Here is a 115,343-nt window from a genome sequence, read left to right on the forward strand (position 1 = left end):
GAGTTCAAAGTCGACGACGTTGCCGAAGTGCTGAAGATGGCCATTCCTTACTATAAGGAACACAAGCTGCTCGACGACGCCAAGCCCTTCCCGCTCGATCTGGAAGCTGGCAAGCAAGCCGAAACGCCGCTGCGTTTCCCAGGTAAGATCCTCGCCGATGAAAAGAACGGTCGGCTCTTCATTTCCGACAGCAACCACAATCGGATCGTGATCACCGATCTCGATGGCAAGCTGCTCGACGTCATCGGCAGCGGTGCGATTGGCGCTAAGGATGGTTCGTTCGCCCAGGCCCAGTTCGATCATCCACAAGGTTGCGCGCTGCAGGGGAACACGCTTTACATCGCGGACACCGAGAACCACACGCTTCGCAAAGCCGATCTGCAAGAGAAGACTGTGGTCACGATCGCTGGCATTGGTCAACAAGCGAAGCACGCCTGGCCCGGCTTGGAAGAGTTCCGCCTGACCGGCGCTCTGCCGGAACGGTGGGCTGGCCCGACGAAGACCACTGCGCTCAACAGCCCGTGGGATTTGTGGATTCATGACAAAAAGTTGTTCATCGCCATGGCCGGGCCCCATCAGATTTGGGTCATGCCGCTTGATGAATCCGAGATCGGTCCCTATGCCGGGAACGGCCGTGAGGACATCGTCGATGGCAAACTTATTCCGCCCACTCCTTACGAAGGTGGCTTCAGCTCGTTTGCCCAGCCCAGCGGTCTGACGAGTGATGGCAAGTGGCTGTACGTCGCCGATAGCGAAGGGAGCTCGATTCGCGCGGTGCCGTTTGATCGCAAGCAGGAAGTTCGCACCGTCGTTGGTTCTGAAAACCTTCCGGGCGGCCGCTTGTTCGCCTTCGGCGATATCGATGGACCCAAAGAGACTGCCAAGCTACAGCACGCCCTCGGCGTGACGTATCTCGACGGCAAGATTTATGTCACCGACACCTATAACAACAAGGTGAAGGTGGTCGATGCCAAAACGGGCGAAACCACCACGCTCGCTGGCACCGGCAAGCCTGGGAAAACCGACGAGCCGGCGATGTTCGACGAACCGGCCGGCATCGCGAGCGTCAAAGGCAAACTCTACATCGCCGATACCAACAATCACCTGATCCGTACGATCGACCTGGATTCGAAGAAAGTCGGCACACTCACGATCAGTGGGCTCACGCCGCCCGGTGCGACGAAGGTGACGGTCGACAAGAAGCCCTCGTTCAAAGGTGCTCTGGCCGAAGCGGCCCCAGCCGCCACGCTGAAGGCCGACAACGGTGAGATCAAGGTAAAGGTTGACTTGAAATACCCAGTCGGTTGGAAGATCAACAAGCTGGCCCCGATGTCTTACTGGGTCGATTCCGCCAAACCGGCCGGCCCTGTGAATCGCGCCGCCTTCGGCAAAAAGAAGCTGGCCGATCCTGTCGCCACTTTCGATGTCATTCTGCCGGTGGCTGGCGCGGGCGAGGATGAAATCAGCGTCTCGCTGAATTACTATTATTGTCAGGACGCGGACGAAGGAGTCTGCAAGATCGGCTCGGTGGTTTTCACCCTGCCGCTCAAGATCGCCGACGATGCGAAGGAAAGCACGGTCACGATTTCGCACGCGATTCCTGAATAATGCTTTTCAAACTGCAATCTGCCATCTGAGATCTGCAATCCAGTGATCGACGTCAACGGCGCTGCCAAAAAGATCATCGCCAACGTCGAACAGGCGATCGTTGGCAAACGCCAGCAACTAGTGCTCGCTCTGTGCGCTTGGCTCTGCGAAGGACATATCCTCCTCGAGGATGTGCCCGGCGTTGCCAAAACGATGCTGGCCCGCGCATTGGCCCGCAGCGTCGGCTGTTCCTTCAAACGGATTCAATGCACGCCCGATTTGTTGCCTGGTGACGTGACTGGCGCATCGATTTTCAATCCGAAGACGACGGATTTTGAATTCCGCGCTGGTCCGCTCTTTGCCCAGGTTGTGCTCGCCGACGAAATTAACCGCACCACGCCGTGAACGCAGGCAGCTCTCCTCGAAGCGATGGCCGAGAGTCGTGTGACGGTTGATGGTGTGACTCATAAACTCGGGCCGCCATTTCTGGTCATCGCCACGCAGAACCCCGTCGATCATGAAGGGACCTTCCCGTTGCCGGAGGCGCAGCTCGACCGCTTCCTGATGAAGTTCAGTCTCGGTTATCCCGCGCTCGAAGAAGAACTGAAGATGCTTGAGATGCTGCAGCACAAGCATCCCATCGATGCGCTGCAGCCAGCCGTCTCGGCAGAGGAAATCGTCGCTTGTCAGCAAGCAGTGCGCAACATTTACGTCGATGACAAGGTCCGCCGTTACCTGATGCAGATCGTGCATGACACGCGCACTCACGAAGATGTGGCCCTTGGCGGCAGTCCGCGGGCTTCGATCGCGCTCTTTCGTTGCTCGCAGGCTATGGCTGCACTGCGCGGACGAAACTACGTGCTGCCTGATGATGTGAAACGCGTCGCGGCCGCGGTTCTGACGCATCGCGTGATTGTGAAACCGGAGAGTCGGCTCCGCAAAGTGACTGCGGCCAAACTGGTCGAAGAGATCGTGGCCGAGATCGCTGTTCCAGTGCTGGAAGATCCGAAGACGACGGACAAGCTGGCCGAGAAAATCACATGATCTGGCCAGCCGCGATCGTGCTGATTCTGATCATCGCGCTGATCTTTCGGCTCGGGCTGTTGATGTATGCGATGTACACGTTGCTCGGTGTGCTGCTGCTGAGTCGCTATCTCACGCATCGTTGGGCAGCATCGTTGCAGGCCACGCGCGAGTGCAACCGCTTGGCCGCCGAAGAGGGTGACGAAATCGCGGTCATTATCACCATCGAAAACACCGGCAACCTGCCTATTCCCTGGGTGATGGTCGAAGACCTGATTCCGCGTGAAGCACTCGTGTATTTGCCGCCGCGACTTGGCGTAACCGGCCCGCGGATGAAGCTCACGCATCTTTGGCCGCGGAGCAAACGGGCGATCCGCTATCAGCTGAAGTGCAACCGTCGCGGCTACTATCAGCTCGGGCCGCTCGTTCTGGAGACTGGCGACCTGTTCGGCCTGCATCGGCAGTTTCGCGTTCTCACCGAACCACAGTTCCTACTCGTCATGCCCGAGGTCATACCGCTGACCGGCTACGCCATCTCTTCGAAGCGGCCCATTGGCGAAGTCCGCATGACCTATCGCCTGTATGAGGACCCGACGAGGATCAGTGGCGTGCGGGCTTATCAGGAAGGGGACTCGCTGAATCGCATTCATTGGCGAGCAACCGCGCGGACCGGCGTGCTGCACAGCAAGATTTATGAACCATCAACCGTTGCCGGCACGACGATCTTGCTCGACTTTCACAAGGACTCGCATGAGCAGCGTCACGAACCTCGGCGCAGCGAACTCGCCATCACTGCCGCTGCCTCGATCGCGAATGCCGTGACGCTGATGGGACAGCAAGTCGGCATGATTACCAACGGTCGCGATGCTGCCGATCGCATCCGCACTGAAGGCTGGGCCAGCGACTGGCGAACGCGCGAATCGGCCCAAGTCGCTGCCGGCGTCCGCGAAACCAGCGATCGCCTGCGGCCCATCGTCATCGGCACTCGGCGCGGTGGTGATCAACTGACACAGATTCTGGAAATGCTCGCCCGCCTCGAACTTACCGACGGCTTGTCGCTGACGCAAACGATCCTGGAAACCTCCTCGCGCATGCCCCGCGACGCGACGGTCATCGCTATACTCGCGCAGGTCACTTCCGAGATTGCCATCGCACTCGGCATGCTCCGGCGTCGCGGTTTGGTCGTCGTGGCGATTCTCAACATCTTCGACATCACGGGATTTGCCGACGCCGCCGGACCGCTCATTGCCGAAGGGATTGAAACGCGACAGTTGGAGAGCGAGGAATCGGTGGCGGAGATTTGTGCAGCTTATTGGCTGCGGTGATTATTTCATTATTCTCATGAAATTCGAGTAGAATGATGAAATCGAAATCGGTGCAGAATGAATATTGACCATGTTTTGCAGACTTTTAACGACTGTGGCGTACGGTACATGCTGATCGGAGGGATGAATTTCGCGCTCCGTCATCAACCTTATACGACGTACGATATTGATCTCTGGATAGAGGATTCGGATGAAAACGTCGTTGCATGCGATACGGCATTGGCAAAGTGGGGCCGTACCGATTCCGAATGGGATTTAACACGAAACCTACCGCCGAATTGGCTGCGTACGCAGGGCGTCTTCTCGCTACATTCACCTCACGGTGCCATTGACATATTTCGAGCTGTAAAGGGGCTCGGTGAATGGGAGGACAGCTTCGGTCGCTCCATCCAGGAGAAAACAAATAGCGGAAGTGTTTATCAAGGGCTCGGTGACGACGATATGATTCGTTGCCAACTGGCACTTGATGCTTCTCATCGAAAGGTGGATCGGGTCAGAGTCATACAGGCGAAGTTGCAAAATAAGGGTAATGAAAATGACGCCTGACCAGGCAACCGATCTCGTTCAGCATGAAGCGGAGAAACGAAATCGCCACGTCAGCCCAGAAATGCGTTGGCAACAGTTTCAAGCACTCTGCGCCTGGCTTGATTCGCAACAGCCAGTGCCACGTAACAGTCGCGCAGGTTGTTTGGCGGCTGCGGCGAGACGCGAAAAGGCAGATCAGAAGTCGACGGAGTAGACCAGCATCATGTCTCGTCGCGCCCCCGAAACTCTCGTCGATTGGCTAGTCGTTGGGATCGCGCCGTTCTTGATCATGTTGCTGGTTGGCAGCCTGGTGTTCTATCTCGTCGAGGTTTTCTATCTCGGCGAATACCAAGCGCGCGTGCTGTTCGTTCTCGGCATGTTTGTGATGGCCACGGTTTGCATCGCGCGAATTTCGATGGAGGAAGGCGCTGCCTATGCAGCCATGTATGCCGCGCCGCTGGCGATTGCTGTGGGTCTGGCGCTCGCCGCGTTCGTGCAAGTCAGCGGACCGCTGGCCGCGCTCGGGCCGATGCTCAACTGGGGGCTGATGATTCTCATCTGGTGGTCGGCGAATAAGCTAACCTGGGATTGCACGCTGATCGAAGGAAGCCGCGACTTTACCGGTCAAGGTTTGATGCAAACCACCGGACTCGATCGGTATTTTCGCGTGCAGAGGCCGCAAACCGCACCGGCGACAGAGCCTCCATCGCCGCCGCCCGATCTTTCCGGAACCAGCACTACCGAGCGTCCCGCTTCGCTCCCTGTTTGGAAATGGTGGAATTGGACGCGGGGTGAGGAACGGCCACATGCGCCGGGCGTGTGGGTCGTTTATTTTTCGATCGCCGCACTGCCCCTGTTTGGCTTGGGGCAGTGGTTCATGCCGGCGAACGCGCTCGACCTGCGCCGGCGGGCATTCTGGCTGCTCGTGGTCTATGTCGCGGCCGGTTTGTCGCTGTTGATGGCGACCAGTTTCCTCAGCCTCCGTCGTTATCTGCGCCAACGCAATCAAGAGATGCCTGGTGAGATGGCCGCCGTTTGGCTCGGTACGGGCGGAGCGATTATCGCCATCTTGCTGGTACTCGCGTCGCTCCTGCCGCGCCCTATTCCGGAATATTCGATCACTCACCTCGCGCCACAAATTCAATCGCCGCAGCAAACCGCCTCGCGTTGGGGTTGGGGCAGCGAAGGAGCGAAAAAGAAAAACGTCAACTCGCCGCAAACGGCCACGAAGGGCGAGGTTGATCCCGCCACGAAGCAAGGTAGCTCACAAGGAAAGCCGACGCCAAACGCACAAGGCGCGCCTGCCAAGAACGCATCAGGTTCATCAGGTACCGACGGCAAGAACTCCGGCGGCCAAAGTCAGAGCAACAGCCAGACTAAATCCGGCAGCCAGCAAAACGATTCGAAGCAATCATCTGGCAATCAGTCGAGCAATTCAAAGCAGCCAGCAAACTCTTCCGGCGAGCAGAAGCCGCAACCTCAGCAGAACAATCAGCCATCGAACGAAGCGAATAACCAAACGCGAAGTAATCCGCAGCAACAGCCAAACAATAGCGATAAAAAATCGTCCAGCAATCCATCTACCGCCAATCCACCGCAGCAAACTCCGACCAGCAATCCGCCGCCACGCAGCACTCCTCCTGATTCACAAGCCACACCGCCGCTGCCGAATGAGGTCCAAGTTCCGCAGAAGAATTATCTGCAGCAGGCCTGGAACATGGTCTTTACCTATCTCACGTACGTGCTGAAATGGGTGTTCTATCTGCTGGTGATCGGCGTCGTCGCTTACTACGCCTGGCAACATCGCGAATGGCTGCTGGCCGCGTGGCAGCAACTCCTCAAGGAACTGCGCGAGTTGTGGGCGAAGTGGTTTGGACAAAAACCAACCACGACATCGGCGGTTGCAACGGCTCTGCCTCCGCCGCCCAAGCGTTTCGCGGAGTATGCCGATCCGTTTTCTTCGGGACTCGCCGCTCGCTGGACGCTAGCAGAACTCGTTCGCTATACCTTCGAAGCACTCGAAGCCCGTGGTCGCGAGCAGAATTGTCCCCGCGGCAATGATCAAACCCCGCTCGAGTATGCAGCAGCCGTCGGTCAGGTCGAGCCGGGCTTTGCCGGCGAAGTTCATTCGCTAGCAGATCTGTACGGACAGTTGGCTTTTGCCGGGGGCAATTCTTCGCCGCAGTCAACATTACTTTTACAGCAGTTATGGCTGCATTGGCGGCAATTTCCTGCAGCGAGCTCGCAGACCTAGAATCTTGACGTTGACCGCTTTTCGACCTCTTCCTAAGCTCACCACTGCCTGCCGTTTCGAATCAACGCTTGTGCAAGGATGCACCGCATGAACTCGCCGTTCGTTAAGAATATTCCCCTGCTCGACGTCAACCGTGGTAATGCCCCGCTGCGGGAAGAATTCATCGAAGCCCTGACCCGCGTGGTCGATTCCGGGCGTTTCCTCTTCGGCCCCGATGTGCAACAGCTTGAGCGTTCGGTCGCTGAACGTTGCGGCGTCGAACATGCGATCGCTTGTGCTTCGGGCAGCGATGCGTTGCTCCTCGCTCTGCTCGCACTCGACATCGGCGATTACGACGAAGTGATCGTGCCGAGCTTCACGTTCTTCGCCACGGCATCGGCGGTGACTCGCGTCGGCGCCACGCCGGTGTTCGTCGATATCGAGCCCGCCACCTTCAATCTCGATCCCGCCTGCGTGAAGGCCGCCATCACGCCGCGGACGAAGGCGATCATCCCCGTTCATCTCTTCGGCCAATGTGCCGATATGTCGTCGATCATGTCGCTCGGCCTTGAGCACAACATTCCCGTCATCGAAGACGCTGCTCAAGCGATCGACGCCAAGCACGGCGGTGCAGCCGCAGGCTCGATGGGCGCGATCGGTTGCTTCAGCTTCTATCCGACAAAGAATCTAGGCGGCATGGGCGATGGCGGCCTGCTGACAACCAACGATCCCAAGCTGGCCGAACGTCTGCGGTTGTTCGCTGCTCACGGCATGAATCCGCGTTATCACCACAAGGTGATCGGCATCAACAGCCGGCTCGATACCCTGCAAGCCGCCGTGCTCAATGTGAAGCTTAAGCATCTGCAGGAATGGTCTGCTGCTCGCACGACGAACGCGCTCCGTTATCACGAAGGTCTGGCCGCGAATCACGATCTCGGTTTGCCGATCGCGTTGCAGGGAAACGAGCACGTGTGGAATCAATACACGGTTCGCGTGCCGAATGGCCAGCGAAATGCGGTGAAGCAACGCCTCACCGAAGCCGGTGTCGGCTGCGAGATTTATTATCCGATTCCGCTCCATCAGCAGGAATGCTACCGCTCGCTTGGTTATCGCACTGGCAGCTTGCCGGAAACCGAACGGGCCGCAGCCGAAGTTCTCAGCCTGCCGATCTTCCCCGAACTGACCGCCGAAGAGCAGTACGTCGTGATCGAACGGCTCGAAGAAGCACTAGCGCCGCGCCGCGCTGCCGCTGCTTAAGAGGAGGAACTCTTGTCGCTCCTCTTCACCGTCGTCTTTGCCTCCGGTGCCCGCAGCACGCATCACAAATTGGCTCTCGATGCGCTGCGGCATTTGCGGATGGCCGATGCGCAGTCGTGGATGGACGTGTTCCTCCGCTACAACGCGTCGTATCTCGACGGTGCGAAGGCTCCCGATACGCAGTTCAAGGATTTCAAGAATCATGTTCTGCACGTGCGCGAGAACTACTGGGGCGGCGCAGTTGCTGCCGCTGAAAAGTGGTACGCCAAATCGCTGCAGGCCCTGAAGACACACGACTGGGAAGACGCTGTCTATTCGATTGGCGTGATGAGCCATTATTTTTCTGACCCGCTGATGCCGCTGCACACGGGGCAATCAGAGGACGAAGGACCAATCCATCGCGCGGTCGAATGGTCTGTCTGCAAGTCGTACGGCGAACTGCAGCATATTCTCGACGAAGATCAGGGCGGTTATCCCCGCTGGGAATGCCCTACTGGCAGCGATTGGCTCGCACAGATGGTTCGCCGCGCCGCCGATCTTTCGAATCCGCATTACGAAACGATCATTGATCACTACGATCTCGCCGCCGGCACACGCGATCCGCTCCTCGGTCTCGACCAAACGCTCAAAGACGTTTTTGCCAAGTGCCTCGGCTATGCCGTAATCGGCCTGGCGCGGATCATCGAGAAGCTTATCGAAGAAGCCAACGTCGATCCGCCGTGGGTCGATGTCACGCTGCAGGGGGTGATGGCGGCGGCCAAGATGCCGTTCCGGGCGATTGCAAAAAACATCGAGGATGTGCACGAGCGCGAAAAGCTCCGGCAGATCTTCGACGAGTTTGAGCGGACCGGCAAAGTCATCGAAACTTTGTCGCCCGACGATGCAGAGGTCCGAAAGGCCCACGCCGCCGAAGTGCTCCACACGCCGCTGAGCGTGCTCGATTCGCAGCCGATCCGTAAACCGGGCGAACGCCATGGCCAGGGTGTTGCTGTGCGCGAACGCAGTGCGCGTAGCGTCACGGTCCCCGTGATCGACAATCGCAAGCGCTCGACCAACGTGCCGCAGCCAGAACCGGCTCCGGCCGAGCCGAAGTTCGCGTCGGCAACGAAACTCCCTTTCACTCCAGCTGCGAAAACGCCTCCTAAAGAATCCGTCAAAGAGCCGGTCAAGGAAGTTGCGAAGCAAGTCGTCAAGGAATCACCCAAAGAGAAGTTACTGCGCTACGACGCACCGACGGAAATCGAAGAGCCGATAAAAGCAGTCGCGCCGCCGCCCCCGGCTACGCCGAAAAAGCCAGAACCCGTTGCCGTGGTGAAAGAGCCAGTAAAAGAGCCGGCGAAAGAACCCGTGAAGGAGAAGCACGCAGCTCCCAAGGCTATCGAGAAACCAGCGGAAAAGCCGCCCGAAAAACCACCGGCCAAGGCCGCTGAAAAACTTCGCGTCGATCCACCCGCCGAAGAAAAACCGGCGCCCAAGAAGACTGAAAAGAAGCCTGCCGAGACCAAACTCAAGTTCTACCTCGATCGCAGCAAGCCGATTCAAGACGCTCCTTCGATCGGCAGCAAAACAGCCGATCGCATGCGTGCTGCCGGTGTGAACACCGTCGGCGAACTCCTGTCGTCGCATCCCGAAAAGCTTGCCGCCAAACTCGATGTCGCGCACATCGTGGCCGACGTCATCCGCCAATGGCAGGCCGAGGCGACGCTTGTCTGCCGCGTGCCGGGGCTGCGCGGTCACGATGCACAGATTCTCGTGGCCTGCGGCATCGATCAGCCCGCCGAACTCGCCGAAAGCGAAGTCGAGGACTTGTTGGAATTGATCACGCCCTTTGTCGAGAGCAGCGACGGCCAACGTGTCCTCCGCGGCAGCGAACCGCCTGATGAAGAGGAAGTTTCCGAGTGGATCGCCGCAGCCGGCCAGGCTCGCTCGTTGAAGGCTGCGTGATTCTTCGGCCTATTCGGGGATCGGATCGTCGCGACGGACCTTCTTTCCTTCCCACACCGCTTCGTCGGTCGCCTTGTCGTACGTCAGCACGCGCTGCGCACTGTTCGGCGCCGGTGGCCGGTCGATTTTCGGCAGCCAGCGACGATGCTCTTCAACGACCGTGGCGAGTTCTTTCTTGCTCGCTAAGTTCGTCCATTCGTGCGGATCGCTCTCGTGGTCGTACAATTCCTCGCTGCCATCGGCGTAACGAATGTATCGCCAGCGTTCACTGCGAACGCCATGATTTCCCTGGTTATGGCTCGTAACAGCAGGCCGTTCACGCTTCGCTTTCGCATCTCTCAATTGCGGAATGAGGCTGATTCCTTCTAAATCAGTCCTCGCCGACAAACCGCACAAATCGCTAAGCGTCGGATAGATATCAAGCAACTCGGCTGGCGAAGCAACGCGGCCGCCGGCGGTCACGCCCGGCCCGGCAAAGATCAGCGGAACGCGCGTGCCATCGTCCCAGAGCGTGTTCTTGCCGGTGATTCCCTTCGATCCCAGGTGCCAGCCGTGATCGCCCCACACCACGACGATCGTGTTTTCAGCAAAGCCGTTCTCCGCCAGCGCTTCCAGAATCCGCCCAATCTGCGCATCGACAAAACTGGTGCATGCGAGATAGCTGCGGCACAGGTTCTTCCATTGATCGTTCTCTTGCACCCACTTCAACCGCGGCTCGGGCAAGTTCCAATGGAGATACCAAGAGAAACGCGGCGTGTCGTCGCGATCGTCGGCTTTAATGATCGGCAGCAGGCGATCGTCGTTGGGAAACAAGTCGAACCACCGCTGAGTTGCATAGCAGGGAACGTGCGGCAGGAAGAATCCCGCTGCGAGAAAGAACGGCTGATCGCGCGGCGCGGTTTTGATCTGCTCGATCGCCCAACTGGCCACTTGATAGTCGCCTTTGTCTTCATCGCGATGCGGAAAGACTCCCCAGTCCATAAGCGGATGGTCTCCCATCGGCGTAGGCGGAATCAGTTTCCTTTCTGGCTTCGCCCCAATTCCACCAGCAGGCCCCCACACATCGAACTCCTGCTTGCGCTGCTGCGGACCGCCCGCGCCGCCGTGATAAATCTTCCCCGCAGACAACGTGCGATATCCGTGGGAGTGGAAGTGCTGCGGCAGGGCGACACGATCCTTCCAATCGTCAAGCGTGCGAAACCAAGGAGCCAAGCCATACACGCCGGTCGTCGTGGGCCGCAGGCTGAGCATCAAACTGGTACGCGATGGATTGCAGAGTGGCGCCTGACAGTGAGCATTCAGAAACGTCGTGCCCCGTTCAGCCAGCTTATCGAGATTCGGTGTCTTCGCGAGCGGATGACCGCCCAAGTGCCCGATCCAATCATTCTGATCGTCGATCGCAATAAAGATGACATTGGGTTTGGCGTACGCTGTCGGGTGAGCGGCTTGCACGCAGATTGCCATCACAGCGAGCCAAACATAGCGCAATCTAACCACTGCCATCTCCTTCTTCCGAATCGACCGGCCTGAATTCGCAGGGTATTCTAATGCCCGACACCTCAGAAATCTTGGGAGGCGATTATGCCTGCAGACCTGCAGCGTCGTGCATTCCTTCAACAGTCGATTGTTGTGGGCGCCGTGAGCGCAACGCTCACTTCAAAGCTAAGCGGGCAAAACGCCACGAAAGAAGCCGCTTGGAAAGCCGGTGTCGCCAAAGCCGTCATTACGCCTGAGAAAAGTGTCTGGCTCGCAGGCTACGGTACGAAGCGCGCGCCGACGGGAAAGATTCACGATCTGTGGATGAAGGCCCTCGCGCTCGAAGATACAAGCGGTAAGCGCGTTGTGCTCATCACCAGCGATTTTCAAGGCGTGCCGAAGAGTATGAGCGATCGGGTGTTCGAGCAGTTGAAGAAGGACTTCAGCCTCGAACGCACGCAGGTCATGTTCACCTTCTCTCACAACCACTGCGGTCCGCGATTGGGCGATGACCTGATTGATTACTATCCGATCGAAGCCGAACAAGTCGAACTAGTCGAGGAATACACGACGGCAATGGTGCAGAAGACGGTTGCACTCGTCGGCGACGCGCTGAAGAAACTAACGCCGGCGAGTCTGCAAATCGGCGAAGGAAAAGCAACGTTCGCGGTCAATCGCCGCAATAACAAGGAAGCCGAAGTCGCCGCGCTGCTTGCTAAAGGGTTGCCGCTTGTGGGACCAGTCGATCACAGCGTGCCGGTGATGACCGTGACCCGCATGAACGGTGAGATTGCCGCAATCTTGTTTGGTTATGCCTGCCATCCAACCACACTCAACTTTTTGCAATGGTGCGGCGACTACCCGGGCTTCGCTCAGCTCGAAATCGAAGCCAAGCATCCCAGCACGCAAGCCATGTTCGTCAACACCTGCGGCGGCGATCAAAATCCATTGCCGCGGCGGAGTGTGGAACTCTGCCAGAAGTACGGCCATGAACTGGCGATCGGAGTAGAAGAAGCAATCAGCAAGCCGCTCACGCCGGTCGCGTCTGGATTGAAGACTGCATTCGAGATGCTCGAATTGCCGTATCTGAAAACAGTAACGCGCGACGACCTGCATCCACTTCTGCAGGATGCAAGTGCTGTGCGAGCCCGCTGGGCTGCGCGGATGCTGCAAAAGCTCGATGCCGGCGAGAAGTTTACGGCGTCTTATCCTTACCCGCTCCACGCCTGGCAGTTTGGCAAAGAATGGTTGATCGTCGGGCAAGGCGCCGAGACGGTTGTCGACTATGCGCTGCGATTTAAAAAAGAGTTCGGCGCGGGAACGTGGGTCTGCGGCTATGCCGACGACATGATTTCGTACATCCCTTCGCGTCGCGTCTGGGAGGAAGGGGGCTACGAAGGAGGCGCCAATCTTTTTGAGTATGGTCGTCCTGCGTTTCGTTGGGCAGGCGATGTCGAAGATCGCATCGTGGCTGCGGTGCGAAAGCTCGTGAAGGAAGTTCGCGGCTGAGTTTCGAACGCGTCAGCCATCCGCATACCAAATGCGCACCACCTGATGCCATTGGCTGGGCGAATCGCCGCTCGTGCCGAGCGAAGTATCGCTCGAACCTTCTTCGAAGCGGCTCCAGATGTTGGGGAGCAACAACGTCTCGATGTTGAGGACGTGGATGCCGTTTTCCTTGACCCAGTCGTTGGCAGCATCGACGGCGACTTGCAGGGCTTCGTACGTGGCGACCTTGAGGAAGCCTCCGGGCGTAAGCATCTGCGGCGTAAAATCCTGATAGCGAATGACCATGCCGCTATTGTAACCGGAGCGGCGGCGAGGTGAGATCGAAACCGGCCGCCCGACGACGAGCTTGCACCACCCCCGGCCGGCGAACCTCAACCGTCTCGCCAGGCCGCAGTTCGAGACCCGCGATCACAACTCGCTCGCGATCGACGCGGACTTCATACGGTTGACCGGTGAGGGGGCAGCTTGGCGGCGTGCCGAGGGGCAATTCGCAAACGGTGGTGAGCACGATCAGCCAGGCTTCGCAGCGCGTGCGGTCCTCGGCCAGGCGGCGATGAACTTCGCCGACCTTCGTCAGCAGCAGCGAACCGGCGACGAGTGGATACTCTCCCGATTCGGACCGCGATTGCAGTTCGAGTCGCAGCTGTTCGACCAGGTTCTGCCGTTGAAAGTAAGGTACTCGAGCGGCAGCAATTTGCTGTTCAATCGCCCTCAAGTAAAAGAGCTCATCTGATTCGATGTTTTTCAAAACAGCCGTGGCCGTGGTCGCCGCGATTCCCTTTTTTTGCAACTCAGCCAGCTGCGCGCCGGTCAGCAAAGCATTGAATTGGCCGGCGCGCGCGAGTTCATACGAAAGTAGACCATGCGCTCGCTCGGCAATCCAAACGCGCTCGTCGCTGGGCCAGTCGGTGAGGTTGTTCCTGATGAGTTGTTGCAGCCGTTGCAAAGTCTCGGGTGTCGCAAGCGGATGGTTCGCGATGGCGTGAATTGCTTGCAGTCCATCGGCCCGCAGATCGACCGCGGCCAGGCGCGCGTTGAGATCTTGCTCGCGAGCAAGTTGCCGGCTCAGGTGCAGAATCTTTTCCACCGGAGCAAGGGCAGCATCGGGCTGTTGCTCGGCAAGCATGTCAGCCGTGGCAAACGCTTCAATCCGGCAACCGGTCTGAATGGCATCGAGCCACTCGTCATCGGCGACGAGCGCGTCGGACATTTCTAATTGCGGTCGCGGACTCGTTTCACGCATGGCGCGATCGAAGCGTTGCCGCGCAGCTGCTTGCTGCTGGAGAAGTTCGCGGGCCTTTTGCAGCGCGCCCGGTTCGAGCGATAGAGAAACGGCGGGCCAGAGGGAATTCACTTCACGTTGAATTGCCGGTCGCGAGAACGACGGATAGGCCGTGACGAACGGTGCGTAGTGATTGCCGTCAGTCGCGTTGTCGATTTGCTGCGGCGTTTGCCGGGCGGCTTCGATCTTTTGGAGTTCGGCTACGAGTTGCGGATGACTCGAACTACGCAATCCAGGGAGCGACACCAGCCGGCGAGCTTCTTGCGATAGGGCATCACCGGGCGCAGGCGTGCGCGAACAACCGCTCATTGCGGCGATAACGCAACAGGCAATGCTCAGGAGATTGATGCGCCAGCGTTCCATCGCGGCCCGGATTCAGGAGATTATCGGCGAGTGCTAGCGGAGTATCCCTAGCATTTGACGACTATTACCAAAGTCGGGCGGCCCGCTCAATGTCAGCAGAGAGCTTACTTTGTATCGTTCGTCGACTTGATCACGGCCTTCGTCAGCAGCAGGTAGTTTGCGCCGCGGAATTCCGTCAGCGTGCCGCTGATGGTCCATTCTTGGCGAGCCCGGCTTTCGGTGAGAACCTGCGCGACCCGCTCGAGGGCCAGGTTTTCGAGCAGACGGTACGATTCACGACCGCCACCCGGAAAGAACGTCACGCGATCGCCGGCGATTTCGAACCGTCCGGCAATATCACTTAGGCGCGAACCTTCGCGCTGCCGGTCGCCATTGCCGCGCTCATCGGTGCGGCGGTGAGCCACGGGGCGAGCGATCGGCGCAGGAGCAGGTTCTCCGGCGATGACGGTGGCGGTGATGAACAGAACGGCAGGCAGGAAACGCATCAAATTCATGGCAGGAATTTTTAGCTGGCTGGATGTGTCACGAAGAGCCGCGCACGAAGCGAGCGGAGGTGCTCTTTTCACAGATGCCGAAATCTAGCTCGCGGCCGATTGTGCTGCCGGAAATAAGCCGGCGATGTTGCCTTTTTGCCACATGTGGCGAGCGGGAAACACGGCTCGTGCGGAAAATTCCGCGACAAATTGTCCGCCACCGAGCGCAAACCCCGCTGCCACGTGGGTTTGAAGTGAAACCCGATCCCTGGCCCGGTTTCCGGTCCGCAGGTTGCGATTGCTTCGGGCATGAATCAGCGCATCGTCTTATTTCTCGCCCTCGCCAGCCTTGGCAGCCTGCGTGCGCTGCCTGCTCAAACGCCGATGGCGATTAAGATCGAGCACACTAGCGGCCGTCGGTGGGAAGGGCTGATCGATGCGCGCTCGACGCCAGAGCAACTGATGCTGCGCTTTGAGCGCGGCACGGCGGTTCTCCTGCGGCCGATTCCTTGGAGCGAGATTCGTACTGCGGAAGTCGACGGCAAAGCTGTGACGGTTACGGAACTCGCCAAGAGTTATGAATCGCTTGCGACCAGCGCCACGCCCTTCGCGGAACGAACGAAAATCACGCCTGAAGTGCCAGCTAACGAACAACCGTTGCCACCACCGCCCAACAAAGTTGCTGCGATTGCCTGCGATGCGTTGCTCGCCAACTGGGACGCCGATGTCGAAACCGACGGCTTGGCGATCAATCTTCAACCGCTCGATGCCTGGCAAGAAATCACCGCGGCGGCTGGCACGCTGGAAGTCGAACTTTACACACTGCAGGCCCGCACCTTTCATCACGCACCGAACAGCCGAGGCCGTTCGGTCGAGCCGATCGCTCGCTGGTCGCAAGCTGTGAACTGGAACGATTACCGATCGCGCGGCGCGTACATTCAACTGCCGTTTCAAGCCGCCCATCCGGAATTCGATGGCAGCCTCGGCTTCTATGGACTTGTGCATATCAAATTCAGCGTCCCCGGCAGCGGCGTGTTTGAGCAGACCATCGATGGCGTGCGAATTCGCCCCTGGTCGCCGATCCGCGATTCTTTGCAGCTGAACACGGGGTATCGCTTCTTGCCCCACGAAGGAACAGGCCGCGGCAAGGCATCTTGGTCGGCTGACAATCAGTAGGCCCGTTGTTAGAGAGCTACGGCTCCGACAGTCTGTCGCAAGCACTTCGAGGGGGCGACGCCACGGAATCGGTCGTCCTGCGGCGACTTTTTGGCGTATGTTTTCGATGGCCCTGCATCCGCCTCGCTGCAACTCGCTTGCCATTTGAAACAGATTGGCCTGCAAGTCCGAGTTGAAAGATTCAGGCCCCTGTGCCTAGAATGAGCCTCGCAATCGAAGACCTCGCAGGGACTGCGAGTTACGTCCAATCAACTGGATGCAACTGCGCGCCTGGAGAGTCCGTATGATTTTTGTGATTCCGTCTGTCGCGGCGGCTTTTCAATCTCTGCTGGTATTGAGAAGGCCATTTCTTTTGCAGCCCGATGGGAATCGGCTGCCAGTGTCCTGAGCGAATCCCACTTTTCGCTCACTCGGCCCGATGCACCAAACTATCCAAAGGAATGCCCCATGGTTGCTGCTCTCGAAAACACCGAATCGATCGATCTGCCGGTTCTGCTCAACGCCATGAGTGCTCTGAAACGCGGCGACTTTTCGGTTCGCTTGCCGCATAACTGGACCGGCGCGGCGGGGAAAGTCGCCGATGCGTTCAACGAAGTGATCGAGCTCAACGAGCGGATGGCTCGCGAGCTCGAACGGATGGGCCGCGTCGTTGGTAAGGAAGGAAAGCTGACGCAGCGGGCCTCGCTCGGCGATGTGCGCGGCAGCTGGGCCGATTCAATCGACTCGGTGAACGAGCTGATCAACGACCTCGTGCGGCCGACGCGCGAAACAGCCCGCGTTATCGGCGCCGTGGCCCAGGGTGACTTGTCGCAGCTGATGACGCTCGAGCTCGACGATAGGCCGCTGCAGGGTGAATTCCTCGGCACGGCGAAGACCATTAATAAGATGGTGGATCAGCTCAGCTCATTTGCCTCGGAAGTGACCCGCGTGGCACGCGAAGTGGGTACGGAAGGCGAACTCGGCGGCCAGGCCCAGGTGAAGAATGTGGCCGGTACGTGGAAGGACCTCACCGACTCCGTCAACTCGATGGCCCGCAACTTGACCGGGCAGGTGCGGAACATCGCCGAAGTGACCACGGCTGTGGCCAACGGCGACTTGTCGAAGAAGATTACGGTCGACGTGAAGGGCGAATTCCTCGAACTGAAGAACACCATCAATACGATGGTGGATCAGCTGCGGTCGTTTGCCTCGGAAGTGACGCGCGTGGCTCGCGAAGTGGGTACCGAAGGTCAGCTCGGCGGACAGGCAAAGGTGGAAGGCGTGTCGGGCACATGGAAGGATCTCACCGACTCGGTGAATTCCATGGCGAGTAATCTCACGGGCCAAGTGCGAAACATCGCGAACGTGACGACGGCGGTGGCGAAGGGCGACTTGTCGAAGAAGATCACCGTCGACGTGAAAGGCGAGTTCGGCGAGCTTTCGAACACCATTAATACGATGGTGGATCAGCTTAGCTCGTTTGCTTCCGAAGTGACCCGCGTGGCCCGCGAAGTGGGCACCGAAGGTCAGCTCGGCGGTCAGGCGAAAGTGGAAGGTGTGTCGGGAACGTGGAAGGATCTCACCGACTCGGTGAACTCGATGGCGGGTAACTTGACCGGCCAGGTGCGTAACATCGCCGCCGTGACGACTGCCGTGGCCAACGGCGACTTGTCGAAAAAGATTACAGTCGATGTGAAAGGTGAAATTCTCGAGCTGAAGAACACCATTAATACGATGGTGGATCAGCTCAGCTCGTTTGCGGCGGAAGTAACCCGCGTGGCCCGCGAAGTGGGTACGGAAGGAAAGCTCGGCGGCCAAGCTAAGGTGGAAGGTGTTTCCGGAACTTGGAAGGATCTCACCGACTCGGTGAATTCGATGGCAGGTAACTTGACTGGTCAGGTGCGTAACATCGCCGCGGTGACGACTGCCGTGGCCAACGGCGACTTGTCGAAGAAGATCACGGTCGATGTGAAGGGAGAAATTCTAGAACTGAAGAACACGATCAATACGATGGTGGATCAGCTCAGCTCGTTTGCTTCGGAAGTGACTCGTGTAGCCCGCGAAGTGGGTTCGGAAGGAAAGCTCGGCGGCCAGGCTCAGGTGCGCGGTGTCGCCGGTACTTGGAAGGATCTCACTGACTCCGTGAACGGCATGGCCGGTAACTTGACGGCCCAGGTGCGTAACATCGCCGAAGTGACGACCGCCGTGGCGAATGGCGACTTGTCGAAGAAAATCACAGTCGACGTGAAAGGCGAATTCGCGGAGCTGAAGAGCACGATCAATACGATGGTGGATCAGCTCCGGTCGTTCGCTTCGGAAGTGACCCGCGTGGCCCGCGAAGTGGGTACCGAAGGAAAGCTCGGCGGTCAGGCCCAAGTGGAAGGTGTGTCGGGTACCTGGAAGGATCTCACCGACTCGGTGAATTCCATGGCCGGCAACTTGACCGGCCAGGTGCGTAACATCGCCGCGGTGACGACTGCCGTGGCGAACGGCGACTTGTCGAAGAAGATCACCGTCGATGTGAAGGGCGAAATTCTCGAGCTGAAGAACACCATTAATACGATGGTGGATCAGCTCCGCTCGTTTGCCTCGGAAGTGACCCGCGTGGCCCGCGAAGTGGGTACCGAAGGTCAGCTGGGTGGTCAGGCGCAGGTGGAAGGCGTGTCCGGAACCTGGAAGGATCTCACGGACTCCGTGAATTTCATGGCGAGCAATCTCACCGGCCAGGTGCGCAACATCGCCGCGGTGACGACGGCGGTCGCGACGGGCGACTTATCGAAGAAGATCACGGTCGATGTGAAGGGTGAGTTCCTCGAGCTGAGTAATACGATCAATACGATGGTCGATCAGCTCAGCTCGTTCGCCGCCGAAGTGACCCGCGTCGCTCGCGAAGTGGGTACCGAAGGCAAACTCGGCGGTCAGGCCCAGGTGAAGGGTGTTTCCGGAACCTGGAAGGATCTCACCGACAACGTGAACTCGATGGCTGGTAACTTGACCAGCCAGGTCCGCGGCATCGCGAAGGTGGTGACCGCCGTGGCCAACGGCGACTTGAAACAAAAGCTCACTGTGGAGGCGAAGGGGGAAATCGCCGCTCTCGCCGATACGATTAACTCGATGATCGAAACGCTCGCGACGTTTGCCGAACAAGTCACGACGGTGGCCCGCGAAGTGGGCGTCGACGGCAAGCTAGGCGGCCAGGCCAAGGTGCCGGGTGCGGCGGGTACGTGGAAAGGCCTCACGGAAAACGTGAATCAGCTCGCCGCGAACTTGACGACGCAGGTGCGAGCTATCGCCGAAGTGGCGACCGCGGTGACCAAGGGCGACTTGACCCGTTCGATCACCGTGGTGGCTCAAGGAGAAGTGGCCGCTCTCAAGGACAACATCAACGAGATGATTCGTAACTTGAAGGACACCACGCTCAAGAACAGCGAACAGGACTGGCTGAAGACGAACCTCGCCAAGTTCAGCCGCATGCTCCAAGGGCAACGCGACTTGACGACGGTCGGCCGCATGATTCTCTCCGAACTAGTGCCGGTGGTGGGGGCTCAGCAGGCCGTGTTCTATGTGCATGAAACGATCGACGAGACTGCCAAGCTGACCCTGCTTGCTAACTACGCCGACCGTGGCCAGGACGCCCTCGGCAAACGAATCGGCATTGGCGAAGGCCTCTGCGGTCAGTGCGCCCTCGAAAAACAGAAGATCCACATTACCAATTGCCCGCCGAACTACTTCCACGTTTCGTCCGCCCTCGGTTCAGCTCCGCCGCAAAGCATCATCGTGCTGCCGGTTATTTTCGAAGGGGAGCTTAAGGGCGTTCTCGAACTTGCTTCGTTCGAGAAATTCAATCCGACGCACCAGGCGTTCCTCGATCAGCTGACCGAGTCGATCGGCATCGTGCTCAACACGATTGAAGCGAATATGCGTACGGAAGGGTTGCTCAAGCAATCGCAATCGCTCGCGCAAGAACTTCAAAGCCGGCAAGAAGAACTACAAAACACAAACCAGGAACTGGAAGAAAAGGCCGGTCTCTTGGCGCACCAGAATCAGGAAGTCGAACGCAAAAACCGCGAAGTGGAACAAGCTCGCCAGGCTCTCGAAGAAAAGGCCAAGCAACTGGCCCTCACTTCGAAGTACAAATCCGAGTTCCTTGCGAATATGTCGCACGAACTGCGGACGCCGCTCAACAGCTTGCTGATTTTGTCGGATCAGCTGAGCAAGAACAGCGACCGCAATCTCACGCCGCGGCAGATGGAGTTTGCCAAGACGATTCACTCGTCCGGAAATGATCTGCTGATGCTCATCAACGACATTCTCGATCTTTCGAAGATCGAATCGGGCACGGTCATGGTCGACGTTGGTGAGCTGCGACTGAGCGACCTCAATAGCTATGTCGAGCGGACCTTCCGTCACGTCGCCGAAGCCAAGGAAGTCGAGTTCAGCATCGAGCTCGATCAGCAACTGCCGAAGACGATGCTCACCGACGCGAAGCGGTTGCAGCAGGTTATCAAGAACCTGCTGTCGAATGCGTTCAAGTTCACGCATCAAGGCCGCGTGAAGTTGACCGTCAAACCGATCGCTTCGGGTTGGAACATCGACAACGACGTGCTGAACAACGCAGCGGGTGTGTTGGCCTTCGTCGTCACTGACACGGGTATCGGCATCTCGCCCGACAAGCAGCAGATCATTTTCGAAGCCTTCCAACAGGCCGATGGTTCGACGAGCCGCAAGTACGGTGGCACTGGCCTCGGTCTCGCCATCAGCCGCGAACTTTCGCGGCTCCTCGGCGGTGAAATTCGTCTTACTAGTGTGCCAGGCAAGGGAAGTACGTTTACGTTACTTCTGCCGCAAACGTATGTGTCGCCGAAGATTTCGCGCAAGGCCAACGTCGATCGCACGGAATTTCCGTCGTCGACAACCCCGGCCAATCTGGTTCCGCCGCACCGCGAAATTCAGGAAGAAGTCCTCGAGCCGGAGGTCGGTCAACTCGTCAACGAAGTGGGTGACGATCGAGCCAACATTCAACCCGACGACGCCGTGATTTTGATCGTCGAGAACGATTTGAACTTTGCGCGGTTGCTGCTGCAATCGGCGCATGACCGCGGCTTCAAAGGCCTAGTCACTTCGCTCGGAGCTGCAGCGCTGACGATGGCCCGTGAATACCGGCCGAGCGCGATGACGCTCGATATCTGTCTTCCCGATATTGACGGCTGGCGCGTGCTGGAGCGTCTGAAGAATGACAGCAATATCCGTCACACGCCCGTTTGGATCGTCTCGACCGAAGAGATGCGCGAACGAGCCCTCAGCTCCGGCGCCGTCGATTTCCTCACGAAGCCGATTCGTACGCAGGCCGATCTGGATCACTTCATGGATTCGGCTGGCGACTTTGTTCGACAGACGCAAAAGAATGTCATTCTCGTCGAAGCCATTTCGGATTCGAATGACACGACAAGGCTGCTGCTCGAACAAGAAGACCTGCGTGTGCAGCAAGTGACGAGCAACCGCCAGGCCCTTGAATTGCTTACCGTTGGCAAGTGCGACTGCTTGATCTTGAGCGGCAGTGTGGCTGATTTGCCGCTCAGCGAAGTCGCCGCGCAGCTCGCTCGCGATCCGCGCTGGGCGCGGTTGCCGGTCATCTATCGCACCGATGTGGTGCCATCGGCAGAGAATCAGGTGGCACTCAAATCGCTGGCTCGTTGTCGGGTGGTTCGTTCTGCTTATTCAACCGATCTGTTGCTCGATCAGGTGGCCGCTGCCGTGCATTATCCGCTCGCGAAGCTCGCGCCCGATAAGCGGGAGATCTTGCGCAACCTTCACGATTCAGACGGAGTGCTGGAAGGACGAAAAGTGCTGATCGTCGATGATGACATTCGCAATATCTTCGCGCTGTCGAGCGTGCTCGAATGGCGGAATATGTTAATCTACTCTGCAGAGACTGGCAGCGACGCCATTCAAGTCTTGCAGAACCATCCCGATATCGATGTCGTGCTGATGGACATCATGATGCCGGAGATGGATGGTTACGAGACGATGCGGGCGATTCGCCAGATCGCACATTTCAAAAATCTGCCCATCATTGCCGTAACGGCGAAAGCGATGAAGGGGGATCGCGAAAAGTGCATCGATGCGGGGGCTTGGGATTATCTCGCCAAGCCAGTTGATTCGGATCAGATGTTGGCTGTGCTGCGAGCCTGGTTGCGCCGGCGGGAACCGGTGAGCCCGGCTATTGAAATGCAAACGGCCACGAGTTACTAAACGACCTGAGGAGAACTTGGATGATGGCTCCTTCGCCGGCGGACCCAGGCCCACTGAAGCCTGGCCCGCTCAAACCTGCTGCGCGTCCTGCCGACGTCGCTCCAGAGAGAGCCGCCGGCGACAAGGTCAACGTGCTGATCGTCGATGATCAGCCCGACAAGCTCCTCGCGCTCGAAGCGGCCCTCTCCAGTCTGGGTGAGAATATCGTGATCGCTCGCTCGGGTCGCGACGCCCTAAGGCGACTCCTGGAGCGCGATTACGCGGTCATTCTGCTCGACGTCAACATGCCCGAAATCGACGGTTTTGAAACGGCAGCGATGATTCGTCAGCATCGCCGCTGCACGCACACGCCGATCATTTTCGTCACGGCGTTTGGCGACGACATGCACACCGCGCAGGGTTATTCGCTTGGCGCGGTCGATTACATTCTGTCGCCGATCGTGCCCGATATCTTGCGCACAAAAGTCCGGGTTTTCGTCGAGCTTTTCCGCAAGACGCAGGAAGTCGAACGGCACGCCGAAGAACGAGTGAATCTCGCACGCGAGCAGGCAGCTCGTGCCGCCGCAGAAGAGACCAACCGGCAGCTGATTTTTCTCTCCGAAGCCACCGCGGCGATGACGCGGCATCTGAACATTGATGCCATCATCGCCGAAATCAATCGCGCTGCCGTGCCGTTTCTCGCAAACTTTTGCGCGATCGCTCTATTGGATGAACAAGGTGAAATCGGCAAGTGCGACGCGGCCTGGCAAAGTCGCCTGGGGCGAACTACGTCGTGCCGCGATAATCTGTGGGAGCACTTCCCCGAGCGACTCCGCACTGCCGTGACCGAAGTAGTCGATCAACGGACAGTCCATTTCGGTTTGGGTTCGGTCGCCACTTCGGGAATGAACTCCTGTCTGCCGGGGCGTCCCGAAGATGATCCGCTGGAACCTGAATTGCGCATCTCGGCAATTCTGCCACTCATTGCCCGCGGTCACACCATCGGCGCCCTGGTGCTGGGGCGGCAAGGTGCCGGCAGCGGCGTGAACGAAGGTCAGTTGAGACTGGCCGAAGATTTTGCGGGCCGGGCCAGCATCGCCATCGATAACGCTCGGTTGTATGAAAACGTTCGCGAGCACGATCGTCGCAAGGATCAGTTCCTGGCGATGCTCGGCCATGAGTTGCGCAATCCCTTGGCGCCGATTCGCAATGCGGTGGAAATTCTGCGCCGCGAGCATGAGTTGCCAGCGGCGGCGGCCCAGGGTGCGCAAGCGCGAGACATGATTGACCGGCAGGTCGCCCACATGACGCGGCTGATTGATGATCTGCTCGACGTCTCGCGCATTGCGAACGGCAAAATCCGTCTCCGCCAGGAGCGTTGCGACCTGACCGCGATTGTACTGTCGACAGTCGAAGATTTTCGGCCGGTGATCGAGCAGAATGGCTTGGAACTGGTCGTGGAACTCCCCGCGCAATCGCTATGGACCTCGGGTGATCCGACGCGGCTCAGTCAGATCCTGGGGAACCTGATCAACAACGCGCACAAATTCACCGACGAGCCCGGTCATATTCTCATCAGCCTGCGGGCCGATCGTGACAACCGCTCGGCGATCTTGACGATTCGCGATTCGGGCATCGGCATGGATCGCGAAACTCTCCGCTCGATCTTCGACGCATTTTCGCAAGCCGATCGCTCGCTCGATCGGAGTCGCGGCGGCTTGGGCCTCGGTCTCGCACTTGTCAAAGGTTTGGTCGAGTTGCATGGCGGCACGGTGTGCGTCAGCAGCGAAGGCCTTGGTCATGGAACGGAGTTTCGCGTGCAATTGTTTCTCGATAAAACGGCCGAGCCGCCGACGTCCAAACCGAAAGTCGCCGCGCCGACAGGCAAGTCCTGCCGCATTCTGGTCATCGAAGACAACATCGACGGCGCCGAGAGCATGCGGATGCTCCTCAAGCATCTGGGCCACGATGTGCGGATCGCTCACACGGGGCCGGCAGGCGTGACCGCGGCCACCGACTGGTTGCCGGAAGTTGTTCTCTGCGACATCGGCCTGCCGGGCGGCATGGATGGCTATGGTGTCGCTCGCTCGTTGCGAGAAAACAGCAATCTCGATGGTCTGCTGCTGATCGCGCTCACCGGTTACGGCCGCGACGAAGATCAACTCAAAGCCAAGGAAGCCGGCTTTGATTTTCACATGACCAAGCCGGTCGATTTCACCGTGCTGCAGCAGGCGGTGGCGTCTTATGCCGCGTTATGTAAGCAGTGATGATTTGCCGCCGCTGCGAAAACGCGAGACGACGAAGATTGCCCCAAACACGACCATCACCAGCAGCGCGATCTGCGAGTATTGCCCCGCATGGCGGTTTTCGTGCGTGCGGGTGACATCCCAGTTGAGCTGGAACATTTCATCGGTCGTTTGCGGCCCATGACGAACCGTCGCCGACGGATCGGGATTGTTCGGGTTGTCTTTCGTGTTGTCATAGACGGCCGTTGCTCGAATGAGCGTGCCGCGGGGGAACGATTTCGGCTCGGCAAAAATGTAGCGATGCTGCCAGTTGAAGTCGTAGTGCGGGATGTTCAGTAGCGTCTCGCTGTTGGCTGTGATCCGCATGCTGCGGCCGCGTACGTGCATGTGCGGCACGAGCGAAAGGAGCGTCAGGTCCTCTTCCAGTCGCCATTCATTGAGCACGGTGGTGACTTGGTGCGGCGGCAGGATGATGTCTTCCTTGATCATTGGTCGCGTTGCGGCTCGCTGCACCACTTGCCGCGCGTCGACCAGTTGCAGACCGATCGTGCTCTGATCGGTTTGCGGCGTGCCGATGGTTTGATAGTGCACCTCCAGCACCAGCTGCCAGCCAGCTGGAATCAGCTTTGCCACGCCGGGCGGCCAGGTCGTGACTGCGTTGCCGGGGCCCATGATCGCAAAGTATTCGTCCTGCATCGCGTCGAAATACATTCGCTCTGGATCGCCGTTCTTCGGTCTCAGCAGCGCGGTGAGATGATGCACAACCGCGGAATTGCCCGGCCGAATTTCTACTGCTTGGACCCAGGTGTCGTGCGCAAAGTCATGCGTTAGCACAAAGTCTTGATACTCGAGTATTCCTTCGGCTGGCACGTCGAATGGTTTCTCCATGCGCAAGACCAAATCGGGACGAATCGACCAACCGCTTTTAAATCTTGGTTCAGCCGGTTCCACCGAACCGCGCGGAGCGCCAGCATCGAGCCAGGCAAAAAGTGTCTTTTTCTCCGCCGCACTCAAGCCGCGAGCATTGCGAAATTTGCCATGCGCCGGATCCGCATGCCAGGGCGGCATGCGGCCGTCGTTCACCACTTCGCGAATCATCTCTCGCCAACCGCTCACATCTTGATAGGTCAGCAGCGACATCGGTCCCACTTCGCCGGGACGATGACAACCGGAGCAATGCCGATGCACGATTGTCGCGACATCGGCGAAAGTCAGTTCACCGGCGGGCGGTTTCGGCAGCGTAATGCGGCAACCCACGGCGGTGGTTTTCGGCAGGCTGATGGGTTCGAAGGCAAGAGTCTCGCGCAGCGCTTCGGCCAGATCGTGACGGTTGGGCTGCGAACGATTCGTGCCGGGCGAGTACTGATCGTCGATCCGCCCCTGATAGGCGACGATGTCATTGATCAAGAAGAAAACTTCTGGCGAACGCGTCGCGCCGAGTTTGCAGAGCAACTCGGAATCGCTGCCGAACGGAAAGTTCAAGTTCTTGCCAAACGTGGCCACTTCGGCTGGCGTATCTTCAGCATTGGCACTCACGCCGCGAAACTGCACTTGCGGATATTGTCGAGCCAGTTCATTTAACCGGCCGGCATACAGCTTCGCCAGCGGACATTCCGTGGCCAGCACGACGATCACTTCGTAGCGAGGCGGCGTGCAGCCGGTGTTCGTTTGATCCCAAGCCGTTGCCGGCTGGTTCACAGCCAGCGAAGCGATCAGAGTCAGAAAAAAAAACATGGCCGCGGCCCTCGAGGAATGACGCAATCCAGCAAAAATACGTCACTCCCGCCGTTGCCGGCGTGCGGATTTTGCGGATTGTGCTGTCAGGCCGGCCTGTGACATTGTCAATTTTCCTGCGGTAAGGAAGAATGCAGGCTCAGCGAGGAATTGCCCCTAGTTCGGACGGGAGATGGTGGTGGAAATTAAGCGCAACCCGACACGCCGGGTGAAGATCGGTTCGATTACGCTCGGCAGCGATCAGCCGATTGCCGTGCAGAGCATGACCGCGACGCACACGCAGGACATTGATGCGACTGTCGAACTCGTGAACGACCTGCAGCAGGCCGGGGCCGACGTAGTACGGATCGCCGTCGATAGCAAGAAGGACGCCGAAGCTCTCGCCGAGATCCGCCGCCAGACGACGGCAAACCTCAGCGTCGATCTGCAGGAGAACTATCGCCTGGCCGAACTCGTGGCGCCGCACGTCGACAAGGTTCGCTACAACCCGGGTCATCTTTATCACCACGAACCAACCAGGCCGTGGCAGGACAAGGTGCGTTATCTCGCGCAGGTCGCCGTTGATAACGACTGCGCGATGCGCGTGGGCGTGAATTGCGGCAGCGTCGATCCAGCGAAGAAAGAAAAGTACGACCCGGCCGATTCGATCACGCCGATGCTCGAAAGTGCTTGGGAACACTGCGACCTGCTCGATGGCGTGGGCTTCACGCGGTATTGCGTTTCGCTCAAGGACAGCGACCCGCGCAAGGTGGTCGAGGTCAACAAACGCTTTGCCGAAAAACGGCCTGACGTGCCGCTGCATCTCGGTGTGACCGAAGCTGGCCTGCCACCGGATGGCGTGATCAAAACACGGATCGCCTTCGAGCAGCTGATCGGCCGCGGTATTGGCGACACGATTCGGGTGTCGCTCACTGTGCCGAACAATCGCAAAAAGGAAGAGATCGAAGCCGGGCGAAAGATTCTGGCCGATGTCGCCGCGGGGCGTGTTCGCAGCGTCGTCGACTACGGCTTGAAGACGCTGAATATCATTGCCTGCCCCAGTTGCTCGCGCGTTGAGAACGAAGCGTTCATCGATCTCGCGCAGCAAGTGAAAGAAATGTCGCGCTACGCCGAATCGCACGCGATCACGATCGCCGTGATGGGTTGTCGCGTGAATGGTCCTGGCGAAACCGACGACGCCGATCTGGGGCTGTGGTGCGGGCCGAACTTCGTAAATCTGAAGCGCGGCGGCATCGAACTGGGCGCTTTTCCCTACGATCAAATCCTGGGGAAGCTTAAGTTTGAGCTCGATGCGCTGATTGCCCAGCGCTGATCAACAGAGCCAACCGACTACAACTGGCCCGGCCGTTGTCCGACGGCGATTTCCAATTCCATGCGCTGACCGGCGCGCAGCACGGTGGTTTTCACCCGATGGCCGATCGGCGTTTCGGCGACGAATTGGCGTAGCACGGCGGGGTTTTCCACATCGCGCTCGTCCCACTTCAAAACGATGTCACCCTCTTGAATGCCGGCGATCGAAGCCGGTGAACGTTGATCCGGGAGATTGATCACTCGCAGCACTACAGCGCCTTTTGGGGGCACAGCAGCAGTGCTGCTCGCCACGCCGGAGTCGACTTCGGCGAGTTCGACGCCGAGCCAACCGCGGGTAACCAGTCCCTTTTCCTTCAGGCCAGTTATGATCTGCCGCGCGATGTGGCTGGGAATGGCAAAGCTGATTCCCTGATACGAATCGCCGACGATGGCAGTGTTCACGCCGATGACGCGGCCTTGAGTATCGACCAGCGGACCGCCGCTGTTACCGGGATTCACGGCGGCATCGGTCTGCAAAAAATCCTGGTATGGCGAGCGGGACATTCCCGTGCGATGCTTGCCGCTGATGATGCCGCTGGTCACGCTTCGCTGCAAGCCAAACGGGCTGCCGACCGCCCACACAAAGGAACCGACATCGGCCTGCTCACTGTCGCCCCACTCGGCAGGAATCAAACCATCGGCGTCAACTTTGAGCAGGGCTAGATCGGTTTCGCGATCCTGACCGACGAGGCGGGCGAGAACGCGCCGGCCATCGCTCAGCAAAATTTCGATTTCTTCGGCGCCATCAATCACGTGAAAATTCGTCACGATGTGGCCTTGATGATCGACGACAAATCCCGAGCCCTGGCCATCGTGCGGAATCTTCCACTGGCCGAGTGCCCCGCCAGCGGCAGCAACGTTGCTGATCTTGGCTTGGGCCATGATATGGACCACGCTCGGCCCGACTCGCTGCGAAACCAACTGAGATGCCCGCGACAATTGGGCCAGTGGTTCGCCCTGCAGTTCCGCCTTGGCTAGTTCGTGCTCGGCCCGCTGCCGTCCGCGCGACGAGGCGTATTGAATCTGCTCGACCATGTGGGGCACAAGATAAGTCAATGCCAGCAACACGCCGAGAAAAGTAAGCAACCACAGCAATTTCGCCCAAGCCAGGCGAATGCGAACTTCATCGCGGAGTGGTATGCGCTGTTCTGCCGGCGCTGCGGGGCGCGGTGCAACTGGTGGCAGTGGCGTGACTTGCCGCAACCGATCGGCGAGCTGAACGGGCTGCGGCAGCAGAACTGGCGCAGAGGTATCGCCTGAATCGTCGGAGATGTGCAGGACTGGATCCATGCCCCGTCTCACCCGCTGGTGCTGTTAGAAGAAGTAGGCTCATTATAGGCATACTTTCTGGAACAGCCCAGCGATTTTTGTGGACGGATTACGGAACCGCCAGGAAAAGCCCGCCGCTAGCCCGCAAAATGGGAAGTCCTTTCGCTATTTCTTCTCCACACCCGCAGCGGCGGGATCAGTCGGAGCTGATTCGAACAAGACCTGGGCCATCGTAAACTTCGAGTTCTTTCCGTACTGGGCAACAAACCCGTAATGGTTGCTGCGAGCGAGCAGGTTGAGGTTCGGGGCCTCGAGATTCATTGCACTGCTAGAGCCCGAAAGGGGAACATAGTTAGAAAAGCTCCAGGGTATCGTTCCCGTCGAGCGCAAGCGTTTGGTCGTCCAATCTCCCCGCAGCCACTGCTGCCCGATCAAGTGAAACTCCTTCCCCTCGACGAATGGATAACCACAAGCCGGCAAGTCGCAAACATGTTCAACCGTGGGGCCGGGCAGTGTCAGCCGAAACAATCCGTAGTGCAATCGCATGGGAGGGACAGCATCGACGAAATAGACTGCCCCATCCTGCTGCCAGTAGGTGATGGCTTGGTTGGCAATCCGGAACTCAGCTTGCAGTACTTCCACCTTCAAGGTGTCGAGATTCAGTAGCAGAGGATGCTTGTCATGTGCGCCTGGCCCATCGCTGCGGCTGATGATCAGCGTTCGTTCCTGCTTGCCGCTTGGTCCGGCAGGACCCTCCAAAGCAAACACGTGCGAGGGAAAGAATGCCAACTCCGGATCGCGCCATTGCTCCCGATCGGTGGCGACTACAGAAGTTTTGGCTTCGTGTAGCAATTTGACATTTGCCCCTGACTCTGGAGAGAAATCGATCTGCGCAATCCAGGTGCGGCCGAAACCTCCCACGGCGATGATCCGTCCCGGAGCCACCGAGGTGATGGCCATTTGCTGCGGAGAGTTTTGGTTCGAACCCTCTTCCAACTTGATGCCGGGTAAACCATCGACGTGCGTAATCTCGTAGATCTTGTCGTTGGTCGTATCGATTACCAAGATGCGCGGATAATCGTAGCGAAAAATGGCCGTTATCCAAACAAAACGACCATCGCAGCAGATGCCAGACCTGGATCGTGGGCTTTGAGCAGCGGGAAATACGAACTGGTTGTATCCCGGGATGGTCCAGACTCGCTTGAGTTCCCCTTTCTTGCGCATGAGATAGAGATCGTTGTGCCGCCAGACAACGTCCAAGCCTGGCGTGGCAGCGAACAAGCCCTCCATCACAGGGAGCGTGTCTAAGAGTTCGGGCCCGAGGATCGCTTTGGCGGGGTGATCGACCGCGAGAGTAATTGGTTCCAGGCGGATGCGTTGATCGCTCAGAGGGATCGATGACTGGTGCGTAGTTGGGAGCGGCCGGTCAAAGCGATGGCGAGCCGCCAACATTCGCAGGTGGGCGACGGCATCCAGTACTTTCTGATTTCCCTCTTTTTCCAAAGCATCCAGATGCTCAGCGAACGGCGCTGAGTTGAAGTTACGTCCACCAGAGCGTGTCGAAAGTAGAATCGTCAGATTTTTGGCGTTGGGCAGGTGTTGTAGTTCAAAGATGTATTTGCGGCGCTGCGCCAGTTTCTGCCGCAGGTAATTGAGTTCGTCTACCCAGGGTGGTGGATTGCCGATTTCGAAATCAGCAACGAGTATGCCTACAGTCTTGCTCGCTTGTTCATCCAGTCCGTGTTCGGCTTGCCAATGCAGCAGCGCGAGGCACTTCTCCATCCGCTGGGCATGCACGCCCCGCAAAAATTCTTTCATTTCCTGTGAATAGTAAATCTGAATCCCGATCGGGATCGAAGCGAATGAATCGATGGTATTTAAACCATTTTCGTGATAGTTGACCGTTCTTCCGCCGGTGTAGTAAAAGGCCGCGTGATGATCGAGGGCCCGAATAAAAAGAGCCGCGACCGCTTTCACCGAGACAATATCTGAGGGGCGAATTGCAGTGGGATAGCGCAGCCCCAATCGTGTATTGGCGATCATCGCGTCATGATGCATTTCCGGCTGCTTGGGATCGAGCAACAGACTCGCCTGGCACATTGCCAGCGCGTCTTCCCACAAGCCGAGCTTGGAAAATTCCTTCGACCGCCGCGCCAGTTGCGCGGCTTCAACTTTCGCATCGCCTGGCGGCACTTCCTTGCCGGTGAGACGCATCACGACGTTGCCGGTTTTTTCGCGGAGATACGTCGACGCTTCCTCAGGCTTCATCGTTTGTTGATTCGCGCCGAGTTGTTTCTCGCCTTGTTGCAGCGTGAGCTTGATCTTGATGGTTCGCTCGGCGTCTTTGCCCTCGTTTCGATATTGCCCGAGCAGATACGTCGGCATTTGTCGTTTGATTCCAGCGTCATCGCCAGCGATCAGCAACTCGCGCTGCAGGGCTTCGGCTTCGGCCAGTTCCACTACCACGACGCCCGGGTGCTCCTGCATCCGTTGCTCCACCAGCAGGCTGAACGCGGCTTTCAGCTCGTCGTACTCGGGCTGCAGGTCCTCGCTAACGAACGGCGGCACGGCATAGATGGCTTGGATGGGCTGACTCTGCAGGGTGAAGCCTTGCTCGACAATCTTCAGCAGCTCAGCGACATCTTGGCCGATCTCTGCGCCGAGGGGCACGCGGCGACGAACCAATCGCAGACCGCGGGAGACTTCCGAAATCACAATCTCGATGTATGGCACTTTCTCAGCGACGCCGCTGCGTACGAGCACCAGCACATCGGCTTTCAACATTTTTCCGAGTTTCGCTCGCTCACCGCCTGAGGCGGGGGCGAACAGCGTTTGCAGTTTCTTCTCATCGAGAATTCTGTTGATTTCGGTCCGCTCAACCCAAGTCGCCAACTCGCCAGTAAGCAGTTGTGCTTCGAGCAGCGCCACGGCTGGCGAGCGGTTGAGATCGATGAGTGCCGCCGTTGGTTTTGCTTCGGCAGCGGTCGGCACAAGTGCCAAGCTTACCAAAGCGAGCCCAATAAATTTCCAGATTGGCAGGTTTACTGGAGTTGTCATGTTGGAATGGTTCGCAGAAGAGATAGAACCCTGGCTACAAAACCGGCAGACGTCGGCCGCTCTATTGAAGATCTTTCGTTACCGACTCAGTGCTCGGTTCGGTATCAAAAATCACTTGCTTGTGAAAAAACTTCCCTTCAGCGCCATATTGCACGAACCAACCATAGTTGCTGCTCTTGGCAATCACGTGCAGGTCGAATGAGCCAGGTGCGCGCACTGGCAATCGTCCGCGGCGATCGAGCGCACCTCCGTACCACCACGGCAACAAGCCGGCTGGCTGCTGCAACTTGGTCTCCCAGCCTCCGATGAACCACTGGCTCCCCACGAAGTGCAGCGATTCGCCATCCTCCACGAGAAAGCCGTTGTTCTCAACTTCGCGAACCGGTTCAACGCGCGGACCCGGCAATGTCAGCCGGTACATTTGTGTCCGACTAAGGTCATGCGGAATTGACCTGAGAAAATAGATCGCGCCAGCGTGTTGGCAGTAGTTCAGTGTTTGGAATTTGATGCCCAACTCCGATTCGAGCACCGTCACCTGCTCTCCATCAGGATCAATCATCAAACAGTGGTCTCCCACAGTCGACAGTTCCGCTCGACGCCCGAGGCAAATTCTGCGCTGGGCTGGTTCGCTCGCCGTGGCTGGCGTTTCGAGCAGAAGCATGTACGTCGGCAAGAATGCAACCTGAGTGTCTCGCCACTGGGTGCGATTGGTGGGATCGACCTGAGTTTTCGCTTCGTGAAAGATCCTAATTTTGGGGCCAGTCTTGGCCGAGAAGGCGATTGTGCCGATCCATGACCTGCCAAAGCCCCCTGCAGCGCAAACCCGCCCGGGTTCCAGCGGCACGAGAGTGATTGGCTGCTCCCGCCGTGTTCCATAGTCATCGCTTTTCAGGCCCGGCAGTCCATCGGCATGCGTGATCTCGTGCACCTTGTCTGTCGTGGCGTCGATCACCAGCACTCTCGGATAGTTCTGGCTCTCGTTCACCGTCACCCAGATGTAGCGGCCGTCGTAGCAAACATTGGACCCCGTACTTCCTCGAGTCGGCAGCACTGCTTCCTTGTACGGCGGAAAGCTCCAGATCCGCTTGAGGATCCCTTTTTCACGCATTACGAATACATCGGTCTCAGACCAGAGAAGATCGAGGCCAGGCTTGATTGCTCGAAATCCCAGCGCGTTGTTGAGCGTGTCGGTGACATGCTGCGTGGGGTAGAGAGGTTCGAGCGGGTTTGCGATGTGGAGAGTGATCGGCTCGAAGCGAACTCGTTTGCCGCCCGCCGGAACGGGTGCGAGCACCTTGTCGCTTTCGTACCGAGTCGTGTTCTTCAGCTTGTCAAAGTCCGCCCATTCCTTTCGCAGTGTCGCCACGCCGGCGCGCACGTGCTCGTTGCCCTGGGCTTCCAGCAACTTCAGATGCTCTTGTCCTTCGCGATTTTCTTGCGAGGCCAAATGAAATAAGGCGAACAAAACAGTCCGTTTTGCGGTTCGTGGCTCGTCGGCAAGGGCCAGGATCTCCTGTCGCAGTAAGGCATAACTGCCAGCCGTATTCACATCGCGGCTGGCATAGTGCAGCGCATCAGCCGCTGCTCGATCATCGCCCCGTTCCAGGTGCCAGTGATACAGCTCCAGCATCACCTTGCGGCTGCGCGCCAGAACGCTCAGCAAGTACTCGCGCAGCTGTGGCGAGTAGAGTTCGTGCATATCGAGACGAATCTGCTTCATATGCAGTGAGTTGATGGTGTTGTGCCTGATGCTGCGGTTGACTGCATATCGCGACGCATCGCCTCCCGTGTAATAAAAAGCCAACTGGTGATCCAAGCCGCGGAGATAATACCCCAAGGAAATCTTCGCTTCGCCGACGCCGTCCAGAGCGAAGATCTTGTACCTCGCGGCGATGTTCGCGTTTGCCACGACTGCATCGTGGTGCATATCGGGCTGCTTCGGATCGAGCAACAGGCTGGCTTGAATCAACGTGAGCGCGTCTTCCCACAAACCGAGTTTGGAGAACTCCTTCGACCTCCGCGCGAGTTGCGCGGCTTCCTGCCTCGCATTTCCCGGCGGCACTTCTTTGCCGGTCAAACTCGCTACGACGTTACCGATTCTTTCGCGGAGAAACGTCGACGCCTCGGCGGGCTTCATCGTTTGTTGATTCGTGCCGAGCTGTTTCTCACCTTGTTGCAGCGTGAGTTTGATGTTGATGGTTCGCTCGGCGTCTTTGCCCTCGTTTCGATATTGTCCGAGCAGATACGTCGGCAGTTGCCGTTTAATTCCAACGTCATCGCCAGCGATCAGCAACTCACGCTGCAGGGCTTCGGCTTCGGCCAGTTCGACCACGACGACGCCGGGGTGTTCCAGCATTCGCTGTTCGACGAGCAAACTGAATGCCGTCTTGAGTTCGTCATAATCAGGCTCTAGATCCTCACTGACAAACGGCGGCACGGCGTAGATGGCTTGGATGGGCTGACTCTGCAGGGTGAAGCCTTGCTCGACGATCTTCAGCAACTCAGCGACATCTTGACCGACATCTGCGCCGAGCGGCAGCCGACGGCGAACCAGTCGCAGACCGCGGGAGACTTCCGAAACCACGATCTCGACGTAAGGCACTTTTTCAGCAACGCCGCTGCGCACGAGCACGAGCACATCGGCTTTCAGCATTTTGCCGAGCTTCGCGCGCTCTCCGCCGGAGTCGGCTGCAAACAGCGTTTGCAGCTTCTTCTCGTCGAGAATCCTAGTGACCTCAGTCCGCTCAACCCAAGTCGCCAGGTTGCTCGCAAGAAGCTGTGCTTCGAGCAGGGCCACGGCCGGCGAGCGATTGAAGTCGATCAGCGCAGCCGTGATTTTCTGTACCGACTTGCGGTCGGCGGGCTGCGCGAGCACTGGCAGCGCTTCGCCTGCGATGGCAGCGCATAGCGCGCCGCCGGCAGCGAGCGCGACGATTCGCCAATTGATAAACTTGCCGGTGTTTAACGGCAGCGGTTTGGCGGGCGCTCTGATGGGAATGGTCATGGAGATTCTCGCGGCGATTGCGGAGGGACAGGTTGCGCCTGGTCGTATGCCTGCGTGCGGATGCGCGACGCTTCTTTCAAGATCGCCAAGTCCTTGCGGCCGAGGTTGGTCTCAAAAAGTTCCAACGTGCGGATGCGCTTCTGTTGCTTCAAATCTTCAGCAATGGCGCCGGTAAATCCTCGCCCTGCAAGCGTTAGGATGCGGAGCGAATTGATCTTCTTCACCTCATGCCACGTGCGATCGGTGAAGGGTTTGGCTCCTGCGGGTCCTTCGAGATGCAACGTGTGCAAGCCGCTCAGTTGCAACAGGCACGGGACACCGTCATCGTTCACTTCGGTGTACACAAGCGCGAGATTGGTGATCTCAGGATGTTGTTTGACGATGGACTCGAGCGTGGCGTTATCGAGCTTGATCTTGTAAAACCACAACCCACGCAACTGATGCACATCGCCCAGCAGTTGATAGTCGTCCGCGGTGCCTTTCCAGAGTGGACCAAATTTGATCCACAATTCCTGCGGCGAATGAGGGCGGTCATCTCCGGGAGCAACGACTGCGCCGAGTTCCTCGAGCTTCTTGAGGGCGGCGAAATGCCTTTCGTACTTCTCAGTGGGGACGCGCGGCAGAATCCCAGGCAGACGCTCTTCGGCCGAGTAACGCGGCGTCAACTTGAGCTGCGAAGTCTTGCATTTTGGAGGATCCAGCCCGCGATCATACCACTTCGATGTCACCAAACCGTACCGTGGTGATATGCCCACCGTGCCAATGAAGGCGTAAACATTCCTTCTATCCTGATAAGTGGTGGTTTGCAGTGTGCGAAGGTCGAAGGTCCACGCCGACATACTGTTTGCCGAGAGGAAGACTTCGCCGTAACGTGCTATCCCGTCGTACCCTAACGGTACACCTGCAATTTCCTCTCCCGAGAGCGACTGGCGAATCCAGGCTGCTTCCGGATCGGCTGGAGGTTTCCAGAACTCGACTCCATTTTCAGTATGCACGAGCAACTTGCCATCATGGCAATGCAGATAGTCGCCGGCATCGTAATTTGGCCTGTAGATATAGACCCCGGGGTCCTTCTTGCCGTAAATCCGCCCGGGCATCAGGCTAATCTCGAGCGTTTGCAAATCGATCAACCAAGGCCGCCGTGATTTCTGCCCCAGCAATGGCGTTCGAGCTACTAGCAATTGCGGATGTTGATCCTTGCTTTGCCAGCTTGCTACCCACTGAGGCACGAAGGCCACGTTGATGTCATCCTTCGCCTGCACATCGGCAATCCCGTTCTTTGCTTCGTGCACGATGCGAACAGCCGGCTCGTTCGGCTTGGCGCTCAAAACCGCTACCCAGCACCGGCGCTGTGAATGATCATTTTCCCGGCAAAACATCCCAATCGCGAGGCACCTGCCTGGTTCGATTGGATGGATACGAAGACTCTGGTCGAACTTATTCGACTCAAGCGCGGCGTGACTCTGAATTAGATCGTAGGGAGGCAGACCATTCGCAGTCGTGAACTGAGCTACTTGCTTCCCTTGCAATGAAACGAGTTGTATTCCTTTACCGCGCGTCGCCACCCAGACATTTTCACCATCCCATTTGAACTGGTGTGCCCGTCCCTCGAAGCCACGGATACTTCGAAATTCCAGCGGATCTTCACCAAAGATTCTGGTAAATCCTCCCACGTCGCGCAGAGCCCAAATTCCGAATTCAGTCCACCAAAATTCCAGATCCGGCCGCGCGGTGGCAATTCCTTGCCAGGGTTGCACTATTTCGGGCAACTCAACTTCATGGATGCCTGGAGGCAGGAGCGGCGTCGATTCGAGATCTCTGAATCGATAGTAATTGCCGAGTGGCTGGTGCTCGCCACCTGGCGGATAGGGGCTGTTATCACCACTTACCACGCCAACTTGTGACGTTCTGCTGTTAATCACTCGATCGGCGTAGTCGAGCATCTCGTCGGGGCTGTACCTCGTGTAAAACTCATATGCCCGCGATTTGCGAAAGGGACTGACGTCGTCGAGCTTATACCGAAAATCTGAGCGACCTTTTTGAAAGGCAGGCGCATCGGGAAAATAATACGTCGGCACCTTATCTCGCAAACGCTCGACATATTGCCGCAGTTCTCGAAACTCCTGTTTGATCTGTGCGGCGTATTCCTGTTCCTTTTCGGGTTCGTGCATAAAGTTGCGCAGATAATCCGGCAGCGGCTGGGGCTTGAGTGCACGCCGGTTGAAGGAGTGGCGACTCAGCGCTTCGCTACGGAATAAACCTTCGGCCACCCGTCGGTAAAACGGACCCCAGGTCGGTCCGGCTGCGGCTTCGATCCGCCGCATAGCCGCGATGGCGGCCTCTGGGCGCTCGTCGGGAAAACGCCAACGCGTATGCAGACTCCCGCCGTGATCGGTGAAGACCATGCGAAAGAACTCTGGAACCGGCTTGTCCTGCGGAAACACCTCGGCGAACAGCCAGCACCACAGCGCCATGCCACGTTCCCAATCTTCCTCGGTCTCTGGCAGTTCGGATCCTGGCGGGACGGATGGTTGCGCACCCTCGGTAATTCTTAGCGTGCCCGCTTCCGCTGCAATGTGCAGCGCCGTCCCGGTCCACCAGGCGTGCTGGATGTCGGGGCTCCAGGTTTGTTTGCCGCCGGCGAGGACTTTGCCTTCGACTCCTTCCCACAGCAGTGGGCGAATCATGCCGTCGGTGATTTTGGGATCGAGCTGCGCGAAGCCAGGATAGAGTCGCCGGACCAGCAGTTCGGCGTTGTCGCGCGAGCTGGAGCGGGGACCGTTGACAAGCTGCACGACGAAATCGGCTTCGCGCGGGCTAAGCTTCTTCGACTTGATAACCCGCTCGGCGAGTTCTAGCAGCGTCATCCACCGCCGCTGCGTATCGGCTGGCGAACTGGGCAGGCGTGACCAACGCGCCTGGGCGGTGACCACTTTGAGCTGCAAATCAAAATCATCGGGCGCGAGCAGCCAAGCCGCTTCGCGCATGCCGATGACCTGTTCCCACTGGCCGAGCATGGCAAATTGATCGGCTCGTGCTTGCAGATATTTCACCTGCTCTGCAGCGGTGAACTGTGTCTTGGCTTGTTGCTCGGGCAGCTTGGCCAGGATTTCCTTGGGCAACTCTTGCTGCAGCCAGGTGATCAATTCCGGCAGCGGCCGATTGAGTTTCTTGAGGACGCGTTCTTCTTCACCAGCCGCGGATAATGCGACTTTGAGCGAGCCTTGCGGCGCGGCGCCTTTCTCGGCTTTCATCACAAATTCACCGCCGATGGTCAGCGCGACGAGCTGTGCTTTCCGTTTCTCGTCGGCGATTTCGAGTTCGCGGCGGATGCTCCGCGCTTCCTCGAGTTCGACGGCCACGACGCCTTCGCGGGCCATCAGTCCTTGCTGCAGTAACGCTGCGAACGCCGATTGGTACTGATCAAATTCAAACGTGAGATTCCGCGACACAAACGGCGGCACGGCGACAACAGCCCGCACTCCCTTTGCAAAATCGCGCTGCGTCGACAACACGCACTCAACCAACTGCGGCAACGTTTCTTCCAGCTTGCCATCGGCAGGCCAATACTCAACGCGGAGTCGCATTCCATACTTGCTCTCGCACACCACGGCGCGAATGAATTGCCGATCCTCGCGTTTTTCGTGGGCCAACATCAGCAGCGCATCGGCCTTGAGCATGGCGCTAAGCTTCAATCGCAACTTGGTCTCCGCATTGCCGAAGGCCTGCGCCAACTCCTGCTCCTGAATGATTTTTTCCAGATCCTGCCGCGATACGAGCTCTACTTTATTTTTCTGCGACAACTCCGCCGTCACCAAATCCGGCAAACCAGTCGCCTCGACGGATGCCGTGGCAATCACTCCCCAATTTTGCAAACCAGTCCGCTCCTCGGCGGTGCAAACGCAAGTGGCGGTCAGGATCAGGCTGACCGCAATAACAGACAAACAACGCATGAATCACCGAAAAACTAGCTGACAAAACAAACAAAGCGCAAAACTAAGTGCGGATTACTTGGAAGGAGTAAAATTGAGGCGATAGAGTTTCTCGTCACGTTCCTTGCGGACCATCACAACCGGACCGTAATGGCTGGTGTGGTAGATCGCGCGGATCTCGCTGGTCTTGCTCAAGTCGACGCCGAAGTTTTCATTCACACCTGAGCCGAAGGCCATTTGGCCTGAAAAAAACCAGGCAGGTTTGTCAACAACGGTCTGCAGTGCGCCGGTCGAAACATCGGCAAGTAACCACTTCTTGCCGATGATGTGCACTCCGCGTTCGTCGATTGACAGCCAACCCTCGGGGCAGCCTTTCACGAACGTTTCCTTTTCCTTGCCTGGGTAGCGCACCCGCATTAAATCAGGTTGCTGGGGCGACCGCCCTTCGAAAAAGTAAACAGCGTCATCGGCCTGTAGACTGAGCCGGCGTGTATACAAATCAAAGACGCGAGTGCTGTACTTCACAACGTGCGCATCCTTCGTAACGGGATCGATGATGAGCGGATGGCTCGTCACGATGCCAGAGTTCGCTTGCCGGCCGATAAAGATCAGGCTGTGCTTGCCACCAGGCTGTCGCAGAGTGAAAACCTGCGCGGGCGTGAACGAGAGACGGGGATTCTGCAGCTGATCAGCCTCGGCGCCGGTGGCGATCTCACGGGCTTCGAAGATGATCTCGAACTTCGGCTTTCTGGCCGCGGTTACTTCGGCAGTCGCCACCCATGTTCGGCCGGAGTAGCCAACGACGCAGATTCGCCCTGGTTCGATTACTGCCAGCCGCATTTGGCCTTCTTGCACTTCGAATTCGGGCATCCCGTCCTGGTTCGAAAATTCGACGGCTTTTTCCCGCGGCGTCGATCGCCACCAACATCCAGTTGCGCGGCTCACGCGAGCCTGCAAACCAGACATAACGCCCGTCAAAGACCACCGAAGAAATATGCAAATTGGTGGGATAGGAGTAGAAGTCGCTCCATTCGCCTTTGGTGCGCATCGCCGCCACTAAGCCGTTGCTGCTGAACACATCCATTCCAGGGAAGGCCGGCCAGCCGCCATCGAACGAAACACGACTCCGCGTACTCCGTTGCCTGTTTTTGATCGTGAGCAACTCCAAGCGAGGATCGAGTTCGGTCGGCTCAGGAGGAGGCCTTCGCCTGTCGATTTCGGCCTTGTTCTGCCGGTTCTTTTCCAATTGCCGCCGCATGACCTCCGCCGTTGCTTGCAGATCGGCGCGAGGAGATGCAGCGAATTCGTCGAGCAACTGACGCAACTCCGGTGACTCTTCATGGATCGCTCGCCAAAAAAACATCCGGCGAAAACGCTCAGGAAGTTCGCGTACACCTTCCCATTCCCGCGCCAGTCGACGGGCCATTGCGAATTGCTCTTCGTCCGGCATATTGCTGAAGGCAGAGGCTTCCCATTGACCAACCTCGTCCCGATCGCCATAGCCAGCATCGGCGCGGAATCGCGCGATCCGCAGCAACGTTTCCGTGCAGCGGCGCATGGCAGCGGCTTTCAGCTCGACGAGTTCCGGCGGCGTATCCTTGCGGGGGCGCAGTGGGCCGACACCAAACATCAAGAACTCGACGACCGGATCGGTGACCACTCGCCGCTCGAGCTCGCTCTTGAGTTTCGGCACGACGCGCAGATAAGCTTCGAAGTGCTCGTGCCCACGATCGGCCAAGGAGATTTGCTGAATCAAGAATTCATTAGCTTGCTCGTAACGCAGGCTCCAAATGAAGTTGCCGCTGACGATGACGGCATCGCGGCGAACATCGGTTTGCTCGGGTGCGAGCAACAACGACGCTTCGTGCAACGCGAGTGCTTCGGCCCAGTTTCCGACTTTTTGAAACTGCCGACCGCGGACTGCCAGTGCTTTGGCCTCGTCTGCGGCAGAGAACTCCCGCGGCGCGAGCGCTTCCTTAGTTTGCAGCAGTGAAATCAACTCGCCGGTCTTCGTGACGATCCAGGCCGGCATTTCCGCGGGCGGCAGGTCCTTAGCGCCCTTCAGCGTGAGTTGCATTTCGCTTTGCAACAGCCGCAGGCTCATTCGCATGGTTTGGCTGTCGCCGCTGCCGTCGTGGCGATAACGGCCGATGACGTGCAGCGGCGGTTTGGTCAGGCGCGCGAGTTTCCTTTCTCCGGCGAGCGTCAGTTCTTTGGCGATGGCTTGCGCTTCGCCGAGTTCCACGACCAGCACGCCCGGCTGCGCGAGCAACTGCTCTTCGACCAGCTTGGCATACGCCGTTTGCAGATAGTTGAATTCAAAACCCAAGTCCTCGCTCAGAAACGGCGGCACAGCGACAATAGTTTCGATCTTCTCGGCATGTTTCTTCAGGCCTTGCTCGATTAATTCTTCGAGCGCGCTCACGGTCGCTTCGGTCGCCGTTTCGCTGCGGATCGACATTGTGCGTAGTCGCAACCCCTGCGTATCGCACACGACGCATTCGATCTGCGACTTCGCCTCCGGTCCGGGCAATTTGACTAACCGCAGCAGCACGAGCACATCGGCTTTCACCAGTGCACCGAGCGAGGAGCGAGCTTCGACACCGCCAGCAGAGAACGCGGCATGTAGTTCGCGCTCGGCGAGCAACTTATCGATCTGCGAGCGTTCGACCCAAGTTGCGTTGTCGCTAGCGAGGAGTCGAGCTTCGAGCAACGCAGTGACGGGGAGCTTGCTGGTATCGATCAACGCACACACGGGCGATGCGCCGGCGCGCACGCTGATCAGCAGCATGCTAAGGAAGCAGAGTTGTGTGATGCGGGAGAAGCAGGTCATGTTGATTCGCAGTTGTCGATCAGTGGGCCGGAACAAGCGGTACTCAGTGCTGTTCCGGCGGAATCTGCGAGCGAGCGTCCTAGCTCACGGGGGCGAACTATTTCGCCGGCGTCACGATCTTCGGCAGGATGCGTTCGGCGAGGATCGCAGCCGCTTCTTGCAACGCTGCTTTGCCGGCGACTTGCTCGGTGGTGTCGATCACGCGACTGGTTTGGCGGTCGATGGCGAGGACCTTGCCGGTCTTGCGATTGACGGCTTTGATCTCGACTCGGCCGCGCACACTCACCAGATTGCCGACGCGGCCCGCGGTTTCGCTGAAGCCTTCGCCGGTGATCAGGATGTCGGCAGCGCCCACGGCAGCTTCCTTGTTGTCGACCACTTCAAAGCCGAGGGCTTTGCAGATCATGCCGATCTCGGTTTCGGCGGCGGGATCGATCGTGGCAACCGCGACGTGGCGTTCGGCGATTTCGATTCTCACGACGGGTTTCTTGGCAGTGCCCAGTTGCTTCTTGAGGGCTTCGATGCGATCAGCAATCGCCACCGGCTTGGCGACGAGGGTCGAAGCCTTCTCATCGACGGCCGTCGTGATCTGCTCGGCGAGCTTCTCGATCAGCGGCGCGAGTTCATCGCTGGTCTTGCCGTTGACCGAAGCACCGGCGACACGAGTCGTTTCCGTTCCCATGATTTTGGCGACCAGGTAGATCTTCTTATCCACTTGCAGCACCGAGCCGGTGATCAGCAGCTTCGCGCCGGTCAGCTGACCGACCTTCACGGCTTCGTCGGGCTTGACGGCGCCCGAGAGGCTTAGCGATTGTTCGGCAAGAGTTTTATTGAGCTCATTGCGGTCGACAATCATCAGCTTGGGATTGGCGACGAGTTGGGCAAAGAGCACTTCGGAGACCTGCGCGCCGTAATCCTTCACACCCGCGCCGCGCTCTTCGAAGGGAAGAATCGCGACGGGATAAACCGCGTTGTCATCTTCGGCGGCTGATAACCAGCCAGCACACGAGCAGAGCGCGAGAAGCGCGACTAGGAGCAGGAATTTTTTCATGGAACGACGCCTGTATTTGCAGAGGGAATGGAATTCGGTGTGACGCAGTCGATCAATTTGGAAAACAGAAAACGGGGAGTGGGCCCAGCATCCCAGTATTCGATGAGCGGAAGAGCCACGACGACCAGCTTGGCCTGTCTGGTCTGGCTATCTCGCGGTTTTGGAGCAAATTGCAGCTCGAACCAACTCCAGCCGTCGCCTGTTGCGACTTCCACGGCGATGTCGGCGCCGCGGCCAGTGAGCGACAAACTCTGCTTGGTAGCGACGGGTTTGTCGAGCCACTGCTCATCGTCAAGTTGCTTGTCGAGTTGGTGAATGAAACTGGTTCCCTGCATCGCGATGCTGAACTTTTTTGCGCCCGGCTTGGGCAATTCAAATTCACCCGCGGTGGGAGCTAGGCACAACACAGGAATGTCATGCGCGACCGGTAGGAGCAGGTCCAGAGCTCGCTCTTCGCGAAAGGAAACTCCTTCGCCGACCAGCAGAATCCCTTCCTGCAGTTCGCTGATGGCAGCGACGTTAAAAATCTGTTCGTAAGGAAACTCCGCCGCCGTGAGAACCTTCGCCGTCTTGCCGGCAGGGTCGTAAAGTTTGATCTGCAGCTTCTTCAGCGTCTCTTTGCGATCATGGAAAGGATCACGCGGAAAAATGTGGAGTGGTTCTTCATAACTGGCGACCGGCTCACGTTCGCCGTCGCGATACAAGTGAGCGATCAGACGCGTCGAGAAAATCACTCCAGGATTCACCGTCGGCGTCTTAAATCCGAACTCGACTGTTTCGCCGCCGTCGTAGGCGACTTCACCTTTTAACAGGCCGAGCCGCTCGCTACTGGAAAGGCCCCAGTGAAGTTTGCCTTTGACGGGTGCTGCAACGGTTACTTTGAATTGGATTTTGACTTCTTCATCGGCAAAGGCTGTGATCCACGGTGCGGTGCGAGACAACCCTGCCTTGGCTGCCACCGGTTCAGCGGCTGACAAGTGGGTGGCGAACATTGCCAGCAGCAACGCTCCCAGCAACTTCCCGCAAAATGAACCGTGACGTGGCATGACTGGACATTCCTCTTTTAGAGACCTTTGTCAGCGTTGTTTTTGGGATCCGCGGCAGAGGTGATCGCTGCCGATTGCCAGACTTGGTATTCGCCGGGGCCGTCGTTCTGCTTGAAGACCACCGCTGGTCCGCCGGACAAAACCGACGTTGTCGACCAATGCGGTCCGGCCTGACCGCTCATGGCGAGATCGGTGTCGACCGCGACGGATTGATCGGGCAGGATGTGTGTCCACAGCCGCAGGCTTTGGCCATCGGCGGGGTTTTGCATTTCGATGACTTCTTCTTCGCGCGTAACCACATTGGTCGAGAAGACCGGCTGCCAGGCTTGCGAGCGCGAGTTGCGATGGAAGACCACCACACGCAAGGCAATCTGCTGTCGCTTTTGATCGGCGGCGTGGGCTTCTTCGTCGAGCCCCATGAGCAAGTTCTGATTTAGTTCGGCCAGCCAGGCGACGCGCTGATCGAACAACCGGCCCGATTCACTGGCAAGGAGCCGCAGGCGCTCGGCAGGAATGGCTGTGGCTTGAGCGAACTCGGCGTCGTTGTTATTAGTGTTGGAAACTGCATTGGGACGAAACATCAGCAGATAAACCGCGGCAATACTCAATGCAGCTGCCACCGCGGCGGCGACGATCGCGCTGCGCGAACGTCGGGCTGGTTGTGGTTTTTCGTCGGCTGCTTCGATGCGCGCCTGACGGCAAATCGCCGTCGACAGGTGCTGCAGTTCGTCGCGGTTCAGCGATTTCCCTTGCGACCATTGCCGTACGAAGGGATCGGTATCGTCGGGAGTATCCATATTGGGAATGTTCAGGTCGTCCACTGTTGCAGCCTCCGTTTGAGGATTTTGCGAGCTTCGTGGATTCTCCAGTAAATGGTGTTCACGGCAACGCCTTCGATTTCCGCAATGGCTGGCGACGGCATGCCATGCACGACCGACAGCACCAAGGCCGAACGCAAGTTCAAAGGAAGTTCCTCCAAGGCAGCATCGATCTCTTCGGCTAGTTCCGATTGCAGCGCGGACTGATCGGGGGCGTCGGTTACCGGCGTGGTCAATTCATCAACCTGGTTTCCAACTGCCGTTTCGCGCGAGTCGCGGGCGAGGCGGTTCTTGGCCAGATTCGAGGCGATCGAAAACAGCCAGGTGCGAAACGCCGAACCACCCCGAAACGAACTCAGCGAACGGATCGCTCGCAGGAAAGTTTCCTGCGTCAGATCCTCCGCCAGCGGTCGCTTCAGCGCCAGTTGAAAACAAAAACCCGACACCGCTGGCAGGTGACGATCAACCAATCGCTGCAACGCCGTATCGTCGCCCCGCAGGTGGGCTGCGATCAACTGATTGTCGGTGGCGTCATCCATGCGGAGAGTTACATGGCGGGCAGGGCAGGATTGGTCTCGGCACTCACCAGCGTTTGGTGGGCTGGAGTATTAGACAAGAGTGTTGCCGAAACCTTGGCGCGAATTCCAGAAATTGATTCGCGGCGAGAAAGAGACTCCGATCCTGCCAAGGTCGGGTACGGGTTTCATGGCGCAAAATCCGCGCCGGATCGCAAGAGCTCCCCCCTCTTTCATACCCCCAGATTATAACAGCTGATGCAAAATTCGATTTGCTCCGCAAGTCATTGCTACGAAAAGGCTAATGACAAAAAGCGGGTGTGATATCTGGCTCTAAATATCACACTTTATTGTGGCTATTTCGGGTGGTCAATCTGACTGGCGGCGACTGTTAGAAATTCGCACCCACCATCAACCGGAAGTTCGCCGGGGCTCCCTGATAAACCTGGTACTGATTGACCGCAGAGGTCGCGTACTGAATGTCAAAAATGTTCTCGAAGTAAGCCGTCATATCCCACCGGCCATACTGGCCGAAGACGCCGACGTCCCAACGACTGTACGATGGCAGTTGGAGGGGCGCGCTGTAATCGCCGCGGCGTTCGCCGACGTAGACATAGCCCAAGCCGAGGCCGAGGACGCCGCCGGGGGCTTGGATGACATCGTAGCGCGTCCAAACATTGCCGTTGCCGAACGGCACGCCGCGGACACGGCCGTTGACCGACAGGATACCCGGGGGGCCTGATTGTTCGACATCGGCGTAGGTGTAGTTCGAGACCGTCCGGAACCGTTCGTTCCATTGGCCGACGAGATTCAACTCCACGCCCTTGCTCTGTTGCTCGGCGGTGTTGACCACGTTGAAGTTGGTAATCTGAACCGCGACATTGTCGCGATCGATCACAAAGCCGCTGACCGTGAAGATCAGGTTTTCGTCGAGCAGGGTCTTCAAACCGATTTCCCACATCTCGCCCGTCTCGGCTTGCAGCGGCGCCTGTGCATAGATGGTGCGACTCGGCGGCGCGAACGACTGCGTGTAAGCGCCATAGATCGACATCGTCTGGGGCACGAGGTCATAGGTCACACCGGCCCGCGGCGTGAAGTGGCTGTAGTTATCATCCGCCGGCGGTGGCGAAAAAACCGGAAAGCCGCCGAACAGAAGTTGGCGATCGTTCTTCACATCGATCGTGTCCCAGCGCACACCGCCGGTAAACGTCAGCCGATCGGTCACAGGCACAAGATCTTGCAGGTAAATACCAAACCGGTTTTGGTAATAGCCGGGGTTGTTGGTACTGAACGACTGAGTGACGGTCCCTCCCGGAAACGGCTGCGCGCCGGTCGCGGGATCGAACGTCAGCGCAGGATCAATGCCTGGGATGGAAGTAGTCGAGCTGTTTTGATTCGCCACCAGCCAATTGGCTTCAGTGCCGAGCAACAAGTTGTGCGTGAGGAATGGTCCATCGATCTCGCCGGTCAAGTTCGCGATGATCGAGTGATCCTGCTCGCGCTGCAGCGACGTCTCTTGCGTACGATTGAGCGTTCCACCCAGACCAGGGGCGCCGGCATAAAAGCCCTGCGGAGTCAGCACCGTGGTAAATCCGGTTTGCGGCGTCGTGCCGCGCGAGGTTGCATCATAAAATAGCGAGGTGCCGCCGACGTAAAGTTGCCACTGCTCGTTGAAGCGATGCGTCAACGACAGTGTCGAGCGATAGTCGTGGAACTGGGCGAAGTCGGTCGGCGAGCCGAAGAACACGTCCGGCGCGAAAGCCTTCGTGTTGCCGTTCACGGCAATCGTGCCACTGTCGCGCATCCGCAGGTCTTGGTGAAATTCACCTTCCCAGGTTAGCGCAGTATCGCTGCTGAGGAGCTTGGTGATGACCGGAGCAATGAACTCACGCTCGTTGTAACCAAAGTTGCGGAAGCTTTGGCCGTTCTGATAAGCACCGTTGACGCGCACCAGCAAGTCGCCCGCTTCGTTCGTGCTATTCACGTCAAACGCATACCGCTGCAGGCTATCGCTGCCGAGCGTCACGCCGCCCCAACCAAAACGATCGGCCAGCGCGGTCTTCGTCACGACGTTGACGGTGCCGGATGGCAGCGCACCGCCATAGAGCGCCGAAGCCGGCCCCTTCAGCACATCAATTCGCTCGACGTTGGCAAAATCGCGCGGCGTGTAGGTCGGATCGAGAAAACCATTCTTGCGGAAATTGAACTGCGACACTTCCAAGCCGCGGAGGAAAAACTGATCGGGCATGATGCCGCCCGTCAGGCTCGGCGCGTTCTGGCTCGACTGCACCGCACCGCCGATGTCGCGCAGGATATCGCTGAAGCTCAGGGCTTGCTGATCGCGGATCATGTCGCGCGTCACGGTGTTGATGGTGCCCGGATAATAGAAGTCCGGCATCGCGACGATGCTGCCAACATTCGAACCGTACGAGTAGTAACCAATCGGCTCCGGAGCGCGGAAGAGATTGTCGACCGAGGGAATGTCGGGCAGGAAGTAATACTCTGCCGTTTCCGGGTCGAGCGGCTGAACTTCGGGCTCTTGCGCATGGGCCAGGTTCAGGCCGACCGCGCCAGCAACTGCCAGCGCGGTGATGGACTTCCGTAACCAAGCGCGCAATGTCATCGGATCTGCCCACATCCTTGAGGCACAAACACTCCCGCCGCCAATTCTGGTTTTATCGACAACGAGCGCAAGGTCGTTTACCCGGCTTGGCGGAATGCCGCCGCGACAGCAGTGCTGACCTTCGCATCGCAACGATCAGGCAAACTTTGCGGGGGCGGCGAACTTTCTCCTCGCCTGCGTGTCTCACTCGTGAGGGGAGTACCACCATGAAAACCACAACCGAAACCAGCTCCGAGACATCCGTTGCCGCGACACTCGCTCCCGAGGACGTGGCCTGCGGCGACTACGTGGCTTTGCTCAAGGTGACGTATGAATTGCCGACGTATCTGTGGGACGCAGCCCAAGCTCTGATGCCCGCGGATGAGCTCGTCCGCCTGGCCCTGATCCCGCCAGATTCTGGCGTGCCCCTCAAGGTTTTTGCCGTCTGCTTGCCATTCGTGTATGTCAAAAGCTATGCGGGCGAAATTAAAACGCTTGACCTGCGACGAGAGCAAATCGTGCGACTGCACCACGAGAGCGCAAAAGCCGTTTGGAAAGAGCTGAAACCTGATAAAACAAAGAGCTGTTAGTCAGCTTCTTTTTTATTCGGACATTGATCGTTCCTATGGCCTTTGCCAGTCTCTATCGGGAAGTAGAACCAACTCGCGACGAAATCGAGCGGAGCAGCGGCTTGCTGCTCCTTGAGTTCGGCGCGGATTGGTGCGGACATTGCCGCGCCCGGGATGCGGTGCTGCAACAAGTCCTCGCCGATCGCACGGATGTGCAACACATGCGCATCGCCGACGGGCGCGGCAAGCCGCTGGGCCGGTCGTTTCGCGTGAAGCTCTGGCCGACGTTAGTGCTGCTGGAAAATGGTCAGGTGATCGGCGAATTGGTTCGGCCTGCCGATGATGAAGTCCGACAGTTGCTCGATCGCTGACGCTACGTCAGAAAGTTAGCGCGAGGTGTTCGGCTTTTGCCGGGCGCAATCGTCAACCATTCGCCCTGACTGCGTTATTCCGCGGCCAGCGGAGCTTTCTTGCTCACAATCGGCGGACACTTCGGCGCCATTTCCGCATTGAGCGCAATGAACGGGTGCTCCTCGGGCGGCACATCGTCTTCGGCATAGATGGCCTCGACGGGACATTCCGGAATGCAGGCGTCGCAGTCGACGCATATTTCGGGATCGATAAAGAGCATCTGCTCTCCCTCAAAAAACGACTCGACCGGGCAGACAACGACGCAATCGGTATATTTGCAGCCGAAGCAACGGCTGGTCACGACACTCGACATGAGCTAAACCTCCAAGCGGTGAACCTGAAACGGACGAACGGCCACTCTTGGTACATCCAGAGGCTGGCCGAAAACCGGACAGCTAAAACCGGCCGCGGAAAACTTTTTAAGCAGTCGCCATGACAACTCAGCCTCCCACGGAAACGGCCCAGCTCTTTGCCCGTTGCCTGGCAGGCGATTCCCTGGCCGAAACGCAGCTCTTCGAGCGCTATGTCGTGCGGCTGACGATGCTGGCCCGGTCGCGACTTTCGCAACGGCTCGCGAGTCGCGTGGATCCCGAAGACATCGTCCTCTCGGCGTATCGCAGCTTTTTCCTGGCCGCGCGCGAAAACCGTTTTGATCTGAGGCACAGCGGCGATCTGTGGCGACTGCTCGTGAAGATCACGCTCGCCAAGGTTTGCGATCAGTCGGAACGTCATCAGGCGCAGCGGCGCGACGTGGCCCGCGAACAAACGGCCCCCGATGACTTAGAAACACGTCAGCCCTGGCTGGTGGCGCTGTCGCGCGATCCTTCGCCTGCCGAAGTGGCTCAAGCCATCGAAACGATGGAACAACTCCTGGCCGCGCTCCCGCCGGTCGCAGGCCAGATCGTGCAGTTGCGTTTGCAGGGCTATCGCCAAGATGAAATTGCCGGGGAACTTGGTTGCGCGGAGCGAACCGTTCGGCGCTGGCTGGAGCGCGCTGGCGAATGGCTCACCGCGGCGAAGGCAGGCGACGCATGAATCCTTCCGATGACGTGATCGCTGATTGGGAGTTGCAACTCGAAAGCGAGTGGCAGCGCTCACTCGTCAGTTATTGGCAAACACGGCATCTATCTGCCGAATACGATGCGGCGACTTGCCAGCGCGTGCTCTTTGAGTTGATCGCGCTGCAAATGGAATACGCTTGGAAGCAGGGAGAGAAAACCTCGCCGGAGCGAATGGCGAGTCACTACGAGCCAAGCTTCCGCGAACTGCTGACGCCAGAACTCGAAATCAAACTCCTCGCCGAAGAATTTCGCCTGCGCTGGCGATTTGGCGACAAGCCAAGCGCGCAGCACTTTCTGCAACAGCAGCGGGCGATTTCGGGGCTAGCCGTGGCGATCTTGCAAATGGAAGTGGAGCTACAACGTGAGTTTGGTTGGCAGCCGACTCAGACGGAAACAGCGTCATCCATTTCCTTACTCGCAGCCGCAGCGCCGTTGTCATCGGCCGATTTTCTGGTGCAACGGTTTATCGGCGCCGGTTCGATGGGACGTGTCTATGTCGCGTGGCAGCACAGTCTCGGGCGACGCGTGGCGATAAAGTTCTTGCGCAAGCACTTCGTCCACAACGCAGCGGCCGTCGAGCGGTTTCTGCTAGAGGGAAAGCTTGCCGCGGGATTGCGGCATCCGGGCATCATTGTCATCCACGGCTTGGGACGCACACCGGCGGGGAGTGTGTTCATCGTGATGGATTGGATCGATGGGCCGCCGCTAACGCCGATCGATCCGCAATCACGTGTCGAGTTGAAATCAACTCTCGAGGTGATCGCCCAAGCGGCCGATGCGATGGCTGCTGCGCACGCAGCGGGAGTGATTCATTGCGATCTAAAACCGGCAAACATCTTGCGCGGAAACGACGGCCGAGTCGTGCTAAGCGACTTTGGACTGGCGCGGCGGTTGAACGAAGAAGCAGTGGCCTGGCCGCGGGGTGAAGGGACGCCTGCCTGGATCGCGCCGGAACAAGTCGACGGCTGCTGGGGAGAGTTGGGCGCGGCGACCGACGTGTTTAATCTCACGGCGACGCTGGTTTGGCTACTAACGGGTCGTTCGCCGCATGCCGGCGAAACGACTCCAGCATTGCTCGCCTCGGCAGTGAGCGGGCGGCCTGTGTCGCCACTTGGCGACGGAGCGAAGAATTTTCCCGTCGCGCTCATCGACTTGTGCGCGGCGGGTTTAAGAAAGAATCCAACTCAGCGATTGGGCGGCATGGTCGAACTAGCGACTCAGCTGCGAGCCATCGCTAGCGGAAGTTAGTTGTAACGACCGAGGGCCTTGTTGGCGCCGTTCGTCCACATGGGTTGATTGCTACGGCGGTAGCTATTGGAGTAGCCGTTGCTGTAAACCGCAGGGGCGGCGGCAGGCTGGTACGAAAACGAGCGGTAGCCGTTGTTGGCTTGAGCGACAGCGGGTGCAGCGGCCGCGGGAGAGGCGGCGGCCGGTGCAGCAGTAGCGCAACCATTGCCGGCATAGGCAGACAGGGGCAACACAGCCACAGCAGCCAAAGCAAGGAAAGAGAACATCTTCATAAAGCACCTCTTAAACGGACCAGAGACGGTAAGACATCGAGGGATCCCGCACGTCTTCACGAGCAGGTGACTCTGGATGTACGACTGCAAACAATCATGGCCGACAGCCACGAAAAGACAACGCGACAATATTACAAAGTCGATAACGCAGTGCTAACAAAAGCGTTAGAAAGAAGGCGGCTTTTGCTACTTGCCATTTAATCGGCAAGAGCGGTCGCCGGTTGCCGCGCGTCGAGGGTTAAACGGACGCCGTGATAGCCACGGCCGCCATTGCGATGAGCCCGCCATTCGGTCTCGAGGGCCAGCGCGTCATGAATGCCATAAACGTCACGCAGTGCGCGATCGTGACCGTGGTCGAGCACGCGCTCGATGAACTTTACGAATCGCGCGGGATCATCCCGCCGTGCCAGAAATGCGGCGACTGAAACGCTTTGGCCGTAAAAGCCAGGCACGCGATGTTGCGCCGGATATTGCTCGAGCGCGAAGAGTTCACTGACGCGAAAGTCGTAACGACTGGCAACCGCTTTTTCCAAATCGCGCTGATGCAACTGCTGCTTCTCAAAAGTATCGGCTAGCATCGCGGCTCCTTCATCGGCCCACCGCGGCGGCTGACGACCTTGAAACAGGTCGGCGAAAATGACGTGTGTCATCTCGTGCGCCAGGGCGGTCAGGCCGAGATCTTCGACGCCGAGCAAGTCGATCTTCCGTTTGGAAACGGCCTTTTCTTTGAATTCGATCCAACTCGAACCGCGAGTCATTTCGCCACCGCGACCGACAGCGGCCAGATAACTTTGCTTCGTCGAATGCACCACAACCTGGCAACGGGGCGTCCAGGCATCTCGCGGCTTCTGCAGCCAATAGGTTTGCAGCTTGTCGCGCCAGCGTTCGCACAGTAGCGCCACTTGCCGGGCATCTTGAGTGGCCGAAGCGCCGTAGACTTCGAAGTTTTCGGAACGGGCCTGATTGGCCGATCCGGTGATCGCAGGATCTGCAGCGAGGGCCAGATACAAGAGCAAGAGAGGCACGAAGCAGTTCCGCGGCGATAGGACGTTGCAATGTTTTGCATTCCTTAATCAACTTCCGCGCCAGGTCAGATCTCGCCGTGCCGGAGGCAGATGCGATCGCCCGCAACTCGTTGCGCCTTTGAGAGTTGGCGAATTGTTACAAGTTTGCGAGCGTGCGATTGCAAGCCGATTTGAAGAAGGTGATGCCCTGAGCCTGGGCATCGCTTGCCAGAGAATTCAGCAGCTACGAATTCGGTATCGCATGCTAGTAATTTGGGCGGTTTGCTCGTCTTCATAGAACGCGTAATGCGCTGCGGCAGAGTGCCTGCTGTTGACCTGTTTGGCCGAAACGAGCCTAATAAAGGAACTGCCCGTTCGCAGCCCACCTGTTGCAGCCTTTCCCGACGAGGATTTTTATGCGGTCGACGATTTCCCTGGTCCTGCTCGTGGCTTGTGCCGTGACGGTTGCCGCGCAGGAGGGATCGAAATTCGGCGGTAAGAAATTCAACTTCGATTTTGGCGCAGGAGCAGCGCCGGCGGGCGAACTCGACATCGCGGCGAAGTTTTACGTCACCAAGGATTCGGCGAAGGGCCGCCTGGTGGTCGAAGCCACGATCTCGCCCGAGTGGCACACCTTTTCAACGACGCAGCCTTCCGGCGGACCACAGGCGTCGACGATCAAGGTCGCCGATTCCGTCGATGTTCGCCTGACCGGCCCCTTCACCCCCGATCGCGATCCGCACAAAGAACCCTCGACCGCTTTCACCGACGACGCGGGCAAGCCGCTGACCGAGGAAACGTTCGAAGACAAAGTGGTCTGGACCGCGCCGATCGAACTGACGGCCGGCGTGAAGCCGGAATCGCTCGAAATCGCGCTCACCTACAACGGCCAGATCTGCCACGGCACGGGGGGCTGCATTCCCAAGACGATCAAGGCCACGGCGAAGTTCGTGAGCTACGACGAGCCACCGCAAACGGCCGGCGTGTTTCATCAGCAGGGTAGCAACGTCACCATCAGCGGCCGCCTCGAGCCCGGCGTGGTCACGCCCGGGAGCAAGGCCAAGCTGATCATCACTGCCAAAGCCGAGCCGAAATGGCATGTGTATGAATTGCAGAATCAGGTGGGCAAGTCGACCAACCAGCCGACCTTGATCGTCGTTTCGCGCAAAGGCGATCTCGCTGTCGGCGAACCTCAACCGTCATCGAAGGCAGTGCCGCCGCACGGAGCCGAATCGGATTTGCCATATCACGAGGGTGAAGTCAGCTGGACCAGCGAGATTGAAGTTCCCGCCAGCGCAAAGTCCGGCGAAGTTGAACTCGGCGGCTTCCTTGGTTTTCAAACCTGCTCGGGAACCAATTGCCAGCCGCCGCAAGGCGCGACCTTTCAAGTCAATTTGAAGATTGCTGAAAAAGCGGAGAGCGCGCCGGCGCTGTTGTCGTTTGTCTCCACTTCCTACAAGAACGTCAGCGAGCAAGCGCAGCTCTTCAACGCCGGGCAAAACCGTAGTTCGGTTGCTGCCAACACAGCGCCCTTGCCGCTACCGCTGCTCATTCTCGTCGCGCTCGCTGGCGGTTTCTTTTTGAACTTCATGCCCTGCGTGTTGCCGGTGCTCGGTTTGAAATTGCTCTCGTTCGCCAAGCAAGGGGGCGAAAGCAAAGGCCGCATGATCGCAATCAATCTGGCTTACACGGCGGGGTTGATGGTGATCTTCATGCTCCTTGCGGTGCTCTCGATCACGCTTGGTCTCGCTTGGGGCCAGCACTTGAGTTACCTCTGGTTTCGCATCACGATTTTGACCGTCACGTTTGCGATGGGGCTCAGCCTCTTCAGCGTCTGGGAAATTCCCGTCCCCGGTTTCGCCGAAGGCTCGCACAATCTGCAGCAGAAGGAAGGTCTCGCCGGCGCATTTTACAAAGGCTTGTTCACGACCATCCTTGGCATCTCTTGCAGTGGGCCGTTATTGGGGGTCGCGCTGAACGCCACGATCGGCTTGCCGCCGATTTATACGTTGCTGGTCTTTTTCTTCGTCGGCCTCGGCATGGCGTCGCCGTTTCTCGCTCTGCCGTTCGTGCCGGGCATCAACAAGCTGTTGCCGAAGCCCGGCGATTGGATGGAAACGTTCAAGCAAGTGATGGGCTTCGTCATCATGGGCGCCGCGGTCTTCTTCTTCTCGGCGATCGAGGACGAATGGAAGATCGCCGTGCTCACGCTGTTGCTCGGCGTGTCGCTGGCTTGCTGGTGGGTTGGCAAGGTGCCGCTGTATGAACCCGTCGGCAAGCAACTGAATGCCTGGATCACCGGCGGCGCTGCCGCGGGAATCATCGGCGTGGTGGCGTTCAATTTCTTCGGTCCGCCGCCGCCGGAAGCGCGAATCGAATGGCAGAACTTCAGCATTGCGAACATCACGCAGCAAGAACAAGCCAACCGCACCGTGCTTGTCGACTTCACCGCCGATTGGTGTGCCAACTGCAAAGTGAATCTGAAGTGGGCCATCGAACGCGCCGACGTCAAACAATTGATCGACGAGAACAACGTCGTCGCCATGAAGGCCGATTGGACTTCAGCCAATCCGGACCTGGAAGAAGAACTGAAACGCCTCGGCCGGAAACAAATTCCGGTCCTCGCGATCTATCCTGCCGGCAAGCCCGATGAAGTGCTGGTGCTCGACGGCCTGGTATGGAAACAACAGGTGATCAGCACGATTCGTCGCGCCGGCCCTTCGCAAACGCCGCTGGAGAAAAAGTCACAGCCGGCGAAATCGTTGACGGCGAAGAACTAGCGCGAATCGCAATCCTTAGCACTTCGCCACGGCAGCCTTCATTTTTTCGAGGCCTGTACGCGCGACGAGCAGCGCGTCTTGCTTCCAGTACTCGGGATTAAAGAGCTCGAGCGAAAGCGTGCCCGCAAAGCCGTTGGCAAACAGCGTTTTCAAGATCGAGGTGAGCGGCGCCACGCCATCGCCGGGATAAACGCGGTCCTTATCGGCAATCGTCGCCCGCGGCGGATCAGCCGGGTAATCGTTCATGTGAAAGCAATGCATGGCCGAGCCGGCAATCAAACCGAGCCCATGAAACTCACTGCCACCCTTGTGCAGATGATAGACGTCGGCCAGGATCGTCGCGGCGGGATGCTTGCTCTCGACGGCGACGAGCATCGTTTCGCCCAGCTTGCTGAGAACCGTCGAGAAGCCCCAGACCTCGATCTGCGGAATGACCGCCATCGCAACACCGAGCTTGAGGAGCGCTGCGTAGCGCTCAGCCGCTTTGAGCAGGTCGAGATCGGTCTGCTTCGTTGCGCCCGCTGGCGGAGCAGCGATGTGCGTGCCGCCGATATTGTGGATCAGTTCCATGTCGGACTTCGCCGCTTCGAGTCCCTTGGCCCGCTTGGCATCGTCATCGACAATCCACTCGGCAAAGCCGATGGCGCTGTCGACCTTCAAGCCATGATCGGTGATCCGCTTGGCAAGGTCCTTCAGGCTGCCGCCGGCCATTTCATACTTCCGCAGATCGCCCATCCAGGGTTCGATCGAGTCGTAACCGGCCTTCGCCGCGAGATCAACCTGATCGGGCACGCTCAGTTGCTGTCCGCGGATCGTGCTCATGTTGAGGCAGTAACGGAGCGTCTTCGGCACCGTCACTCTTGCGTCTTCGGCCAGCAGATATGACGGACTAGCCGTGACCGCACCTAGGCCCAGTAAGCCTGCTGACTGCAACCAGCTGCGACGGTCGGAAAAAATCGAATTCATCGGTCACTCGCGCGGATTAGAAATGGTTTTGCGAGGCTCATTGTTGGCCGCGAGAGTCGAGATTGCAATCGGTTGCGACGGGGCGAAATACCGGCAAGGGATTTGCTTGCTATGATGCGCCGATTGAAACGAGATCGCGGTCGAGCGATCGCAATCGGCTCTCCCCAGGAAATGCGACGATGCGAATTGGAACGCTGCGAAATCTGCTCCCGCTGGCATTACTATTAGTTCTCAGCGCTGCCCACTCGGTCGCCGCTGCTGATCGGCCGAACGTACTGTTCATCGCGATCGATGATCTCAATCATTGGGTGGGCCATCTCGGCCGCAACAAGCAGACGAAGACGCCGAACATCGATCGCCTCGCCGGTCAGGGCGTGGCGTTCACCAAATCGTATTGCCTCGCGCCGGCCTGCAATCCTTCGCGCGCTGCGCTAATGTCGGGACAACGACCGAGCACCACGGGCTGTTATGTGAATGGTCAAAATTGGCGGCCGGGCATCACGGAAGACATCCTCCTCAACTCCCACCTCGCTAAGAATGGTTACAGCGTGTTTGGAGCCGGAAAGATCTATCACGGCGCCGGCGATCGCGGTGGCCACTGGGATGACTACTTCCCCGGCAAAGGCAATCCCACCACGCACCCCGATGCCAAAGACACCGGCGTCGGCGGCATTCAGTTTTATCCCGTCAAGGAAACCGATGAAGAGATGCCGGACTATGGCGTGGTGAGCTACGGCATCGAGCAACTCAACAAGAAGCACGACAAGCCGTTCTTCCTCGCGGTCGGTTTGGTCAAGCCGCACATGCCCTTCAGCGTGCCGAAGAAATGGTACGACCAGTTCCCGCTCGACTCCATCGAACTCCCGCCGCATCGTACCGATGATCTTTCCGACGTGCCGCCCGCCGGCGTGAAGATGGCTGGCCCGAACGGTGATCATGCGAAGATCGTCGAATCGGGCCGCTGGAAGGAAGCCGTGCAAGCCTATCTCGCCACGATCGCGTTTTGCGATTCACAGGTCGGCCGCTTGCTCGATGCGCTCGATAAATCGCCGAACCGCGACAACACCATCGTCGTCCTCTGGAGCGACCACGGCTGGAGCCTCGGCGAGAAGTCGCACTGGCGCAAGTTCGCGCTGTGGGAAGAACCGACGCGCACGGTATTCGTCTGGAAGGTCCCGGGCGTGACCAAGCCGAGCGTCTGCGACCGCGTCGTTGATTACAGCTGCATCTATCCCACCGTCTGCTCGCTCACCGGCGTGCCGCTGCCGTCGCATCTCGATGGCAAGTCGATCGACCCGCTATTGAAGAACCCCGCCGCGACTTGGGATGAACCCGCCATCACTACGCACGGTTTCAAGAATCACACGGTGCGCACGGCTGACTGGCGGTACATCCAGTATGAGAACGGCGACGAAGAGCTGTACCACAGCGCGCAGGATCCGCTGGAGTACACCAACCTGGCGAAGCTGCCGGAACACGCCGCGAAGAAAAAGGAACTCGCCGCGCTGCTCCCCAAAACGAATGCCAAGAACCTGCCATTCAACAATGACGGTGAAGGTAAGAAGGGCGGCAAGAAAAAGAACAACGACGATTAGTCCTCGGTTCTCTTGGCGGGCTGCTTTTTGTTTTGCCCTTCGTTCTGATAGGTCTTCCACCAAGTCGGCCCTTCGGCTTCGATTTCGGCGTTGAGCTTTTTCAACTCGGCCTGCATTTCGGCAAACTTCGCAGGCTCCTTACTCGCGAGATCATTCTCTTCCTTTGAATCCTCACTCAAGTTGTAAAGTTCGAACTTCGTCAGCGGCTCGTTGGCCACGATTTTCCAATCGCCGATCCGCATGGCGGTTTTCATCGGCGTCGGCGCGATCACGCACCGCCAGTAGAGCGGCCGATCGCGCTTGACCGGTTTCTGTTCGAGCGCCGGCAAAAAATCACCGCCATCGAGCACGCGATCGGTCGGCAACTTCGCGCCGGCCAGTTTCGCGGCAGTGACGAAAATGTCGGAGCCGATCACCGGCACGCTGCTTTTGGTTCCAGCTGTGGCCTCAACCCCCTTCATGTCTTTCGGCAAGCGGACGATCCCCGGCACGCGAATGCCACCTTCGTAAACGGCTCGCTTGCGGCCACGCAATCCGCCGGTCGAACCGCGACCGGGAGTTTTCACGCCGTCCCCTTCGGGGCCGTTATCGGAAGTGAACATCACGAACGTCTCGTCCGTCAATTTGAGGTCGTCGAGCGTCTTCAGCAGTTTGCCGAACGCCGCGTCGAGTTGCGTGACATTGGCGTGGTGCTCTTTCTGCATTTCGTCGGTGAGGTCGGGATACTGCGCCTTATATTCCGCCGCGGCCTTGATGGGATAGTGCGGTTCGTGCGCCCAGACGCAGAGCAGAAACGGCTTGTCTTTGTTTCGCTTTTCCTTGAGCCACAACGCGGCTTCGTCGACGATGATGTGCGACGAATAACCCTCGATCTTTCCCACCGGCTTGCCGTTGCGAACGAAGTTCGTGGGGTTCTCGTGACTTGGCGCCGCATTGTTTTGAGTCGCCAACCAGTAGTCATAGCCGTGGTCGTTCGGCTGCGGCTGCGTGGGTTGATTGAAGTGCGAATTGAGATGCCACTTGCCGACGTGGCAAGTTTCGTAACCGACTTCCTTCAGCAGCTTCGGCAGCGTGAGCTCGCTGGTCCGCAGATGGATCTCGCGGTTCTCGGGAATCCAGGTGAACACGCCGTTTCGATAGGGCGTGCGACCGGTAAGAATCGCCGACCGCGAAGGGCTGCACACGCCGCTCGCCGCGTAACACTGCGTCAGCTGCACACCCTGCCTGGCAAAGGCATCGAGATTCGGCGTCTTGATCAGCGGATGGCCGTAGCAGCCCAGATCGCCATAGCCGAGGTCATCCGCAAGTATAAGCACTATATTAGGTACACGGCCCGTTTTCGTAGAATCGCCGGTGTTATCGGCGGAAAATGCCGCATCCATGGTGGCGGCGGCAATGATCAGTGTAGCTAGTCTGTGTAGTAAACGCATAAAGTATCGAGTGGAATGGGTGACGCCTTCGGCCAGCGAGCAATATCGCGGCCGAAGAACCTGCGGTCAATTAAGCAGAAAGGAAGGACAGACTATGGGGCGAAAGCGAAAGGTGCGGCGACAGCAGCACGGTTCCGTCTGGCACTGGAAGCAGACGGATGCTTGGTACTACACGTTGCCTGGCACAAAGAAGCGAATGGCTCTGTTCGACGAGCATGGCGAGCGGATCAAAGGCCTGGCTAAGAAACTCGCAGCCGAACAGGCTTTGGCCAAGATCAAGGTGGGGATCGCAGATAACGGCCCAGGCTTCACTCCCGAAGCGGAATGGATTGTTGCCCGCGTCTGTTCCGACTACATCCAGTATTGCGAACGGGGAGTTCCCAAAGGGACTACCACGGCCGGGCACTTACGCAGTACTAAGTCATGGCTCAACGACCTTTGTGCGTACTGCGGCGCCTTGCCTCTTTCGCAGCTGAAGAAAGGGCACATCACGACTTGGATTGAAACGCACTCGTCTTGGCGCAGTACGGAAACCCATCGAGGCGTGTTGTCCATAGTTCTGGCAGCCTTCAATCGGGCCGAAGAAATGTTTGGCGTCGCCAATCCACTGAAGGGCCTTAAGAAGCCGACGCCGAAACCTCGCCTGCAGTCGATCAGCCCCGCTGACGAGCAGATTATTTACGCGAACCTCGAACCGCAGTTTCGCAACTTCCTGTTTGCCGCATTGCACACGGGCCTCAGGCCCTTTTGCGAACTCGCCCAAGTGAAAGCAGAACACGTTGAACAGACGCCGCGGGGCATGATGTGGCGAGTGTACTCCAGCAAAACGAAGAAGACTCGCAAGATTCCCGTGCGGCCTGAGGTCGCCAAACTGGTCCTGCAGCTAATCAAGGATGCGCCTGCCGGCTCCGGCCGGCCACTTTTTCGGAACACTAAGGGGAATCCTTGGCAACGAACTGCCGGCGTCGTTCGCTTTTTGAATCTGCGAAAGAAGCTAGGCTGGTACGGCGACCCGGTGCGAGGAAAGTACACGTGCTATAGCTGCCGCCACACCTTCGTGCATCGCATGCTTTCTGGCTATTGGACAAACGGCTTGGGTTGTTCGATCGAGACGGTTGCGGAGCTGATTGGCGATACTCCGAAAGTGGCGTTTGATCACTACGGCCGAGAATGGGGCCAGCATTATCAGGCTCCGTTGTGGGCTGCTATTGGCGAACAACCTACGGGAACGAGCAGCCAGAAGCCATTGGCGGTCAAGCTTCGAAGGAAGGTGGATACATGACCGCTAACAAGGAAGGAAATAAGACGACCCAAAAACAAACACGTCGCCGAGCGCACGGTTCCGCGTGGCACTGGCAGCAGACAGACGGCTGGTATTTCACTTCGCCTGGCACAAAGCGCCGTGAAGCCCTGCTTGACTCGTCAGGCCGGCGAATCAAGGGGAAGTCCAACAAGCAAGCAGCAGATCTGGCTTTAGCCCGATTAAAAGCAAAATCGGATTGGAAACCCGCATCGGAAAGGTCAATTGAACAGTCAGAAGTTTTGCTAGTGGGAAAGATCTGTTCCGAATACATCGAGTACTGCGCAGAGCGATTTCTTGGCAACCATATTTGCGCCGAACACCGCGATCGCGCGCGCCGCATTCTGAACGATCTGGCAAGTTATTGTGGCGCTCTGTCGGTTATCGAATTGCAGAAAGCTCATCTGGAACACTGGCTTGAGTCACACACGACTTGGCGCTCGCCTGTGACTCGTCGCAACAACATCACCACGGTAATCGCGGCGTTTGAATTCGCGCGGGAAAGCTACGGTATTCCCAATCCGTTACAGGGCTTTTCAAAGCCTGGTCCACGGCCACGTTTGCATTCGCTCAGCCCTGCTGACGAGCAGGTCATGTATGGTGCGACCGACAAGCCTTTTCGAGACTTTTTGTTCGCAGCTCTGCACACCGGGCTTCGGCCGTTTTGCGAACTCGCGGGACTGCGAGTTCGGAATGTCGAAGTCCAGAGCGGCGGAATGCTTTGGCGAGTGTACTCGTCCAAAACAAGGAAGACCCGAAAAATCCCAATCAATTCGGCCGTTTCGAAACTGCTGACTAACAGACTAAAAACGGCAGAGCCGGAAGCAATTCTGTTCCCGAACGCTCAGGGCAACGTGTGGAAGAAAGTAACCGGCGTGGCGAGGTTCTTGAAGATTAAGCGAGCTCTTGGCTGGGATGTTGATCCGCTCCGCAAGGCCTTTTCTTGCTACACGTGTCGCCATACATTCGCTCATCGCCTTCTCTCGGGATATTGGAACAACGGTTCAGGATGCACGATCGAAACCTTGGCAGAGTTGATGGGCAACACACCACAAGTGGCGTTTGCCCACTACGGTCGTGAGTGGGGCATGCATTACCAGGATCCACTATGGACGGCCATCGGTGTCGACTGAGATGAGAAGCTGTTGCTCAGATTCATTCCCAAGCAAAACTGGGTTTTGAATAGAGCGGATCAGACACCTCAAACACCAGTCACTTTCCCGAAGAGCCTCTGTGGTTGGGGCGTTTTCGGATGTTTCTATCCGATGTAATCTTGTACTCGAATTGGTCTTACAGGGCCAATATTGCCCCCGATTTTCGATGCGGAGCAGAAGCCGTCGGCGGAATCCAGTCGTAGTCATGCCGCGATGTTACGCGGGTACGGCCAATGTGCAACGACTTCAACTTGACATGATTCAAGAAGGTGACGGCGCAGGGGATTGCGGAGAAGTATCGGATCTCAACGAAGTGCGTTCGAGATTTGCGGCAACTGCGTGCAGAGACGGGCCAACTCACACCGCGCCAAAGCATGCAACGGAGCAGCAGCGGCCCGATGTCGTTGATCGCCGCACGTGTTGGTGCTTCTGGCGGGCCTCGCTCGATTATCGCCGGTTGGTGTTTCTCGATGAAACCGGAGCCGACACGAAGATGGCGCGGCGGTTCGGCCGTGCGTGGCGTGGCCACCGCTTGGTGGCTCACGTGCCGCATGGACATTGGAAGACACGACCTTTGTCGGCGGACTGCGCGCGACGGGCCTCACCACTCCGCTGGTGGTCGACGGCCCGATAAATGGGTAACTCTTCCTCGCCTACGCCCAACAACAACTCGCGCCGGCGCTCAAGCCTGGCGGCATTCTGATCCGCAACAGTGATTCGGTCCGGCTCGCCTTGGGTTGGCGCTGAACCCGAGAACCTTACACAAGTTCGTGGATCAGATCGGCGGTGGATGCATTGGCGCAAGGATATTCATGCCGATAACGGGCGACGATCTGCAAGTAGACATTCACTGCCGATAAAAAATGTCCTGTGTAGCAAGTCGAGCGCACTAGAGTTGTCGCCGGCGTGAACCTGACCGTCGGAGAGAGCATAATTCAGCATGCCCTCGGCATCGGCGAATAGCGCCCAAACGTCTATATATAGAAACGATCGTTGCGCACACATTTCGCGCAGCATTCGATTCAATGTCTGCGTAAATCTGCTGCGTGCAGAATTGTCTCCCACAAATGGTAGGGTCGAATCTTGCCGAGACAATTCAACTCTGGCCGGCGGTATGACGCTGACCACTCCAAACTGCACGCGCGGAAAATGATCCGCATTGCGCTGAAGTGCATTCAGGTAATTGGTCACGAGGGTAGTGAGGATTTCTTCTTCGCCACGCCCAGCCTCGCACTGTCGCGCTACGTGACAGCGGCAGTCAACCTCGCCGTAGCACCACAAAACACGATCACCGGGCGCAATCGCGTGGCTGGAGACATCGAGTCCGTCGCGACCGATACGGTGCATGGTTACCGAATCCATGCGCTGAATCCGTACCCCGGGGAAACCTCCAAACGTGTATTCGCTATGGCTGTCCCCAAATATCCAAAGTTGCTTGCTTGTTGCGATTGGCATTGCCTCGGCCGTGACATTCAGGCTGATTAACTGCCCGCGAAATCTCACTTCACTGGCATCTCGAAATAGACCAAATGTGGGATGCCTTTGGATGTTCACAAAGCTAGCGGAGCGCAAGTACTTCTCCAAGAATTCAGAGGTCCAGCCGGCCAGATGGTAATCTTGGTTGTCGACTTGGCCCCCAAACATCATTCGCATTAAAAGAAAGCGTTCTTGGAAAGTCAGCTTGTCTCTTGCTACGAAAATCCTCGCCAGCACGTCCAGATCGGGCACTGAAATGTAGACCTTGCCGCCGGGAATAAGAATTCGGTGGCATTCGCGCAAAACCTGAGGTGCTTCGGCTGCATAGTCGAAGTGCTCGAATAAGTCGGCGAAGTAGATTTCGCTGAACTCATGCGATGAGAACCTGGAAAGGTCTAGCGGATCGCCGACATGGTCGACATGCGGAGCAGGAACTCGAGCGAAAACCTCCCAATCGGAGTGTCTTATTTTTCCGCCTAGATGCAATTTGCGTAGTGTCACGGAATCGTCGCCCAGTATACTAAGCGAGCATTGCGGCTGACGGCGACGTAGTTCATTGAATGAGCGATCCGCGTTCCCAGAATGTTCATTGCAATCGACGTGTACCTATTGATGCGGGACGCGCCTTGTCGAAATGATTGCGTGAAGCATACCGATTCAACTTGAAGTCGCAAGGCTACCAGACCCATGTTGCAAAGCCATTAGTTGACAGGCTTTGCTGGTCCTCTCCGCTGCAGTTCCACTCAATTGCTAAACGCGTTTGCGAGTTGCGATGAACGAGTTCAACGCTAACCAGGCTGCTAACAATCCCTTTGGCGGCGCATTCAATGGGCAATCAGGCCGGCTCGCAATTTTTGAAGAGTTGGAGCGAGCATTTACCTTTGCGGGAGCCGTGGAAACGGGCACTTACACAGGATCGACTACTGAATACCTGGCCAAGACGAAGATCCCAGCGATCCAGTCGTTTGAGAGTTCGCGCGAACGGGCAACTCAGGCTGCAGTTCGCTTGGCGGCATACCGGCAAGTTCAGGTGAACAATGTTGACTCCGTTGCCGGGCTCACGGAACTGGCAGCGCGAAATAGCTTTCCCAAGACAAATGTATTTTTCTATCTCGATGCTCACTGGGAAGAGAAATTGCCACTCGCCGAAGAGGTTCGAATCATTCTTAAGCACTGGAAACGCTCGATCGTGATGGTCGACGACTTCGAGGTGCCAGATGACTCAGGCTATGGCTTTGACGACTATGGCCCCGATCGCCGCCTGGCTGAGTCTCTGATCAATTCGCTACTGCCGCCGAAATGGCAATTTCTATATCCCACGATGCATAGCGGTCAGGAAACCGGTCGCCGCCGCGGCTGTGTGGTATTTGCGACCGATCGCTTCACGTGCATCTCGCTCCAGAACATTCCCTTGCTGCGCGCCGCATTCTCGGCTTAGCGTTTTCCGTTAGCAAAACCTCGACAATCGGGCAGCCGCTTTGGCGCCCCGACTAACTTCCAGGTGCGGACGTTATTAAAACCGGCCGCGTTCAACAGGGCGGCCAAGCAACTCAATGTTGGACACCACCAATTGGTGGTGTTGTTTCCATATTCGTTGCCGGGGTAGAACTCCATTACCACGTCATTGTTCGAATACCCTTTGCCAATTCCACCGCGATAAGGGCTGAAGTCATCCAGAATTGCCGATTCAAGGAATATTTCTTCATTGCACACAGCGGCCAAACGATCGAGCGCGAGTAATGGATGCCGCAGGTGATAAATCACCCCAAAGCAGAAGACGACGTCAAACCGGCCAAAGCGGGCCTCGGTGACATCGTAGACGGAGATTTCCTCGCGATGGCACTTCTGCGAGTCATACCCAAATGCCTCGCGGCAAAGATCGAATGTCTCCCATGCCTTTCTATCGGACGAATTCAGCGTTCCCAGGTAGTCCGAAAAATCATCAATCGCGACAACTTCTGTGGCGCCGCGTTTGATCGCTTCAAACGTCCAATATCCATCCCAAGCGCCGACATCTAACACACGCTTGCCGGTTAGATCGGCGGGAATTCCATATAGCTTGGCATTGAGAGGCGCCCACCCCGGAGTTGTGACGCCGCCTGGCAGTTCAACGCGATGGTACCAAAAGGGGTACGAGGCAACTTTTTCTGCAAGTGTCGGTTCTTGAGCGGTGTCGTTCATGAGCTGCAATCCAATTCACTGAAATGATGGTTGCAATTTGCCTGCGTTTCTTGCACGATACACGCCCCTCCAAACCATGATCGGTAGAGGTGCGGAGTCAACATACCGATTCACACTTCGGAAAGCAAAGCTATCAAAGTCATGTCGCAAGTCGATTTTCCGCCGAAATGCGGTAAGCGCGCTCTCATTACCGGCATCACGGGCCAGGATGGCTCGTATTTGACCGAACTGCTGTTGAGCAAGGGGTACGAGGTATTTGGAATCATTCGCAGGTCATCGTCGTTCAACACGACGCGCATCGACCACATCTATCAAGATCCACACGCGACCGATAGACGCTTGGTTCTGATTTATGGAGACCTCTCTGACGGTTCGTCGCTCAATCGAATCGTACGGGATGTTCAGCCGCATGAGATCTACAATCTCGGCGCGCAATCGCACGTGCGAGTATCGTTCGACACACCCGAGTACACGGCCGATATCACGGGCCTCGGCACGATTCGGCTGCTTGAGGCGATTCGCGAAAGCGCGCAGTCGTGCAAGTTTTATCAAGCTTCGTCCTCAGAACTCTACGGCAACGCCCCAGCGCCACAAAACGAGCTCACTCCGTTCGATCCCCGCAGCCCCTATGCCGCTGCCAAGGCTTACTCGTTTTACATCACGCGAAATTATCGCGAAGCTTACGGAATGTTTGCGGTCAACGGCATTCTCTTCAACCACGAGTCGCCGCGCCGCGGCGAGACCTTTGTCACGCGCAAGATCACCCGCGCTGTCGCCAACATCAAGCAGGGCCGGCAAAAGAAGCTTTACCTCGGCAATCTGGATGCTCGCCGCGACTGGGGCTTTGCGAAAGAGTACGTTGCCGCGATGTGGAAAATGTTGCAACAGCCTGAGCCAGATGACTACGTGATCGCCACTGGCGAAACTCATTCCGTTCAGGAGTTCGTCGAAGCGGCCTTCGGTCATGCAGGACTTGAATGGCGCGATTTTGTCGAGATCGATCCCAAATACTTTCGGCCTTCCGAGGTCAACATACTCTTGGGCGATGCCACGAAGGCGGAGCGCGAGTTGGGCTGGAAAGCCGAGACGACTTTCTCGCAGTTGGTGCAGTTGATGGTCGAGTCGGATATGCACGAAGTGAAACTGGAAATCGAAGGTAAAGGTCGATGAACTGGGAAACCACTTCGGTAGTAGTGACAGGCGGCGCAGGCTTCCTCGGGTCGTTCGTGGTCGAGGGCTTGCGCTCGCGTGGCTGCACAAATATTACGGTGCCACGTTCCGCAAGTTGCGACTTACGCAACCGCGCCGAGATCAGAAGCCTCCTGGAAGCGTCTCGGCCAGACCTGATTTTTCATCTCGCGGCCACCGTGGGTGGAATCGGCGCCAATCAGGTCAACCCTGGCCGTTTTTTCTTCGACAATGCAGTCATGGGTATCGAGTTGATCGAGCAGTCGCGGCAACTGGGCATTCCCAAAGTAGTCATCGTGGGCACCGTCTGTGCCTATCCAAAATTCACGGCCGTGCCGTTTCGCGAAGACGATTTGTGGGACGGCTATCCAGAGGAAACCAACGCTCCGTATGGCCTGGCGAAGAAGATGTTGCTCGTGCAAGCCCAAGCCTACCGTCAGCAGTACGGGTTCAATTCGATCTATCTTTTGCCGGCGAATCTTTATGGTCCGCGCGACAATTTTGAGCCTGCGAGCTCGCATGTGATCCCAGCGCTGATTCGGAAATGCGTGGAAGCCAAGCAACAAGGCCAGCCAGCCATTACACTTTGGGGCGACGGCTCTGCGACGCGTGAGTTTCTGTATGCCAGCGATGCTGCTGAGGGATTGCTGCAGGCGGCTGAGAAGTACGACGGCGCAGAGCCAGTCAATCTTGGTACCGGCAACGAAATCTCCATTCGCGAATTAGCCAAGCTAATTGCGGCTGAGGTCGGCTACCTCGGCAGCGTCGAGTGGGACACTTCCAAGCCGAACGGCCAACCACGCCGTGCCCTCGACCATCAGCGAGCCGAGAGCCTATTTGGTTTTCGCGCAGCCACCCCGCTTGTGGTCGGCTTGCGGCAGACTGTGCAATGGTATCTGGCGCAGCTCTAAGGCAAATTGGCGTACATTTGCGAGAAGGCGTCCTCCAGTTCGCGCGTGAATCCCGCCACATCGCAGATGTCGCTGGAGAAAAAATGTTCTCGTTGTTCTTCACGCAGACCTTCGAGCAATTCTAACGCCGACGCCAGATCGACCGCAGCTTCGACATATTCCTGCGGCGTCTTCGCCACCAAGTCGTCAAGTCCCAGCCGTCTCAGCAAGCCGGACGATGCTCGTCGGCAGTACGTCTCGCCTTCCAGAGTGATGATCGGCACCGACATGGTCAGTGTTTCCAACGTCGTCATCGTCCCCTGGTACGGAAACGAGTCCAATGCGATATCGACGTCGCCGATCGCTTCCAGGTGACTATCGAGGCTCGGTCGAGACTTCCAAAAATGGAGCCGTCGCGTATCGATTCCTTCGGTCGCGAACACGGCGCGAACGTATTCTTGAATGGCGGCGGATTCATAACGGTCGCCATATTTAAATGCCAGGACGCTGCTCGGAACGCGACGAAGGACTTCGGCCCAAGTTCGCAGTGCAAGAGGCGATATCTTGGCGATGTTATTAAAGCAACCAAAAGTCAGATACCCGTTCTTGCGGCGCGGCAGTGGCGAAAGGGGTGGCAGCTTCTGCGGTCGGGCATAGCACAAAAAGCCCCTGCTCAAGCGGATCAGTTTTTCACTGTGCCATTGGTCCGTTTGGCCGCGCGGATCGCAATAGTCATCGGTAATTCGATAATCGATTTCGGCCAGCCCAGAGCTGTCGGGGTAACCGAGGAAAGACACTTGGACGGGCGCGGCACGCTGGGCAAAGATTTCCAAACGGTTGCCGCCGCCGGTAAATCCTCCCAGGTCCACGAGGATATCGATTTCATCTTTCTGAATCTGCTTGAACAAATCCGCGGAAGAGGACTCGTGAACCTTGGAAAATTTGGTGGCCGCGTTGCTGGTGCGAACCGTCCATTCGTCGTGTTGAACGCCGTGGTGGTAGCAATGAATTTCGAACTTCGTTTTGTCGTGCGTGGCGATGATGGGATGCATCAACTTGCCCACAGGATGTGTGTAGAAGTCGGCGGCCACGTAACCCACGCGCAGAGGCCGCACATTCCGCCGTCGCGCGATCGGTTTCAATTCCGGCTCTCTGCGTTTCCAATACTGCGAAAGTCGAAAGTGCTCGGCGGCGATCGAGTCGGGCGTTTCCCGATCGGAATAGTGCAAGTACATCAGATAGTTGGCGGCGGCTACGTAGTACAGGGGCCGCAATTCTAACGCACGTCGTAAATAGTGCAGGCATTCGTCAATCCGGCCCGCCGCGATCAGGTCTTCGGCAAGATAGAAGCAATGCTCTGCATTCTTGGGCTCGAGTTCTGTCAATCGCCGACGATACGGGATCGTCTCGAATCGTCGTTTGGCGCCGCTCAGTGCGAGCACCATGTTCGAGAGTGCGAGGGCGAAGTTAGGATCGAGTTTCAAGGCGCGTTTGAGCTCGACCTCGGCCCATTCGTTCAACTCAAGCTTGTGCAAACAATAGCCAAGATTGTTGAGCGCGAGCGCGTGAGCCGGCTTGGCGGCAACAATCTGCTGATAGATCGGAACGGCTTGCTCAAACTGTTTCTCGTTCGTCAGGCGGTTGGCTTCCGCAAACTTTTGCTCAACGTCTGGCGCGGCAAAGGGAATATCGCCAGTAACGAGATAGTTGGGGCGCGGAGGACGAGGGTGCTCGTACCCTAAAATTTGCAAAATATCCTGGTAATCGGAGTTTTTGCTCAGGCGATCCAGCATGTCTTGCTCGACCTGAGGGAGCGGTCGTGGCTCGATCGTTTGGATGTTGAACGACATATTGCCGGTGATCTTGTCATACGAGCGCCACCGCTGCTGATACTTCACGTCGAAGTTGAGTCGCAGCTTTTCGCACATCTCATTCAATCGTTGATCGGGTTGTCGGCAGAAGTCTTCATAGCGAATGAAGCCGATCTCCTTTGCCTGTTCCGCGAAGCGGCGCATTCCGTGCAAAACCTGCTCTTCATCCCAAGGCTTGACCACATCAATTGCCCGCAGCGATACCAGCTGTTCTAACGGGTGGCGAACTGTAGCGGTGCGAACAACATCAAATGATTTGTCAAGCATGACAGAAGTTGTCATCTTATAAGACGGGGTTGATAGGAACGGCAGTCCCGTAAAGTCGAGATGCGTCCAGTCGCGAATCACCAGCGATTTTCCTTGGCTGCGACACCGCTCTTCGATGAGGCTGATTGCCTGCAAAAACTCCTGGCCGGGATCCGCGTGCTGTCGACGGGCCTCGTCCTCGCTTAGCAGCTGAAACCATTCTCGTGCTTGATTTCGCGGGCAAAACGAGTCCAAACCCTGCGGATTAATTTCGCTGAGGAGCACCACATTGCTCATTGCTGCCAGGCAGCGACTGATCAACGTGCCGCCGGTGCGAGCGAGATGATGAACGACACGAATGACGGGCTTTTGCGATTGGAGTGTGGCCATATTGAGAGGTGCGTTGAAAATTTCCAAATGATTTTTCTACACAGAATTGCATGCAGCAGACGATCTGCGACTTAATTGTCAGAATGCTGAACAAATGATTGACATTCAAAAGTGATCACTATATACAATGCGGGCCACCGTAAGGCATGGCTGTCTTACATCTAATTTGGGACCCTGCAAAAACCTCTCTCCTGGTGCCCTCTATGACTTCGTCGCCTCGTTGGAAGAAATTGCTCGCACAACTCGGCCTTGTTCGCTCGAAGAATAACCGCCCCCAGCGCAATCTGCGACTAGAGAGCTTGGAACAACGCACCGTTCTTGATGGCGACCCTAATACCTTCTCGATTTCTGGCCTCGCTGCCGATGAGCCGGCACTGCCAGGCGAGGCGACCCAGCTCTCGTTCAATATCACCTTCACCGACGCCAACAACACTGGCGGATCGGTGAAGTGGCGCGTGCAGCAGGTCGGCGCAACCGGCGAGGCGACGGAAAATCAAGACTTCACATCTGCTCAAGGCACGTTGAGCTTCGGTTCCGGCGGTGGCACTACGCAGGTGCAGGTGCCGGTACTGTTCGACGGGATCAACGGTGAGGCAGATGAAGTTGTTCGCGTCGAACTGTACGACGCGGTGAACGGAAGCCTCTACTGCGACTACGTCGGCTTCGGCACGATTCATGACACCGTGTATGGTTCGAGCGGTGGTTCGTCCGGTGGATCGAGCGGTGGTTCGTCCGGTGGATCGTCCGGTGGATCGTCCGGTGGATCGAGCGGTGGATCGAGCGGTGGATCGAGCGGTGGATCGAGCGGTGGATCGAGCGGTGGATCGAGCGGTGGTTCGTCCGGTGGATCGTCCGGTGGATCGTCCGGTGGATCGTCCGGTGGATCGTCCGGTGGATCGTCCGGTGGATCGAGCGGTGGTTCGTCCGGTGGTTCGTCCGGTGGATCGAGCGGTGGTTCGTCCGGTGGTTCGTCCGGTGGATCGAGCGGTGGTTCGTCCGGTGGTTCGTCCGGTGGTTCGAGCGGTGGTTCGAGCGGTGGTTCGAGCGGTGGTTCGAGCGGTGGTTCGAGCGGTGGTTCGTCCGGTGGATCGAGCGGTGGTTCGTCCGGTGGTTCGTCCGGTGGATCGTCCGGTGGATCGAGCGGTGGATCGAGCGGTGGATCGAGCGGTGGATCGAGCGGTGGTTCGTCTGCCGCAAGTTCGATCGCGGGATCAGTCACCGTCGATGGAAATGCGACTTCGAGTGCCGCGAAGGGAATGTTCACTCCCTCAGGTGCCACTATGGAGCGGGAAACGACGGATGTGGAACTCCTGTACGTTAAACACTACTTAAAGCAATACGACGGACCCACGCAGTTCAAATCGGATTACACGGTCAATCTCAAAGCTGATGGCTCGTTCGATCCAACCGGCAGCACGATTAAGTTGACCACCGTGAACTACACTTCACGCACATACGTGACAAGGAATGACGCAGACATTTCGGCGGAAGAGGAGGCCGCGCTGGTCGCGAAAGGCAAAACCGTTTACAGGGAAGGCGGCAATGCCTACATCTTCTCCAAGCCGAACTCCACGAACAGTGGATGGCAGACACTGACGATCCCGATAACGGCAGCCATTTTGGTGGAGGGTAAGCTCCAATCCTTTCAATTCAAAGGCGATAAGTGGTACGGTAACCCACCATCCGGCCTTATCGATAAGGGCATTGAGGGCGCCGTTGATTTAAAAATGGGCACAGCAAATTTTACGTCGAAATATCAAGATCCGATCAGAGGCGGGATCGCCACGTTCGAGACGACAGGTACTATTAAATCGAGCGGTGGTTCGTCCGGTGGATCGAGCGGTGGTTCGTCCGGTGGATCGAGCGGTGGTTCGTCCGGTGGATCGAGCGGTGGTTCGTCCGGTGGATCGAGCGGTGGTTCGTCCGGTGGATCGAGCGGTGGTTCGTCCGGTGGTTCGTCCGGTGGATCGTCCGGTGGTTCGTCCGGTGGATCGAGCGGTGGTTCGTCCGGTGGATCGAGCGGTGGTTCGTCCGGTGGTTCGTCCGGTGGTTCGTCCGGTGGATCGAGCGGTGGATCGAGCGGTGGATCGAGCGGTGGATCGAGCGGTGGATCGAGCGGTGGATCGAGCGGTGGATCGAGCGGTGGATCGAGCGGTGGATCGAGCGGTGGATCGAGCGGTGGATCGAGCGGTGGATCGTCCGGTGGTTCGTCCGGTGGTTCGTCCGGTGGTTCGTCCGGTGGATCGAGCGGTGGTTCGTCCGGTGGTTCGTCCGGTGGTTCGTCCGGTGGATCGAGCGGTGGTTCGTCCGGTGGATCGAGCGGTGGTTCGTCCGGTGGATCGAGCGGTGGTTCGTCCGGTGGATCGAGCGGTGGTTCGAGCGGTGGTTCGTCCGGTCCCTTTGCACTGGATAAGATTGAGGGCACGCTCACTCTTGACGGTAATTCCACTGCCAGTGCCGCTAAGAGCGCCCCGGGCACGACAGATGAGCAACTTTGGATTGACACAGGTTACTATAAGCAATACGACGGGCCCACAAAGTTCACAGCCCAGTACACTGTCAATCTCAACGCTGACGGCACGTTCAAAGCAGCCGGCAGCACGATCACGTTCACCATGGTGAACTTCACTGATTGGAGTTATATAACAAGGCCAAGTGCATCCATTTCACAGGCTAAAGAGGATGAATATGTAGCGGCTGGTAAACGTGTTGTCAGAGTTGGCGAAAAATGCTTCATCTATTCCAATGAGAATCTCCTCACACAGCCAGCATTTAGTTCGGTGGCGATCCCGATTACCGAAGCCACTTTGATGGATGGCAAACTCGTTTCGTTCAAGTTTGTAGGCGACAAGTGGTATAAAGACCTGCCGGCCGGGTTTACCGATAAAGGTATCGTCGGTGAAATTGATTTGACAAACTCCACGGGTAAATGGACAGCGAAATATCAACAGGATGCTAACGGCACGATTGCTATATACGACGTAACAGCTACACTTGTGCATTAGGCAACCGCCCGCGAGATGATCCGAGTGGGGGGCGTTGAGCAAGTTCGCCCAGCCAAAGAAGCCACCGCTCCACTATCCCTTTCAAGAGAAGCAGGTGCATGATGACCCGATTTGTGTTGGCTGCGGCCCTTTTGAGCTACGCACTCACCTCGGTAGCCCTGTCTGCGGACGCGCCGCCCGTTTACGTGAAGATCCTCATACCCGATGATCCCGGCGCTCCTGTTGTTGAGGGAGATTCGACCGTTGTTGAATCCTGGATTATTAAGTGCATCGATAAGGAACAGCGTCAGTCCAAGTTCAGAGCGGTAACCGGATGGGTGCGGCTCGTCGAGGAGCCCTTCGATGCCACACCCGTGTGGCGCGGAGCAACCCTGGACGGAGTAGGCGTGTGCCCCGTTTCGGCGGACGTTTTCGAACGCAAAGACGGCCAGATCAAGATCACGCTCCAAGGATGGACGCCTGGCGGGGCGAGGGCCACGGTGACACTCCAGGACGAACCAGGTAGCCGTGAGGTGGTCCCGGTCACCGAAGCCAAAACGAAACACGGGGTGCCCCACGTAGCCATTTTCATCGGACTTTACGAAAAGCGAAGTGACTAGCAGACGTTCGATATGGTTTTACGCGAAGGGGGAATGCGAGCAAATTCACGGCTATGTGCTGTTCATGGTGAACACCGGCCTGCGTCCCGACCGAGGGCGCACAGCACGAATCCGACACTCGCGGATCTTGATAAACTCCGGCAGCGCTTGGTGGGTTGGTCCCGTAACGCGGCCATTAGAGAGCAGGAACTGGACCACATCGGCGTTCTCGGGAAATGACCATTCGGCCGCGTTCGACGTCCCGAAGGTAGCTTCGACGCGAGCGATTAGGCCTCCCGCCTTTTTCTTGTCGTGGGTCTGGAAAGATCGCTTGAACCGCTTGTTGCCTAAGCGGATGCAAATGAAATACACGCCACAGGCGTCCAACTCGTGCCAGGCCATCGCCGAATCTCCGTTGCAAAATCTACGGAGGAACCGGCCTGAAACCTATCGACGCAATGCACAACGAAACCCCCGCTGCCACGGTTTTGCCACGGGTGTTACCGAGTCGGCCGCAGGGGGCCTGTCACCCGGAATGTGCAAAAATGCCTCAAAATAAGAAGTACCAGAGGCCGGACTTGAACCGGCACGCCCTTGCGGGCACAGGGTTTTGAAATCTGCCAAGCCGATTCGCCACAATTTTTGCCACCCACGCAATACTTCACCTCGCAACTGCTAAACGTGAATAGACTGCCAAATCATAAAGATGACCACGAATAGCGTAAATGCGAGCACGAAGAATAACAAAAGTCGTACGAAACGCTTTGTAGGTTGAGTGAGTTTGAGCAGTCTCAATCTGTCCTGTCGAATAACATCACTTTCCTGTTGCTGCCTGCGGTAATCTACTGCGAATTGAGAATTGCTATTGCCTGAAACATCAATTTGAAGGGGTTGGCTGCCTGTGGTTCGCAAACGAATTCTCACTGACTTCGTGTACTGGATCGTACCCAGCGCCGAACAACGGGGTGAGGTTGCTTTACACGCACCAATTAGGGATTGGCCAGTGTTCTCGAACAAGTGTTCCGAGTCCGGCCGCTGCGCGCGGTGCGGTTGCGGCGTATGTATTTCTAGTACCGTCGCAGGCACCGGACATTGCTGCAAAGCAACGGAGGCGAGATTCATCGTGATGTCGCCCCAATAAAACTCCGTCGGATCGACCAACTCCGTTTCACTACTTTTCACAAAACCGCAGACGACGACGTATCTGCCGGGTCTGCCTTGTGGATCGCGTCCTCCGTTTAAGAAGCGATAGTAACATCGCCAGTCCTTAGAAAGGTCGTAGATGCCACCCCACAACGTTGTCGCTTCGAGTTCGTTTGGATGCTGCGGAATGTCAGCCGCTAAGCCTTCGTAGTACGTTTCAACAAGCTGCTCACGCGCAAGTTGCGGGTGATACCATGTCCAATAATTGCCATCGGCAGTTTGGAAAGCAGGATCGTAAAGCGCAAGTAGGATCTTCATGGGTCTTGGCCAGGGTCGCTACTTTTGTCGTGGATGCTCGAGAAACTGTTGAACCGCACGCGGACTATCCGTGTTTTGACGGCACCCTCGAAGGCAAAGCACAAGAAAAAGCCCGCCCCAGAAAGCCCACTTCAGTAGAGTCGCTCCTTCCTTTCGCGCCCAAGTAAGAAACCTCGTCCAATCTTCTTCGACTTCGTTTGAGACTGGCGGCGAAATGTCTGCGTTCAATCGTTCGATCGGCAACGATTTTTCAGCCAAATGCGTTGCTTGCCTTGCTGCACAAACTGCCATCCAATTCACGAACTCCGAAAACCCCTTACATCGCAGTTGGCCATCCGGAACGCGCCTCGGCCTCCCAAGTTCGTCGGGCTTCGTAATCGTTGCTCCCACCGCTGAGATTCGAAAGATGGGAACCGCGTCGTCTTGCAAATACCGACCGGCAACATGGGGTAGATACTTCTGCGCCACCAGTTGGAGACTCGCTTCCTGTCGCAGTTCATCGCGATACAGGTCAGCCTGGGTGAAGACTATGCACATCGGACGTGCCGGACACGTTGCATGGCGATAGTCCATGGCCCCGCGTAATAGCCATTCATTTTTCAACCGCTTAACTGCATCTTGCTCACCAATAAAGTCACGCAAATTGACAAGGAATGCGACTGCATCTGCAGTACGAACAATCTCAGCCAACGCTTGCAAGCGAGTGGGAAGATTTTCATCCGAAACCTGCTCTTCGGCAAACAGTAAACGCAGGTCCTGCCCGGCCGAATCCACCAGTCGCAGCGTCCCCGTCTCACCGTATTCAATCTCAAAAAACCATTCCAGCTGCTGCCAGTTGCCCGGCGGTGTCGATGGTGGCCACTCGGATTGCTTGAGCGTTTGCCACGCTCGTTCCACGTATTCCGCTGTCGTTATATTCTGCGGGTGAAGGCGCATGAGGTGCTCTGAATTCGGACCGTAGAGTTTGCAAAGGACCGTCAGCAGTACGGTCTTGCCACATCCTTCGGTTCCGACGAACGCAATTCCAGTCATGGTCCTAGTTTCTTCCCGAAAGCGTGTCAGAGATTTGCTGTCCCGCTGGGCTCCGCTGCGAAATCAGTTTCCATCGCGACCAAGTATCGGGCCGCCACGGCGCCAGCTCTCGCGGTGCAGTGGAATGGATGTATTCCTGATGCCAGGTGCGCCAGTGATCAGCAAGTTGCTGAACCTGCCTACTCAGAGCCGCCGCGCGCAACTGTGGGTTCGCCAGTTCTGTTATCCGCTGCTGAAGCAAACCAATGCCGGTCGCTTCTAAATGCGACGGAGCAGCCGTTCTGCTTGCCGGCAGCAGCGGGGCAACAAACCGGAACTGAGGCGTGTGGCCCTTAAATTCGCCCTGAAAACGCCGACAGAAACGTTCCTTGTCTGTCGGCGACCATTCTTCCCCGAGCGTGACGATGATGTCGTCGCAAAGTTCTGGAAAAAATCTCTCGCGAAACTCTACTTCGCGTTTGCCAATACCCTGTTCGCCCAAGACCACCCAAAACACTTGTGAAACTTGCTCCTGCAGATACACCCGAACAGCCGCTTCATGAGAACCAGGATTCGCATCGAGCTGCGCCGCTCCAAAGCCAGGTGTATCTGCCAGAATCAGGCCCTGCTGAAGGAGCGGATGCGGAATATGCACAGAGAGTTTTGGTTGCCGCGCGGCGGCGTTCACCGACCATCTCGCTAATATTTCATGCAACTGCCTGGCATCAGACCAGGCTACGAACTGCTGCTCGACCGAGTTGCCTTCCCGCAACGATACAAATCGCTGATCGCCGTAGCAGAACTCAATTGGCAGCGCCGTGCAGGGTCCATTGCGGCGTGGAGACAGGTCTTCGCCTAATAACGCGTTCAGCAATGTTGATTTACCGACGTTGGTCAGTCCCACGACGGCAATTGCATAGCGCCGCCTCGCTTGCGTCACACGTTTGCAATGCTTGAGGACGGAAATTGAAACGCGATACAGCGCTTCGCGCAATGTAGGTTCTCGCTGGTACTCAGCAGACTCGCTAAAAAGCAAGTAAAGTTCGTCCAGCAAAATTGGTAATTCGTGCGTGTCGACCTGCGACATGATGTTTGCTCGCAAGGTTTAGGCTTTGGAAACTGGAACGGATGCCACTAGTTCAGCAAGCGATTGAGAGGATGCCTGCAATCGTTGCGGCCCCGCTTCATCGGGGCGCTGCGCGAGCAATTCCTGGATCGTACGTTCGAGTTCATCCAGCTGAGAATCGATACGGGCGCGAAATTCACTCAGGATGTCGTCTCCCATGTCTCGCAACTGACTGATCCGTTGTTTCCGAAGCCGTTCAAATATCTTGCCGATCTGAACTTGCCCTGCTTCGTCAAGCTTCTGCCTCGTTTTGAGCTTTGAAGTGCGCCAAGCGAAAGGTACTGCGGCAACGCCCAGACCAATCAAGGTCCAGCCGACTGGCCCCGACATTGCGACCCACAACGGAGTAGTCGTCAGGGCGACTGGAGCTGACACGGTGGCTGTCCCGGTTCCCAAAAATGAAAATATGCCTGCAGCGTTTGGAAGCAGCACACTTCCCAATGTGCTGATCAACGAGGGCGCTGCAACTGTCGTGGTGGCGGCCGCTATTGCCGCCGCGTTCGCCGTAGCAATACTCGCAGCCGCTGCCTGACCAGCGATCATTAAGCCACTTCCAAGTGCGAGAGACGCCACGCCTCCCGCAACCTCCCTGATCGGCTGGTCATCCGGCAGGTGCGGCGTATGCATTCCTAAGAAACCCAGCTCGAGACGCGGATACTCTTGTTGCAGATTTTCAGCAAGTGTTTGAAGGGAAGTCTCTAGTCGGTTCGTCGCCGGCCGCATGTCTTCTTCTATACGCCTCTGAATCAGAGTGGGCAGTTCCTTGGAGAGTTCATCGACAGTAAAAAGATCGGTGTCCGCAATTTGCCGAGCGATTGCGGTTCTGCAACGGCTCTCAATCTCATCCAGCTCACGTTCGAATTCGTTCAAGGCTCGGCGCCACAGACGTTGGAAATTTTCTTCCGTAGGTTTTCGCGACAGCGCAAGCCGCGGCCGCTCTTGTTCCAGTTCTTTCAGATCGGCGGCCAGTTCCGCTGCCGACTTGCGTGAGCCGGAATTGCAACTTCCAAAGACTGAGCCCACGGCTGAACCGCTTGCAAAACGCGACTACGGAAACGCTCAGCGAGTAACTCTCCCTTGTGCTGAGTGAGAAAGCTTCGCAAATCCGCTGTCAGGGTTTCAAGTTGACTCCCTGCATAGTCTCCCGCGAACGCCAGTTTGGCGCTAATCGTGTAGATCTTCGGGACAGAAATGTCCAATTGGGCAAGAACCGCGCGGTTGTGCGGAATAGCGTCCCGTACATCAGTTTGCGAAGACTCATCGACTCGGTTCATTGCGAAGAAGATTTTTTGAACATCGGCCTCTTTTAATTTGCGGAGCAGGACGAGTTCGTCTTGATCGAGCGGCATTCGCGCAGTGACGAGAAAGATCACGGCATCGGCTTGCGGAGTGAAATGGTGGATCAGGGCGTCGTGATGCTCATGCATGGAGCCTGCGCCAGGAGTGTCAATCAATTCCACAGCGCGATCGAGTTGCGGAAACGGTCCGGCAATTTCAACGAGGGCGACTTCTTTGGCATTCTCAGGATTGTTTTCTTCGGTGACGTAACTGCGCACGTCACCATACGGAACGGTTGCGAAGTGCCCATCGCGAAAATGAACTTTCACGCACTCTTGCGATTCGTAGCGGAAGCTGCTGATCGCGCTGGACGCGGGCAACTTGTCGATCGGAGCAAGTTCATCATCGCTGCGGCCGAGCAAGGCATTGATGAGAGTGGACTTTCCTCGCTTGACCTTGCCTAAGACGGCGAGTCGGAAACGAGCAGATTCGAACTGTTCGATTGCCAGTTGAACTGCGGTCTCGCAAGCTGGCTGCTGGTGAGCGGTGGCAAGTTTGGCGATTCTCTGAGCCCACGAGATGAGGGAACGACGGTGCTCTTGATCAATGAGTTGCATTGCGATCTCCGAGAGTGAGGGAGATGCGCACAGCTCGAAGAATCTGCAGAGCGGCGGTTGGTGAGCGCATGAAAAAGGACGCTGAACCAAGCCCGCTCCCGAGGCCCCCGCCAAGGGGCGCAGTAGAACAGTACCTGGCCAGCGCCCCTCGCGGGGCGTGGCACAAAGCACTGCTTCTACTGAAAGAGCCTTGCGGCTCAGTTTGGCGGTTTCTCGGAAAGCAGTTCTCGATGCTCACGCATCGTTCGAAATGTCAGCCAGCTGTGCCGAAGCGCAGGTGGCCGTTATGGTTTAGTTCGTCAGTCGTTTTAGTTCCTTGGAAACGAAAAAATGGCCCGCTGAACTTCAGCGGGCCAGTGGTGAGTCTATCGCTGTCCGAAGCAAAATTCCAGAGCGACAATTCGAATCTGCAACCGACCAAATGCGGATGGCTTCTTGATCAAACATCACGAGACACAATCTGTACGTGATGCCCTCGGCCTAGGCGAGGATCTGAGCAAGCGCGCTGATCGCAGACTCGGCTGCTTCCCTTCCACCTAGCTGATCGACCAACTTTTTGGCTCTGATGAGTTGCTCGATATTTCCTCGGTTCACCGTCGACCAACGGGCTTCGCCAGCCTTACCTAGGCTCCCGATTTCTTTGTGGAAGCGGTAGGACTTGCCACTTTATAAACGCGATTTATTCAGGCCTTTTTGGCTTTCTTGGCCATCAGACGGACTCCAGCGAGCGACTTGCAAATGAAAATTCTTCAATAATCGAGCCTCATTGAGAGCATGATTCTCATCAATTTCCGCGTCAGTCGCTTGCTTCGCGACCAAGGTGGTTAGTCGAGCGGAAATTTCGCTCAGATTAGCTAAATTTGCTGCTTGAATGCGTCATAACTAAATGGGAGTGCACTAACATTTGGCACATAATGCTTCACGCTCTATTCAGAGAGAAAGCGTCCGGCGCAGTCAAGTTTGAATTGCACGACAGCACTCGATTTGGCGCATATCGCTGGGGTTTGAAAGCCGAGACGTTTGCGGGGGCGTTGGTTCAGCAATTCCTGCGTTTTCTCGATTTGATATGCGCTGATTTCGTCGAAACGCGTTCCCTTCGGGAAGAATTCGCGGACGAGACCGTTGGTGTTTTCGTTGGTGCCGCGTTGCCATGGGCTATGCAGAGCCGCGAAATAAATCTCGGTGAGCAGGTGTTTTTTGAGCCACTGGTGATCCGCGAACTCACTGCCGTTGTCGAAGGTGATGCTCTGCCGAAAGTGCGGCGGATACTTGAGCAGACGCCGAAAGATCGCTCGGGTGACCGTCTTTGTTTTGAGGTTCTCGACATAGATCAGTTCGAGCCAACCGCAGCGTCGTTCGACCAGGCTGATGAGCGCACCACCTTGATGTTTAGGCCCGACGATCGTGTCGCCTTCCCAATCGCCGTAACGGCCACGCTGCTCGATGATGGCAGGACGATCGGCGATGGCGCAACGCTCTTTGCCGATAGATTCACGGTGCCGTTTGCGCGTCATGGCCCGCCGCAGCAGTTTCCTCCAGACGCGCCTATGATCATCGCCGCGGGCCCACGTGTAGATCGTTTGCGCCGTGAGGTGAAAGCGTCGATCCTGCGGAAATCGCCGCTTCAAATCCCCCGCGATCTGCTCGGGCGACCAATGCAACCGGAGATGCTCGATGACAAACTCACGCACCTCAGGCCGTTGCATCTTGCGACTCTTCTGTCGCGCCGCCACGCGCCGACGATCCGCATTCAGTTGGGCTTCATGAGCCAAGTAGTGTCGACCGGTACTGTTGCGTTTGAGCTCGCGGCGGAGCGTGCTCTCGGCCCGCCCGATCGTCTTCGCGAGCCACGCAATCGGTCGCCCTGCTTCTCGCTGCACGGCTAGAAACTCCCGTTCACTCGCGCTAAGCTGAGTTGCCATCGTTGAGGCTCCGTTTGAAAACCAGAGGTGAGATTCCGGTATTCAAACCCCTCAACGATGGCACTTCAAATCAACTGCTATCACGCAACACTACCGAGCGTTTCTATTTTGAACGCGCCTATTGCCGCGAACTCTCCAGTTCAAAAAATGTGGAGCGTCGGTGCGGCAAAGCAATTTGATCGGCAGCTTCTGGCAATTCTCCGTTCTATGGAGTGCTCAACTATTAGCTAATGTTGACGCTCCGCGATTGCAGCCCTGACCGCTTCAACGGAAACCACCACGCGAAAGCCAAACAAGCTATCTCGATACGGCACATCTTGTGAATCTCGGTAGGCTGTGCGGCAGACATCCGCGCCGTACAGCCAGCAGCCGCCGCGGACCACTCGCGGCGAAAACGCATTCGACGTCGGGCCACGAGGATCGCGGGCGGGTTGATCGCGAAACTGCGCATACGTATTCAACTCAAAACAATCCTGCGTCCATTCCCAAACATTGCCGTGGATATCGTAAACGCCGAACGGATTAGCTAATTTTTCGCCGACCGGATGTGTGCGAGCTTCGGAGTTGTCGTAACACCAGGCGGCTAGGAGTAGTTTTTGTTCCGCATCGCCGGTTGAGAACTGCGTGTTCGTCCCCGCGCGGCAGGCAAATTCCCATTCGGCTTCGCTCGGCAGGCGATAACCATTGCCGCTTTGCGTGCTCACTGTCTGGCCAGTCTGGCGATAGACCTCTGACATTTTCTCCCGCTTGCTCAAACTCGCGCAAAACAACGCGGCATCATTCCAGCTGACATGCTCGACGGGAAACTGACTTGTATCGAGATCCTGCACCAGATCCTTGCCATCTCCCGTCGCGGAAAAATGCGCCGGGTTGATGCCGATGATTTCCTGATAATTCGCCTGGGTTACTTCGTGAGCGCCCAGATAAAACGGCTGCGTCAAAGTCACCAAGTGTTGTGGCCCCTCGCTGCGCACACAATCGCGCCAATGCTCATCATTGGCTCCACTAGCAACCAGGTGCTGAATGACGGCATCCGTACTTCCGCGCCGATACGCTCCCGGCGGAATCAAGACAAATTTCATGCCCAAGCTATTTTCCCATTCAGGCGGAGCCCCTAGAAACGCAGCCCATGCGGCTTGAAGTGTTTTCGCTTCGGCAGCTGAGAGAGGCACGACGGCTGGCTTGGGTGCCTCGGTGGACCAGGCTTCCCAGCCCTTGGCAATTGCAGCTGGCTTCGCGGGGCCGTGGGTATATTGCAGCGTGGCACTGCCACCCGGCGGCACATCGATCTTGGCTGGTCGGTTTATCAGGAACCAACTCGAAATGCCGAGTGCAATGGCCAGCAGAGCGGCCATACCGCCCCCGGCCAAAGTCCAGTGATTTCTGATCCAGGCAAGTTGCTGTGCGCCGAACTTGCGGGACGAAAGTGCGCGGGCAATTTGAATCGAACGTTCGGAAACGGGATCGGTCGATTGCGTTGAATTTTGCAGCGACACGGTGGGTGGCAAAGCGTCCGGCGCTGTGTCGAAGGGCTGCGGTTTCTGTAAGGTGGCGAGATCCGCCTGCCGACCAGTCTCTGGAAGTTGCTGAAGCTCGATGGAACCCGCAGAACCAGCGGCCGGTAGTGGAACTCCGCGAAGCTGAGCAGAGAGACTTGCGAGAACGGTTGCGACCTCACCCATCGTTTGCGGGCGCTCGGCAGGCTCCTTGGCGACGAGTTTTTCAAACAGCGACACCAAATCGCGCGGCGCATCGTTGCGCAAGCTCGCCAACGAAGGCAGCGCGCCCTGCTGATGCGCCAGGAGTTTTTTCGCCAGCGTATCCCCTTCGTACATATTCTTATTAGTGAGCAACCGAAACAGGGTGCAGCCCAGCGAGTAGATGTCGGCCCGGGCATCAGCCGTATGAGTGTCGAAGGCTTGTTCGGGGGCCATGAAATCAATGGTTCCCATCACAATCCCCGACGCAGTAAGTCCCTCTTGTGCGGCGACGTTATCGTCAATCCGTGCCAGTCCTAAGTCTAGGACCTTCACGACACCCTTCTTGTCCAGCAGCAAATTCGCCGGTTTTACGTCTCGATGAACAATGCCGTTCTCGTGTGCAAAGGCCAGTCCGAGCGCCGCCTGCCGGACATAATCCAACGCGGTGGCGATGGGCAGCGGACCTTCGAGCGCAACGACGCTCGCCAGATCGCGACCGTCAACCAATTCCATCACCAGATACCAGACGCCGCGCTGTACACCGGCATCGTAAGCCTGCACGATATGTGGATGCGACAACTTGGCCGCCGCTTCCACTTCGCGCTGAAACCGCTTGACGGCTGCTTCGTCTTGCGTGAAGGCCGGTGGCAACAGCTTGATCGCCGCCAACCGTTTCATATGCCTATGCCGGGCCTTAAACACTTGCCCCATCCCGCCGGCACCGATTTTGTCGAGGAGCACGTAATCGCCGAGAACGAGTGGCGTTTGGCTGCCGGAAAGAATTTCATTCGCCTGAAACTTCGTCAGTCGTTGCTGTTCGCTCAGCAGGCAGGCAAAGGCTTCGCCATCGGCGGGCCGTCGCTCACGTCGAAGCGAACTCCAAATAGCCTTTACCTCGTCGGCGGTAAGCAATTCCGCCGCGACCAGTGCTTTCGCAAATTGTTCGACACTCTTCAACAACGTCGCTCTCCATTAGCCAGATTCTAGCCAGCAATCGACGGATTCGCACAAACACAATTCCGGGCGACGGTCCGGAATCCCAATGGGATTCGAGGAGAGTGGGCAATCATTGTGCTACTGAATAATGCTCCGAATCAAGTCGCTCAGGGATTGACACTGAGATTACGATTCGCTGGTGTTGGCGATAAAGATCTGGAATCTGATTGTCGAAAACGTCGGACTCGACTCGGAATTGGACCGTTAACGCGTGCACGAGTCGTTGCCCCCCTTGTTGGTAGCAATGGACCGCGCAGCGGCGATCGAGCCTGACGCGCAGCGTCATCAAGCGATTGTGGCCCTTATGGGCCAACTCCGTGATAAGTCCCAGCGAATTTGCTAGTGCCTCTTCCAGCTCTTGCATCGAAGACCAAAAAAGCTCGTCGAGTGCCCGTGCGAGCCGAAGTGGCGCGAGTAATTCTACAACGGCTGAAATCCGCCGAGGCTCACGCACCGAACCGCGCGGCCAGTCACACGCTTCCACGATATCGTTGGGGGTTTGAAAGTCGAGACGTTTGCGGGGCGGTGGTTCAGGAGGTTACGCGCTGATTTCGTCAAAACGCGTTCCTTTCGGGCAGAACTCGCGGACCAGGCCGTCGTTGTTTTCGTTCGTGCCGCGTTGCCAGGGGCTGATGAAAGCGAAGTCTTGGAAGGACTGCCAATCTAATCCCCCTGGTGCCACACCGCGACTGGCGTCTCGTCGCCAGCCGCGCTACAGATGCGATGCCTCAACAGATTGTCAGGTCCATCGACATTCGTGGTGTCGTCCCAGATTTCGACGTAGTCTTCCCACAGCTTCGCATGGCGTTGATTGTCGGCGCACGGTTCCCAGATGCAGAGCGTGTCAGATTCTTGGATCAACGCGGACCGCCAGCCAGGGAAGTTGCGGTCGAGAAACTGCTTGAACTTTTCGATCTGTTGGCCGCTGGCAGGCGAAAACACAGCCGGGTTCAGCTTAATCATTCTGAGTGTTGACGCTGGGGGCCCAAGGAAATGCTCATTGCGACGGGCTGGGCAGGGTGGTGCGACAGATTCTGTCACATGCGATGGCCGCCTGGAAGCGGGAGCGTCTCGATGCTTGACGAAACTGCTTCGGCCACAAAAGAAAATGCCACGCAGCAACGCACCTGCCCCGTGGCGTTATTGAATGGCCCAGCGCAGGGCCACTGCGCCGGGGCCCGAGTAAGTTTTCTGGCCGAAAGCCAGCCTCTCTGCCCATTGACTGATTCTGTCACCGGAAAAATGCCACGCAAGCGGCGGATGAACCTTATCTCACCCCGGTGGCTGGTAGGGGTGTGGTGTACCGAGTTTGATCGACAACGAACGTCCACACCTAACTCGAAATGCCGTCATTTTTCAGGTCATTGCTAAATAAATGCGAAAAATGCGTCATATATAATTGTGGAATGACTTAACATTCGCACTCTGTCGCACTTTCTCGTGCAGCGACATGATGCTCGTAAACGCATGCCATCCTCACTCCTCCCAACTGGTCAAAGACATCTTCCCGCAATGGCCGCGGTTTAGCGTTACAGGTGCAGCTTCACCAAGTCGTGAATTCATGCATTGCTGTCTGCGCTGTCGTAATGCCGTAGCGTTTTGCAGCCAAGTTTTTTGCGAGTAGGAGGCAGTACGAATGCGCGCCGTTATTGCCCGCCGTGCATCTGTACTGCCACTTCAAACGGTTCTTCAATGTGCGACTCTATCTCGAAAGGAAAAGCCATGTCGTGTGTCCAAGCGCTCGGAGCGTCTTCGCTCCTGTCGCTGCTACTTACCCTCGCATTAGTTCGCGAGATTCGCCTGCGGCGGGCGATGCAAACCTTACTCGTCCGCATCTTCAAGTGGAGATCAATGCATGAAGTCTCACTACGTTCCATTGGCCGCGGCCATGCTGACAGCCATGCTGCTGTTGATGTGCGGCTGCAGTCCTCCGGATCAACGACTGACGGAACTCGCCCAGTCGAGTCTTGAGCAACAAAGTCGACAGAGCGAAGCCGTTGCCGAGAACAGTCGGCAAATTGCAGAGTCAACGCGCGAGTTGGTCCAGGCAGAAGCCGAAGCGCGTGAGCAATTCATCCAGTCTCGGCGGGAATTGCAATCCGAGATCGCCGAGAGTTACCAGCGGATCGACGAAGCTCGTGCGCAATTGGAGGCCGAGCGACGATCGATCGCTACTCAACGGCATCGGGATCCCATCATTGCGGAAGCGATTGGCGGGGTCGCGCTGCTCATCAGCGCCCTGCTGCCTTTCCTCATCATTGGGCTGCTCTTGTATTCGCTCAACCGAAGTGGCCCGGATGAAGCCGCGGTCAACAGTTTCCTGATCTCAGATGTTTCTACGACTCGGGTTTCTCCAGACGTCCCGCATCTCAGTGGATCGAATAGCGGTCTGGCTAACCACTGACCGGTAACGACCCGGTTCCACAATTCTCAAGTTAATGGAGGTAGACCTTGTCCCATATCGTACAGATTCAAACGCAGGTGCGTGATGCTGCGGCCGTCATGGCTGCCTGCCGCCGGCTCGGTTTAGCACCGCCAATCCATCAGGTTGCCAAGCTCTTCACCAACACCGCAGAGGGCCTCACCGTACAACTCCCCGCATGGCAGTATCCAGTTGTTTGCGATCTCACCAATGGCCAGCTGAAGTTTGACAACTTTAATGGCAGATGGGGAAAACAGCAGGAGCTGGATCGGTTCCTACAGGCATACGCGTGTGAACTAGCGAAAATCGAGGCCCGCAAGAAGGGTCACACGGTCAGCGAGCAAACGCTCGCCGATGGTTCGATCAAACTCACCATCCAGGTGACTGGCGGTGCCGCATGACGAAAATCATCGAAGTCGTGGTATCGCCCAAGGGCGAAACGAAAATTGAAACCAAGGGATTTGTCGGCGGCGAATGTCGCCAGGCAAGTCGTTATATCGAGCAGGCCTTGGGGGCTCAAGTGAGCGAAAGGATTACGACTGAGTTCCACCAACACCAGGCTCGTGACCAGACGATTAAGGAGGGCCAGATATGAGTCAGGTCCGCCGGCGTGTTTTGCGCCCTGTACCCGAGCCGCCCTCCACTGGTCGCCAATTTCATCGCCGCGAGCGCCAACAGGAACAGCTTCAAGTCGATCGAGTGGCGCTACGGCGCTGGATGACCAGGCTTAAGCGAGCCTTCAACACGGTGAATCGGCTGCACACTCGGATCGCCCGCTTGGAGCGTCAGCTCGCTCGCTAGCGGCAAGTCCAAACAAGTTTCAGTTTCTACGGCCGATGCGCATCCCTAACGGAGTGCGCATCGGCCGTTTTTTTGTTTTCCAGGAGAATGCCTATGTCGCCTACCGAGCGATTGTCAGAATTGGTTCGAGCCTGTTTCACCGGGCTGTGGATTGAATCACACGAACATGAAGATGCGTTAGCAGAAGTCGCCATGCTCTGCCGTAGTGAAGGATGGCGGCTGGCTACATGGGATATTGAAGAAGGGCTCCGACTGCAGGGTCAAGACTCCAGCGCGGATACCGGCACCAATGATCCCCTGGCCGCCATTCGCGCCCTGTCCGCATTTGCGACATCAGATCAGCCGGCGCTGCTGGTGCTGGTGAACTTTCATCGGTTCCTGCAAAGTGGCGAGGTCGTACAGGCGCTCGCCAAGCAGATCGCCCACGGCAAACAGAACCGCACGTTTGTCGTCATCTTATCGCCGATTGTCCAAGTGCCGGCTGAACTGGATAAGCAGTTCGTGGTCATCGAGCATGATCTGCCCGGACGCGAGCAGCTGGCGGAGATTGCCCGCGGCATTGCCACCGAGCGCGACGAGTTGCCCGCCCCGACGGAGTTCGACCGCGTGATTGATGCGGCGAAGGGGCTGACGAGATACGAAGCTGAGGGAGCTTTCAGTCTATCGCTGGTGCGGCACGGCAAGTTACGCGCGGACGTGCTTTGGGAACAAAAATCCCAGATGCTTAAGAAGAGTGGCCTGATCTCTCTGCACCGCGGCAACGAGACCTTCGCCGAAATCGGCGGACTGGATGCACTCAAGGCCTTCTGCTTGCGGGCGATGCGCCGGCAAGGTGAGCCGCAGCAGCTGCGCGAAAACCAAGTGCTCCGTCAGCAAGTGGCTGCACAGCTATCGGGAGTGCAAGCGGTATTAGATGGCCTGCTTGTCGATCGCCCGCGTCGCAACATTTTGCGCCGTAGCAAGTGAGGCGCGACCACCATGGAACTGTTGATTGAACCGAACGGGCACGCCCGGTGTGTGTACGGCGAGGCGATCGATTTAACGCAACTGGGAACCTTAACCGTTCGCCGTGGTTCGCATGTGGAACCGGACAATCACGGGCAGTGGACCTGCGACCTTTCGCCCGTTTCCGGGCCTACTCTCGGCCCCTTTCCGAGTCGTAGCCAAGCACTGGCCGCCGAAGTGACCTGGCTGTCTGAACATTGGCTGATGCCACCCAGTTAGGTCTCTCTAGTTTTCATCTCATTGCAAATTCGTCGGCCTGCGGTGCGCGCATGCGCAGCGCGGGCCTTTCCCATTTCGTTTGTTTTTTCCAGGAGATTTTCGATGACCCAAACTGAACTGAATGAAGCCGTGGCCGACGCCACGGGAGAATCGTTGCGCACCATCCGCCGCCGCGGCTTCAGTGTCTTCACACCATTTCAGCCGTTCAGCCCTGATCACGACGATGACGTCTTACCGAGTGTCGTTGATTGGGATGCACTGGAACGCGACCAGCGCCGGAGCGCCGCCTAAGACGCCTCTGCGACGAAGCTCTAGGCGGCAGCCAGCGAGGCTGCCGCCGTCTTTCCGTCACGACCACCTCTTTCGGAGACATCCCATTGATTCAAATTACTCGCTCACTGGCCAGGCACATCCGTGCGGTCATCAAGAAGGCACTGCCGCGCCAAGTTGCGCAGCCCGTGCTGAAATTTCGCGCTGGCGACACTGGCCTGTTCGTTGAAGTCCAGGGAAGCAATCAAGCGTTGCAATTCTACGATCCTCGGCCGCAGGATCCCGAAATCCTATTTGTTCCCCTGAATGTTCTCGAAGATGTTCAGGGACCCAAAGAGGAACCGGTGTTATTGAACAGTCGACGAGCCGGCGTGATCGGCGCCTGCTGGCAGGACAAGGGAGTGTTTCAAGAGCTGGAATACGATTCCCTGGAACCGGCCGCTGATGCCCCACCGTTTCCGGTCCTACCCGCGCAGTTCGCGGAGAATTCGGCTGACCTGCTCGTCGCGCTGCGGGAGGCTTACGAAACGACCGACCTCGAAAGCAAGCGGTATGCGCTCGGGAGTATCCAGATTCGGGGTAAAGATGGCGTCATCGCAGCCACCGACGGCCGACAGCTGCTCAAGCAATCCGGCTTCACGTTCGGGTTCAGTGAAGAGCTATTGCTGGCGCACACGAAGCTCTTTGACTGCAAGGATCTGCCTCAGGATCAGCCAATCCGAATTGGCAAGACCGAGGACAAGGTTGCATTTCAGGTCGGACCCTGGACTTGCTGGGTGGGAGTGGCCACCGAAGGCCGGTTCCCCGATGTTGATCGTTCGATACCGGGAACGCAGTACAGCAAGGCGACACTGAAGCTGGCGCCTACGGATGCCAAGTATTTCGTGGACAACCTGCACCGGCTGCCCACTGGCGAGACGCACCGCGAGCTGACGCTGGATCTAAATGGCAAGGTGATCTTGCGCGCATCCTCACTGAGTACCCCGCGGCCGGCGGAGATGTTCTTGCGAAACTCCAGCAAACAGGGAGACGACATCCAGATCTGCACGGATCGCAGATTTCTGGCCCGAGCCGCCAGCATGGGGTTCCCCGAGATTCATTTCCCGAATACCACGGCACCGGCAGTAGCCACCGATGCGAACCGCACTTACGTTTGGATGCTACTTGATCCCAAGGAGGCACTGAAACCCAGCGAGGACTGCCTCCGCCTCGAGTCGCCATTCAGTACTCACACAGCGCCACGCCCGCGCCCCGCGACGTCGCTCCGCAAGTCCACGGACTCGGTGCCCGCAGAAGGTAGCTCGGCGGCTCATCCGGCGGAGCACTCGCCGCGAGTAACCCGAATGACAGCTCGTGCGATCCCTGAGTCGGCACCCAAGCCCATGCCGACTGCCGTGGACCAGGCGGTTGCCGTTCGTAATCAGCTGCGAACGTCCCTCGGCTCCCTAAACGAACTGATTCGCACGATGAAGTCCGAGCGGCGAAGCCGAAAGTCCTTGAAGCGGGCGATGGAGTCCATCAGACAGATGCCCAATGTGGCGTAATCGCGATCCCGATCGCACGGCCACCTCCAGTGACCTTGCCGATTCCGCCCCTCCCGGGCACTTTTCCACATTCCTCAGCGAAGGAGATCCGATGCATCAGAATCGAAGGAGAACACAGCGTGTTCCGCAGTTACAGTGGCTAGAGGACTGCCTTGACTGGATCTTGCGAACACTGGCGCAGATCCTCTGGTCGCTCGTACCAGGACGGCGGTGAACGCATGCCGTTTCATGGTGCCCGTCATTTTGGCCAGGTGGCAATCGTGATTGCCGTCGCCACACTGCTTTCCATCCCTGCCGTCGGCATTTGGGGAGTGATCGGCGCGGCTGTTGCCTTGTATTACCTGTTATCGTTCTATAACGCGTTGGAAAAGCGCGACCTGATCGACGCAGATCTAAGTCGATCGAGGCGAAAACGCGGCCGAAGAAGTGTTGCGTGAACCATTACTGCCTGTCGTCGCTAGGCTCTGGATTTGCAATTCAGCGGCCAGGCGACGGCAGGCAGCGGGTTAGGTTCGATCCGGACGCCCTAACGGCACGGTGATGCCTGGAAAGTTAGTTTGCGGCAATGGCGGGCGCCGAGTCACGAGCCGTTTTGGCTTCACCCGCATCAGTTCCAGCAATCGCTCGACTTCGCTCGCCGAGATGCGAATCCGCCCGTGGCCCATGGGGCCGGCCTGCAGGTAATCTATGGTGACCCGTTCGCCCCGGATCTGCAGTAACCCATAATCCGATTGGCTGAGCCAGTCGTAGAGCGTCGTGACCGTGATCCCCAGCTGTCGAGCAGCTGCTGACGGAGAAAGGTATTCTTCGGCCATCGAGAGTCCCTGCCTGTGAACAAGTGTCACAAGACAGGGGAAAACCGGTCGGCAGAATTTTGAAAATGACCACCTTTCTTGGCGATGAACTTAGCGCTCCCGCTCCTCGCGAATGATTTTGCCGGCTTGTCTGATCGTGAGACAAACGGGCGGCAAGGCACCGTGCTGCCGACAGAATCGATGAATCACGAGAGTCTCGTCGGCGGCGAATTCGTGATCGTAGTTAATCCTGCATCGACCATTCTGGCAGCGCATTCCACTCCTGACTGCCAATATTTCGAGCCAGTCTTCGAACTCCGCAGTGGCTGAGCCTTGATCCTGACGGGCGGCGGCCGGCGATCCTGACGCTGCCTTGGCTCGGTCCTTTGATCGGCAATCCGCCAGCCGGCGGGCGCCGACCATCTGTACGTAATAGTCCAGCATTCTCCACAAAATGGGACGCAGCTTCCGATTGGCCGGTTCGCTCCAGATTCGCGTCAGGATCGGACGCAGGAAATGACTTCGCTCCCAAATGAGGGGAAGCGTTAAACCGCCCAGGTACGGCTGCGGGAAATACAGTTGCTCGAAGTCAACACGATCCAATTGGTGGAACTGCGGCGAGATGGTTGCCCACACGGCAGCTGCAAATTGATGCTGACAATTTGCGGCGAACCAAAGCCCCTGCCCGGTAAGTTTCAGTAGTGCCCATTCCACGTGCTCGCGCTCAAGTCTTCCTCCCTGGTGGCCATGCAAGTTCGCTAGTGCCTTGACCAAGTTGCTGCGACTACCTTGAAACCAGTTGCGAAACTTGCTGTCGGAATCACCCAGGTGAGCATTCCAGAGCGCTCGTAATCTGGCTGTGACAAACCATTCTGTCTGTCGCGGATGGGGCGGAATCTCCGGGCTCATGTCTAGTAAGGCCATCCGCACGAGTTGCTTCACTTTTGCCGCACTAAGACGCAAGGGATTGACTTCAGCGGCTGCCATCAAGCCGTACGCAGTCCGCAGTTGTCCCCGAAAATCATCGGTTTCTTCGCTCTGAACGGGTACGTGCGGCGCGGATTCGAGAAGTTTGTCTCCTTCTTCGAGCAATTGGTCGATGGACCACTTCCGCCCCCGGCCGTCGGCCTTCAGCCCCAAATTGGCTGGCAAGATGTTTTTGTCGTTCTGGCGATCAATGCGCCCGCTGGGCCGGATCTTGAGTTCGGTGATCGACGAGAACTGCCGCTTCAGATGCGCCTTTGTCTGGGGCATCCTCTGATTCAGCTTGAGCATCAATTCGAAATCTTCGCGATCGTCAGCCGAAATGGCTGGCGTGCTAGTCAGAATCTCGAAACCAAAGCGTCTCGAATAGACCGAGTAGTCGCTCATTCCGCTTGCGGGCCACAGCCGCTGCTGAATATTGGCAATCGAAACCAGTTGGAACGGCACGACAAACGCTGCCAATTCAGGGAAGAGCTGCAAGTCAGCTCGCCAGCCACATTCCTGGGAACAGCCCGACAAGCGCTCGCCAAATGGCACGGGCTTTTGCGCATTGCCTATTTCCATGCTTCCGTACCGGCCGGAAATGACTTGTGATTCATCCGGGCCGGCCGAAGCCCTGTTTTGACGATTTCGTCTGCTCATTCTGCTCTGCCCCTATCGCCGGTATCGACCGCCCCGTCCTTCCGCCTGCAGGCGATTCGCTCGCGTCAAACAAAGCGATTCCCAAACGCGCGAGTTTACCTTCCAAGTTTAGCCGATCGAGCCAGCGGCTGGCCCGATCGGCATCCTGGACCAACCTCATCCACCCTCTTTTTCGCGAGAAATCTCATGACTGATGACCATACGCTGGCGACGCAGGCCGGTGAATCACGCTTGGAACAGCTTCTACGCGCAACCGGTTTTCCCCTGGGTATAGAGCCGACCGAGTCCGACTTGCTGCGAGCTGCTGAGCAGCTGCGCCGGCGGAAACGGAAGGACCTGTTGCGTTTTCTCGGGCGACTAATCGCCCGAAGCATCCGGCTAGGCTCACAACCAGGGAAGGAGCTTTGCAGTGTTAACGACCAAATTTGAATTGCACTTGCCGTATCGCGTGGTGATCTACCTGCGGATGTCTTCGGACAGACAGAATCCGCGTTCTCCTGATCAACAGAAGGATGTGATCGAGGAGTTGATTCGGCGGATGGCATTGCCCTGGCAGACCGTGGCGGTCTACCGGGACGATGGGATCTCGGGCCGGCTGACGCGAAAGCGCCCCGGCTACTCACGGATGATGAAAGACGTCAAGAGCAAACGCATCCAGGCGGATCTGATCCTGGTCGATACGTTCGAGCGTTTAACTCGCTCTGACGAGGGCGCTGCGATCCGGCGCTCGATCCAGCGAATGGGCCTCTTGGTTTTGACGGCGGACTCGGGGTTTGCCGATCCCACAACCACAGCCGGTCGGGCCCTGTCGGCGTTTGAGTCGATTCGCGCGAGCGAAGATGGCCGCATCAAGGCCCACAATGTCTTGCGCGGCAAGCGGGATGCGGTGCGGCAAAAACAGTGGCCAGGTGGCGCGGCTCCGATCGGTTTTCGATTGCGATCCGTCTACAAGCAAGTCAATGGCCTGGACGAGATCGACCACCGTGTCCCCGAACCTGACCCGAATACCCGCTGGATCGTCGAAGAAATCTTCCGGCTGGCGGATGAGTTGGGGTATGGAACCGGCCGGATCGCGAAGGCCTTGAATAATGACCCGCGCATTCCCGATGACCTGAAGCCATTTCACCCAGCCACGATCGGTGAGACGCTGGATAACGAAATGCATATCGGCGAGTACATCTGGGGACGCAACTGCACAGGCCTCGTCGACGAAGTGCGCAAGATCAACCCTTTACCGAAGGAGGAATGGGTCCACATCGTTGACTTCTGCGAGCCGATTATCGACCGGGACCGCTGGGACCGAGTTCAAGCGCTCCGTCAAGCGCGCCGGGAAAAATGCCCCAAGCGCGACGATTCAAAGCAGCAAATCGTCGGCCTGACTGCTCCTGGCTTGGCCCTCAAGTACCCACTCACGGGCCTGGTCCACTGTGCGCATTGCAAACGTCGCATGACCGCGCAGTCGAGTGCTCCCTACCAAACGGTTTCTGGTGAGGAGCGACGCTACGTGAACTATGGCTGCTCTGGTATCGCGGGAGGGCTTTGTCACAATCGCCAGAGGGTACCGGAAGATTGGCTGCGAGAGACAGTGATCGAGCTCATGTGGAAGCGCCTTGAGCTGGATGATTGCAGTCCCGACCAGCCGGCGATGGTTGAGTTGATTGAAATCGTTCGCCGGGAGCTGGAATCCTACGATGCGCAGCAGCCAGATCCTTCCGCTGCCCTGTTAGCTGAAAAGCAGGGGTTGGAGGATGCGCAGCGCGGCTGGGTCCAATCCCTGGGAAATCCGTCTCTCTCGCCTATTGTTCGTCAGAGCATCGAGTCCGAACTCGAACGAGCGATTGCCCGCTGCCGGCAAATTGATGCTGATCTGGGGTCGCGAGTGGCCAGCCAACAGCAGCGGCAACAAGCCCTGGATCCGCAGGAAATCTCTCAGCACCTCCAGCAACTGGCAGAAATGCTGAAAGGCAGTAATGCCTCGGCAATGAATCTGATGCTATCTCACCATATCGATTCGATCTGGTGCGATGACGCGGGCCATGTAACCGTTCGCACCTGCAAACTGGGGGCACTGGCGGGGGACTTGGACTTGTTCATTCGTGACTCGACGAGTTCACCTGTCGATACCGACGCCACTCCGGCCCGTTTTCTCGCGAATCCGCGCCGCCGTGCTCGCCTGGACATCAAGGGAGCAATCGATGATGACGACGTGGCCGCGGAGGCGAACGAATTCGCGGTCGACACCGAACGCTTCGCAGGCTTAGGTCCCGAATGGTTCACGGAAGACCATTTTGAGGTACCAGTGACCCAGTCCTGGGCCGAGGCGAATGCGCTGGCGGTTGCAGAATTCCGCTTGAGAAGCCATGCCTCCATGGAGGTCACGGCCAAGTACTTCGGGAAAACGCCGCCCACCATCCGCGCCGCCTTGCGGTATGCCAAGGAGAAGTTCGGCATTGACGCTTTCGGAAAGGCGATTAGTCGTCTCAACTTGCCCAACTGGCCGCGCAGCAACGCTCAAGCTGTGAGGGAGTTCATGAGCCAGCCGAATGTCACCATGAAGATGGCAGTGGCGCATTTTGAGAGAACCGAACCGACGATCCGGAAGGCGCTGGAGTTTGCAAAATCGTTGCAGAAGCCGGACGATGGTGAAGCTAATGAGCGATCGGATGCTGCTTAGCGGAATTAGAAGGCCAGGCGGGGGCGAAAGCCTCCGCCTGGCCTTGTTTTTTCTTAGATATCAGAACGAACTGCGAGACCGAACTGAAGATCTCAAGCTGAAGCTTAGCGCGGTGGAATCGCTCGATTAGAACGCGGATGGCGAACTGCGGGCTCGATGGCCCAACTCTTGCCCCTACTTGAGAAATCCCCTCGAAGTTATTGCGAAGGGATTCTTGTCCAATCAATTCGGGGTGACGGGATTTGAACCCGAGCTAACCCGCTAGGCCAGTAGTGCGTTGCGAGAATGTTGCCTGCTGCAAATGCGCTGCATCATGGCGGCACAGATCGACTTCCTTTGTCGCAATCTGAAGCCAATCTTCAGTTGCTAGTTGATTCATGGTACAAGCTTCCAACCAAGCAATGTCGCAACGTCGTGCAGGGATGCCTTCGCGAAGTGGGGCGCGTTCAAAATAGAAACGCTCAGTAGCATTGCGTGATAGCAGTCGATTTGAAGGACCATCGTTGAGGGGTTTGAATACCGGAATCTCACCTCTGGTTTTCAAACGGAGCCTCAACGATGGCAACTCAACTTAGTGCGAGTGAACGGGAGTTTTTAGCGAGAAGCTGGGCGACCGATTTCGTGGCTCGCGAAGACGATGGGGCGGGCCGAGAGCACGATCCGACGCGAGCTCAAACGCAACCGCACCGGCCCGTATTATTTTGCCCATGCAGCGCAGCAGAAAGCCGCGTGTCGGCGTGTGGCAGCTCGCCAGAAGAGCCGCAAAATGCAACGGCCCGAAGTGCGTGACTTTGTCATCGAGCATCTCAAATTGCACTGGTCGCCCGAGCAGATCGCTGGAGATTTGAAGCGTCGATTTCCGCAAGATCGACGCTTTCACCTCACGGCGCAAACGATCTACACCTGGGCCCGAAGCGCTGATCACAACCGCGTCTGGAAGAAGTTGATGCGACGGGCCATGTCCCGCAAACGTCGCCGCAAATCCACCGGCAAAGAACGTTGTCGCATCACAGATCGCCCCGCCATCATCGAGCAGCGTGCCCGTTACGGCGACTGGGAAGGCGACACGATCGCTGGCCCCAAGCATCAAGGCGGCGCGCTCATCAGCCTGGTCGAACGACGCTGCGGTTGGCTCGAATTGATCTATGTCGAGAATCTCAAAGCAACGACGGTCACGCGGGCCATTTTTCGCCGTCTGCTGAAGTATCCGCCGCATTTTCGACAGAGCATCACGTTCGACAATGGCAGCGAATTCGCGGACCATGCGTGGCTCAAAGAATACCTGCTCACCGACATTTATTTCGCCGCCCGCACAGCCCGTGGCAACGCGGCACCAACGAAAACACCAACGGCTTGGTTCAAGAATTCTTTCCCAAAGGAACGCGGTTTGACGAACTCACCGCGTACCAGCTCGAGAAAACCCAGGACTTATTGAACCAACGCCCCCGCATACGTCTCGGCTTTCAAACCCCCACGATATCCGCTAAATCGAATGCTGCCGAGCAATTCAAACTTGACGGCGCCTGGCTCGACAGTGATGACGAATTTGAAATGTAATGTTTACGACATTTACAGAACTAAAGTAACACGATTCTAATGAGATCGAAGCAAACAGTCCGCGATATCACTTCGCGAACTACTCTTGCCTTGGCCAATTCCGAACACGTAGCAATAGCGGGTCAGGCGGATTTTGCGAAACGCGTCCAGGCCGCTGCCGACAATTGATCAGCGGCGTGAACGTCGCATGCGAATCACGATTGAATCCACATCATCCTCGCCATAACCAACCCTTGATTCGCGACAGCCACCCTTGCTCCTGATTCAGCGGCAGGGGAGCGGCAACGGACGAATCCGGCGCTTCCGTGTTTTGCCCTTGTTCGTAGTGCTTCTGCTTTGCTCGCTTGTCGCGTTGTTGCTCCGCCACGATCTGTTCGTTCGACCATGAAGGCGCTTCGCGCACCCGGCCGCGGTCGATCACGTAATGTGACCGACATGGCAGAGTCCAGTTTCCTATCGACGGCCACAAGGACACAGTTTCGCCGTCGTACGTTAACTTCCAGTCGGTTGGAGTAAATGGTGTGACAACTTCTGACCCGCACCCGCAGCAGCACAGGTGCGATGCCGTTCCATACTCCATCGATACGTAGAGAACACCCGGCTCCATCGTTTCGGGGATGTTTTCGATGAATCGGTGCTCAAGGAGTTTATGACGCATCATGTAGATCACCGTTCAAAAGCATGTTGCCGTCAGTGGTGTAGGTGCAATGGTGCTCCTGCTCCAGGTCGCGGTAGAAGCTGCGAAGCTTTTTCCATTTAATAACGGCAAGCACCGCGTTCAGCGCGTTGAGGTCAGCGACCTGGATGTTGGACGCGTAGATGTTGTCAGCCGCACCGTCATCAAACGAAACACGGTCCTTCACATGCTCGCGCTTTTCGGGCGTGCTTGCAGTCACCCGAAGGATGCCGCCCAGTGAGCCCTCCTCAAGTTCAAGCCCCATTCCGACATCAACGAAGGACGCGCCAATGGACTCCAGCTTCTGAACGATCTGACTCTTCGCTTCACCTGCATCCATGCAGAGGAATGCAAACGTCACACCATCGAGTAAGTTCAGATTGCTTCCATCAATCCGCGCCTCGTTTGCGACAATATTCCTGTGCATCTTGGAGTAGATTCCCTTCAGGTAATGCACCTTTGATTGGACCTCCCGAAGCTCTTCGATCGATGGCGCACCGGGGGCTCGAAACGCGTTGTGCTGAAGAAATTCGTCTTTGTCGAAAAGTCGAATCTCACGCACGGGCGTCTTGGCGACGAAGTCGAGAACATACGACCCCGTGCCGCCCAATCCGATGATGACTATCGTGTCGCCGGCGAGGCGTTCGGTAAGAGCGCCTATGCCGGCGCGGTCGGATGCGGTCTCTGCGTAGTTGAACACGCTATCGTCCTCATCGTCAGGAGCACGAAAAGTGCGAACGGTCGTACCTGGCTTGAGGTTCGCCGCCGGACCGGCAAGCAGATCCGCGTAGTGAGTCATCTTTTGATAGTAGTCGGGGTAGCCTCCTTCTGGCTTCGTCGAAAAGTGGAACTTCGCCGTGAGCCCGTGCCCGAGGTCGTGGTGTCCGCCGCCATTGCCGATACCAGTGAGCGGCACGCCGTTGATGTCGCAGGGAAACTCACCGTCGAACCACACTTGGTGTGAGTCCGGTTTCTGTGTGACGTCTCCCGCCAGCGTGAGGCCGGAGAACAACGTTCCGGTTTTGATTTCGCGGCTTGCCGTTACGTAAGGCACCTCGCACAAGATCAGGAGCCCGCCCCTGATCTGCACGAAGTAGCCCTCTTCCCGGAGCCGTTTGAGGTCGTTACTAAGACTGAATGGTCCGGGTGACATTGAAAACTGTTCCTTTCCTTTTAACTTCAACCACACCGCCAGCACCGAGTTCGCCGGAGTGAGGCGTGGAAGCGGCGTGGCGATACGTCATTGAGAAAGCGGCATTGGGGTCTTGGGCACCCGGAAATGCAAACTCAACGACCTGCTCAAACGAAACTTGCGACGCATTCACGATCTTCGGCCGTGAGTTGACGATGATCTCATACGTCAGCACGGGCCGCAGAGCCGTGAAAAAACGCTCGATGCCCGGTTCAGTAAGGTCAATGAGATCGGTCGGTTCGATCAACCGGTCCTCGCCGCCCCGCACTTCGAGAAATACAACCTGATCGTCACCGGCACCAGACAGTTTGTGCAACGCACGGCCGCTGATAACTACTTTGCCCCACTGCAGTTCTTTGTCGTTCAGGGTGAACTTGAACTCGCGGTCGGTGCGAAACGCAATAAAACGCTCTGCTCCTGCTCCGCGAAGATCGAAAGGTTCATCGAGGCGTAAATCTTCGAAATCACCGCCCGCAAGGATTGCGAACAGGCTGTACCCATCGCCGACGTTAAAGCCAGCGGCGACCAGGATTTGGCGACCGAGGGGGACTGGATCCGTCAGCATTGCCGATCGGAAGTTCAGCGTCTCGTCACCGACTTCGATGCGGTACGAGCGAGCGGCGCGAACCGCGCGTCCTTCCCGAACCGCAGTTCCAACATCTTCCACATCGATCAATTCGTTCTTTTCTGCGTCATTCATTTGACTTCTCCTTTGTTCTTTTCGACGGCATCTGCGTCGTACAAAGGAGTAATCGCTGCCACCGGCACAGACCGGTAACTCAACGAACGAATTTTTTTTGAAGAGGCCCGATGGGCAGGCTTCCGCAAACGAAAAACGCGGGGCAACGCGGACAAGTCATCTGCTCGTCGAGCGGAAACTTTCCAGAACGTACGGCGTCCAGCATCTCAGCGATCTTGGCTTTCCGATTCGAAAGCACTGTTCGTGACATATTCACTGTCGTAATTTCGCCGTCAGCTAAGTGAACGAGCTCTACGGTGCAGCCTGCCGAGTGATCTGTGGCCGCAATGTGAAATGCCGCCGCAGTGAGGTCGTTTCCTTCTTTGGACCGCTTGTGCCCGGTCCTCACCCGACGAAAAACTGTTCCACCGGCCTCGTCGGTGAGCAAAAAATCCGGCGTAACAATAATCTCACCCCCTGACACCGGAATACGAAGCACGGGCGGCGCCGCACGCTTCATTCCGGCTGTAGCAGCCACGAAATACTGCAACAGGTCCCACGCAATGGCTTTATACTCTTCGCCGTAGCCGTCCGGTCCCGGCCCCTTAGTCTCCCAGGCTTGATCAAGCAGTAACTGAGTTGCTGCTGTGGAAATCGGTTCCGTTCCGTTCGCAGCGATAGAGTCAAGAACATGCTGAACTGCAACGTGCAATCTCATGAACGCAGATTCAGTTCGGCGTCCGCCGATTCCTAGAATGTGCGTGTAAAAAAATCTTCGCGGGCATCTCTCGTAAAGAGATAGCTGATAGTCTGAAAACTCGAATTTCCCGTCAAACCGAAGATCGACTTGCAGCTCTCCGGCAGTTGGAGGCATTTTTCCTTTCGGTGTTAATCGGCCGATCGAAATCGTCGAACCGAGACGGTCAATGAACGGCGACCGCGGCCGTGACCGACCATTTGCGGTTTGCGTCGGTGAATAAAGACGCAAGTGATCACGTGCTCGCGAGATAGCGACAAAAAAGAGGCACTCTTGCTCTTCAACATGCGCCGATGCAACGGCCTCTTCCGCCGAACCCGAAGCACCTTGAATTAGACCGATCGGCGGAAGAATTCCACGCGAGAAGGCGGCGCTTGCGGGACGAGGAAGGCTTGCCGCCGTAAGTCCTGGAATATGAACAACCGGAAACTGAAGTCCCTTGCTGCCGTGAATCGTCATCAAACGCACCGCATCGAGGCTCTGCGCCGCTGCTGGGAGTTGTCGCAGGTCACGATCGTCAGAATTTAGAAGAAGACTGCGAATTCGATCGAGTACTTTGACGATTGGCAGTCCTCTGCCAGGCACCTGGGCCCTCAAGAAATTCATGAACTGCCAAATTGCGATACCTCGTGCTCGCGAACGTACATCGGTTTTTTCTGCGATCGTCGCAACCATTCTCGTACGATCCAGCAAGATCGTGGCCAGGACTGTCCACGGCGTTGCCGAGGGTTTGAATCCCTCAAATAGTTGCGACAGGCGATGAATCGCATCGATGCCTTGACCAGATAACTTCGGAATCTTCGCGAAGTCCTTAGTCCACTGGAGTGCTTCATCGCCATGCTCGGCAAGATAGCCCAGAATGCACGCAACGTCGCTTAGGCTCATCGCGTAATCATTCATGGTGGCGATTCGCACCAATCCCATCGCTCGCCGATCAACGAGTAGGGAAAGCAGTGACAACAAGTCCTTAACTTCGTCGCGTTCAAAGAGGCTGCCAAGGTAAAGAATCGGAATACCGAGTTGCTCCAGGCCTTCTGCGAAACGTGAAAGTCTATCGTTTCCAGCGCACAGAACGGCCTGACCACGGTAGCCGTGCGCCAAGCCACGCATCTCCTCGATGGATTCTGCAACGGCCAGAATCTCGTCGTCATCGGATGAAACGGCCGTGTATTTCGGCTTTTTACCTGAAACCCCGCGCTCAGCATCCAATTTTGTGTCTGAACCAGCTGCAACTTCCATTGCTGAGGCAAACCGAACGAACGTATCGCGAACCTCTGCAACGCTTCGGTAATTCACGCTCAATCGGCTTCGTTTGCCTCCGGGAAAGTCCTCCTTCCCGAAACGCCGTACATTAAAAGACGAAGCTCCGCGAAACCGGTAAATCGATTGTTTTACGTCTCCAACTACCCAGAGATTCGCTCCCTCCTTCGTAAGTGAGTTCAGCAATCGCACACTGCTTCGATTCACGTCCTGGAACTCATCAACAAGTACATGCTCATAGATGTTTTGCAGATGCTGTTTGACCTGTGGAAACGAATCGCAGAGACGAACAGGCAATGCGACCAAATCGCCGAAGTCGATGGCTCCGCGCGACTTTTTTAACGCCTCATAGGCCGCATACACCCTTGCGACCTCAAGGCATTTCTCTGCTGCGAGAATCTCTGCCTCGCTGACCGCGACCGACCTCATTTTTGCAGATAAGTTGTGGTATTCAGCAGCGTCAACTACTTCGTCTTTCGCCCTCGAAATCGCGTTCAGTATGCGTCCCAGCGGCTCCGAAGGATCGTTAAGACTCTTGAAGTACTTAAGTCCAAGCCGCGGATACTCGTTTTCGAGTAGCTCAATTGCATCGGTCCGATCAAGCAGTTTTGGCTCGGCTGGCAGCTCCAATAGTTCATGAAAACGGTGAACCAAGTCGAGCCCGAAGCCGTGAAACGTCCCAATCCACATGGACGTTACCGCATCGGGAGCAAGAGCGGATATTCTTTCTGATAACTCACCAGCCGCACGATTTGAAAAGGTCAGGACAAGTATCTTGGAGGAAACGACGCCTTCGCCGAGTAAAGCGCAAACACGACCGACAAGCGTTTGCGTCTTGCCCGTGCCTGGCCCCGCTTCCAGCAAAAATGGCAGACCACGATGCTTCACCGCGCGTCTCTGAGACTCATCCAGCGGCCGAACCGGGGCACTTTTACTTGGAGTAAGGTCAACGGTTGGCAGAAGCAATGCATCGAACAACTGCTGCGCCACGATAGAGTGCGGTGCTTTGCAACGTGTGGCGATTTGCACCGCAGTTTCGCCCGCAAGATGCAATTTGCGAAGCCATCCTCGCGGAAGTAGAAATTCGCGAGCGAAAAGATCCATCTGAATCTCTCGCCGCTCACGATGACTATAGTCGATCACTCTCTCTACACCGACCGGAGCAGCCTCAGAGGCTCGAAATGGATCGGCACTTTGAGTCTGCCAACTCTCAGTGCCTCCTCCTAGTGCGACGTGTCCAATTTCATGGGCGACGAGAAAAGCCTCGATGAACTCATCCGCAACTTCCTCGTGCAGAATCAGAAGTGCATCAGGATCGTACAGGGCACGACCCCCGTGGAGACGAACATCACCACGGGGAACTTTTTCAACCTCAATTCCACGTCGTACGGCCTCCGAACACGCAAAGGAGTAGGGGGAACGAGGGTCACCTCCCATCGCAACCGCATTCTCATGGAGGCGTTCTGCGGTTTGTCGACTAACTTCGGTCGAGTCCATCCATGCCCCAGTCTTTCAATAGGAGCTTCCGATCGTCGTCGCTCATCTTGGTGTCTTCGATGAGTTTTCGAAGGCTAACCCGTTCCTGAACTGCAGGTTTTCGATCTGCCTTGAATTCTGCGGTCGATAAGACTCTGGGCGGACCCTGAAGATAAGTCCGAATAATTGCGACCGTTGAGCTTAATGCTTCAGCTAATCGAGCGAGCACGACCTCCGGTATCGAGGCGGGATCGGCCAATCTATCCCGTAGTGCCGACACGATTGATCGTGGCGCTCGCATTTTTGCTGCAAGTACCACAAAATCTTTGCCCCTAAATCGCACGAATGGATCGGTTGGCTTTTGGTCAGCTGGATTGCAAGACAGCAATTTCTCCCAAGCAGCGGCAGCGCCATTATCCTCGAACGCAGGCTCATTGAGGGAAGGAAACACCTCTGCCATTTCTATCTCGTGCAAAATGTCGAGGAATTCCTCAGCAAGTTGCGGATACGCCAGCAGATATCGATCCAACGTCGCACGATCATGCGAAGGTTCTACTGAAAACGCGAAAAGAATGTCGTCCTTAGATTCAGATTTGCTCACCTTCCAGTCTCCTCTTCGAGGGATTTAAGGACGATCTGTACTGCTTCATCCCGCCTCTTTCGCAGCGTTTTATCCGTGCAGCCCAACACTTTTGCGGCCTCGATCTGTGTATACCCCTTTAAGAGCAGCTGGATAACCCGGCGATAATCAGGGGGTAAGGTGTTAATCGCAGCAAGTAGCCGTAACCGGTAATTCTCGTCTTCGTTTTCCCGCATCCGGTGCAGAGCTTCGTCAATCGCCTTTGGCACTTCATCGGCAAGCTCAAGCGATTCTTGGCTATTTGCACGCGGAAGCACCCGGCGCTGTCCATCCACTCGCAGCTTTGACAGGGCTGAATTGAACTGTGCCTCGAAGAAATCAAGTCGTTCGCAGTACTCGACTCTATCCGCACAGAGAAGCTTCATCAATTCATCAAGAACGTAATCCTGCAACTCCAGGTCAAACCCAGCAATTCCTGCGGCGGCAGTGGGGGCGGCCCCTCGCCGTTGGCCGACTCTAACTGCCTTGGACACGCGCCTACGAAGTTCCTGAAAGAGCTTTTCGAAAGGACCATAATCAGCCTCTGCATCCATTCGGCGAAGGAAATGAAGGATGCACTCTGTTGGCACGTGTTCCGAGGCGTCTCGATCCGTAATCTCGAGACGCCGCGCAACCTCCGCAATAGGCACTTCGTAAAGCGCAGTCAACTTTGTCTCGACACGATCCGGTCGGCCGTAGGGAGTGCCGTCTTTCTTCTGTTTTCGAAGAGGTGCAACCAATTCAGTCTCCTTTACTGCCGTGTCCGGGATTCTTGTGTTCGGGAGGAACAAGACCTTTGAATACTGGCTTTGGCTTAACGAGCCCGGTTTCACGGGATATCTCTGTACGATAAACACCGAAATGAGCATCGATGTGGGTCTCGCAGTACTCGCTTCCCCAACTCCCCCCGCGAGCGGGTGCGAATGCGACGGTCATCCAAATCTCGCCAAAGTATCGACCGTCCCGGTGTAGCGAGGGAGGGTACGGAAAGTCGTCCCACTCCAGGAAATAACCCGGCCGCAGGGAATCATCAAATACAAGCGTTGAGGTATGGGGCGTACATTCGAGGCAATAAGGAACCGGTGCAGGCAGTCCGAAAACCAACAACACCGATGCGATGATGGGCTCGCTGATTCTCAGCGGCCATTCACGCCGCGGCCATTCACTTTCGGCAAAATCAAACTATACATAGAATTGAGCGAAATGGCCAAAGGCGTCTTGAGTTCTCTGGGGTGATGCTTGCTCCATCTCAGCTTCGATGATTTCGAGGCCTATACCGACGCACTCGGTGACGTCGATGCTCGTCTGATGCTGTTGCGTCAGGAGCAGCCAAGGTGGGAACTCGATTCTCTGATGGCTGGGCGATTGCATATCCAGCATGGGCAAACCGGCAGCCCGCTCATCGCCGAGGCAGCCGCTGATTCAGGGGGGCATTTGTTCTGGGTGCCCGTCGCCGGACGGCACAACATCAATGGGAAGGCAAACGACGGCCGAACGGTCTTGGTCGTTCCTGGCGGCGCTGACTTCACAATTGCGGTGCATGGCACCCACGAATGGCTGGCAGTGTTTATTCCCCACGATGCAGCCACAGCATCCGACGAAGCGACCTGCTCATCCTGTTCGCGTATTGAGCGACCCAGCGATAAGCAGGTAGCACGATTCCGGAATCTGCTCGCTGCAATCGTCAAGTCGGCCAAATGCGAGCCCAGCATCCTGACGGCACATGCCTCAACTGCATCGATCCAGGCCGAACTGCTCTCGGTTTGTTCATCGTTCGCCGAGCAGAAGCGTCGCGCTGCCAAAACCGGTCGGACCACTGATCTCGCGGACAGAGGTCGTTCAATTGGCAAAAGCTCTGATGGATCGTTGCGACGACGAGACTTGGTACGTTGGCGATCTGGCGGAGGCCGTCGACATTTCTCCCCGAACGTTGCAGACCGTGTTCGTCGACTATTACGGCATTTCGCCGCTCTGCTATTTCACGCTCCGAAAACTACGCCAGGTGCGTGCGGCGTTGCGGAATGCAGACGCAGATGTGACAACCATCACCGGTGTCGCTGCACGCTTCGGATTCTGGCAATTCGGGCGATTTGCAGGACAGTACCGCAGCCTATTCGGGGAGCTTCCAGGTTTCTGGCGATAGTCAGACTTCCGAATGACTCCGGTACGCGCTGACTGTGAGCGTGTTGACGGGATTTGAACTCCTCAACACCGAGTTGTGAAGCAACTTACCTGTAAATCGGTCATTCCCCGGCACAATCTCGAACAGTCGATTGAACTGAAACGGAGAGGCCTTGGATAGCTTCGTGATGGCAAATTACCCTAGAAGCTGAGCGAGCGTGTTAATAGCCGATCGCGCGGCATCAATTCCACCAAGCTGGTCCACCAGCTTCTTCGCTTGAATCAGGTTTTCCAGCCCACCAGTAGCTGCGGCAGGCTTGCGGCCGGGTTTCGGGCCACGCTTGCCAACCTTCCCGCCCTTCTTCTTGGCATTCGAAAGCACGGTGCTGACGAACTGCGGCGAAACGTCCAGTCCCGTTTTGCCCAGGGCCTCGGCAATCTCTTTTGGAGATGCGTCAGGGTTTGCAGCCTTGTAATCGCGAATTGATGACGACTTGTTAGGTCCGCTCTTCTTTTTGGCCATGTGTAATTCTCGCAATTTGCGTGAAAGCTATGACAGTAATTGTCACTGTCGCAATCGTCAACGCCCCGAACGCCGGCTGGGTTTCACTGCCATTTGAGTTCGGAACCGCCAAGCAGATCACCATCGAACAGCGATTCCATCACAATCGACATCGCCTTAAAACAGCCCGGCAGCCCTCCGCAGTAGGTCGGTTCAAGAGCGAAGGTCATGCCCTGCAAGTTGCGTTGCAGGATGCAGGACATCAGGTCAGATTCGGGGTTCATTAATTGCCGAATCTTCTTAGCCGCAAACCAACACAACGACGCATAGTACGATGATCCGGCGCATAATTCCCTCCATGTAAACCTAGCACACGGAATTCCCAGCGATGAACTGGGGACAGCCCTCAGAAAATGCCCTGTTTTATCCGGTGCGTGAACGCACCAGATGAACCGGAATCGTATCACGCAGCGATCCTCTGATCGTGACGCAAGCTCCTCGTTCATTTCGTCATTGAATGGCGGTAACTGAAAGTAACACCTACGCTTTGGCAATGTCGCTTTCAAAGCAGCCGGTGAGCTACTGGCGGTCGCGGGGGATAATTAGTTGGCGCAGGAAGCTCGGGATTTGGTGGCGCTTTGCGGAACTAGTTCTGTTTTGCCCTGTGTCTTTCACTTTCGCTGCGTGGGAGGAACGCTTGCTCCCGAAAGTGCTACCGCGCACGCCTTAGGTGCTTCAACCCTAGACGAAGCGACTTGCCACCTGCTGGTGCGCTGGGGATTCATTGCCGTAGCCTCGTGTCGCCAGTCAACATCATCAGTTGCCCAATCGCCAAACTCGCACTGGGCTAGGCTCCAACTTACGGATACCACTAATTTAGTGCTGCAACAAACCTCCAAATTGTAATTGGCTCTTGTTAAGATTGGCTTTCTGGACCAATCCCTTTTGGCGATGAAGGTGGCGGATGAATGATCGGCACAACTCTCCTCCTCCTGAATCATTTCCATTCGCGGATTCGATTGACCTTTATACATGGCGTTCGGAGTTGACGGATCGGCTGCGCGTTCTATTGCATACCAAGCCGCTACTCGACTTAAAGCGCAGCGACAATCTGCGCTCCGTCGAACTCAGACATTACGATTCGCTGGCGTTGGCGATCAAGATCTGGGATCTGATAGTCGAAAACGTCGGACTCGACTCGGAATTGGACCGCCGGCGCGTGCGCGAGTCGTTGACCCCCTTGTTGGTAGCCATGGATCGCGCAGCGGCGATCGAGCCCGACGCGCAGCGTCATCAAGCGATTGTGGGAGCGATTTTGTCCGCCCTCACCAATGACGACGACGGCTGCCGGCCCTTTACCACTGCTTATCAGGACTTGGAGAACGGACAAGCGGTTGTGCGGCAACTGGAATTCCGCTTGCTCTGGGACTATCACCACCCTGCTGGTGGGACTGTCCTGCGACTTTCGAATGAAGCGATTAACTTGTACCTCCGTGCTTGGGACCTGGACATCGAAGATGCCCAGGCGGCAGCTGAGGCAGTGGTATTTTCGCAGCTTCAACGCGGAAAGTTTGAGGAAGCCGCTCAGTCCGCTAGGAATGCTCGGCTGCAATCGCTGCGCTACTGGGACAAGATCATGCGGATCCTCCGCGATACACGGCGCGACGTGCGCCGGGTCGACTGGCAATTATATGTACCGCAATTGCTAGGCGAGGCGCTGCTTCATATTAAGACGCGGACCGATATGGAGGCGAGCATCCTGGACACGGCCCGCGAACGACTCGATGTGCTCGAAGTTGACAGCAACGCGAGACCTGTCGCGGAGGTCTGCCGAATCGTCGAGGAATGCCGGCAGCGACACTTCGCGCTACATGGCCAGTTGATGGGTGCTAGGAACACGTTTTTGGACGAGCAGGAGCGACAAGTGTTTCGCCTGAGCACCGCCATCGACTTGCCGGCGCTTGCCGCAAATGTATTGGAACCATTGTTGGCCATGCATCGGCCCGCAGCGCTGAAAGTTCTGGACGATGCCGCCGCTCCGTTGCTGGGGGCCATTGCTCCGCAAATTGTGTCGCTCGCCGATTTGGTGACTTGGATGTTGCAGCCTAAGCGTGGTGCGCCAGCGGACGAGTGTCCGCTGGAAGAAGCTGACTTGGTTCACTACGCCAGCGAACTGCTGAGATTCCCCGAAGAGATCCGCCGTCGCGGTGACTCGCTCTTACAAGACATCGAACACCCGACACGACTGACTGACCTCCTAGCGGCTGTCAGCGAATGGAATGGTCCCCACGAACTTCAGGAATACCTGGTCGTGGCAACGCTTCATCGTTTTGCCCCCGAGCTAGGTGAGATCTCCGAGTTGTCTGTTCACCGCGATCCGAGTGGCACATTGCAGACCGAGCACTTCTTCGGTGATGAACTTATCCTTGCTCCAGGAAACACCTTTTATGCCCAATGAGCCTGCCGACGCCTATTTGGCCGGGCGTCTAATTCAGTGGGGACTGCGCGTTAAGGAACGGCCAGCCCTACAGTCAGAGTACAAAGAACTGATTGACCGATTACAAGATCGATCGGAATTTCGCACGATCGTGAATCAGGTCGCGCAGGGGTTAGGACTGCGCATTTTGGACTGGGGAGAGCATGGGTTGGCACTTGCGCCAGAGGGCGATTCGCCATTTGCCCTCAAAGGCGCTAGTTTCCGCTCCAACCGGGCGGACGCCGACGAGCGCCTGCTCGATGGCTTGGTCCAGGTAGCAATTGCTGCAACTCTCTTTCCGACGCCGCAGGAACTGGAAGAGGATGCCGTGGTTGCCAGGCCGCCGGTTGTTGTCGATGAAATTGACGAAACCTTGCGCCGCATCTGCGAGAGCCTGGCCGAACATGCCAAGGGCAATGCTGATCCGAGCGCGGCCGACGTCAGCGCGGGAGTCTACGAGGCTTGGCGCGTCTATCAAAGTCGACTTTCGATGCAAGAAACTCGCGATGAGCGAGCGGCACCTCGCTCGACCCATCGCATCATCGAGCGGAATCTTGTCCGACTCACGGAACTCGGGTGTTTCGTGCAGCAGCGTAACGAAGTTCCGACCTTCCAGGCCACTTGGCGGTATCACGTCCTGGTCAAAGAACTGGCTGCAACGACGTTATACGCGCGTATTCAAATACTCCTCGACCAGCCTGCCACTTCGAGCGCTACCGCGGGACCACGTGTATGCCCAAAATAACTCGTCTGCGTTTCGCCTCCGTGGGCCATCCTAATGCGCGCTTCGGTGATCTGCTGCTCGACTTTCGGGACGCCGAGGGCCGCCCCGTTGATTCCACGCTCTGGCTGCGCAATGGCGGCGGTAAGTCGTCGATTTTGAACCTCTTCTTCGCCGGCGTCCGGCCTAATCGCCGCGAGTTCCTCGGTACTTCGGCGGAGACTAAGCGCGAACTCCGCGAGTATGTCCAAGCTTCGGATCACTCGGTCATCGCTTACGAATGGGAACTAGATGGTCCTCGCGGCCAACTAGCATTCGAGGACTATGGCGAGCGATTTATCACCGGCACCTTCTACGACTGGAAGGGTACCGACCTCAAACGCTGGTACTTTGCCTGCCGGGTGACACCTGAGGAGCCGCGTTTGACGATCGAGGGGCTTCCCCTTTATCGTGAGGAGAATGGGAAGCGGGCTGCTCGTCTCACGTCCACCAGCTTTCGACAAGAATGGCATGCGCTCCAAAAGCAGCATCCCAGCCGTCACGTACTGATTACGGAACATCAAGGCGAGTGGCGCGATGTGCTGGAGCGAGCTGGCATCGACCCAGAGTTGTTTCGTTACCAAGTGATCATGAATCACCGCGAAGGAGGCGCGGATGAGTTGTTCCGCTTCGATACCCATGAGGATTTCGTAGATTTCCTCTTGGAACTGGTGCTCGATCCGGCTCTTGCTGATACCGTGCGCGACAACCTGGAAAAGCATCGGGACGATCTCCGGCGGTGCAACCACCGCCTCCGACCGGAACGCGATCTACTCCAAGGATTACTCGGTCACCTAAGCCCGATGACGGCGATTGCCGCCTCACGAAAATACTTGCAGGGGGTGGCCGGAAACTGCCAGAGCTGGCTGCTATTCCTCTCGGCGCACATCCGGGATCGGTTGTCGGAATGGGATCAGGCCGCAACGCACTTTGCAGAGGACTCTCAGCGTGAACGTCAGCAGGCCGAGGAACACGGGGTAGCCGCTAAGGCTTTACGCATGCGCGCGGCCGCCCTGACGCTATTTGCGGCCAATGAGCGCTTGCGTCTCGCCGCTAAAGAACATGAGGCGAGTCAGGCTCGCCATGAACAGGCGAGCCGTCAAGCAAAAATCTGGCAGGCGGCGATCCCGCTCAAGAACGCCCTGCGCTTTGAGCGCAATGCCGCCGAATATCGTGCTGCACTGCAGCGCCTTCAAACCGAGCACCAGCCACTCATGGACTTGTTGACCGCTGCCGCCGACCGCTATGCACACGCCCTCCAGGCAAGTCTCGATGCGCTGCGCAGGCAGGAGTCCGGTGCTGCCGAGCGAATCAAGGAAATGCAACGGGAAGCTCGCGAGCTTCGTCATTCTGCCGGCCTTTGCAATGCAAATATCGCCCGGCACGACGCGAACATCGCGCACATCGAGACACTGCTCAACGAAGGTTCGCAGCGCCTCCAATCGCTCACTGCCGCCAGTGTGCTCTTGCCGAACGAAACGGGAATTGACGGAAAGGCGAGGCTTAGCAATTTCCTGTCGCGGCAGCAACATGCGGAAGCTGCGCTCGAAGCCGCGCTCAAGGAGCACCGTCGTCAAAAAGACGTTCTCTCCAGCCAGAAGCAAGAGGTGGCGCTCGACCACGCGGCCGCCGTCGCAGAGGAGCAAACGGCCCAGGCAAAGCTTGATGCGGCGACCGCTCAACGCCGCGAACTGGAAACAGAGCCCCTCCTCTGCCACATATTGGAAGTTGAGTGCGCCGACTTGGAGCAAACAAACGACACGACACTCAGTCTCGTACGTCACCGTGCGGGATCGGTCATGCAACAACTCGTCGCTTTGCGTGTCTCGATGCAGGAGGACCAACGCGCGGTGCATTATCTGAGCGACGGCGGGCTACTTCCCCCCACACGCGATGTCGAGCGGCTGTTGGCAATTTTTTATGGGCGGGTTCGGGCGTGGTCCGGTTGGCTCTATCTCGCGGAAAACGTCACCGCCCCCCGTCCAGCGGTCCAGGCTGCGCCTCAGACCGCGCTTGGAATCGTAGTTGCCGATGAGGACTTTACCACCGCGTGTGCACTGGCGGCAGAATCCGGAATCGAGTTCGAAATGCCGCTGGTGCTGGCGCCGGAGCGTTCGGTACAGACGAATCAACTGGCGGATTGTCTGGTGCTTGGCCCGCACAGCGACGCTTGGTTTGACCGATCCGCCGGACAGCAGGAACTGCTGCGTCGGGAGACGCAGTTGGAAAAGACCGGCAGCCAGATTAGCGATGCGGAAAGTGACCACAAACAGGTTGTCGACCTCGATGTGCGCCTGCGCGCCTTCCAGCAGGCCTACCCACGGGGTTGGTTTCCACAACAAGTGTTGGAACTCGACAATTTGCGTTCCCGAGTTGAGGCTGAGAAGGAGCGACAATCAGGCATTCAAACGCAGATCAGTGACACCGAGCGTGCCATTACTCAGAAAGAGGGTGAACTGACAGATCTCCGGCGGTCGTTGCGTGAGTTGGAACGCCATCTCCAAATGGTCCAACAGTATATCGACCAGTTCGAAGAAAAGTCGTTGCAGCGTCGTCTGGAACTGGAGGCTGCCAAACTTGCCATCAGAGCGAAGCGGAGCGAACAAAAGCGTTGCCTGGAGGATGCAGAGGCCGTCGAGCAGAAAGAAGGGTTGGAACAAAGTGGACTGGCGGCCGTTCGTCATGACTTATCCCAATCGGAATTGCTGCTATCCCAAATCGCCTACCGCTCGGCCGCACCGCGGACTCACGAGCCTGGGCCGATCCAGCAGCTACGAGACGAATACATCCGACACAAGGCGCAGTACGAGGAAAACGTCGGGGAAGAAGGATTGCTGCAACTGGCCCGCGAGAACGAAGAAAACGCGCTTCCGTTGCGCCGAAAGTACTCCGAGCACTTAGGTAACCTTCGCGAGGAAGAAGTATTCGCCGCACTCCAGACGCTGGCTGATCCAGACCATGCCGACCTGGCTTACGAAAACGCCTACCAAGCGACCTTCGTCGTGCTGAATGCCGTCAAGACCAGCAAAAATGCGTGGGAGCAAGCCGGTGAGAAACAGCGCACCGCATTCCAAGTTTGTCGTGATATGGGCGCGAGCGAAATCCTGGAGGAAGGCGATCGTCCCGCGAGCCTGGAGATTGCAGATCAGACCATCGCCTCCACCGAAGCATCCGCTCAGCAGCAAATGGAACTTCAGCAACGGAGTCTCAGCTTGGCCGCGGCAGCTAGTCAGTCACAAAGTGATGCGGAGCACTCGGCTGAGGTCATGCGATCCTTGAGGGATCAAATGAGAACGATCGAACGCAGCCAAGGCGACGTATTGGCACGGCTAGTGGCCGCGGGGGCAGTGCTCCCGACGATCAATGCACTAGCACTAGCCGACCTTGAAATACGACCGGAACTGCAGAGGCTTGACACCACGCTTGCCAAACTCAAGGAAGACGACGCGGAGATCACGGCACGGCGTCAGCGAATTGTCAAAGACGTCCGCCAGTGGGTCAGCGATCAACGGTTCGACCAGCTGCAGAGCCAGGTCATTCGCCAGTTCCGCAGTTGCGACGAGAGCCAACTAGAAGAGCATGTTCAGCATTTTTTAGAACAACTTGCACTGCGTTTGAAAACGATTGATGAGAAGCTCGACGAAGTTAGCCAGAATCGCAATCAACTGGTCAGTGAACTGCAGGCCATCGCCGGCGATGGTTACAGCGTGCTGCGCTCGGCCGCTAATCTGAGTCGACTGCCTGACAGTGTTCCCGAGTTGGCAGGATCTCAATTCCTCACGATCAGTCTCAATTGGCCGGAAGATCCGGCGGAACAGCGAGGACGGTTGGCCGAACTCATCGACGAGTTGGTTGACGAGAAGCAAATGCCCACTGGCCTCAAGTTAATTCAGAGTGCTGTGCGCCGACTAGCGCGGCCGGTGCGGGTGCGAGTGCTTAATCCCGATCCGAATCACAAGGGTCAGCGGCTGGAGATTCCCGAATTCGCCAAGTTCAGCGGAGGTGAACGCCTCACCTGTGCTGTCTTGCTGTATTGCACATTGGCGCAGCTGCGTGCCAAGCGTCGGGGCCTGCACCATAAGCCCTCTGGCGTGTTGCTTCTTGATAACCCTATCGGCAGCGCGTCGCGAGTGACCTTTATCAATCTCCAACTCGATGTGGCGCGCGCGATGGGAATCCAATTGATCTACACTACAGGCGTGAACGATTATGAAGCGCTCCGACCGCTTCCCAATCTGATTCGGCTCAGAAACGATCGGGTGAACCGCAACAACGGCCAGCATATCGTCGAGCTAGATTCGGATACCCCGGTGATTCAAGCGGCGAGAGTCGCGCGACGGGATAGCTCGGACGACTCTTCCGCCGCGCCGGAGGAGTTGCATGCTCAATGAACTAGATGTGGCTAGGCTCCACACATTTGCTAGTGAACTTCGCCGATCGGAACGGCGTTGGGTTGATGCGCCAACTCTCTGGTTGGCCTTCTCCACAGCGTTTCCGACGCTCGCTCAGGCTGCTGATAGAAGGCAATGGCTGGTAGCGGCGCTTGAAGAGTTAGCGGGGCAACAGATCATCCAACTCCCGCGTCCCAAAGGTAGTCGCTGGGACCGGACGCTGCGTCCCGCGACGCCCACCGCAGTTTACTTGCTGCGCACATCCGAACCGCCGCAAGACACGAATTGGAAGACCTATCCTTGGCATGCTCGGCTCCGCTGGGTCGCCGAGCTTACCCGTATGACCTCAGAAATTGAAGAGTTTTTCCTCCGCGTCCACCAAGGTCTCGTGCGCGGCGACTTTCAAAGCCGGGCGCCGCTGAAGTATCGCTCGCTTCAATTGACTGGCCGCGAGAAGCGACTCGGAGAGCTGGCGCAAACCACGCTATTCGCCAAGGGCCGCTTGGACCTGGAAATGCTCGGCTGCTTTTCCGAAACGCCGCCGCTGGCCTACGAACGCATTTCAGATGTGTCGTCCATCATCATTTTTGAGAACGCCGATGCCTTTTCGCTTGCCCGCACCTCGCTGCGATCACTTGCATCGCCCCCTTATGGTATGGTCGGGTTCGGCGGCGGCAATGCGATTTCGCAATCGCTTCCCTCGTTATTAATGTTGAGTCGACCCGTACAGCGAATCTACTATGTCGGCGACCTCGACGCACATGGCCTGCGAATCGCCTCCAGAGCCTCGCGCGCCGCCGTACGAGTCGGATTGCCACAGGTCGAACCCGCCGCCGAGTTGCATCAGGCGATGCTGGAATCCGCTAATCGCTTTGGTCAGCCAGAGGGCTGGAAGGACAAAGCCAGGCAGCGTCCGAGTGAAGACAAACTTCGTTCGCTGCTTGCCTTCTTAGGTCCGTCCGTTCGAGAAATCGTCGACAAGATTCTGACGGCAGGTCAACGAGTTCCCGAGGAAGTCCTCGGCCCGCAGGAACTCCAAGCTGCCTGGAGTTGACCGCCAATCGGAGTCAAAGTTTCGTGATCGATCCCGAATAATTGCCGTGGCCGACCCAACGGCAAAGTGAGAAGTAGCGTCGACTAAGTAATGCGTAACGTCTTGATTCGATCAAGCCGATAGGTCCTCACTTGCTGAGCCGTGTGAGAAAACGCCCGAAGGTATTGGCGCTTGTGATATTGGACTAATGCGAGCGGCGTGACAGTTAGAACTGATTGGGACCGAACTTTTCCAGCGTAGACCATGATCACTGGGTGCTTGTCTTCGATAGCCGAAGTTAAGGCTTGGAATCCTTCGGGCAAACTTGCAACACGGTAATCGACATCGGAAAAATGCCGCGGAACTACGAATTCCAGCAAATCTCCGACAACCCGAAGTTTGCCGAGCAACCCAAGGATCACGCCTTTCAAGACCTCAGCATCGGCCATTGCGCGGTGTCGGTCGCAAACAAGAACTCCCAGTTCTCTCGCCACTGATTCAAGGCGACCGTTTGCAATGCCGGGCAACATTCCTCGCGCCAATTGTAACGAGTCAAATATTGGCGGGGTGGGCTTTTCTACGCAGTGGGTATCCATTGCCAACGCAAGAAAACCAAGGTCGAAGGGTGCGTTGTGGGCGAAGAGAAATGCGGAAGGGCACGAAAGGAACTGAGCAAGCTGGGGCAATACGCTTTCCAGAACCGGTGCGTCTCCAACGTGCTCTGATGTTATGCCATGAACCGCGGTTGCTTGCTCGGGAATGTCGCACTCTGGATTGACAAGACAGTGAAATCGCGCGGATTCAGTTCCATCGATCCTAAACCGAATTGCGGCGATCTCCAGCACTTTGCTCACAGCAGGGTGCAGTCCAGTCGTTTCTAGATCGAACACGATAAAGTCAAAAGTCGACAGAGGAGTTTCTGC

87 protein-coding genes and 1 pseudogene (2 of these 88 only partly in view) are annotated in these 115,343 nt (G+C 57.3%); 41 read left to right on the forward strand and 47 right to left on the reverse strand.

Features of this window, described 5'->3' with window-relative positions; all coding sequences use genetic code 11:
* The 7 genes and pseudogenes from M9Q49_RS07415 to M9Q49_RS07445 form a co-directional block, all read left to right on the forward strand.
* Positions 1–1,608: the 3' portion of a thioredoxin-like domain-containing protein gene (locus tag M9Q49_RS07415; protein WP_254508080.1), read on the forward strand. Its footprint begins 657 nt before the window's first position; only the last 1,608 of its 2,265 coding nucleotides appear in the window; the start codon falls outside the window, past its left edge; its stop codon occupies positions 1,606–1,608.
* A gap of 18 nt (positions 1,609–1,626) precedes the next feature.
* A pseudogene (locus tag M9Q49_RS07420) lies at positions 1,627–2,631 on the forward strand (AAA family ATPase).
* Complete coding sequence (locus M9Q49_RS07425; protein ID WP_254508081.1) at positions 2,628–3,935, forward strand: DUF58 domain-containing protein; 1,308 nt, start codon at positions 2,628–2,630, stop codon at positions 3,933–3,935. The pseudogene M9Q49_RS07420 and the gene M9Q49_RS07425 overlap by 4 nt, the downstream one beginning before the upstream one ends.
* 57 nt (positions 3,936–3,992) lie before the next feature.
* A complete protein-coding gene (locus M9Q49_RS07430) occupies positions 3,993–4,481 on the forward strand; it encodes a hypothetical protein (RefSeq protein ID WP_254508082.1) in 489 nt (162 codons plus the stop codon).
* A gap of 202 nt (positions 4,482–4,683) precedes the next feature.
* The gene (locus M9Q49_RS07435) at positions 4,684–6,714 is read left to right on the forward strand and encodes a DUF4129 domain-containing protein (protein WP_254508083.1); all 2,031 of its coding nucleotides are present in this window, start codon (positions 4,684–4,686) and stop codon (positions 6,712–6,714) included.
* A gap of 87 nt (positions 6,715–6,801) precedes the next feature.
* On the forward strand, positions 6,802–7,950 hold the full coding sequence (locus tag M9Q49_RS07440; RefSeq protein ID WP_254508084.1) for a DegT/DnrJ/EryC1/StrS family aminotransferase: 1,149 nt from the start codon (positions 6,802–6,804) through the stop codon (positions 7,948–7,950).
* A 12-nt stretch (positions 7,951–7,962) separates the two neighbouring features.
* Positions 7,963–9,894 carry a DUF4332 domain-containing protein gene (locus M9Q49_RS07445; RefSeq protein WP_254508085.1) on the forward strand — a complete coding sequence of 644 codons (1,932 nt, stop codon included), beginning with the start codon at positions 7,963–7,965 and terminating at the stop codon, positions 9,892–9,894.
* Between the two features lie 9 nt (positions 9,895–9,903).
* Here the strand turns inward: M9Q49_RS07445 and M9Q49_RS07450 are convergent, their stop codons facing one another.
* A complete protein-coding gene (locus M9Q49_RS07450; protein ID WP_254508086.1) occupies positions 9,904–11,391 on the reverse strand; it encodes a sulfatase in 1,488 nt (495 codons plus the stop codon).
* Between the two features lie 84 nt (positions 11,392–11,475).
* Here M9Q49_RS07450 and M9Q49_RS07455 point away from each other — a divergent pair, with 84 nt between their 5' ends.
* Entirely contained in the window at positions 11,476–12,879 is a 1,404-nt protein-coding gene (locus M9Q49_RS07455; protein ID WP_254508087.1) for a neutral/alkaline non-lysosomal ceramidase N-terminal domain-containing protein, read from the forward strand.
* Between the two features lie 12 nt (positions 12,880–12,891).
* Here M9Q49_RS07455 and M9Q49_RS07460 read toward each other — a convergent pair whose 3' ends face one another.
* The 3 genes from M9Q49_RS07460 to M9Q49_RS07470 all read right to left on the reverse strand — a co-directional run bounded on the left by M9Q49_RS07460 (position 12,892) and on the right by M9Q49_RS07470 (position 15,018).
* Positions 12,892–13,164: a hypothetical protein gene (locus tag M9Q49_RS07460; protein WP_254508088.1), complete on the reverse strand. Its 273-nt coding sequence runs from the start codon at positions 13,162–13,164 to the stop codon at positions 12,892–12,894.
* A 4-nt stretch (positions 13,165–13,168) separates the two neighbouring features.
* Positions 13,169–14,524, reverse strand: coding sequence for a hypothetical protein (locus tag M9Q49_RS07465; RefSeq protein ID WP_254508089.1), 1,356 nt, complete (start codon positions 14,522–14,524; stop codon positions 13,169–13,171).
* 104 nt (positions 14,525–14,628) lie between these two features.
* Positions 14,629–15,018: a hypothetical protein gene (locus M9Q49_RS07470; protein WP_254508090.1), complete on the reverse strand. Its 390-nt coding sequence runs from the start codon at positions 15,016–15,018 to the stop codon at positions 14,629–14,631.
* Between the two features lie 288 nt (positions 15,019–15,306).
* Between M9Q49_RS07470 and M9Q49_RS07475 the strand changes: the two genes are divergently transcribed.
* The 3 genes from M9Q49_RS07475 (at position 15,307) to M9Q49_RS07485 (ending at position 24,650) form a co-directional block, all read left to right on the forward strand.
* Entirely contained in the window at positions 15,307–16,173 is an 867-nt protein-coding gene (locus M9Q49_RS07475; RefSeq protein WP_254508091.1) for a hypothetical protein, read from the forward strand.
* A 447-nt stretch (positions 16,174–16,620) separates the two neighbouring features.
* Positions 16,621–22,404: a HAMP domain-containing protein gene (locus M9Q49_RS07480; RefSeq protein ID WP_254508092.1), complete on the forward strand. Its 5,784-nt coding sequence runs from the start codon at positions 16,621–16,623 to the stop codon at positions 22,402–22,404.
* Between the two features lie 20 nt (positions 22,405–22,424).
* Positions 22,425–24,650 carry a response regulator gene (locus tag M9Q49_RS07485; protein ID WP_254508093.1) on the forward strand — a complete coding sequence of 742 codons (2,226 nt, stop codon included), beginning with the start codon at positions 22,425–22,427 and terminating at the stop codon, positions 24,648–24,650.
* Here M9Q49_RS07485 and M9Q49_RS07490 read toward each other — a convergent pair.
* Positions 24,636–26,363 carry a hypothetical protein gene (locus tag M9Q49_RS07490; RefSeq protein WP_254508094.1) on the reverse strand — a complete coding sequence of 576 codons (1,728 nt, stop codon included), beginning with the start codon at positions 26,361–26,363 and terminating at the stop codon, positions 24,636–24,638. The genes M9Q49_RS07485 and M9Q49_RS07490 overlap by 15 nt on opposite strands.
* 172 nt (positions 26,364–26,535) lie before the next feature.
* Between M9Q49_RS07490 and ispG the strand changes: the two genes are divergently transcribed.
* Positions 26,536–27,675, forward strand: a complete 1,140-nt coding sequence (ispG, locus tag M9Q49_RS07495; protein WP_254508095.1) for a (E)-4-hydroxy-3-methylbut-2-enyl-diphosphate synthase — start codon at positions 26,536–26,538, stop codon at positions 27,673–27,675.
* A 17-nt stretch (positions 27,676–27,692) separates the two neighbouring features.
* Here the strand turns inward: ispG and M9Q49_RS07500 are convergent, their stop codons facing one another.
* The 11 genes from M9Q49_RS07500 to M9Q49_RS07550 all read right to left on the reverse strand — a co-directional run bounded on the left by M9Q49_RS07500 (position 27,693) and on the right by M9Q49_RS07550 (position 47,861).
* Positions 27,693–29,003, reverse strand: a complete 1,311-nt coding sequence (locus M9Q49_RS07500) for a S1C family serine protease (protein WP_254508096.1) — start codon at positions 29,001–29,003, stop codon at positions 27,693–27,695.
* Positions 29,004–29,147: 144 nt separating this feature from the next.
* Entirely contained in the window at positions 29,148–31,982 is a 2,835-nt protein-coding gene (locus tag M9Q49_RS07505; protein ID WP_254508097.1) for a hypothetical protein, read from the reverse strand.
* Positions 31,983–32,100: 118 nt separating this feature from the next.
* A complete protein-coding gene (locus tag M9Q49_RS07510; RefSeq protein ID WP_254508098.1) occupies positions 32,101–35,043 on the reverse strand; it encodes a hypothetical protein in 2,943 nt (980 codons plus the stop codon).
* Complete coding sequence (locus tag M9Q49_RS07515; RefSeq protein ID WP_254508099.1) at positions 35,040–38,996, reverse strand: hypothetical protein; 3,957 nt, start codon at positions 38,994–38,996, stop codon at positions 35,040–35,042. Before M9Q49_RS07515 ends, M9Q49_RS07510 begins: the two co-directional genes overlap by 4 nt.
* A 54-nt stretch (positions 38,997–39,050) precedes the next feature.
* Positions 39,051–39,752: a hypothetical protein gene (locus tag M9Q49_RS07520; protein WP_254508100.1), complete on the reverse strand. Its 702-nt coding sequence runs from the start codon at positions 39,750–39,752 to the stop codon at positions 39,051–39,053.
* Positions 39,688–41,808, reverse strand: coding sequence for a hypothetical protein (locus M9Q49_RS07525; protein WP_254508101.1), 2,121 nt, complete (start codon positions 41,806–41,808; stop codon positions 39,688–39,690). The genes M9Q49_RS07520 and M9Q49_RS07525 overlap by 65 nt, the downstream gene beginning before the upstream one ends.
* Positions 41,809–41,905: 97 nt before the next feature.
* On the reverse strand, positions 41,906–42,859 hold the full coding sequence (locus M9Q49_RS07530; RefSeq protein WP_254508102.1) for a CsgG/HfaB family protein: 954 nt from the start codon (positions 42,857–42,859) through the stop codon (positions 41,906–41,908).
* Entirely contained in the window at positions 42,856–43,905 is a 1,050-nt protein-coding gene (locus M9Q49_RS07535; protein WP_254508103.1) for a hypothetical protein, read from the reverse strand. Before M9Q49_RS07535 ends, M9Q49_RS07530 begins: the two co-directional genes overlap by 4 nt.
* 17 nt (positions 43,906–43,922) lie before the next feature.
* Positions 43,923–44,726, reverse strand: a complete 804-nt coding sequence (locus tag M9Q49_RS07540) for a hypothetical protein (RefSeq protein WP_254508104.1) — start codon at positions 44,724–44,726, stop codon at positions 43,923–43,925.
* Entirely contained in the window at positions 44,714–45,262 is a 549-nt protein-coding gene (locus M9Q49_RS07545) for an RNA polymerase sigma factor (protein WP_254508105.1), read from the reverse strand. Before M9Q49_RS07545 ends, M9Q49_RS07540 begins: the two co-directional genes overlap by 13 nt.
* A gap of 367 nt (positions 45,263–45,629) precedes the next feature.
* On the reverse strand, positions 45,630–47,861 hold the full coding sequence (locus M9Q49_RS07550) for a TonB-dependent siderophore receptor (protein ID WP_254508106.1): 2,232 nt from the start codon (positions 47,859–47,861) through the stop codon (positions 45,630–45,632).
* 206 nt (positions 47,862–48,067) lie between these two features.
* Here M9Q49_RS07550 and M9Q49_RS07555 point away from each other — a divergent pair, with 206 nt between their 5' ends.
* Together M9Q49_RS07555 and M9Q49_RS07560 are read left to right on the forward strand one after the other, a co-directional pair.
* The gene (locus M9Q49_RS07555) at positions 48,068–48,430 is read left to right on the forward strand and encodes a hypothetical protein (RefSeq protein ID WP_254508107.1); all 363 of its coding nucleotides are present in this window, start codon (positions 48,068–48,070) and stop codon (positions 48,428–48,430) included.
* A 35-nt stretch (positions 48,431–48,465) separates the two neighbouring features.
* Positions 48,466–48,780, forward strand: a complete 315-nt coding sequence (locus tag M9Q49_RS07560; protein WP_254508108.1) for a thioredoxin family protein — start codon at positions 48,466–48,468, stop codon at positions 48,778–48,780.
* A 74-nt stretch (positions 48,781–48,854) separates the two neighbouring features.
* Here M9Q49_RS07560 and M9Q49_RS07565 read toward each other — a convergent pair whose 3' ends face one another.
* Positions 48,855–49,133 (reverse strand): ferredoxin family protein, encoded by a 279-nt coding sequence (locus M9Q49_RS07565; RefSeq protein WP_254508109.1) that lies wholly within the window; start codon positions 49,131–49,133, stop codon positions 48,855–48,857.
* A 119-nt stretch (positions 49,134–49,252) separates the two neighbouring features.
* On the opposite strand from M9Q49_RS07565, the gene M9Q49_RS07570 reads away from it, so the two are divergent.
* Complete coding sequence (locus M9Q49_RS07570; RefSeq protein ID WP_254508110.1) at positions 49,253–49,855, forward strand: sigma-70 family RNA polymerase sigma factor; 603 nt, start codon at positions 49,253–49,255, stop codon at positions 49,853–49,855.
* Positions 49,852–51,129, forward strand: coding sequence for a serine/threonine-protein kinase (locus tag M9Q49_RS07575; RefSeq protein WP_254508111.1), 1,278 nt, complete (start codon positions 49,852–49,854; stop codon positions 51,127–51,129). The genes M9Q49_RS07570 and M9Q49_RS07575 overlap by 4 nt, the downstream gene beginning before the upstream one ends.
* Here M9Q49_RS07575 and M9Q49_RS07580 read toward each other — a convergent pair.
* Together M9Q49_RS07580 and M9Q49_RS07585 are read right to left on the reverse strand one after the other, a co-directional pair.
* Positions 51,126–51,401: a hypothetical protein gene (locus M9Q49_RS07580; RefSeq protein ID WP_254508112.1), complete on the reverse strand. Its 276-nt coding sequence runs from the start codon at positions 51,399–51,401 to the stop codon at positions 51,126–51,128. The genes M9Q49_RS07575 and M9Q49_RS07580 overlap by 4 nt on opposite strands.
* 197 nt (positions 51,402–51,598) lie before the next feature.
* Complete coding sequence (locus tag M9Q49_RS07585) at positions 51,599–52,426, reverse strand: hypothetical protein (protein ID WP_254508113.1); 828 nt, start codon at positions 52,424–52,426, stop codon at positions 51,599–51,601.
* A 395-nt stretch (positions 52,427–52,821) separates the two neighbouring features.
* Between M9Q49_RS07585 and M9Q49_RS07590 the strand changes: the two genes are divergently transcribed.
* A complete protein-coding gene (locus M9Q49_RS07590) occupies positions 52,822–55,185 on the forward strand; it encodes a protein-disulfide reductase DsbD family protein (protein WP_254508114.1) in 2,364 nt (787 codons plus the stop codon).
* Positions 55,186–55,200: 15 nt separating this feature from the next.
* Here M9Q49_RS07590 and M9Q49_RS07595 read toward each other — a convergent pair whose 3' ends face one another.
* Positions 55,201–56,151, reverse strand: coding sequence for a sugar phosphate isomerase/epimerase family protein (locus tag M9Q49_RS07595; RefSeq protein ID WP_254508115.1), 951 nt, complete (start codon positions 56,149–56,151; stop codon positions 55,201–55,203).
* 179 nt (positions 56,152–56,330) lie between these two features.
* Between M9Q49_RS07595 and M9Q49_RS07600 the strand changes: the two genes are divergently transcribed.
* Positions 56,331–57,746, forward strand: a complete 1,416-nt coding sequence (locus M9Q49_RS07600) for a sulfatase (protein ID WP_254508116.1) — start codon at positions 56,331–56,333, stop codon at positions 57,744–57,746.
* On the opposite strand, the gene M9Q49_RS07605 is transcribed toward M9Q49_RS07600, so the two are convergent.
* Positions 57,743–59,062, reverse strand: coding sequence for a sulfatase-like hydrolase/transferase (locus M9Q49_RS07605; protein WP_254508117.1), 1,320 nt, complete (start codon positions 59,060–59,062; stop codon positions 57,743–57,745). The genes M9Q49_RS07600 and M9Q49_RS07605 overlap by 4 nt on opposite strands.
* 208 nt (positions 59,063–59,270) lie before the next feature.
* On the opposite strand from M9Q49_RS07605, the gene M9Q49_RS07610 reads away from it, so the two are divergent.
* A complete protein-coding gene (locus M9Q49_RS07610; RefSeq protein ID WP_254508118.1) occupies positions 59,271–60,458 on the forward strand; it encodes a tyrosine-type recombinase/integrase in 1,188 nt (395 codons plus the stop codon).
* Positions 60,455–61,609, forward strand: coding sequence for a tyrosine-type recombinase/integrase (locus M9Q49_RS07615; RefSeq protein WP_254508119.1), 1,155 nt, complete (start codon positions 60,455–60,457; stop codon positions 61,607–61,609). The genes M9Q49_RS07610 and M9Q49_RS07615 overlap by 4 nt, the downstream gene beginning before the upstream one ends.
* An 831-nt stretch (positions 61,610–62,440) precedes the next feature.
* Here M9Q49_RS07615 and M9Q49_RS07620 read toward each other — a convergent pair.
* Positions 62,441–63,607, reverse strand: coding sequence for a methyltransferase domain-containing protein (locus M9Q49_RS07620; protein ID WP_254508120.1), 1,167 nt, complete (start codon positions 63,605–63,607; stop codon positions 62,441–62,443).
* Positions 63,608–63,878: 271 nt separating this feature from the next.
* On the opposite strand from M9Q49_RS07620, the gene M9Q49_RS07625 reads away from it, so the two are divergent.
* A complete protein-coding gene (locus tag M9Q49_RS07625) occupies positions 63,879–64,544 on the forward strand; it encodes a hypothetical protein (RefSeq protein ID WP_254508121.1) in 666 nt (221 codons plus the stop codon).
* On the opposite strand, the gene M9Q49_RS07630 is transcribed toward M9Q49_RS07625, so the two are convergent.
* The gene (locus M9Q49_RS07630; RefSeq protein ID WP_254508122.1) at positions 64,541–65,287 is read right to left on the reverse strand and encodes a DUF1698 domain-containing protein; all 747 of its coding nucleotides are present in this window, start codon (positions 65,285–65,287) and stop codon (positions 64,541–64,543) included. The genes M9Q49_RS07625 and M9Q49_RS07630 overlap by 4 nt on opposite strands.
* Positions 65,288–65,428: 141 nt before the next feature.
* Here M9Q49_RS07630 and gmd point away from each other — a divergent pair, with 141 nt between their 5' ends.
* A complete protein-coding gene (gene gmd / locus M9Q49_RS07635; protein ID WP_254508123.1) occupies positions 65,429–66,457 on the forward strand; it encodes a GDP-mannose 4,6-dehydratase in 1,029 nt (342 codons plus the stop codon).
* Positions 66,454–67,386, forward strand: coding sequence for a GDP-L-fucose synthase family protein (locus tag M9Q49_RS07640; protein WP_254508124.1), 933 nt, complete (start codon positions 66,454–66,456; stop codon positions 67,384–67,386). Before gmd ends, M9Q49_RS07640 begins: the two co-directional genes overlap by 4 nt.
* Here the strand turns inward: M9Q49_RS07640 and M9Q49_RS07645 are convergent.
* From M9Q49_RS07645 to M9Q49_RS07660, 4 genes are all read right to left on the reverse strand, one after another.
* Positions 67,383–69,872, reverse strand: a complete 2,490-nt coding sequence (locus tag M9Q49_RS07645) for an O-linked N-acetylglucosamine transferase, SPINDLY family protein (protein WP_254508125.1) — start codon at positions 69,870–69,872, stop codon at positions 67,383–67,385. The genes M9Q49_RS07640 and M9Q49_RS07645 overlap by 4 nt on opposite strands.
* Before the next feature lie 290 nt (positions 69,873–70,162).
* Positions 70,163–70,549, reverse strand: coding sequence for a hypothetical protein (locus tag M9Q49_RS07650; protein WP_254508126.1), 387 nt, complete (start codon positions 70,547–70,549; stop codon positions 70,163–70,165).
* A complete protein-coding gene (locus tag M9Q49_RS07655; RefSeq protein WP_254508127.1) occupies positions 70,546–71,136 on the reverse strand; it encodes a hypothetical protein in 591 nt (196 codons plus the stop codon). The genes M9Q49_RS07650 and M9Q49_RS07655 overlap by 4 nt, the downstream gene beginning before the upstream one ends.
* Positions 71,137–71,628: 492 nt before the next feature.
* The gene (locus M9Q49_RS07660) at positions 71,629–72,297 is read right to left on the reverse strand and encodes a hypothetical protein (RefSeq protein ID WP_254508128.1); all 669 of its coding nucleotides are present in this window, start codon (positions 72,295–72,297) and stop codon (positions 71,629–71,631) included.
* 190 nt (positions 72,298–72,487) lie between these two features.
* Here M9Q49_RS07660 and M9Q49_RS07665 point away from each other — a divergent pair, with 190 nt between their 5' ends.
* Together M9Q49_RS07665 and M9Q49_RS07670 are read left to right on the forward strand one after the other, a co-directional pair.
* Positions 72,488–72,877 carry a hypothetical protein gene (locus tag M9Q49_RS07665; protein WP_254508129.1) on the forward strand — a complete coding sequence of 130 codons (390 nt, stop codon included), beginning with the start codon at positions 72,488–72,490 and terminating at the stop codon, positions 72,875–72,877.
* Between the two features lie 101 nt (positions 72,878–72,978).
* Positions 72,979–73,476 (forward strand): hypothetical protein, encoded by a 498-nt coding sequence (locus M9Q49_RS07670; protein WP_254508130.1) that lies wholly within the window; start codon positions 72,979–72,981, stop codon positions 73,474–73,476.
* Positions 73,477–73,527: 51 nt separating this feature from the next.
* Here the strand turns inward: M9Q49_RS07670 and M9Q49_RS07675 are convergent, their stop codons facing one another.
* From M9Q49_RS07675 to M9Q49_RS07720, 9 genes are all read right to left on the reverse strand, one after another.
* Complete coding sequence (locus tag M9Q49_RS07675; protein ID WP_254508131.1) at positions 73,528–73,857, reverse strand: hypothetical protein; 330 nt, start codon at positions 73,855–73,857, stop codon at positions 73,528–73,530.
* A gap of 273 nt (positions 73,858–74,130) precedes the next feature.
* A complete protein-coding gene (locus M9Q49_RS07680) occupies positions 74,131–74,916 on the reverse strand; it encodes a hypothetical protein (RefSeq protein WP_254508132.1) in 786 nt (261 codons plus the stop codon).
* 18 nt (positions 74,917–74,934) lie between these two features.
* On the reverse strand, positions 74,935–75,948 hold the full coding sequence (locus M9Q49_RS07685) for a hypothetical protein (protein WP_254508133.1): 1,014 nt from the start codon (positions 75,946–75,948) through the stop codon (positions 74,935–74,937).
* 4 nt (positions 75,949–75,952) lie between these two features.
* Positions 75,953–77,014 (reverse strand): dynamin family protein, encoded by a 1,062-nt coding sequence (locus tag M9Q49_RS07690; protein ID WP_254508134.1) that lies wholly within the window; start codon positions 77,012–77,014, stop codon positions 75,953–75,955.
* 18 nt (positions 77,015–77,032) lie between these two features.
* Positions 77,033–78,076, reverse strand: a complete 1,044-nt coding sequence (locus M9Q49_RS07695) for a YfjI family protein (RefSeq protein ID WP_254508135.1) — start codon at positions 78,074–78,076, stop codon at positions 77,033–77,035.
* Entirely contained in the window at positions 78,007–78,948 is a 942-nt protein-coding gene (locus tag M9Q49_RS07700) for a dynamin family protein (RefSeq protein ID WP_254508136.1), read from the reverse strand. Before M9Q49_RS07700 ends, M9Q49_RS07695 begins: the two co-directional genes overlap by 70 nt.
* A gap of 926 nt (positions 78,949–79,874) precedes the next feature.
* A complete protein-coding gene (locus M9Q49_RS07705; protein ID WP_254508137.1) occupies positions 79,875–80,870 on the reverse strand; it encodes an IS30 family transposase in 996 nt (331 codons plus the stop codon).
* 227 nt (positions 80,871–81,097) lie between these two features.
* Positions 81,098–83,530, reverse strand: coding sequence for a bifunctional serine/threonine-protein kinase/formylglycine-generating enzyme family protein (locus M9Q49_RS07710; RefSeq protein WP_254508138.1), 2,433 nt, complete (start codon positions 83,528–83,530; stop codon positions 81,098–81,100).
* A gap of 699 nt (positions 83,531–84,229) precedes the next feature.
* Positions 84,230–84,529 carry a hypothetical protein gene (locus M9Q49_RS07720; RefSeq protein ID WP_254508139.1) on the reverse strand — a complete coding sequence of 100 codons (300 nt, stop codon included), beginning with the start codon at positions 84,527–84,529 and terminating at the stop codon, positions 84,230–84,232.
* 925 nt (positions 84,530–85,454) lie between these two features.
* Here M9Q49_RS07720 and M9Q49_RS07725 point away from each other — a divergent pair.
* The 8 genes from M9Q49_RS07725 (at position 85,455) to M9Q49_RS07760 (ending at position 90,264) form a co-directional block, all read left to right on the forward strand.
* Complete coding sequence (locus tag M9Q49_RS07725; protein ID WP_254508140.1) at positions 85,455–85,970, forward strand: hypothetical protein; 516 nt, start codon at positions 85,455–85,457, stop codon at positions 85,968–85,970.
* Positions 85,971–86,017: 47 nt separating this feature from the next.
* Positions 86,018–86,389, forward strand: a complete 372-nt coding sequence (locus M9Q49_RS07730; RefSeq protein WP_254508141.1) for a DUF1257 domain-containing protein — start codon at positions 86,018–86,020, stop codon at positions 86,387–86,389.
* Positions 86,386–86,583: a DUF2997 domain-containing protein gene (locus M9Q49_RS07735; protein ID WP_254508142.1), complete on the forward strand. Its 198-nt coding sequence runs from the start codon at positions 86,386–86,388 to the stop codon at positions 86,581–86,583. The genes M9Q49_RS07730 and M9Q49_RS07735 overlap by 4 nt, the downstream gene beginning before the upstream one ends.
* Positions 86,584–86,882: 299 nt before the next feature.
* Positions 86,883–87,755, forward strand: coding sequence for a hypothetical protein (locus tag M9Q49_RS07740; RefSeq protein WP_254508143.1), 873 nt, complete (start codon positions 86,883–86,885; stop codon positions 87,753–87,755).
* A 12-nt stretch (positions 87,756–87,767) separates the two neighbouring features.
* Positions 87,768–88,013: a hypothetical protein gene (locus M9Q49_RS07745; protein WP_254508144.1), complete on the forward strand. Its 246-nt coding sequence runs from the start codon at positions 87,768–87,770 to the stop codon at positions 88,011–88,013.
* Positions 88,014–88,115: 102 nt separating this feature from the next.
* A complete protein-coding gene (locus M9Q49_RS07750; protein WP_254508145.1) occupies positions 88,116–88,304 on the forward strand; it encodes a hypothetical protein in 189 nt (62 codons plus the stop codon).
* Between the two features lie 86 nt (positions 88,305–88,390).
* Positions 88,391–89,827, forward strand: a complete 1,437-nt coding sequence (locus M9Q49_RS07755; protein WP_254508146.1) for a hypothetical protein — start codon at positions 88,391–88,393, stop codon at positions 89,825–89,827.
* Positions 89,828–90,045: 218 nt separating this feature from the next.
* Positions 90,046–90,264, forward strand: coding sequence for a hypothetical protein (locus M9Q49_RS07760; RefSeq protein WP_254508147.1), 219 nt, complete (start codon positions 90,046–90,048; stop codon positions 90,262–90,264).
* 69 nt (positions 90,265–90,333) lie between these two features.
* Here the strand turns inward: M9Q49_RS07760 and M9Q49_RS07765 are convergent, their stop codons facing one another.
* Together M9Q49_RS07765 and M9Q49_RS07770 are read right to left on the reverse strand one after the other, a co-directional pair.
* On the reverse strand, positions 90,334–90,642 hold the full coding sequence (locus M9Q49_RS07765) for a helix-turn-helix domain-containing protein (protein WP_254508148.1): 309 nt from the start codon (positions 90,640–90,642) through the stop codon (positions 90,334–90,336).
* A 90-nt stretch (positions 90,643–90,732) separates the two neighbouring features.
* Positions 90,733–91,608, reverse strand: a complete 876-nt coding sequence (locus tag M9Q49_RS07770) for a hypothetical protein (protein WP_254508149.1) — start codon at positions 91,606–91,608, stop codon at positions 90,733–90,735.
* 21 nt (positions 91,609–91,629) lie between these two features.
* Here M9Q49_RS07770 and M9Q49_RS07775 point away from each other — a divergent pair, with 21 nt between their 5' ends.
* The 3 genes from M9Q49_RS07775 to M9Q49_RS07785 all read left to right on the forward strand — a co-directional run bounded on the left by M9Q49_RS07775 (position 91,630) and on the right by M9Q49_RS07785 (position 96,356).
* Positions 91,630–92,199 carry a hypothetical protein gene (locus tag M9Q49_RS07775; protein ID WP_254508150.1) on the forward strand — a complete coding sequence of 190 codons (570 nt, stop codon included), beginning with the start codon at positions 91,630–91,632 and terminating at the stop codon, positions 92,197–92,199.
* Positions 92,200–92,656: 457 nt separating this feature from the next.
* Positions 92,657–94,921, forward strand: coding sequence for a recombinase family protein (locus tag M9Q49_RS07780; RefSeq protein ID WP_254508151.1), 2,265 nt, complete (start codon positions 92,657–92,659; stop codon positions 94,919–94,921).
* A gap of 637 nt (positions 94,922–95,558) precedes the next feature.
* Complete coding sequence (locus M9Q49_RS07785; protein ID WP_254508152.1) at positions 95,559–96,356, forward strand: IS30 family transposase; 798 nt, start codon at positions 95,559–95,561, stop codon at positions 96,354–96,356.
* A gap of 333 nt (positions 96,357–96,689) precedes the next feature.
* Here M9Q49_RS07785 and M9Q49_RS07790 read toward each other — a convergent pair whose 3' ends face one another.
* The 6 genes from M9Q49_RS07790 to M9Q49_RS07815 form a co-directional block, all read right to left on the reverse strand.
* A complete protein-coding gene (locus M9Q49_RS07790; protein ID WP_254508153.1) occupies positions 96,690–97,139 on the reverse strand; it encodes a DUF6527 family protein in 450 nt (149 codons plus the stop codon).
* On the reverse strand, positions 97,126–98,307 hold the full coding sequence (locus M9Q49_RS07795; RefSeq protein ID WP_254508154.1) for a ThiF family adenylyltransferase: 1,182 nt from the start codon (positions 98,305–98,307) through the stop codon (positions 97,126–97,128). The genes M9Q49_RS07790 and M9Q49_RS07795 overlap by 14 nt, the downstream gene beginning before the upstream one ends.
* Positions 98,282–99,013, reverse strand: a complete 732-nt coding sequence (locus tag M9Q49_RS07800) for a multiubiquitin domain-containing protein (protein ID WP_254511826.1) — start codon at positions 99,011–99,013, stop codon at positions 98,282–98,284. Before M9Q49_RS07800 ends, M9Q49_RS07795 begins: the two co-directional genes overlap by 26 nt.
* A gap of 112 nt (positions 99,014–99,125) precedes the next feature.
* The gene (locus M9Q49_RS07805; protein WP_254508155.1) at positions 99,126–102,539 is read right to left on the reverse strand and encodes an ATP-dependent helicase; all 3,414 of its coding nucleotides are present in this window, start codon (positions 102,537–102,539) and stop codon (positions 99,126–99,128) included.
* Positions 102,520–103,119, reverse strand: coding sequence for a hypothetical protein (locus tag M9Q49_RS07810; protein WP_254508156.1), 600 nt, complete (start codon positions 103,117–103,119; stop codon positions 102,520–102,522). Before M9Q49_RS07810 ends, M9Q49_RS07805 begins: the two co-directional genes overlap by 20 nt.
* Positions 103,116–104,006, reverse strand: coding sequence for a sigma factor-like helix-turn-helix DNA-binding protein (locus tag M9Q49_RS07815; protein WP_254508157.1), 891 nt, complete (start codon positions 104,004–104,006; stop codon positions 103,116–103,118). Before M9Q49_RS07815 ends, M9Q49_RS07810 begins: the two co-directional genes overlap by 4 nt.
* A gap of 974 nt (positions 104,007–104,980) precedes the next feature.
* Here M9Q49_RS07815 and M9Q49_RS07820 point away from each other — a divergent pair.
* The gene (locus M9Q49_RS07820) at positions 104,981–105,280 is read left to right on the forward strand and encodes a helix-turn-helix domain-containing protein (protein ID WP_254508158.1); all 300 of its coding nucleotides are present in this window, start codon (positions 104,981–104,983) and stop codon (positions 105,278–105,280) included.
* A gap of 174 nt (positions 105,281–105,454) precedes the next feature.
* Here M9Q49_RS07820 and M9Q49_RS07825 read toward each other — a convergent pair whose 3' ends face one another.
* Together M9Q49_RS07825 and M9Q49_RS07830 are read right to left on the reverse strand one after the other, a co-directional pair.
* Complete coding sequence (locus M9Q49_RS07825) at positions 105,455–105,781, reverse strand: hypothetical protein (protein WP_254508159.1); 327 nt, start codon at positions 105,779–105,781, stop codon at positions 105,455–105,457.
* A gap of 83 nt (positions 105,782–105,864) precedes the next feature.
* Positions 105,865–106,044, reverse strand: coding sequence for a hypothetical protein (locus tag M9Q49_RS07830; RefSeq protein ID WP_254508160.1), 180 nt, complete (start codon positions 106,042–106,044; stop codon positions 105,865–105,867).
* Between the two features lie 680 nt (positions 106,045–106,724).
* Here M9Q49_RS07830 and M9Q49_RS07835 point away from each other — a divergent pair.
* The 4 genes from M9Q49_RS07835 to M9Q49_RS07850 all read left to right on the forward strand — a co-directional run bounded on the left by M9Q49_RS07835 (position 106,725) and on the right by M9Q49_RS07850 (position 114,441).
* Complete coding sequence (locus tag M9Q49_RS07835) at positions 106,725–108,218, forward strand: hypothetical protein (protein ID WP_254508161.1); 1,494 nt, start codon at positions 106,725–106,727, stop codon at positions 108,216–108,218.
* Positions 108,208–108,981, forward strand: coding sequence for a hypothetical protein (locus M9Q49_RS07840; protein ID WP_254508162.1), 774 nt, complete (start codon positions 108,208–108,210; stop codon positions 108,979–108,981). Before M9Q49_RS07835 ends, M9Q49_RS07840 begins: the two co-directional genes overlap by 11 nt.
* Positions 108,969–113,387, forward strand: a complete 4,419-nt coding sequence (locus M9Q49_RS07845) for a hypothetical protein (protein WP_254508163.1) — start codon at positions 108,969–108,971, stop codon at positions 113,385–113,387. Before M9Q49_RS07840 ends, M9Q49_RS07845 begins: the two co-directional genes overlap by 13 nt.
* Before the next feature lie 340 nt (positions 113,388–113,727).
* Positions 113,728–114,441 (forward strand): Wadjet anti-phage system protein JetD domain-containing protein, encoded by a 714-nt coding sequence (locus tag M9Q49_RS07850; protein WP_254508164.1) that lies wholly within the window; start codon positions 113,728–113,730, stop codon positions 114,439–114,441.
* An 83-nt stretch (positions 114,442–114,524) separates the two neighbouring features.
* On the opposite strand, the gene M9Q49_RS07855 is transcribed toward M9Q49_RS07850, so the two are convergent.
* On the reverse strand, positions 114,525–115,343 hold the final stretch of the coding sequence (locus M9Q49_RS07855; RefSeq protein ID WP_254508165.1) for a DEAD/DEAH box helicase. It continues 2,313 nt past the right edge of the window; only the last 819 of its 3,132 coding nucleotides appear in the window; its start codon lies off the right edge, out of view; it ends in the stop codon at positions 114,525–114,527.

Source organism: Anatilimnocola floriformis (genome assembly GCF_024256385.1).
In the GTDB taxonomy this organism is placed as follows: Bacteria; Planctomycetota; Planctomycetia; order Pirellulales; family Pirellulaceae; genus Anatilimnocola; species Anatilimnocola floriformis.

Coding starts and splice junctions, on each gene's coding strand:
- M9Q49_RS07425 (WP_254508081.1), top strand. CDS start 2,628: ATGATCTGGCCAGCCGCGATCGTGCTGATTCTGATCATCGCGCTGATC.
- M9Q49_RS07430 (WP_254508082.1), top strand. CDS start 3,993: ATGAATATTGACCATGTTTTGCAGACTTTTAACGACTGTGGCGTACGG.
- M9Q49_RS07435 (WP_254508083.1), top strand. CDS start 4,684: ATGTCTCGTCGCGCCCCCGAAACTCTCGTCGATTGGCTAGTCGTTGGG.
- M9Q49_RS07440 (WP_254508084.1), top strand. CDS start 6,802: ATGAACTCGCCGTTCGTTAAGAATATTCCCCTGCTCGACGTCAACCGT.
- M9Q49_RS07455 (WP_254508087.1), top strand. CDS start 11,476: ATGCCTGCAGACCTGCAGCGTCGTGCATTCCTTCAACAGTCGATTGTT.
- M9Q49_RS07460 (WP_254508088.1), bottom strand. CDS start 13,164: ATGGTCATTCGCTATCAGGATTTTACGCCGCAGATGCTTACGCCCGGA.
- M9Q49_RS07465 (WP_254508089.1), bottom strand. CDS start 14,524: ATGGAACGCTGGCGCATCAATCTCCTGAGCATTGCCTGTTGCGTTATC.
- M9Q49_RS07470 (WP_254508090.1), bottom strand. CDS start 15,018: ATGAATTTGATGCGTTTCCTGCCTGCCGTTCTGTTCATCACCGCCACC.
- M9Q49_RS07475 (WP_254508091.1), top strand. CDS start 15,307: ATGAATCAGCGCATCGTCTTATTTCTCGCCCTCGCCAGCCTTGGCAGC.
- M9Q49_RS07480 (WP_254508092.1), top strand. CDS start 16,621: ATGGTTGCTGCTCTCGAAAACACCGAATCGATCGATCTGCCGGTTCTG.
- M9Q49_RS07485 (WP_254508093.1), top strand. CDS start 22,425: ATGATGGCTCCTTCGCCGGCGGACCCAGGCCCACTGAAGCCTGGCCCG.
- M9Q49_RS07490 (WP_254508094.1), bottom strand. CDS start 26,363: ATGTTTTTTTTTCTGACTCTGATCGCTTCGCTGGCTGTGAACCAGCCG.
- ispG (WP_254508095.1), top strand. CDS start 26,536: ATGGTGGTGGAAATTAAGCGCAACCCGACACGCCGGGTGAAGATCGGT.
- M9Q49_RS07500 (WP_254508096.1), bottom strand. CDS start 29,003: ATGGATCCAGTCCTGCACATCTCCGACGATTCAGGCGATACCTCTGCG.
- M9Q49_RS07510 (WP_254508098.1), bottom strand. CDS start 35,043: ATGACCATTCCCATCAGAGCGCCCGCCAAACCGCTGCCGTTAAACACC.
- M9Q49_RS07515 (WP_254508099.1), bottom strand. CDS start 38,996: ATGCGTTGTTTGTCTGTTATTGCGGTCAGCCTGATCCTGACCGCCACT.
- M9Q49_RS07525 (WP_254508101.1), bottom strand. CDS start 41,808: ATGACCTGCTTCTCCCGCATCACACAACTCTGCTTCCTTAGCATGCTG.
- M9Q49_RS07530 (WP_254508102.1), bottom strand. CDS start 42,859: ATGAAAAAATTCCTGCTCCTAGTCGCGCTTCTCGCGCTCTGCTCGTGT.
- M9Q49_RS07535 (WP_254508103.1), bottom strand. CDS start 43,905: ATGCCACGTCACGGTTCATTTTGCGGGAAGTTGCTGGGAGCGTTGCTG.
- M9Q49_RS07545 (WP_254508105.1), bottom strand. CDS start 45,262: ATGGATGACGCCACCGACAATCAGTTGATCGCAGCCCACCTGCGGGGC.
- M9Q49_RS07550 (WP_254508106.1), bottom strand. CDS start 47,861: ATGACATTGCGCGCTTGGTTACGGAAGTCCATCACCGCGCTGGCAGTT.
- M9Q49_RS07555 (WP_254508107.1), top strand. CDS start 48,068: ATGAAAACCACAACCGAAACCAGCTCCGAGACATCCGTTGCCGCGACA.
- M9Q49_RS07560 (WP_254508108.1), top strand. CDS start 48,466: ATGGCCTTTGCCAGTCTCTATCGGGAAGTAGAACCAACTCGCGACGAA.
- M9Q49_RS07565 (WP_254508109.1), bottom strand. CDS start 49,133: ATGTCGAGTGTCGTGACCAGCCGTTGCTTCGGCTGCAAATATACCGAT.
- M9Q49_RS07570 (WP_254508110.1), top strand. CDS start 49,253: ATGACAACTCAGCCTCCCACGGAAACGGCCCAGCTCTTTGCCCGTTGC.
- M9Q49_RS07575 (WP_254508111.1), top strand. CDS start 49,852: ATGAATCCTTCCGATGACGTGATCGCTGATTGGGAGTTGCAACTCGAA.
- M9Q49_RS07580 (WP_254508112.1), bottom strand. CDS start 51,401: ATGAAGATGTTCTCTTTCCTTGCTTTGGCTGCTGTGGCTGTGTTGCCC.
- M9Q49_RS07590 (WP_254508114.1), top strand. CDS start 52,822: ATGCGGTCGACGATTTCCCTGGTCCTGCTCGTGGCTTGTGCCGTGACG.
- M9Q49_RS07595 (WP_254508115.1), bottom strand. CDS start 56,151: ATGAATTCGATTTTTTCCGACCGTCGCAGCTGGTTGCAGTCAGCAGGC.
- M9Q49_RS07600 (WP_254508116.1), top strand. CDS start 56,331: ATGCGAATTGGAACGCTGCGAAATCTGCTCCCGCTGGCATTACTATTA.
- M9Q49_RS07610 (WP_254508118.1), top strand. CDS start 59,271: ATGGGGCGAAAGCGAAAGGTGCGGCGACAGCAGCACGGTTCCGTCTGG.
- M9Q49_RS07615 (WP_254508119.1), top strand. CDS start 60,455: ATGACCGCTAACAAGGAAGGAAATAAGACGACCCAAAAACAAACACGT.
- M9Q49_RS07625 (WP_254508121.1), top strand. CDS start 63,879: ATGAACGAGTTCAACGCTAACCAGGCTGCTAACAATCCCTTTGGCGGC.
- M9Q49_RS07630 (WP_254508122.1), bottom strand. CDS start 65,287: ATGAACGACACCGCTCAAGAACCGACACTTGCAGAAAAAGTTGCCTCG.
- gmd (WP_254508123.1), top strand. CDS start 65,429: ATGTCGCAAGTCGATTTTCCGCCGAAATGCGGTAAGCGCGCTCTCATT.
- M9Q49_RS07640 (WP_254508124.1), top strand. CDS start 66,454: ATGAACTGGGAAACCACTTCGGTAGTAGTGACAGGCGGCGCAGGCTTC.
- M9Q49_RS07645 (WP_254508125.1), bottom strand. CDS start 69,872: ATGGCCACACTCCAATCGCAAAAGCCCGTCATTCGTGTCGTTCATCAT.
- M9Q49_RS07650 (WP_254508126.1), bottom strand. CDS start 70,549: ATGAATCGTGCCGAAGCCGACGTAGTCGCAGTAGAGGCTTCCGTTCAC.
- M9Q49_RS07665 (WP_254508129.1), top strand. CDS start 72,488: ATGGTGAACTTCACTGATTGGAGTTATATAACAAGGCCAAGTGCATCC.
- M9Q49_RS07670 (WP_254508130.1), top strand. CDS start 72,979: ATGACCCGATTTGTGTTGGCTGCGGCCCTTTTGAGCTACGCACTCACC.
- M9Q49_RS07675 (WP_254508131.1), bottom strand. CDS start 73,857: ATGGCCTGGCACGAGTTGGACGCCTGTGGCGTGTATTTCATTTGCATC.
- M9Q49_RS07680 (WP_254508132.1), bottom strand. CDS start 74,916: ATGAAGATCCTACTTGCGCTTTACGATCCTGCTTTCCAAACTGCCGAT.
- M9Q49_RS07685 (WP_254508133.1), bottom strand. CDS start 75,948: ATGACTGGAATTGCGTTCGTCGGAACCGAAGGATGTGGCAAGACCGTA.
- M9Q49_RS07690 (WP_254508134.1), bottom strand. CDS start 77,014: ATGTCGCAGGTCGACACGCACGAATTACCAATTTTGCTGGACGAACTT.
- M9Q49_RS07700 (WP_254508136.1), bottom strand. CDS start 78,948: ATGCAACTCATTGATCAAGAGCACCGTCGTTCCCTCATCTCGTGGGCT.
- M9Q49_RS07705 (WP_254508137.1), bottom strand. CDS start 80,870: ATGGCAACTCAGCTTAGCGCGAGTGAACGGGAGTTTCTAGCCGTGCAG.
- M9Q49_RS07720 (WP_254508139.1), bottom strand. CDS start 84,529: ATGATTAAGCTGAACCCGGCTGTGTTTTCGCCTGCCAGCGGCCAACAG.
- M9Q49_RS07725 (WP_254508140.1), top strand. CDS start 85,455: ATGCTGACAGCCATGCTGCTGTTGATGTGCGGCTGCAGTCCTCCGGAT.
- M9Q49_RS07735 (WP_254508142.1), top strand. CDS start 86,386: ATGACGAAAATCATCGAAGTCGTGGTATCGCCCAAGGGCGAAACGAAA.
- M9Q49_RS07740 (WP_254508143.1), top strand. CDS start 86,883: ATGTCGCCTACCGAGCGATTGTCAGAATTGGTTCGAGCCTGTTTCACC.
- M9Q49_RS07745 (WP_254508144.1), top strand. CDS start 87,768: ATGGAACTGTTGATTGAACCGAACGGGCACGCCCGGTGTGTGTACGGC.
- M9Q49_RS07750 (WP_254508145.1), top strand. CDS start 88,116: ATGACCCAAACTGAACTGAATGAAGCCGTGGCCGACGCCACGGGAGAA.
- M9Q49_RS07760 (WP_254508147.1), top strand. CDS start 90,046: ATGCCGTTTCATGGTGCCCGTCATTTTGGCCAGGTGGCAATCGTGATT.
- M9Q49_RS07765 (WP_254508148.1), bottom strand. CDS start 90,642: ATGGCCGAAGAATACCTTTCTCCGTCAGCAGCTGCTCGACAGCTGGGG.
- M9Q49_RS07770 (WP_254508149.1), bottom strand. CDS start 91,608: ATGGCAGCCGCTGAAGTCAATCCCTTGCGTCTTAGTGCGGCAAAAGTG.
- M9Q49_RS07785 (WP_254508152.1), top strand. CDS start 95,559: ATGGGGCGGGCCGAGAGCACGATCCGACGCGAGCTCAAACGCAACCGC.
- M9Q49_RS07790 (WP_254508153.1), bottom strand. CDS start 97,139: ATGATGCGTCATAAACTCCTTGAGCACCGATTCATCGAAAACATCCCC.
- M9Q49_RS07795 (WP_254508154.1), bottom strand. CDS start 98,307: ATGTCACCCGGACCATTCAGTCTTAGTAACGACCTCAAACGGCTCCGG.
- M9Q49_RS07805 (WP_254508155.1), bottom strand. CDS start 102,539: ATGGACTCGACCGAAGTTAGTCGACAAACCGCAGAACGCCTCCATGAG.
- M9Q49_RS07815 (WP_254508157.1), bottom strand. CDS start 104,006: ATGCTCATTTCGGTGTTTATCGTACAGAGATATCCCGTGAAACCGGGC.
- M9Q49_RS07825 (WP_254508159.1), bottom strand. CDS start 105,781: ATGGCCAAAAAGAAGAGCGGACCTAACAAGTCGTCATCAATTCGCGAT.
- M9Q49_RS07830 (WP_254508160.1), bottom strand. CDS start 106,044: ATGAACCCCGAATCTGACCTGATGTCCTGCATCCTGCAACGCAACTTG.
- M9Q49_RS07835 (WP_254508161.1), top strand. CDS start 106,725: ATGAATGATCGGCACAACTCTCCTCCTCCTGAATCATTTCCATTCGCG.
- M9Q49_RS07840 (WP_254508162.1), top strand. CDS start 108,208: ATGCCCAATGAGCCTGCCGACGCCTATTTGGCCGGGCGTCTAATTCAG.
- M9Q49_RS07845 (WP_254508163.1), top strand. CDS start 108,969: ATGCCCAAAATAACTCGTCTGCGTTTCGCCTCCGTGGGCCATCCTAAT.
- M9Q49_RS07850 (WP_254508164.1), top strand. CDS start 113,728: ATGACCTCAGAAATTGAAGAGTTTTTCCTCCGCGTCCACCAAGGTCTC.